The organism is Streptomyces sp. HPF1205 (assembly GCF_020400825.1).
Lineage (GTDB): Bacteria > Actinomycetota > Actinomycetes > Streptomycetales > Streptomycetaceae > Actinacidiphila.
The window spans coordinates 1-115,343 of sequence record NZ_JAINVH010000001.1; the positions used below are offsets into that span (position 1 = coordinate 1).

At 73.3% G+C, this 115,343-nt stretch carries 96 protein-coding genes, 1 other RNA gene and 1 pseudogene (1 of these 98 running past the window's edge); 66 read left to right on the forward strand and 32 right to left on the reverse strand.

Annotated features, from left to right (window positions below; translation table 11 throughout):
• Positions 1-114 precede the first annotated feature (114 nt).
• Positions 115-1,467, reverse strand: coding sequence for a hypothetical protein (locus K7G61_RS00005; protein ID WP_225844375.1), 1,353 nt, complete (start codon positions 1,465-1,467; stop codon positions 115-117).
• A gap of 94 nt (positions 1,468-1,561) precedes the next feature.
• Here K7G61_RS00005 and mtnA point away from each other — a divergent pair, with 94 nt between their 5' ends.
• From mtnA to K7G61_RS00040, 7 genes are all read left to right on the forward strand, one after another.
• On the forward strand, positions 1,562-2,617 hold the full coding sequence (gene mtnA, locus K7G61_RS00010; RefSeq protein ID WP_225844376.1) for an S-methyl-5-thioribose-1-phosphate isomerase: 1,056 nt from the start codon (positions 1,562-1,564) through the stop codon (positions 2,615-2,617).
• Between the two features lie 307 nt (positions 2,618-2,924).
• Positions 2,925-3,614, forward strand: coding sequence for an MtrAB system response regulator MtrA (mtrA, locus tag K7G61_RS00015; RefSeq protein WP_308190557.1), 690 nt, complete (start codon positions 2,925-2,927; stop codon positions 3,612-3,614).
• A gap of 52 nt (positions 3,615-3,666) precedes the next feature.
• Entirely contained in the window at positions 3,667-5,787 is a 2,121-nt protein-coding gene (mtrB, locus tag K7G61_RS00020; protein WP_374204022.1) for an MtrAB system histidine kinase MtrB, read from the forward strand.
• The gene (locus tag K7G61_RS00025; protein WP_225844379.1) at positions 5,787-7,622 is read left to right on the forward strand and encodes an LpqB family beta-propeller domain-containing protein; all 1,836 of its coding nucleotides are present in this window, start codon (positions 5,787-5,789) and stop codon (positions 7,620-7,622) included. The genes mtrB and K7G61_RS00025 overlap by 1 nt, the downstream gene beginning before the upstream one ends.
• 108 nt (positions 7,623-7,730) lie before the next feature.
• Positions 7,731-8,438 (forward strand): ComF family protein, encoded by a 708-nt coding sequence (locus tag K7G61_RS00030; RefSeq protein WP_225844380.1) that lies wholly within the window; start codon positions 7,731-7,733, stop codon positions 8,436-8,438.
• A gap of 275 nt (positions 8,439-8,713) precedes the next feature.
• On the forward strand, positions 8,714-9,400 hold the full coding sequence (hpf, locus tag K7G61_RS00035) for a ribosome hibernation-promoting factor, HPF/YfiA family (protein WP_225844381.1): 687 nt from the start codon (positions 8,714-8,716) through the stop codon (positions 9,398-9,400).
• Between the two features lie 116 nt (positions 9,401-9,516).
• Positions 9,517-10,254 (forward strand): response regulator transcription factor, encoded by a 738-nt coding sequence (locus tag K7G61_RS00040; protein ID WP_225844382.1) that lies wholly within the window; start codon positions 9,517-9,519, stop codon positions 10,252-10,254.
• Between the two features lie 125 nt (positions 10,255-10,379).
• Here K7G61_RS00040 and K7G61_RS00045 read toward each other — a convergent pair whose 3' ends face one another.
• Positions 10,380-11,567 carry a winged helix-turn-helix domain-containing protein gene (locus tag K7G61_RS00045; protein ID WP_225844383.1) on the reverse strand — a complete coding sequence of 396 codons (1,188 nt, stop codon included), beginning with the start codon at positions 11,565-11,567 and terminating at the stop codon, positions 10,380-10,382.
• Positions 11,568-11,671: 104 nt separating this feature from the next.
• On the reverse strand, positions 11,672-12,283 hold the full coding sequence (locus tag K7G61_RS00050; RefSeq protein WP_225844384.1) for a GNAT family N-acetyltransferase: 612 nt from the start codon (positions 12,281-12,283) through the stop codon (positions 11,672-11,674).
• A 300-nt stretch (positions 12,284-12,583) separates the two neighbouring features.
• Here K7G61_RS00050 and secA point away from each other — a divergent pair, with 300 nt between their 5' ends.
• Positions 12,584-15,391: a preprotein translocase subunit SecA gene (gene secA, locus K7G61_RS00055; protein WP_225844385.1), complete on the forward strand. Its 2,808-nt coding sequence runs from the start codon at positions 12,584-12,586 to the stop codon at positions 15,389-15,391.
• Between the two features lie 179 nt (positions 15,392-15,570).
• Here secA and K7G61_RS00060 read toward each other — a convergent pair whose 3' ends face one another.
• Entirely contained in the window at positions 15,571-15,903 is a 333-nt protein-coding gene (locus tag K7G61_RS00060) for an Rv3235 family protein (protein WP_225844386.1), read from the reverse strand.
• A 336-nt stretch (positions 15,904-16,239) separates the two neighbouring features.
• On the opposite strand from K7G61_RS00060, the gene K7G61_RS00065 reads away from it, so the two are divergent.
• The 3 genes from K7G61_RS00065 (at position 16,240) to K7G61_RS00075 (ending at position 22,897) form a co-directional block, all read left to right on the forward strand.
• The gene (locus tag K7G61_RS00065; protein ID WP_225844387.1) at positions 16,240-16,758 is read left to right on the forward strand and encodes a hypothetical protein; all 519 of its coding nucleotides are present in this window, start codon (positions 16,240-16,242) and stop codon (positions 16,756-16,758) included.
• Positions 16,759-16,848: 90 nt separating this feature from the next.
• Positions 16,849-17,499, forward strand: a complete 651-nt coding sequence (locus tag K7G61_RS00070) for an HAD family hydrolase (protein ID WP_225844388.1) — start codon at positions 16,849-16,851, stop codon at positions 17,497-17,499.
• A gap of 451 nt (positions 17,500-17,950) precedes the next feature.
• Positions 17,951-22,897, forward strand: coding sequence for an NAD-glutamate dehydrogenase (locus K7G61_RS00075; protein ID WP_225844389.1), 4,947 nt, complete (start codon positions 17,951-17,953; stop codon positions 22,895-22,897).
• Between the two features lie 162 nt (positions 22,898-23,059).
• Here K7G61_RS00075 and K7G61_RS00080 read toward each other — a convergent pair whose 3' ends face one another.
• The 3 genes from K7G61_RS00080 to K7G61_RS00090 are packed head-to-tail and all read right to left on the reverse strand — an operon-like array spanning position 23,060 to position 30,341.
• On the reverse strand, positions 23,060-24,784 hold the full coding sequence (locus tag K7G61_RS00080) for a hypothetical protein (protein ID WP_225844861.1): 1,725 nt from the start codon (positions 24,782-24,784) through the stop codon (positions 23,060-23,062).
• Positions 24,772-26,577, reverse strand: coding sequence for a hypothetical protein (locus K7G61_RS00085; RefSeq protein ID WP_225844390.1), 1,806 nt, complete (start codon positions 26,575-26,577; stop codon positions 24,772-24,774). Before K7G61_RS00085 ends, K7G61_RS00080 begins: the two co-directional genes overlap by 13 nt.
• A 56-nt stretch (positions 26,578-26,633) precedes the next feature.
• A complete protein-coding gene (locus tag K7G61_RS00090; protein WP_308190558.1) occupies positions 26,634-30,341 on the reverse strand; it encodes a CDP-glycerol glycerophosphotransferase family protein in 3,708 nt (1,235 codons plus the stop codon).
• Positions 30,342-30,612: 271 nt separating this feature from the next.
• On the opposite strand from K7G61_RS00090, the gene K7G61_RS00095 reads away from it, so the two are divergent.
• The gene (locus K7G61_RS00095) at positions 30,613-32,877 is read left to right on the forward strand and encodes a CDP-glycerol glycerophosphotransferase family protein (RefSeq protein ID WP_225844392.1); all 2,265 of its coding nucleotides are present in this window, start codon (positions 30,613-30,615) and stop codon (positions 32,875-32,877) included.
• 51 nt (positions 32,878-32,928) lie between these two features.
• On the opposite strand, the gene K7G61_RS00100 is transcribed toward K7G61_RS00095, so the two are convergent.
• The 5 genes from K7G61_RS00100 to K7G61_RS00120 all read right to left on the reverse strand — a co-directional run bounded on the left by K7G61_RS00100 (position 32,929) and on the right by K7G61_RS00120 (position 42,962).
• A complete protein-coding gene (locus K7G61_RS00100; protein ID WP_225844393.1) occupies positions 32,929-35,160 on the reverse strand; it encodes a CDP-glycerol glycerophosphotransferase family protein in 2,232 nt (743 codons plus the stop codon).
• Positions 35,161-35,410: 250 nt separating this feature from the next.
• Entirely contained in the window at positions 35,411-36,385 is a 975-nt protein-coding gene (locus tag K7G61_RS00105; RefSeq protein ID WP_225844394.1) for a carbohydrate ABC transporter permease, read from the reverse strand.
• Positions 36,382-37,785: a carbohydrate ABC transporter permease gene (locus K7G61_RS00110; RefSeq protein ID WP_374204008.1), complete on the reverse strand. Its 1,404-nt coding sequence runs from the start codon at positions 37,783-37,785 to the stop codon at positions 36,382-36,384. The genes K7G61_RS00105 and K7G61_RS00110 overlap by 4 nt, the downstream gene beginning before the upstream one ends.
• Positions 37,786-37,791: 6 nt before the next feature.
• The gene (locus K7G61_RS00115; protein WP_225844395.1) at positions 37,792-39,186 is read right to left on the reverse strand and encodes an ABC transporter substrate-binding protein; all 1,395 of its coding nucleotides are present in this window, start codon (positions 39,184-39,186) and stop codon (positions 37,792-37,794) included.
• A 416-nt stretch (positions 39,187-39,602) separates the two neighbouring features.
• Positions 39,603-42,962 (reverse strand): FtsK/SpoIIIE domain-containing protein, encoded by a 3,360-nt coding sequence (locus K7G61_RS00120; protein WP_225844796.1) that lies wholly within the window; start codon positions 42,960-42,962, stop codon positions 39,603-39,605.
• 837 nt (positions 42,963-43,799) lie between these two features.
• Between K7G61_RS00120 and K7G61_RS00125 the strand changes: the two genes are divergently transcribed.
• The 4 genes and pseudogenes from K7G61_RS00125 to K7G61_RS00140 all read left to right on the forward strand — a co-directional run bounded on the left by K7G61_RS00125 (position 43,800) and on the right by K7G61_RS00140 (position 50,641).
• Positions 43,800-45,596, forward strand: coding sequence for a serine/threonine-protein kinase (locus K7G61_RS00125; protein WP_225844396.1), 1,797 nt, complete (start codon positions 43,800-43,802; stop codon positions 45,594-45,596).
• A gap of 386 nt (positions 45,597-45,982) precedes the next feature.
• Positions 45,983-47,320, forward strand: a pseudogene (locus tag K7G61_RS00130) (serine/threonine-protein kinase); the annotation flags it as partial.
• Between the two features lie 977 nt (positions 47,321-48,297).
• The gene (prfB, locus tag K7G61_RS00135; protein ID WP_225844397.1) at positions 48,298-49,416 is read left to right on the forward strand and encodes a peptide chain release factor 2; all 1,119 of its coding nucleotides are present in this window, start codon (positions 48,298-48,300) and stop codon (positions 49,414-49,416) included.
• Between the two features lie 247 nt (positions 49,417-49,663).
• Complete coding sequence (locus tag K7G61_RS00140; protein ID WP_225844398.1) at positions 49,664-50,641, forward strand: hypothetical protein; 978 nt, start codon at positions 49,664-49,666, stop codon at positions 50,639-50,641.
• Between the two features lie 85 nt (positions 50,642-50,726).
• Here K7G61_RS00140 and K7G61_RS00145 read toward each other — a convergent pair whose 3' ends face one another.
• The gene (locus K7G61_RS00145) at positions 50,727-50,927 is read right to left on the reverse strand and encodes a hypothetical protein (RefSeq protein ID WP_225844399.1); all 201 of its coding nucleotides are present in this window, start codon (positions 50,925-50,927) and stop codon (positions 50,727-50,729) included.
• Positions 50,928-51,025: 98 nt separating this feature from the next.
• On the opposite strand from K7G61_RS00145, the gene K7G61_RS00150 reads away from it, so the two are divergent.
• The 4 genes from K7G61_RS00150 (at position 51,026) to K7G61_RS00165 (ending at position 52,938) form a co-directional block, all read left to right on the forward strand.
• A complete protein-coding gene (locus K7G61_RS00150; RefSeq protein WP_225844798.1) occupies positions 51,026-51,514 on the forward strand; it encodes a polymorphic toxin-type HINT domain-containing protein in 489 nt (162 codons plus the stop codon).
• Between the two features lie 108 nt (positions 51,515-51,622).
• Positions 51,623-52,003, forward strand: a complete 381-nt coding sequence (locus K7G61_RS00155) for a hypothetical protein (protein WP_225844400.1) — start codon at positions 51,623-51,625, stop codon at positions 52,001-52,003.
• Positions 52,004-52,088: 85 nt separating this feature from the next.
• Positions 52,089-52,391, forward strand: a complete 303-nt coding sequence (locus tag K7G61_RS00160; RefSeq protein ID WP_225844401.1) for a hypothetical protein — start codon at positions 52,089-52,091, stop codon at positions 52,389-52,391.
• 250 nt (positions 52,392-52,641) lie between these two features.
• Positions 52,642-52,938, forward strand: a complete 297-nt coding sequence (locus K7G61_RS00165) for a hypothetical protein (RefSeq protein ID WP_225844402.1) — start codon at positions 52,642-52,644, stop codon at positions 52,936-52,938.
• A gap of 56 nt (positions 52,939-52,994) precedes the next feature.
• On the opposite strand, the gene K7G61_RS00170 is transcribed toward K7G61_RS00165, so the two are convergent.
• Positions 52,995-53,186 carry a hypothetical protein gene (locus K7G61_RS00170; RefSeq protein ID WP_225844403.1) on the reverse strand — a complete coding sequence of 64 codons (192 nt, stop codon included), beginning with the start codon at positions 53,184-53,186 and terminating at the stop codon, positions 52,995-52,997.
• Positions 53,187-53,723: 537 nt separating this feature from the next.
• Here K7G61_RS00170 and ftsE point away from each other — a divergent pair.
• The 8 genes from ftsE (at position 53,724) to K7G61_RS00210 (ending at position 59,302) form a co-directional block, all read left to right on the forward strand.
• Positions 53,724-54,413 (forward strand): cell division ATP-binding protein FtsE, encoded by a 690-nt coding sequence (gene ftsE, locus K7G61_RS00175; RefSeq protein ID WP_225844404.1) that lies wholly within the window; start codon positions 53,724-53,726, stop codon positions 54,411-54,413.
• Between the two features lie 57 nt (positions 54,414-54,470).
• Entirely contained in the window at positions 54,471-55,388 is a 918-nt protein-coding gene (ftsX, locus tag K7G61_RS00180; RefSeq protein WP_225844405.1) for a permease-like cell division protein FtsX, read from the forward strand.
• Between the two features lie 156 nt (positions 55,389-55,544).
• Entirely contained in the window at positions 55,545-56,834 is a 1,290-nt protein-coding gene (locus K7G61_RS00185) for a S41 family peptidase (RefSeq protein ID WP_225844406.1), read from the forward strand.
• An 18-nt stretch (positions 56,835-56,852) separates the two neighbouring features.
• Positions 56,853-57,332: an SsrA-binding protein SmpB gene (gene smpB / locus K7G61_RS00190; RefSeq protein WP_225844407.1), complete on the forward strand. Its 480-nt coding sequence runs from the start codon at positions 56,853-56,855 to the stop codon at positions 57,330-57,332.
• A 200-nt stretch (positions 57,333-57,532) separates the two neighbouring features.
• Positions 57,533-57,902, forward strand: a transfer-messenger RNA (tmRNA) gene (ssrA, locus tag K7G61_RS00195).
• Positions 57,903-58,280: 378 nt separating this feature from the next.
• Entirely contained in the window at positions 58,281-58,658 is a 378-nt protein-coding gene (locus K7G61_RS00200; RefSeq protein ID WP_225844408.1) for a type II toxin-antitoxin system Phd/YefM family antitoxin, read from the forward strand.
• A gap of 106 nt (positions 58,659-58,764) precedes the next feature.
• Positions 58,765-58,944, forward strand: coding sequence for a hypothetical protein (locus tag K7G61_RS00205; RefSeq protein ID WP_374204009.1), 180 nt, complete (start codon positions 58,765-58,767; stop codon positions 58,942-58,944).
• A complete protein-coding gene (locus tag K7G61_RS00210) occupies positions 58,925-59,302 on the forward strand; it encodes a hypothetical protein (protein WP_225844409.1) in 378 nt (125 codons plus the stop codon). The genes K7G61_RS00205 and K7G61_RS00210 overlap by 20 nt, the downstream gene beginning before the upstream one ends.
• Before the next feature lie 40 nt (positions 59,303-59,342).
• On the opposite strand, the gene K7G61_RS00215 is transcribed toward K7G61_RS00210, so the two are convergent.
• Positions 59,343-59,561 (reverse strand): DUF397 domain-containing protein, encoded by a 219-nt coding sequence (locus tag K7G61_RS00215; protein ID WP_225844410.1) that lies wholly within the window; start codon positions 59,559-59,561, stop codon positions 59,343-59,345.
• Complete coding sequence (locus tag K7G61_RS00220; protein ID WP_225844411.1) at positions 59,545-60,387, reverse strand: helix-turn-helix transcriptional regulator; 843 nt, start codon at positions 60,385-60,387, stop codon at positions 59,545-59,547. The genes K7G61_RS00215 and K7G61_RS00220 overlap by 17 nt, the downstream gene beginning before the upstream one ends.
• A 271-nt stretch (positions 60,388-60,658) precedes the next feature.
• Between K7G61_RS00220 and K7G61_RS00225 the strand changes: the two genes are divergently transcribed.
• Entirely contained in the window at positions 60,659-61,102 is a 444-nt protein-coding gene (locus K7G61_RS00225; RefSeq protein ID WP_374204010.1) for an ATP-binding protein, read from the forward strand.
• A gap of 29 nt (positions 61,103-61,131) precedes the next feature.
• On the opposite strand, the gene yicI is transcribed toward K7G61_RS00225, so the two are convergent.
• The 4 genes from yicI to K7G61_RS00245 all read right to left on the reverse strand — a co-directional run bounded on the left by yicI (position 61,132) and on the right by K7G61_RS00245 (position 66,554).
• Complete coding sequence (gene yicI / locus K7G61_RS00230; RefSeq protein WP_225844412.1) at positions 61,132-63,372, reverse strand: alpha-xylosidase; 2,241 nt, start codon at positions 63,370-63,372, stop codon at positions 61,132-61,134.
• Between the two features lie 52 nt (positions 63,373-63,424).
• Positions 63,425-64,189: a carbohydrate ABC transporter permease gene (locus K7G61_RS00235; RefSeq protein WP_225844801.1), complete on the reverse strand. Its 765-nt coding sequence runs from the start codon at positions 64,187-64,189 to the stop codon at positions 63,425-63,427.
• 113 nt (positions 64,190-64,302) lie between these two features.
• Positions 64,303-65,250: a carbohydrate ABC transporter permease gene (locus K7G61_RS00240; protein WP_225844413.1), complete on the reverse strand. Its 948-nt coding sequence runs from the start codon at positions 65,248-65,250 to the stop codon at positions 64,303-64,305.
• The gene (locus K7G61_RS00245) at positions 65,247-66,554 is read right to left on the reverse strand and encodes an extracellular solute-binding protein (protein ID WP_225844414.1); all 1,308 of its coding nucleotides are present in this window, start codon (positions 66,552-66,554) and stop codon (positions 65,247-65,249) included. The genes K7G61_RS00240 and K7G61_RS00245 overlap by 4 nt, the downstream gene beginning before the upstream one ends.
• 437 nt (positions 66,555-66,991) lie before the next feature.
• On the opposite strand from K7G61_RS00245, the gene K7G61_RS00250 reads away from it, so the two are divergent.
• From K7G61_RS00250 to K7G61_RS00275, 6 genes are all read left to right on the forward strand, one after another.
• Positions 66,992-68,344: a NarK/NasA family nitrate transporter gene (locus K7G61_RS00250; protein ID WP_225844415.1), complete on the forward strand. Its 1,353-nt coding sequence runs from the start codon at positions 66,992-66,994 to the stop codon at positions 68,342-68,344.
• Between the two features lie 311 nt (positions 68,345-68,655).
• On the forward strand, positions 68,656-69,819 hold the full coding sequence (locus K7G61_RS00255; RefSeq protein ID WP_225844416.1) for a uroporphyrinogen-III synthase: 1,164 nt from the start codon (positions 68,656-68,658) through the stop codon (positions 69,817-69,819).
• A gap of 277 nt (positions 69,820-70,096) precedes the next feature.
• Positions 70,097-70,669: an ABATE domain-containing protein gene (locus K7G61_RS00260; RefSeq protein WP_225844417.1), complete on the forward strand. Its 573-nt coding sequence runs from the start codon at positions 70,097-70,099 to the stop codon at positions 70,667-70,669.
• Positions 70,670-70,853: 184 nt separating this feature from the next.
• Entirely contained in the window at positions 70,854-73,115 is a 2,262-nt protein-coding gene (locus K7G61_RS00265) for a UvrD-helicase domain-containing protein (protein WP_225844418.1), read from the forward strand.
• Between the two features lie 434 nt (positions 73,116-73,549).
• Positions 73,550-74,995, forward strand: coding sequence for an NAD-dependent malic enzyme (locus K7G61_RS00270; RefSeq protein WP_225844419.1), 1,446 nt, complete (start codon positions 73,550-73,552; stop codon positions 74,993-74,995).
• A 341-nt stretch (positions 74,996-75,336) separates the two neighbouring features.
• Entirely contained in the window at positions 75,337-75,618 is a 282-nt protein-coding gene (locus K7G61_RS00275; RefSeq protein WP_225844420.1) for an HU family DNA-binding protein, read from the forward strand.
• A 173-nt stretch (positions 75,619-75,791) separates the two neighbouring features.
• On the opposite strand, the gene murA is transcribed toward K7G61_RS00275, so the two are convergent.
• Positions 75,792-77,171 carry a UDP-N-acetylglucosamine 1-carboxyvinyltransferase gene (murA, locus tag K7G61_RS00280; RefSeq protein ID WP_225844421.1) on the reverse strand — a complete coding sequence of 460 codons (1,380 nt, stop codon included), beginning with the start codon at positions 77,169-77,171 and terminating at the stop codon, positions 75,792-75,794.
• Between the two features lie 207 nt (positions 77,172-77,378).
• Between murA and K7G61_RS00285 the strand changes: the two genes are divergently transcribed.
• The 7 genes from K7G61_RS00285 (at position 77,379) to K7G61_RS00315 (ending at position 86,603) form a co-directional block, all read left to right on the forward strand.
• Positions 77,379-77,957 (forward strand): YqgE/AlgH family protein, encoded by a 579-nt coding sequence (locus K7G61_RS00285; protein ID WP_225844422.1) that lies wholly within the window; start codon positions 77,379-77,381, stop codon positions 77,955-77,957.
• A gap of 28 nt (positions 77,958-77,985) precedes the next feature.
• On the forward strand, positions 77,986-78,282 hold the full coding sequence (locus K7G61_RS00290; protein ID WP_225844423.1) for a DUF3039 domain-containing protein: 297 nt from the start codon (positions 77,986-77,988) through the stop codon (positions 78,280-78,282).
• A gap of 25 nt (positions 78,283-78,307) precedes the next feature.
• On the forward strand, positions 78,308-79,579 hold the full coding sequence (locus tag K7G61_RS00295; protein WP_225844424.1) for a hypothetical protein: 1,272 nt from the start codon (positions 78,308-78,310) through the stop codon (positions 79,577-79,579).
• Positions 79,580-79,664: 85 nt separating this feature from the next.
• The gene (locus K7G61_RS00300; protein WP_225844425.1) at positions 79,665-81,290 is read left to right on the forward strand and encodes a beta-N-acetylhexosaminidase; all 1,626 of its coding nucleotides are present in this window, start codon (positions 79,665-79,667) and stop codon (positions 81,288-81,290) included.
• A 324-nt stretch (positions 81,291-81,614) separates the two neighbouring features.
• Positions 81,615-82,487, forward strand: a complete 873-nt coding sequence (locus K7G61_RS00305) for a xanthine dehydrogenase family protein subunit M (protein ID WP_225844426.1) — start codon at positions 81,615-81,617, stop codon at positions 82,485-82,487.
• Positions 82,484-84,250, forward strand: coding sequence for a (2Fe-2S)-binding protein (locus tag K7G61_RS00310; RefSeq protein WP_225844427.1), 1,767 nt, complete (start codon positions 82,484-82,486; stop codon positions 84,248-84,250). The genes K7G61_RS00305 and K7G61_RS00310 overlap by 4 nt, the downstream gene beginning before the upstream one ends.
• 49 nt (positions 84,251-84,299) lie before the next feature.
• A complete protein-coding gene (locus tag K7G61_RS00315; protein ID WP_225844428.1) occupies positions 84,300-86,603 on the forward strand; it encodes a xanthine dehydrogenase family protein molybdopterin-binding subunit in 2,304 nt (767 codons plus the stop codon).
• A gap of 30 nt (positions 86,604-86,633) precedes the next feature.
• On the opposite strand, the gene K7G61_RS00320 is transcribed toward K7G61_RS00315, so the two are convergent.
• The 3 genes from K7G61_RS00320 to K7G61_RS00330 all read right to left on the reverse strand — a co-directional run bounded on the left by K7G61_RS00320 (position 86,634) and on the right by K7G61_RS00330 (position 88,473).
• Positions 86,634-87,356: an isocitrate lyase/phosphoenolpyruvate mutase family protein gene (locus tag K7G61_RS00320; protein ID WP_225844429.1), complete on the reverse strand. Its 723-nt coding sequence runs from the start codon at positions 87,354-87,356 to the stop codon at positions 86,634-86,636.
• Positions 87,353-87,799 (reverse strand): carboxymuconolactone decarboxylase family protein, encoded by a 447-nt coding sequence (locus tag K7G61_RS00325; RefSeq protein ID WP_225844430.1) that lies wholly within the window; start codon positions 87,797-87,799, stop codon positions 87,353-87,355. The genes K7G61_RS00320 and K7G61_RS00325 overlap by 4 nt, the downstream gene beginning before the upstream one ends.
• A 125-nt stretch (positions 87,800-87,924) precedes the next feature.
• Entirely contained in the window at positions 87,925-88,473 is a 549-nt protein-coding gene (locus tag K7G61_RS00330) for an AAA family ATPase (RefSeq protein ID WP_225844431.1), read from the reverse strand.
• A gap of 122 nt (positions 88,474-88,595) precedes the next feature.
• On the opposite strand from K7G61_RS00330, the gene K7G61_RS00335 reads away from it, so the two are divergent.
• From K7G61_RS00335 to K7G61_RS00365, 7 genes are all read left to right on the forward strand, one after another.
• Positions 88,596-89,129 (forward strand): GNAT family N-acetyltransferase, encoded by a 534-nt coding sequence (locus tag K7G61_RS00335; protein WP_225844432.1) that lies wholly within the window; start codon positions 88,596-88,598, stop codon positions 89,127-89,129.
• Positions 89,130-89,239: 110 nt separating this feature from the next.
• Positions 89,240-90,718 (forward strand): MFS transporter, encoded by a 1,479-nt coding sequence (locus tag K7G61_RS00340; protein WP_225844433.1) that lies wholly within the window; start codon positions 89,240-89,242, stop codon positions 90,716-90,718.
• 36 nt (positions 90,719-90,754) lie between these two features.
• Positions 90,755-90,955, forward strand: a complete 201-nt coding sequence (locus K7G61_RS00345) for a CopG family transcriptional regulator (RefSeq protein WP_225844434.1) — start codon at positions 90,755-90,757, stop codon at positions 90,953-90,955.
• On the forward strand, positions 90,952-91,347 hold the full coding sequence (locus K7G61_RS00350; protein WP_225844435.1) for a type II toxin-antitoxin system death-on-curing family toxin: 396 nt from the start codon (positions 90,952-90,954) through the stop codon (positions 91,345-91,347). The genes K7G61_RS00345 and K7G61_RS00350 overlap by 4 nt, the downstream gene beginning before the upstream one ends.
• A gap of 142 nt (positions 91,348-91,489) precedes the next feature.
• On the forward strand, positions 91,490-93,280 hold the full coding sequence (locus K7G61_RS00355) for a DEAD/DEAH box helicase (protein ID WP_225844436.1): 1,791 nt from the start codon (positions 91,490-91,492) through the stop codon (positions 93,278-93,280).
• A 283-nt stretch (positions 93,281-93,563) separates the two neighbouring features.
• Entirely contained in the window at positions 93,564-94,295 is a 732-nt protein-coding gene (locus K7G61_RS00360) for an IclR family transcriptional regulator (protein WP_225844437.1), read from the forward strand.
• 162 nt (positions 94,296-94,457) lie between these two features.
• Positions 94,458-95,246: a S16 family serine protease gene (locus tag K7G61_RS00365; protein ID WP_225844438.1), complete on the forward strand. Its 789-nt coding sequence runs from the start codon at positions 94,458-94,460 to the stop codon at positions 95,244-95,246.
• Positions 95,247-95,283: 37 nt separating this feature from the next.
• Here the strand turns inward: K7G61_RS00365 and K7G61_RS00370 are convergent, their stop codons facing one another.
• Positions 95,284-95,751, reverse strand: coding sequence for an Lrp/AsnC family transcriptional regulator (locus tag K7G61_RS00370; protein ID WP_225844439.1), 468 nt, complete (start codon positions 95,749-95,751; stop codon positions 95,284-95,286).
• A 124-nt stretch (positions 95,752-95,875) separates the two neighbouring features.
• Between K7G61_RS00370 and hppD the strand changes: the two genes are divergently transcribed.
• Positions 95,876-96,991, forward strand: a complete 1,116-nt coding sequence (hppD, locus tag K7G61_RS00375) for a 4-hydroxyphenylpyruvate dioxygenase (protein ID WP_225844440.1) — start codon at positions 95,876-95,878, stop codon at positions 96,989-96,991.
• A gap of 65 nt (positions 96,992-97,056) precedes the next feature.
• Positions 97,057-98,427 carry an FAD-binding oxidoreductase gene (locus tag K7G61_RS00380; RefSeq protein WP_225844441.1) on the forward strand — a complete coding sequence of 457 codons (1,371 nt, stop codon included), beginning with the start codon at positions 97,057-97,059 and terminating at the stop codon, positions 98,425-98,427.
• A 47-nt stretch (positions 98,428-98,474) separates the two neighbouring features.
• On the opposite strand, the gene K7G61_RS00385 is transcribed toward K7G61_RS00380, so the two are convergent.
• Complete coding sequence (locus K7G61_RS00385; RefSeq protein ID WP_225844442.1) at positions 98,475-98,918, reverse strand: SsgA family sporulation/cell division regulator; 444 nt, start codon at positions 98,916-98,918, stop codon at positions 98,475-98,477.
• 266 nt (positions 98,919-99,184) lie between these two features.
• Between K7G61_RS00385 and K7G61_RS00390 the strand changes: the two genes are divergently transcribed.
• Together K7G61_RS00390 and K7G61_RS00395 are read left to right on the forward strand one after the other, a co-directional pair.
• A complete protein-coding gene (locus tag K7G61_RS00390) occupies positions 99,185-100,567 on the forward strand; it encodes an RDD family protein (RefSeq protein WP_225844443.1) in 1,383 nt (460 codons plus the stop codon).
• Positions 100,568-100,651: 84 nt separating this feature from the next.
• On the forward strand, positions 100,652-101,293 hold the full coding sequence (locus K7G61_RS00395) for an RDD family protein (protein WP_225844444.1): 642 nt from the start codon (positions 100,652-100,654) through the stop codon (positions 101,291-101,293).
• A gap of 107 nt (positions 101,294-101,400) precedes the next feature.
• Here K7G61_RS00395 and K7G61_RS00400 read toward each other — a convergent pair whose 3' ends face one another.
• Positions 101,401-101,703, reverse strand: coding sequence for a hypothetical protein (locus K7G61_RS00400; protein WP_225844445.1), 303 nt, complete (start codon positions 101,701-101,703; stop codon positions 101,401-101,403).
• 254 nt (positions 101,704-101,957) lie between these two features.
• Between K7G61_RS00400 and K7G61_RS00405 the strand changes: the two genes are divergently transcribed.
• Positions 101,958-102,266: a hypothetical protein gene (locus K7G61_RS00405; protein ID WP_225844446.1), complete on the forward strand. Its 309-nt coding sequence runs from the start codon at positions 101,958-101,960 to the stop codon at positions 102,264-102,266.
• A gap of 133 nt (positions 102,267-102,399) precedes the next feature.
• On the opposite strand, the gene K7G61_RS00410 is transcribed toward K7G61_RS00405, so the two are convergent.
• Positions 102,400-103,005 carry an isochorismatase family protein gene (locus tag K7G61_RS00410; RefSeq protein ID WP_225844447.1) on the reverse strand — a complete coding sequence of 202 codons (606 nt, stop codon included), beginning with the start codon at positions 103,003-103,005 and terminating at the stop codon, positions 102,400-102,402.
• 40 nt (positions 103,006-103,045) lie between these two features.
• Positions 103,046-104,374 (reverse strand): nicotinate phosphoribosyltransferase, encoded by a 1,329-nt coding sequence (locus tag K7G61_RS00415; RefSeq protein WP_225844448.1) that lies wholly within the window; start codon positions 104,372-104,374, stop codon positions 103,046-103,048.
• A 175-nt stretch (positions 104,375-104,549) separates the two neighbouring features.
• On the opposite strand from K7G61_RS00415, the gene clpS reads away from it, so the two are divergent.
• The 11 genes from clpS (at position 104,550) to rdgB (ending at position 112,109) form a co-directional block, all read left to right on the forward strand.
• Positions 104,550-104,861: an ATP-dependent Clp protease adapter ClpS gene (gene clpS / locus K7G61_RS00420; RefSeq protein WP_225844449.1), complete on the forward strand. Its 312-nt coding sequence runs from the start codon at positions 104,550-104,552 to the stop codon at positions 104,859-104,861.
• Complete coding sequence (locus K7G61_RS00425; RefSeq protein WP_225844450.1) at positions 104,861-105,424, forward strand: DUF2017 domain-containing protein; 564 nt, start codon at positions 104,861-104,863, stop codon at positions 105,422-105,424. The genes clpS and K7G61_RS00425 overlap by 1 nt, the downstream gene beginning before the upstream one ends.
• Positions 105,425-105,702: 278 nt before the next feature.
• The gene (locus K7G61_RS00430; protein WP_225844802.1) at positions 105,703-107,127 is read left to right on the forward strand and encodes an amino acid permease; all 1,425 of its coding nucleotides are present in this window, start codon (positions 105,703-105,705) and stop codon (positions 107,125-107,127) included.
• A 34-nt stretch (positions 107,128-107,161) separates the two neighbouring features.
• Positions 107,162-107,572 carry a Mov34/MPN/PAD-1 family protein gene (locus tag K7G61_RS00435; RefSeq protein ID WP_225844451.1) on the forward strand — a complete coding sequence of 137 codons (411 nt, stop codon included), beginning with the start codon at positions 107,162-107,164 and terminating at the stop codon, positions 107,570-107,572.
• 117 nt (positions 107,573-107,689) lie between these two features.
• Positions 107,690-107,794, forward strand: coding sequence for a putative leader peptide (locus K7G61_RS37230; protein WP_374204011.1), 105 nt, complete (start codon positions 107,690-107,692; stop codon positions 107,792-107,794).
• A gap of 67 nt (positions 107,795-107,861) precedes the next feature.
• Entirely contained in the window at positions 107,862-108,140 is a 279-nt protein-coding gene (locus K7G61_RS00440; protein ID WP_225844452.1) for a MoaD/ThiS family protein, read from the forward strand.
• Positions 108,140-109,090 carry a PLP-dependent cysteine synthase family protein gene (locus tag K7G61_RS00445; RefSeq protein ID WP_225844453.1) on the forward strand — a complete coding sequence of 317 codons (951 nt, stop codon included), beginning with the start codon at positions 108,140-108,142 and terminating at the stop codon, positions 109,088-109,090. Before K7G61_RS00440 ends, K7G61_RS00445 begins: the two co-directional genes overlap by 1 nt.
• Before the next feature lie 279 nt (positions 109,091-109,369).
• Positions 109,370-110,122, forward strand: a complete 753-nt coding sequence (locus K7G61_RS00450) for an MBL fold metallo-hydrolase (RefSeq protein ID WP_225844454.1) — start codon at positions 109,370-109,372, stop codon at positions 110,120-110,122.
• 328 nt (positions 110,123-110,450) lie between these two features.
• On the forward strand, positions 110,451-110,684 hold the full coding sequence (locus tag K7G61_RS00455) for a glucose PTS transporter subunit EIIB (RefSeq protein ID WP_225844455.1): 234 nt from the start codon (positions 110,451-110,453) through the stop codon (positions 110,682-110,684).
• A gap of 88 nt (positions 110,685-110,772) precedes the next feature.
• Complete coding sequence (gene rph, locus K7G61_RS00460; RefSeq protein ID WP_225844456.1) at positions 110,773-111,507, forward strand: ribonuclease PH; 735 nt, start codon at positions 110,773-110,775, stop codon at positions 111,505-111,507.
• A complete protein-coding gene (gene rdgB / locus K7G61_RS00465; protein ID WP_225844457.1) occupies positions 111,504-112,109 on the forward strand; it encodes an RdgB/HAM1 family non-canonical purine NTP pyrophosphatase in 606 nt (201 codons plus the stop codon). Before rph ends, rdgB begins: the two co-directional genes overlap by 4 nt.
• Before the next feature lie 151 nt (positions 112,110-112,260).
• Here rdgB and K7G61_RS00470 read toward each other — a convergent pair whose 3' ends face one another.
• Genes K7G61_RS00470 through K7G61_RS00480 form a run of 3 tightly spaced genes read right to left on the reverse strand, consistent with a single transcriptional unit; the run spans position 112,261 to position 114,982 of the window.
• Positions 112,261-113,253: an ATP-binding cassette domain-containing protein gene (locus K7G61_RS00470; protein WP_225844458.1), complete on the reverse strand. Its 993-nt coding sequence runs from the start codon at positions 113,251-113,253 to the stop codon at positions 112,261-112,263.
• A 3-nt stretch (positions 113,254-113,256) separates the two neighbouring features.
• Positions 113,257-114,174, reverse strand: a complete 918-nt coding sequence (locus K7G61_RS00475) for an ABC transporter permease (RefSeq protein ID WP_374204012.1) — start codon at positions 114,172-114,174, stop codon at positions 113,257-113,259.
• Positions 114,167-114,982 (reverse strand): ABC-2 family transporter protein, encoded by an 816-nt coding sequence (locus K7G61_RS00480; RefSeq protein ID WP_225844459.1) that lies wholly within the window; start codon positions 114,980-114,982, stop codon positions 114,167-114,169. Before K7G61_RS00480 ends, K7G61_RS00475 begins: the two co-directional genes overlap by 8 nt.
• 293 nt (positions 114,983-115,275) lie before the next feature.
• On the opposite strand from K7G61_RS00480, the gene K7G61_RS00485 reads away from it, so the two are divergent.
• Positions 115,276-115,343 carry the 5' portion of a transglycosylase domain-containing protein gene (locus tag K7G61_RS00485; protein WP_225844460.1) on the forward strand. The gene runs 2,308 nt beyond the window's last position, so 68 of the gene's 2,376 nt are visible here — the first part of the coding sequence; its start codon is at positions 115,276-115,278; its stop codon lies beyond the right edge, outside the window.

Below are 115,343 nucleotides of genomic sequence, written 5' to 3' on the forward strand. Positions count from 1 at the left end.
TTTTTTGCGGCTGGGGCAGCCCGTTTTCTTCGGGGACCCCAGCCCCTTTGCTGCGCTCCTTCGGCGAGGCCCGGGGACCGGTTGTGCATCCCCGTAGCCCCGCCGCTCCGCGGCTCAGCTGTCCTTCGCGGCCTGGATGAGCTGGAGGTCCAGGGATTCCCGGCGAATGCGCTGGTCCATGTACAGAAGGCCGGTCACGCCGGCGCTGATCGGGAGCGTGAGGGTCGAGGCGATGACGGCGCCGACGCCCGAGAGGATGAGAAAGGACCAGCTCGGCGAGGAATCGCCGGACAGGAAACCGCTGAAACCACCGTCACCGGTCAGCCACAGCGAGAGAAGAGTAAAGGGCAGACTGACGAAGGCCGTGACGAGGTAGGACAGCAGAAGGCCCAGGAGTTGGACGCCGAGCACGCGCCACCAGTCGCCCCGTACCAGTTTGGCCGACCGTTTCATGGCCGCCGCGATCCCCTGCTTCTCCAGCATCAGGGCGGGCGCCGCCAGACTCCACTGCACCAGCAGCCAGACGAGGACGACGAAGCCCCCCAGGAGGCCCAGCGAGGCGAGGGCGGCGCCCCCGTCGGCCGCACCCGCGAGGGACACGAGTGCCCCTGGCAGCACGGAGACGGCCAGCACCGCGGCGCCGATGAAGGGAAGGAGCAAGGCCAGGCCGAAGAGCTGCCCCACACGAGGTGTGGCATCACCCCGCACCTCGGCCGCGGCGACGGGACGGCCCAGCACCGCGCGGCTGATGACCAGGGTCAGGAACGCGGTCGCCGTGCACCATCCGATCATGACTGTGATGAAGGCCAGGCCCATCCAGCCCATGGTGCCGCCGAGCGCGTGCACGATGTCGCCCACGCTCGGATCAGGGTTGTCCTGGAGCCTGCGCAGGCGGTCGTCGTCGTTCCACAGACCCTGGACGACGACTGCGACGGCTTGCGTGACCAGTGCGATGGCGAAAGTGACCCCTATGACGGCCCGCCAGTGCAGCCGAAGCGTGGCGATGGCGCCGTCCAGTATCTCGCCCGCGCCGAGCGGTCGCAGCGGAATGACGCCCGGTTTGGGCGCGGCCGGTCTGCTCCACGCGCCGGGTGCCTGCCAGCCGCCGCCAGGCGTCTGGCTTCCCCACCTCGGGCCGCCGTGGGCGGGCGGCGCCGAGGGAGGCGTCCACCGGGCCCACCCCGCGACCGGCGGCGGTTGCTGCCGCGACCAGCCGCTCTGCGGGCTCCCAGGGCCCTCGGCGGCGGATTGCGGCGCGTCCTCCCGCGTCGCCTGCTCGGCCTCCGGCTTCGGCGGCGTCGCACCCGGATCCGTACCCCGTCCCGTATCCGAGGCGGGCGGGCGGTTCTCGGACGGGTCGGACGGGGGACCGGGATCGGGGGTGGAGGAGGGGGCGGAGCTGTCGCCGGCGTCCGGCTCGGAGGAGCCGGAGGATCCGGGCGTTGCCCAGCCCGGAGTGTTCGTCATCGGTGGCCGCCCCTTCGGGTGTGCGTGCGTAGGACCAAGCCGCCATCGTGCCATGGGCTGCCTTTGAGGCGGTCCGGGAGGGCAGACTGAGGGAATGGGTGATCAGTTCGCGCGACCTGAGTCCGGTGTGATTCCCGCGTTGCGGTGGGAGGAGCCGCCGGAAGGTCCGGTACTCGTGCTTCTTGACCAGACCCGGCTTCCGCAGGAGGAGGTCGAGTTGATGTGTACGGATGTGCAGGCTCTTGTCGGGGCGATCCGCGACCTTGCGGTACGGGGGGCTCCGCTGCTGGGGCTTGCCGGCGCCTACGGGATCGCGCTCGCGGCGGCCCGCGGATACGACATCCACGAGGCCGCCGAACTCCTGGCCCGGGCGCGGCCCACGGCGGTGAACCTGGAGTACGGGGTGCGCCGGGCTGTGGCGGCCTTCGAGGGGGCGCAGGACGGCCGGCGGGCCGAGGCCGTGCTGGCGGAGGCCCGGGCGCTGCACGCGGAGGACGCGGCGGCGAGCACGGCGATGGCCGCGCACGGGGAGCGGCTGCTGGCGGAACTCGTACCGGGCGGCGGGTACCGGCTCCTGACGCACTGCAACACGGGCGCGCTCGTGTCCGGCGGCGAGGGGACCGCGCTGGGGGTGGTGATGGCAGCGCACAAGGCCGGGGAACTGCGCCGGCTGTGGGTCGACGAGACACGGCCGCTGTTGCAGGGGGCGCGTTTGACGGCGTACGAGGCGGCGCGCGCCGAGATGCCGTACACGTTGCTGGCGGACTGCGCGGCGGGGTCGCTGTTCACCGCGGGCGAGGTGGACGCGGTCCTGGTGGGGGCGGACCGGATCGCGGCGGACGGCTCGACGGCGAACAAGGTGGGGAGCTATCCGCTGGCGGTGCTGGCCAAGTACCACCACGTGCCCTTCGTCGTGGTGGCGCCGACGACGTCGGTGGACCTGCGCACGCCCGACGGCGCGTCGATCGAGGTGGAGCAGCGTGCGGGCAGTGAGGTGACGGACCTGGCGCCGTCGCCGCTGGGGACGCAGGCGTACAACCCGGCGTTCGACGTCACGCCGCCGGAGCTGATCACGGCGATCGTCACGGAGAAGGGCGTCGTCTCGCCGGTGACCGGGGAGCGGCTGGCCGAAATGTGCTCGCAGCAGTGACCGAGTGCCGTTACAGGACGTAGCGGCAGGTCACACCGTTCGGTGCCGCGGCGGATCCGGACCGCCGCGACACCGAACGGTGGCGTCCCGGACGAGTTGTCCACAGGCGTCGGGGCTCGAAGGTGCCGCGGGTGCCCGGGGCGGGCCATACTGGCGGCATGATCCAGGGTCGCGGCCGGCGGCGGAGTGAGATCCACGGCTGACATCGGGGCGACGGATTCCGCTGGACGTCCATGGACATTCATGGACAATGGCCCTTTCCGTGACCTCGGTCACCCATGGTCACGGGAACCGATATGCAAATGGGATGATGGTCGGTATGAAGGGACGTGTCCTGGTCGTCGACGACGACACCGCGCTGTCGGAGATGCTTGGCATCGTGCTGCGCGGAGAGGGTTTCGAGCCGTCGTTCTGCGCGGACGGCGACAAGGCGCTGGCGGCCTTCCGGGAGACCAAGCCGGATCTGGTCCTCCTCGACCTCATGCTGCCCGGGCGGGACGGCATCGACGTGTGCCGGCAGATCCGGGCGGAGTCGGGCGTGCCGATCGTCATGCTCACCGCAAAGAGCGACACCGTGGACGTGGTGGTCGGCCTGGAGTCGGGCGCCGACGACTACGTGATCAAGCCGTTCAAGCCGAAGGAGCTGGTGGCCCGGGTGCGGGCGCGGCTGCGGCGGGCCGAGGAGCCGACGCCCGAGCAGCTCACCATAGGCGACCTGGTGATCGACGTGGCCGGGCACTCCGTGAAGCGGGACGGACAGCCCATCGCGCTGACCCCGCTCGAGTTCGACCTGCTGGTGGCGCTGGCCCGAAAGCCGTGGCAGGTGTTCACCCGTGAGGTCCTCCTGGAGCAGGTGTGGGGCTACCGGCACGCGGCGGACACCCGGCTGGTGAACGTGCATGTGCAGCGGCTGCGGTCGAAGGTGGAGCAGGATCCCGAGCGTCCGGAGATCGTCGTGACGGTTCGCGGGGTCGGCTACAAGGCGGGCCCGGGCTGACATGCGCGCGTCCTACGAGCGTGAGCGGCTGGAGAGCCGGCTGGCAGGCCCCATGCGGGGCCTGCTGCCGGTGATCCGCTCCTTCCTGCGCTGGGCACGGCGTCCCGTGCAGCCCGCGACGAGGCTGTGGCGGCGCAACATCCAGTTGCGGGTGGTGGCGTTCACGCTCCTGATGTCGGTCGGGGTGGTGCTGCTGCTGGGCTTCGTCGTCATCGGCCAGGTCAAGAACGGCCTGCTGGACGCCAAGGAGAAGGCCGCGGAGAACCAGGCGACCAGTGGTTTCGCGCTCGCCAAGTCGATGGCCGAACGGGGCACCCAGACGCAGGACACAGCCGGGTCCGGCACTCCGAACACGGGAGTGGACTCCGGGAACTGGGTGACCAACCTGGTCGACCAGTTCTCCAGCGGCGGCAAGGGCGTCTACTACATCGTCACCCTCAGCCCGGCGGCCGACTCCGGGAAGTCGTTCGGCGAGGGCGGCGCCTACCTGCACGGGCCGCGCGGCTCGGGCGGCGTGCTCCCGGTGCCGAGCATCCCCAAGAGCCTCAGCGACGCGGTCGAGACGCACACCGGCGCGCTCGAGGAATACACGGTCATCAAGACCGACACCGGGACGCAGCGGGGCCTGGCGATCGGCAAGCGCATGACCGACATCAACGGCGGTACCTACCAGCTCTACTACCTCTTCCCCTTCGACCAGGAGGAGAAGACGCTCGGCCTGGTCAAGGGCACGCTGGCGACCGCGGGGATATTCGTCGTGGTGCTGCTCGGCGCCATCGCCTGGCTGGTGACGCGGCAGGTGGTCACGCCGGTCCGGATGGCCGCGGGCATCGCCGAGCGGCTGGCGGCCGGCAGGCTGCAGGAGCGGATGCAGGTCACCGGCGAGGACGACATCGCGCGGCTCGGTGAGTCCTTCAACAAGATGGCGCAGAACCTGCAGGTCAAGATCCAGCAGCTGGAGGACCTGTCGCGGATGCAGCGCCGGTTCGTCTCCGACGTGTCGCACGAACTGCGGACCCCGCTGACGACCGTACGAATGGCCGCGGACGTGCTGCACGACGCCCGGACCGACTTCGACCCGGTGACCGCCAGGTCGGCGGAACTGCTGCAGAACCAGCTCGACCGCTTCGAGTCGCTGCTGTCGGACCTGCTGGAGATCAGCCGCTTCGACGCGGGCGCCGCGGAGCTGTCGGCCGAGCCGATAGACCTGCGCGAGGTGGTGCGCCGCGTGGTGGAGGCCGCGGAACCACTGGCCGAGCGCAAGGGCAGCCATGTCACGGTGCGCGGGGACGCGCAGCCGGTGATAGCCGAGGCCGATCCGCGCCGGGTCGAGCGCATCCTGCGCAACCTGGTGGTCAACGCGATCGAGCACGGCGAGGGCCGGGACGTGGTGGTGCGGCTGGCGACGGCCGACGGCGCGGTCGCGGTCGCGGTGCGGGACTACGGGGTCGGGCTGAAGCCCGGCGAGGCCACCCGGGTGTTCAACCGCTTCTGGCGGGCCGACCCGGCGCGGGCACGCACCACCGGCGGCACGGGCCTCGGGCTGTCCATCGCGGTGGAGGACGCGCGACTTCACGGCGGCTGGCTGCAGGCGTGGGGTGAGCCGGGCGGCGGCTCGCAGTTCAGGATGACGTTGCCGCGCACGGCCGGCGACAGCCTGCGCGGTTCGCCGATACCGCTGGAGCCGGACGATTCGCGGCGCAACCGCGGACTGAACACCTCCGGCCTGCCGGCCAGGGCCTCGGGGCCGCCGGGTCTGCCCGTCCCGCGTGCCGTGTCGGGGAACGGCGCCGTCGGCGGCGCGGCGGCCGGACCGGTGCGCGGCATGGCGGGCGGCGGCCCGGGTACGGGCGGCCCGGGGTACGCAGGCGTTCCCGCCGCGCGCGGCCCGGCCGACCCCGGCGGCTCTGCCGCGGGTGACGGTGCGCCCGGCGCGAATGGCGCGAACGGCATGAACGGTGTGCCCGGCGCCGGTGGGTTCGCCGGCACCGGTACGGGCGGAGTCCGCCCGGTGGCCGGGCGGACTCCCGCGCCACGGATACCCGCCATACCGCCCATACCGCCGAAGCCGAGCGTGCCGCCGTGGCCGCCGGCCGCCGACCCCGCGGCGATGCCCGGCAGCGGCGCGCGCGTGGTGGAGCGCAGGGAAACCGCTCGGGAGGACGACGTCTGATGCGTGCTTTGGGGGGTCGGCGGTCGCTGCGCCATGGCTGGCTGCCGGTCTGCGCGGTGCTGCTGGCCGGCTGTGCCTCGATGCCCAGCAGCGGCGAGGTGCGCAAGGTGGGCGACGGGCAGCGGCAGGACAGCGGACCGTCGCAGACACGGGTGTTCGGCCTGCCGCCGCACGCCGGTGAGAGCGCGCCCGACATCGTCAACGGCTTCCTGGAGGCCACCACCGGCGACGAGACCGACTTCGCGACCGCCAAGAAGTACCTGACGGCCGAGGCCGCCGCGAGCTGGAACCCGTACGCCAAGATCACCGTGTACGCGGGAGGTGAGCCCGACACCAAGGAGGACACCGGGATCAGCCGCAAGGACGGCTGGGTGCGGGTGAACCTGTCGGGGCAGGAGGCGGCCGTCGTCGACGTCCAGCACGCCTACCGGCCGGCCCAGGGCTCGTTCGAGACCTCGTTCCACCTCAGCCGGGTGAAGAACGAGTGGCGCATCGACGAGCTGGCGGACGGCCTGGTGATGTCGCTGTCGAACTTCCAGCGGCTGTACCACTCGGTGGACATGTACTACTTCGCCGACGTCGGCACCGACGCGCAGCGCGCCGGCGGTACGGCGGAGCCGCTGGTGGCCGATCCGGTGTACCTGCGCAACGACAGCGACCCGCTGGTGCCCACGGTCTCCGCGCTGCTCGCCGGTCCCACCGAGTGGCTGGACCCGGTGGTGTCGACAGCGGTGCCGCGGCAGGCGCGGCTGTACGACAAGGGGGACGACCACGGCGTCACGCTGGACGACTCCCAGCACCTCAAGGTGCGGCTCGACCACGCCGCCGACGGTCTGGGCGGGCAGCAGTGCGTACGGTTCGCGGCGCAGTTGTTCGCCACCGTCCACGAGGAGGCGTCTCCGAAGCTGGCCTCGGCCGAGGTGGACCACGCCGACGGGTCCACGGCCTGCGTCATGACCGCGGCCCAGGCGCAGCAGTACGGTCCGCCGAAGACGTCCGGGACGCCGGCCAGGGAGTACTACATCACCTCCGACGCCCAGCACCAGCTTGTCTCGGTGACAGGGGAGGACACCAAGGCGTATCCGGTGCCCGGGCCCTTCGGCACGGGCAAGGCCGACCTGGACGCCGTCGCCGTACGGCAGGACGAACGGGAGGCGGCCGCGGTCAGGGCCAACGGTAAGTCACTGGTGGTGGGATCGCTGGTGGACGGAGGGTCGTTCGGCGCGCCCGTGCTGACCAGCCATGCCCAGGACACCAAGAACGACGGACTGAGCGCCCCGAGCTGGGACGGCTTCGGCGATCTGTGGGTGGCCGACCGGAACCCCGCGGCGCGGCAACTGCTGATGCTGCGCGGCGGCACCGGGCAGCCGAGCGAGGTCGCCGTTCCCGGGCTGACCGGCCGGATCGAGTCGCTGCGGGTCGCCTCCGACGGGGTACTGATCGCGCTCGTGGTCAAGCAGGGCGACTCCTCGACCCTTGAGCTGGGCCGGATAGCGCGCGGCGGCACCCTGGACGACCCGCAGTTCGCGGTGACCGGCCTGCGCACGCTGACACCGCCCGACGAGAAGGTGACCTCCGTGTCCTGGGCGGGTTCCAGCAGGCTGGTGGTCCTGGGCGGCGTCATGGGCGGTGTGCAGCAGATCCAGTACGTCAACACGGACGGCTCCGCGGGCGCCGCTCTTCCCGGTGTGAGCGAGGCGGCGTCCGTCGCGGCCTCCGAGGACCAGAGCAGGCCGCTGCTGGCCTCCTACAACGGCTACGTGTACCGGCTGCCCGCGGACGTGGCCTGGAAGCAGCTCCTGCCCAAGGGCACCAGTCCGGTCTATCCGGGGTGACCCCGGGCCATCGGGGCGACGCGGCCCAGCGCGAGGCGGCCGTAGGTTGTCCACAGCCCCCGAACGGGTGACTGGCGGCGCGCCCGCGGCGGCCGTCACTGTGGAGTCATGCGGGGCTGGTGGCAGGAGATCGCCGGACTGGTGCTGCCGGTGGACTGCGCGGGTTGCGGGCTCCCGCGGACGGAGCTGTGCGAGCGGTGCCGGGGACTGCTGGGCGGGGCGGTCCCGGCGCGGCGCGTGCGTCCGTCACCCGAGCCGCCCGGCCTGCCTCCGGTCTGGGCGGCCGCGCGGTACGGGGACGAGGTGCGGGCCGTCGTCCTGGCGCACAAGGAGCGCGGTGCGCTGGGCCTCGCCCGGCCGCTGGGCACGGCACTGGCCGCCGCCGTCCAGCGGGTGGGCGTGACCGGCCCCATGCTGCTGGTGCCCGTGCCCTCGTCGCGGATGGCGGTGGCCCGGCGCGGGCACGACGCCACCGTCCGTATGGCCCGGGCCGCGGCCCGGGAGCTGCGCGGGCGAGGGATTCCGGCCGAAGTGGCGGCCGTGCTGCGGCAGCGGCGCCCCGTAGCCGACCAGTCCTCGCTGCCCGCTGCCGCCCGGTCGGCGAACCTGTCCGGCGCGGTGGTGGCGGCCGGGGGCGCCACCGCGCTGCTGCCCGCCGCGCCGGCGGTGCTGGTGGACGACCTGATGACGACCGGGACGTCACTCACCGTGGCGGCCAGGGCCGTCACGGTCGCCGGCGGGCTGGTCGCGGGGGCGGCCGTGGTGGCCGGCCCGCGTGATCCCGAAAACCGCTCGTATGTCTATTACCGCAGGTAGCAAAGGACAGTTTCACCCGAATGGAGGCAAGGCGGTGTTGGGGATGCCGACTTCCGCGCCGCGGGTCTATGTTCGGGGGTAAGGGAAGCGAACACTTGGGGTGTCGATCTTCCCGGTGGGGCATGAGGAGGTGAAAGCCGCGGCTTCGTGGTACCCGGAGAGCCCCGGGAGGCGAAGCGGCAGCAGACGCAGCGCCGGCCCGGGCGCGATGTCCGGTCGGCCTCAGGAAAGGGATCGCCCCGCACTGAGGGGGCGGTCCGGGAACGGAGTTCTGCGTGGACATCGTCGTCAAGGGCCGCAAGACAGAGGTTCCTGAGAGGTTCCGGAAGCACGTGGCCGAGAAACTGGACAAGATCCAGAAACTCGACGGCAAGGTGATCAGCCTCGACGTCGAGGTGTCCAAGGAGCTCAACCCCCGGCAGGCGGACCGCGCCGACCGAGTGGAGATCACGCTGAACAGTCGTGGCCCGGTGGTCCGTGCGGAAGCCGCCGCCGCGGACCCGTACGCCGCTCTCGACGCGGCCGTGACCAAACTCGAGGCGCGGCTGCGCAAGGCCGCCGACAAGCGGCACACCCGCCGCGGGCCCGGCCGCATCCCGGCCGCGGAGGTCGCCTTGAGCGTCCCGGGGGTGGCCACGATCAACGGGGACGGCACGTTCGGCGCCGACGCCGAAGGGGAGGCCACCGTACCGACCACGAAGATCGGCCGCCTCGAAGTGCGCGGGGAGGGCCCCCTCGTGGTCAGGGAAAAGACCCACGCCGCCGCGCCGATGGCGCTCGACCAGGCGCTCTACGAGATGGAACTGGTCGGGCACGACTTCTATCTGTTCGTCGACAGTGAGACCAAGCAGCCGAGCGTGGTCTACCGCCGGCACGGCTACGACTACGGCGTCATCCATCTGAACACCGACGAGACGGGGTCGGAGGCTCCGTCCGGGGCCGGCGGCGCACTGCACCGCTGACCGAGTCGGCGGACGAAGTTCCGTCAGGTGCCCCCGGGTTCGTCCTGGGGGCACCACCATGCTGCGACGTGAAATGCTGGACCAGTGGCCAACTCTGGTCTGAGGGGGAGGATCTGATGCCGGACGCCGAACACCGAGCCCCTGGGGAGCGCGGCCCGGCCCCCTACCAGGAGGCCACCGGCCCGGTTCGCGCGGAACCCATCCGGGTGCTGGTGGTCGACGACCACGCGCTGTTCCGCAGGGGCCTGGAGATCGTTCTCGCCCAGGAGGAGGACATCCAGGTCGTCGGCGAGGCCGGTGACGGTGCCGAGGCGGTGGAGAAGGCCGCGGACCTGCTGCCGGACATCGTGCTGATGGACGTCAGGATGCCGCGCCGCGGCGGGATCGAGGCCTGTACGTCGATCAAGGAGGTCGCACCCAGCGCCAAGATCATCATGCTGACGATCAGCGACGAGGAGGCCGACCTCTACGAGGCGATCAAGGCGGGGGCGACCGGCTACCTGCTGAAGGAGATCTCCACCGACGAGGTGGCGACTGCGATCCGGGCGGTCGCCGACGGCCAGTCGCAGATCAGCCCGTCGATGGCGTCCAAGCTGCTGACCGAGTTCAAGTCGATGATCCAGCGCACCGACGAGCGCAGGCTGCTGCCCGCGCCCAAGCTCACCGACCGCGAACTGGAGGTGCTCAAGCTGGTGGCCACCGGGATGAACAACCGGGACATCGCCAAGGAGTTGTTCATCAGCGAGAACACCGTGAAGAACCATGTGCGCAACATCCTGGAGAAGCTGCAGTTGCACTCCCGGATGGAGGCCGTGGTCTACGCGATGCGGGAGAAGATCCTGGAGATCCGCTAGACCGGCCGACGGGCCCCGTCCGCCGGCCGGGCGACCGGACACGACCGCTCGGCGGGCGGACCGGGACCGCCACGCCGGATCGCCGGATCGCCGGATCTCCGTATCTCCGTATCTCCGTATCGCGGTCAGCGGCGGTCGTGGGTGGCCTGGACGGCGGCCGCGAGGGGTTCGCGCAGTGTCTGCGGCAGCACCGCGTCCACCCGCACCTCGTCGCAGCCGACCCAGCCGGCCGCCTCGGCCAGCGCGTCGGCGGCGGCCTGCACGGCCTTGGGGCCGTCCAGCGTGACCTGCCGCGCCACCAGCGTGCGGCCCTCCCGGCCGGGGTCGATCCGCCCCACGAGGCGCCCGCCGGCCAGCAGCGGCATCGCGTAGTAGCCGTGGACCCGCTTCGGCTTGGGGGTGTAGGCCTCAAGCCGGTGCGTGAAGCCGAAGATCCGCTCGGTGCGCGGCCGGTCCCAGACCAGGGAGTCGAACGGGGACAGCAGGGTGGTGCGGTGCCGGCCGCGCGGTTCGCTCGCCAGCGCCGCCGGGTCGGCCCAGGCGGGCTTGCTCCAGCCCTCGACCTCGACCGGCACCAGCCCGGTGTCGGATATCACGGCCGAGACCTGCTCGCCCTTGAGCCGGTGGTAGTCCGCCAGGTCGGCGCGGGTGGCCACCCCCATCGCGGCGCCCGCCTGTGCGACCAGGCGCCGTATGCACTCGGCGTCATCGAGATCGTCGTGCAGCAGACCGGGCGGCACGGCCCGCTCGGCCAGGTCGTAGACCCGCTTCCAGCCGCGACGCTCGGTGACCACCACCTCGCCGGTGTCCAGCAGCCACTCCACGGCGATCTTCGTCTCGGACCAGTCCCACCACGGGCCACCGTTCTTGGCCCCGCCCAGTTGGGTGGAGGTCAGCGGACCCTCCGCCTTCAGCTTGTCCAGAACGGCGGCGGTGGATTTGTCGGCGTCCGCCAGCACGTGCCAGCGGTGGCCGCGCGCCCGCCGGGCCCGGCGGCGGAACGCGAAGTGCGGCCACTCCTCGATGGGCAGGATGCACGCGGCGTGCGACCAGTACTCGAAGGCGTGGTTGTCGGTCCAGTAGGCCCGCTCCACCGCCTCGCGGCCGACCGCGCCCAGCCGCGCGTACGCGATCAGCTCGTGCGACCTGGCCAGCACCGAGATCGTGTCCAGTTGCACCGCGCCGAGCGAACGCAGGACCCCGCGCGTCCCGGCCCGCCGGTCCGGCGCTCCGAGCAGCCCCTGGGCGCGCAGGGCGATCCTGCGGGCCTCGTCGGCGGACAGGGAGAGCTGGGGCGGTGGCTGGAGCGTCATGACCGAAAGCGTAGGACGGCCCGCTGACAATCGGCCCCGACCTGCGCGAACCCCTGAGCGAAGGGGCCCGCCGAGCAACGGAACCACTGAGCGACGCGAGCCGTTCAGCGCGCGGAGCCCGCCGCCGACCCGCCGTGGGGCAGATACGGGGTGGCCGTCGGCAGTCCCCAGTCCGAGGGCAGCAGCGCGCCGCCCCAGATGTCGCGGCGGACCCCCTCCCTGACGACCTTGGAGCGCGCCGTGCCCTCCATCACGAAGCCGATCCGCAGGGCGACGGCACGCGAGCCCTCGTTGCCGGCCTCGGCGTACCACTCGATGCGCTCGGCGCCCAGCGACGTGAAGGCCCAGCGGCACAGCTCGCGGCCGGCCTCCGCGGTGTAGCCCTTGCCGCGTGCCTGCTCGGCCGTCCAGTAGCCCAGCTCGGCCTGGCGGGTGGGCGGGGGCAGGGTTCCGGCCAGCCGCACCAGGCCCATGCAGCCCACCAGGGCGCCGCCGTCGCGGGCGAAGACGCCGAAGTTGTACACCGCGTCGTCCCGCCAGCCCTCGACGCAGATCCGCTCGATGAAATCGGCGGCGTGCTCGCGCGTGTACGGGAAGGGGACGGTGGTCCAGCGCGATATCTCCGGATCCTGGCAGGCGGCGTACACCGCTTCGACGTCCTGCGGCCCCAGGGCCCGAAGGAGCAGGCGGTCGGTGGTGAGAGTGGTCGGCTCCATGGGCGACGTGCCTTCCTGTCGGGGTCCGGGAAAAGTGGCGGGCGGCATTCCGGGTGGAACGCGGATATCCGGAGGAAAAGGGGTAGAGTCGAGCGGATATCCCCCGGAACGGGGGTCCCGCGGGGAGTATCGCCGAGTCCCGGGCGCTGCGGAAAACCGTTTTGCCACAGCCGGGCCTCCCGGCTCGCTGGTCTCCTCGCTTACGATGGCCGTTGCAGCGTGGGCCGTGACACACCGAAGAAACCCCGCTGTGCCAGCGCGGGAGTCGCGCCAGGCCCGACCGGCAAGGAGCCAGCCTACGTGTCCGTCTTCAACAAGCTCATGCGTGCAGGCGAAGGCAAGATCCTGCGCAAGCTGCACCGCATCGCGGACCAGGTCAATTCCATCGAAGAGGATTTCGTCAACCTCTCCGATGCCGAGCTGCGGGCCCTCACCGACGAGTACAAGGAGCGGTACGCCGAGGGCGAGACACTGGACGACCTGCTTCCCGAAGCGTTCGCCACCGTCCGTGAGGCCGCCAAGCGCGTGCTCGGACAGCGCCACTACGACGTGCAGCTCATGGGCGGCGCGGCGCTGCACCTGGGTTACGTCGCCGAGATGCGCACCGGTGAGGGCAAGACCCTCGTCGGCACGCTGCCCGCGTATCTGAACGCGATCTCGGGCAAGGGCGTCCACCTGATCACCGTCAACGACTACCTCGCCGAGCGCGACTCCGAGTGGATGGGCCGGGTGCACAAGTTCCTCGGCCTGACCGTCGGCTGCATCCTGGCGAACATGTCGCCGGCCGAGCGCCGCGAGCAGTACGCCTGCGACATCACGTACGGCACCAACAACGAGTTCGGCTTCGACTACCTGCGCGACAACATGGCCTGGTCCAGGGACGAGCTCGTCCAGCGCGGCCACAACTTCGCCATCGTCGACGAGGTGGACTCGATCCTGGTGGACGAGGCGCGCACCCCGCTGATCATCTCCGGCCCCGCCGACCAGGCCACCAAGTGGTACAGCGACTTCGCCCGGCTGGTGAAGCGGCTCAACCGCGGCGAGGCCGGCGGCCTCGGCAAGGAGGAGACCGGCGACTACGACGTCGACGAGAAGAAGCGGACCGTGGCCATCCATGAGTCCGGCGTCACCAAGGTCGAGGACTGGCTGGGCATCGACAACCTCTACGAGTCGGTGAACACCCCGCTGGTCGGCTACCTCAACAACGCGATCAAGGCCAAGGAGCTCTACAAGGCGGACAAGGACTACGTCGTCATGGACGGCGAGGTCATGATCGTCGACGAGCACACCGGTCGCATCCTCGCCGGCCGCCGCTACAACGAGGGCATGCACCAGGCGATCGAGGCGAAGGAAGGGGTGGAGATCAAGGACGAGAACCAGACGCTCGCCACGATCACCCTCCAGAACTTCTTCCGCCTGTACGACAAGCTGTCCGGCATGACCGGTACGGCCATGACCGAGGCCGCCGAGTTCCACCAGATCTACAAGCTCGGCGTGGTGCCGATCCCGACCCACCGCCCGGTGGCCCGCGTGGACCGCCCCGACCTGATCTACCGCACCGAAGAGGCGAAGTTCGCGGCGGTGGTCGAGGACATCGTCGAGAAGCACGAGAAGGGCCAGCCGGTCCTGGTCGGCACGGTGTCGGTGGAGAAGTCCGAGTACCTGTCGGCGCAGTTGTCCAAGCGCGGCGTCCCGCACGAGGTGCTCAACGCCAAGCAGCACGACCGTGAGGCCACGATCGTCGCGCAGGCCGGCCGCAAGGGCGCCGTCACGGTCGCCACCAACATGGCCGGCCGCGGTACCGACATCAAGCTCGGCGGCAACCCCGACGACCTGGCCGAGGCGGAGTTGCGGCAGCGCGGCCTCGACCCGGTCGAGCACGTCGAGGAGTGGGCCGCGGCTCTCCCCAAGGCGCTGGAGCGCGCCGAGGAGGCGGTCAAGGCCGAGCACGAGGAGGTCGTGGACCTCGGCGGCCTGTACGTGCTGGGCACCGAGCGGCACGAGTCCCGCCGTATCGACAACCAGCTGCGCGGCCGCAGCGGCCGCCAGGGCGACCCCGGCGAGTCCCGCTTCTACCTCTCACTCGGCGACGACCTGATGCGGCTGTTCAAGGCGCAGATGGTCGAGCGCGTGATGTCCATGGCCAACGTGCCGGACGACGTGCCGATCGAGAACAAGATGGTCACCCGTGCCATCGCCTCCGCCCAGTCGCAGGTCGAGCAGCAGAACTTCGAGATCCGCAAGAACGTCCTGAAGTACGACGAGGTGCTCAACCGGCAGCGCGAGGTCATCTACGGCGAGCGGCGCCGCGTCCTGGAGGGCGAGGACCTGCACGAGCAGGTGCAGCACTTCATGGACGACACCATCGACGCCTACATCGACGCCGAGACCCGTGAGGGCTTCGCCGAGGACTGGGACCTGGAACGGCTGTGGGGCGCGTTCAAGCAGCTCTACCCGTGCAAGGTCACCATCGAGGAGCTGGAGGAGGAGGCCGGCGACCGGGCCGGGCTCACCGCGGAGTTCATCGCCGAGGTGGTCAAGGAAGACATCCACGAGCAGTACGCGGAGCGGGAGAAGCAGCTCGGCGAGGAGATCATGCGCGAGCTGGAGCGGCGCGTGGTGCTGTCGGTCCTGGACCGCAAGTGGCGCGAGCACCTCTACGAGATGGACTACCTCCAGGAGGGCATCGGCCTGCGCGCCATGGCGCAGCGCGACCCGCTGGTGGAGTACCAGCGCGAGGGCTTCGACATGTTCACGGCCATGATGGACGGCATCAAGGAGGAGTCCATCGGCTACCTGTTCAACCTGGAGGTCCAGGTCGAGCAGCAGGTCGAGGAAGTGCCGGTGGCGGTTCCCAGCGACATCCAGGAGGCGCCTCCGTCGCTGGTCAAGGAGCGGCCCGAGATCCGGGCCAAGGGCCTGGAGCAGCCCAAGCGGGCCGACAGGCTGCACTTCTCCGCACCGTCGGTCGACGGTGAGGGCGGCATCGTGGAAGGCGACTTCGAGGATGCCGCCGGCGCCCCTGGTGACGAGGAGCCGGCCGCGGCGGGAACCACCCGTGCGGAGCGCCGCCGGGCCCAGAAGGGCGGACGGCGCCGCAAGAAGTAGCAGCGGTGACCGGGGCCCCGGCAGGGCCCCGGCGCCGAGGGCGGTGCGTCCCTGTAAGGGGCGCCCGCCAGGGTCGCCGCCTGTTACGTGTGACCTTTCGTACGGCCGGGGGCCGGGCCGCGCAGGCCCGGCCCCCGGCCGTTGCGCGTGCGGGGGCGCGGGAGCGTCCGGAACGGGGCTCATCGGGCGGTCACGGCCGTGCAGCGCCAGCGGGCGGCGCCGTAGCCGGGCCCGGAATCGGCGTCGCCGGGCTCCAGACGGAAGGCGAGCGCGCGGAAGACGTCGCTGTCCAGCGCCACCACGGCGACCACTTCCAGGGCGCCGTCGGCGGTGGGGAACGCCCGGCAGCGGTACACGTAAGGAGTACGGCCGCGCACTCTGCGGCGCCAGTCCGCGCGGGCCGCGCGCAGCTCCCACAGCGACTGGTACGCCTCGTCGCGTACGCGGCCCGCCAGCGCGGTCAGCGGCTGCCGCCCGGTCAGGACGTCCAGCAGGCGGCCGGCGAACCACACATGGGGCGGCAGGGGCCGCAGAGCGGGCCTCGTGCGAACGGCTCCCGGCAGCGGGGCCGGGCGGGATCCCGGCCCGGGACGCCGGGTGTCACGGCGGCCGGGCGGTCCCCCGCGGCCTCCCGGGCGGCGGGTGGCGGAAGGGGCCTTGCCGGGGCCGCTCGCGGGCGGCACAGGTGCGGCGGGTGTGATGGGCACGGGACGTCCCCCAAGGATTGTTACCGGCTGGTAGGGCGGTTCTAGGGGGACCGCGCGGGGTCGGGCAAGGAGGGCCGGGGGCAGCGGTGCGCCCCGGCGGAATTCACCTATCAGCGTGGTGGTCGCCGTATGCTTCACGCCATGCGCGTCTACATTCCCACCACACTCGCGGGGCTTGCCGAGGCTTACGAGGCGGGTGCGGTGGGGCCGGCGCCGCTGGACGCGTACGCCGTGACGCCCAGCCTGCGGGAGTGGTACGTCTCGGACGACCTGGAGGAACTGGAATACGCGGCGCTGACCCGGGCGGCCCAGGCGTCACTGCGGCTGCTCGCAGTTCACCCGGAGGTGGCGCGCCGCCGGGTGGTGATCGCGGTGGACGTCGCCGACGGCACCGTGCGGTACGACCCGGACCGCGGGCTCGATCCCGCCGCGCTGGGCGAGGTGCGGCTGGAGCGGGAGGTGCGGCTGGCCGACGCGGCGGCCGTGCACGTGGACGGCGGCGGCGCGGAGGCCGACGTGAGCGCGGCGGCCGAAGCGCTCGGCGCGGCCGACGCCGGCGACGACGACGCGCAGTTCACGGTCGACGGCGCCGAGGACCACGAACTGCTCTGGTACGCCACCCAGGAGATCCCCAACCTGATCGGTCCCGCGACCGTCTGATCCGGCGTCATCCCCCCTCCGACCTGCGCAAAAAAGAGTTTTCCACAGGGCCGGAACGGGCCGTGCCGCCGCGCGGGTACCGTTCTTTGTGTGAACGCGCATCTCGTGTGGGACTGGAACGGCACCCTGTTCCACGACATGGACGCGGTGATCGGGGCCACCAACGCCTCCTTCGCCGAACTCGGCCTGCCACCGATCACGCTGGACCGCTACCGCGAGCTGTACTGCGTGCCGGTGCCCAGGTTCTACGAGCGGCTCATCGGCCGGCTGCCCACCGACGCCGAGTGGGCCGTGATGGACGCCGCGTTCCACCGCCACTACTGGACACTGGCCGAGAGCTGCGGACTCGCCGAGGGCGCCGCAGAGCTGCTCGCCGCCCGCCGCGCGGCCGGTGCCACCCAGTCGCTGTGCTCCCTCGCCCAGCACGATCGGCTGCTGCCACTGATCACCCTGCACGGCATCACCGACCATTTCGTGAGGGTGGACGGCCGCACCGGTCCCTCCGGCGGAGGCAAGGCCGCCCAGATGGCCCGCCACCTCGCCGGGCTGGACATCGCGGTGGAGCGGGTGGTGGTCATCGGCGACGCGCTCGACGATGCGGCGGCGGCCGAGCACGTCGGGGCGCACGCGGTGCTGTACACCGGGGGTTCCAACAGCAGGGCGAGCCTGGAGACGGCCGGGGTGCCCGTGGTCGACACGCTGAGCGAGGCCGTCGAGCATGCCGAGCGTATAACCGGCTGAGGCGCGCGCCCGCCCGCGCCCCCCGCGCCCACCCGCGCCCGAGGGTGCGCCGACCGATCCCTGGCCTACCGACCGATCCCTGGCCTACCGGCCGGCCCCGCCCATCGGCCGGCCCCGCGGGGCCGACGGCTCCGGGTACGCCGCCCCCACCGGCCCGGCCCGTCGGCCGCCTCATGGCCGAAAAGGCCTGGTCGTCGGCCGGTTTCTGGCCATCGAGGCCAAGGGGAGGGGTGCATTTGTACGAAGGCGTCGCCTGACAGGCACCCCGGCCCGAGCGATAGCCTTACTGGCGTGATCACCGTTGATCCGCGCACCCGGGGCCGATACGTGCTGACGGGCACGGCGAACCCCCTTTCCGGCATAGCGTCGTCCCGAAGCGGAAACCCCGCGCCGCGCGACGCCGTGCCATCACCCGACGTCACGCAACGGCGCGCGACAGGAGTCAGAGGACATGCAGACCAAGCTGGACGAAGCCAAGGCCGAGCTGCTGGAGCGAGCAGCCCGGGTAGGTGAGAACAGCCCGGCGGGCGGCAAACCCGGCCAGGGCCTCGACGCAGAGGCGCTGACCGCGTTTCTCCTCCGTTATTACCTGCACACCGCGCCCGAGGACCTGGTCGACCGCGACCCGGTCGACGTCTTCGGTGCCGCGCACTCGCACTACCGCCTCGCGGAGGTACGCCCGCAGGGCACCGCGAACGTACGGGTGCACACTCCGACCGTGGACGAGAACGGGTGGCAGTGCAGCCACACCGTGGTCGAGGTGGTCACCGACGACATGCCGTTCCTGGTGGACTCGGTCACCAACGCGCTGACCCAGGCGAACCGGGCCATCCATCTCGTGGTCCACCCCCAGTTCAAGGTCCGGCGGGACGTCACCGGGAAGCTGCTGGAGGTGATCGGCTCGGTCAGCGGGCCCGAGGACGAACCGCTGCCGCACGACGTGCTGATCGAGTCCTGGATCCATGTCGAGATCGACCGCGAGACCGACCGCGCCGATCTGAAGGAGATCACCGCCGACCTGCGCCGGGTGCTGTCCGACGTGCGCGAGTCCGTCGAGGACTGGGCCAAGATGCGGCAGGCCGCGCTGTCCATCGCCGACGAACTGGCCGCCGCCCCGCCGCCGCTGCCCGAGCAGGAGACCGCCGAGGCGTGGGAGCTGATGCGCTGGCTCTCCGACGACCACTTCACCTTCCTCGGGTACCGCGAGTACGAACTGACCACGCAGAGCGGCCCGGAGGGCGGCACGGAGGACGTGCTGGTCGCCGTTCCCGGCACCGGCCTCGGCATCCTGCGCTCCGACCCCAAGCACCCGCACGCCGACGGTACCCACCCGGAGCACGGCGGCCACCCCAACTCGCCCTCGTTCAGCAGGCTGCCCGCCGACGCGCGCGCCAAGGCCCGCGAGCACAAGCTCCTCATCCTGACCAAGGCCAACAGCCGTTCCACCGTGCACCGGCCCTCGTACCTGGACTACGTCGGCGTCAAGAAGTTCGACGCCGAGGGCGACGTGATCGGCGAGCGGCGTTTCCTCGGGCTGTTCTCCTCGGCCGCCTACACCGAGTCGGTGCGCCGGGTGCCGGTCATCCGCCGCAAGGTCGAGGAGGTGCTCGACGGCTGCGGCTTCTCGCCCGACAGCCACGACGGCCGCGACCTGCTGCAGATCCTGGAGACCTACCCGCGCGACGAGCTGTTCCAGACGCCCGCCGACGAGCTGCGCTCGATCGCCACCAGCGTGCTGTACCTGCAGGAGCGCCGCAAGCTGCGGCTCTTCCTGCGCCAGGACGAGTACGGCCGGTACTTCTCCGCGCTGGTCTACCTGCCCCGCGACCGCTACACCACTGCGGTGCGGCTGCGGCTGACCCGCATCCTGCAGGAGGAACTCGGCGGGATCAGCGCCGACTTCAGCGCGTGGAACACCGAGTCGGTGCTGTCCAGGCTGCACTTCGTGATCCGGGTGGGCCCCGGCACACCGCTGCCGGTGCTCACCGACTCCGACGTGGAGCGGATCGAGGGGCGGCTGGCGGATGCCACCCGTTCGTGGGCCGACGGTTTCGCCGAGGCGGTCAACGCCGAGTGCGGCGAGGAGCGCGCGGCCGAGCTGACCCGGCGCTACGCCGACGCCTTCCCCGACGGTTACCGCTCCGACTTCACCCCGCGCTCGGCCGTCGCCGACCTGCAGCGGATCGAGAGCCTGGGCCCCGACGACTTCGCCCTGAGCCTGTACGAGCCGGTGGGCGCCGCTCCCGAGGAGCGCCGCTTCAAGATCTACCGGACGGGCGCTCCCGTGTCGCTGTCCGCCGTGCTGCCGGTGCTCCAGCGGCTCGGCGTCGAGGTGGTCGACGAGCGGCCGTACGAGATGCGGATCGGCGAGGGCTCCAGGGCCTGGATCTACGACTTCGGGCTGCGCCTCGACCCCCGGCTCGGCGACCTCGGCGACGACGCGCGCGAGCGGTTCCAGGAGGCGTTCGCCGCCACCTGGACCGACCGGGCGGAGAACGACGGCTTCAACTCCCTGGTGCTGCGGGCCGGTCTGGACTGGCGCCAGGCGATGGTGCTGCGCGCCTACGCGAAGTACCTGCGGCAGGCCGGTTCCACCTTCAGTCAGGACTACATGGAGGACACCCTCCGCACCAACGTCCACACCACCCGGCTGCTGGTCAACCTCTTCCAGGCCCGCCTGTCGCCCGACCACCAGCGGGCGGGCAGCGAGGTCGTCGACGGCATCATGGAGGAGCTGGACGGCGCGCTCGACCAGGTGGCCAGCCTGGACGAGGACCGCATCCTGCGGGCCTTCCTCACCCTCATCAAGGCGACGCTGCGCACCAACTACTTCCAGCGCGCCGAGGACGGCAGGCCGCACCCGTACCTGTCGATGAAGTTCGACCCGAAGGCCATCCCCGACCTGCCCGCGCCCCGCCCGGCGTACGAGATCTGGGTGTACTCGCCCCGCGTCGAGGGCGTCCACCTGCGGTTCGGCAAGGTGGCCCGCGGCGGCCTGCGCTGGTCCGACCGCAGGGAGGACTTCAGGACCGAGGTGCTCGGCCTGGTCAAGGCGCAGATGGTCAAGAACACCGTCATCGTGCCGGTCGGCGCGAAGGGCGGCTTCGTCGGCAAGCGGCTGCCCGACCCGGCGGCCGACCGCGACGCGTGGCTGGCCGAGGGCATCGAGTCGTACAAGACGTTCATCTGCGGCATGCTCGACATCACCGACAACCTGGTCGGCGGCGAGGTCGTGCCGCCGCGGGACGTGGTGCGGCACGACGGGGACGACACCTACCTGGTGGTGGCCGCCGACAAGGGCACGGCGTCCTTCTCCGACATCGCCAACGAGGTGGCCGGCTCCTACGGGTTCTGGCTCGGCGACGCCTTCGCCTCCGGGGGCTCGGTCGGGTACGACCACAAGAAGATGGCCATCACCTCCAGCGGCGCGTGGGAGTCGGTGAAGCGGCATTTCCGCGAGATGGGCCACAACACCCAGGAAGAGGACTTCACCGTCGTCGGCATCGGCGACATGTCCGGTGACGTGTTCGGCAACGGCATGCTGCTGTCCGAGCACATCCGGCTGGTCGCGGCCTTCGACCACCGGCACATCTTCATCGACCCGAAGCCGGACGCGGCCGTCTCGTACGCCGAGCGCCGCCGCCTGTTCGAGCTGCCGCGCAGCTCCTGGGCCGACTACGACACCTCGCTGATCTCCTCCGGCGGCGGCGTGTTCCCCCGCACCGCCAAGGGGATCCCGCTCAACAACCACATCAGGGCCGCCCTCGGCATCGAGTCCCCGGCGAGCAAGATCACCCCGGCGGAGCTGATGAAGGCCATCCTGCAGGCCCCGGTGGACCTGCTGTGGAACGGCGGCATCGGCACCTACGTCAAGGCGTCCACCGAGACTCACGCCGACGTCGGCGACAAGGCCAACGACGCCATCCGCATCGACGGCGCCGACCTGCGCGTCAAGGTGGTCGGCGAGGGCGGCAACCTGGGCTTCACCCAGCTGGGCCGGATCGAGTTCGCGAGGGCCGGCGGGCGGATCAACAGCGACGCCATCGACAACAGCGCGGGAGTGGACGCCTCCGACCACGAGGTGAACATCAAGATCCTGCTCAACAGCGTGGTCGGCAACGGCGACCTGACCCTCAAACAGCGCAACACGCTGCTGGCCGAGATGACCCACGAGGTCGGCGACCTGGTGCTGCGCAACAACTACGCGCAGAACGTGGCGCTGGCCAACAGCATGGCCCAGGCGCCCAGCCTGCTGCACGCCCACCAGCGGCTGATCCGCCGGCTGTCGAAGGAGGGGCGGCTGGACCGCGCCCTGGAGTTCCTCCCCACCGACCGGCAGATCCGCGAGCGGCTCGCCGCCGGGGGGAGCCTGACCCAGCCGGAGATCGCGGTCCTGCTGGCGTACGTCAAGATCACCGTCGCCGACGAGCTGATCCTGACCGACCTGCCCGACGACCCCTACCTGCGGTCGCTGCTGCACGCGTACTTCCCGGTGCCGCTGCGCGAGCGGTTCGCCGAGCAGATCCACCGCCACGCCCTGCACCGCGAGATCGTCACCACCCTCCTGGTCAACGACACCGTCAACTCCGGCGGCACCACCTTCCTGCACCGCTTCCGCGAGGAGACCGGCGCGACGGCCGACGAGATCGTGCGGGCGCACACCGCCGCCCGGGCGATCTTCGATCTGGGCCCGATCTGGGACGAGGTGGAGGCCCTGGACAACGTGGTGCCGGCCGACGTGCAGACCCGCGTCCGGCTGCACTCGCGCCGGCTGGTCGAGCGGGCCACCCGCTGGCTGCTCAACAACCGGCCGCAGCCGCTGCAGATCGCCGAGACCATCGAGTTCTTCGGCGACGGCGTCGCCATGGTCTGGTCGCAACTGCCCAAGCTGCTGCGCGGGGCGGACCTGGAGTGGTACCAGCAGGTGCACGACGAACTGACCGGTGCCGGGGTGCCGGAGGACCTGGCCGGCAAGGTGGCCGGGTTCTCCTCGGCGTTCCCCGCGCTGGACATCGTCGCCGTGGCGCACCGCAGCACGTACGAGCCGCTGGACGTCGCCGAGGTCTACTTCGACATCTCCGACCGGCTGCAGGTCACCCAGCTCCTCGACCGGATCATCCAGTTGCCGCGCACCGACCGCTGGCAGTCGATGGCCCGCGCGGCGATCCGCGAGGACCTGTTCGCGGCGCACGCGGCGCTCACCGCGGACGTGCTGGCCGCGGGAGGCACCGACGCCACCCCGGAGCAGCGGTTCCTGGCCTGGCAGGAGCAGAACGCCGGGCTGATCGGCCGGGCCCGCACCACTCTGGAGGAGATCCAGGGCGCGGAGGAGTTCGACCTGGCCAGCCTGTCGGTGGCGATGCGCACCTTCCGTACGCTGCTGCGCACGCACCACTGAGGCTGGGTCCGCCCGCCGGCACGAAGGGCGCGGGGTCCCCGGGGCAATCCCCGGGGACCCCGCGCCCGTGCGTCCGGTCTTGCTGGTGCCCGCGCGCGTACCGGTCCCGCCTTACCCGTCCGGCCTGCCCGCCCGCCTGTCCGACCCGCTACCCGCCCGCGGCTATCCGTCCGCCAGGCGGATGAGCCGCTCACCCGTCGACGGGTTCGTGGCGACGATCCGGCCCTCGTAGTGGAGGTTCTGGCCGGGGCGCAGCAGGAGCCACTGGACGGCGTAGCGGCGGCCGATGCGGGCGCGCGCGTCGGGGGCGGTGCGCGGGTCGAGGTAGGCACGGGCGTCGGCCAGGCGGCGGGCGCGCTCGGCGGCCGGGGTCGACGGATCGGGCCAGGTCGGGGCGACCAGGAAGACACCGTAGGCGGGCAGCGCGTGGGGCGCGTAGTAGCCGTCGGCGAGCAGGACGTCGCCGGACTGGACGTGGCGGGCCACCCAGGCGTACGAGGGCCAGCGCACCGGGTGCGGGACGGTGACCGGAAGGTACCGCTGCGGGACGACGGAGCCGATCTGCGCGGCCGCGCCGAAGCAGAGGGCGACGGCCGCGACGGGAGCCAGGACCTTGCGGGTCCGGGTCCACGGCGGGGCCTCGGCGAGTTCGACGGCCAGCGCGAACTGCGGCGGGACCATCAGCAGCGCGAAGACGCGGCCGTAGGTGTAGTGGCCGCTGACCCAGCCGTAGCCGACGAGGACGCAGAACGCGAGGAACATCAGGACCAGCGGGTCGAGCAGTCGCCGGCGCGCGCGCAGGGCCAGGGCCGGCACGCCGAGGACGAACGCGAGCCCGTACCACCGCCAGGGATGGGTGTAGAGGAACCGGTGGACGGCGTCCACGGTGGTGTCGCCGGCCAGCGAGAAGACGTCGGAGTACGGCCAGACCAGCGCGACCAGCACCGCCGCCGCGCACGCGACCGCCCACCGGCCGGCCATCGGCCACCCCCACGTGCGCTGCCGCCCGGCCACCACGCACCCCATCCCGACCCACGCGGCCAGCGCGGTGATGGGATGGATGAGCAGCAGCACCCCGCCCGCCGCCCCCAGACCGGCGAAGGACCACAGCCCCTGTCCGCGAAGCCGCCCCGCCGACGGCCACCCCGCGAACAGCCCCGGCCGTGCCCGGGCCGCCGCTCCACCGTCACCGCGCGCTCCCTCGCCCTCGGGCCTCCTGTCGGCCGAGCGAGCCCCGCCCCCCGCGCCGCCGGCGCCCGCCCTGCCGCCCCCCGCCCCGCCGGCGCCAGCGAACTCCCGCCGCGCCAGCCGGTCCGTCCACGCCCACAGCAGCAGCGCCAGCCCCACGGCGAAGCAACTCGGGTACACCGCACCGTGGGTGAGCGACCACAGGCCGCAAAAGCCGCTCCACTCCTTCTCCCGCACCCCCCACAGCAGCGTGAAGGCCGCCAGCGCCAGGACCGGGGCCCACCGCCGCGCGCTCAGTGTGCGGGTGAACGCCCCCACCCCCCACAGCAGCACCGCCAGGTTCAGCGCCGCGCACAGCTTCACCACCCGCCACGCCGCCAGCCCCGTCACCTTGGCGAACAGGCCGAGCGCGACGATGTACGGGGAGTAGTAGGGGCTGCCCGTGTCCGGTTCCTTCAGGAGCGGGTTCATCGGGTGCAGCCAGGAGTCCTTGATCCGCTGGACGGCCGAGGCGTGCTGGCCGAAGTCCGCGGCGATCGGGGCCCGCCAGGCGGTGATCGTGACGACCAGCCAGAACGCGGTCCCGACGAGCAGGTACGGTGTCGGCCGCCAGTGGCTCGCGCGTTCGAGCAGGGCGGGGCGCGCGGCGCCCGCTCCGTCGTCGTCGGCCGTCAGCGGCCCGGTGGTCAGTTGTGGCACAACGCCTTCTCCGCCATGACCGGGTCCCCGGGGTACCGGAAGCCGGTCCGGGCCCAGGAACCGGTGAGGTTCTTCCAGAATCTGTCGAGCGTCAGCGGGTCCCGCACCGACGCCTGGAGTTCGGCCAGGCGTCCGCAGCGCAGCGCGTGGCGGGCGGCGGCCACCCGGGCGGGGGAGATCCCCGCCGGGACCGGGGTGCCGGGATCGGTCCAGTCGGCCACGATCCAGGCCAGGTCCACCGGTTTCTCGTGCCCGGCGCGGCCCGAGGTACTCGCGGTGGTCCGCTGCTGGTGCGCCGCCAGCGGATAGGCGAGCCCGAGCGTGTCCACCGAGATCGCGTCCAGGGGCAGTACGAGGCCGCTGCCGCCCAGGGAGCCGGAGGCAGCGGCCAGCCGTACCCGCCCGTGGCCGCCGCCGAGCGGCAGGGTCACGAACCGCCCCGCGGCGCCCGGCTCCGGCATCACCAGCACCGGCCGGCCGCGGGGATCCGCCTCGGCCGCCGCGACCGCCGCCCGGAAGCCGGGCGGCACGTTCTCGCGCGCGGCCGTGGGGACCAGGCGCGCGTGCCCGCCGGAGCCGGTGGACGAGCGCTGTTCGTCCATGACCGCGTACGGGTTCCCGCCGGCGGCCGCCGGCCGCCACAGCAGGGCGCAGCACACCGCCCACGCCAGCAGCCCGGCGCCGGCGGTGAACGTCACCCGGGTCAGCGGTACCGCGCACAGCGGCAGCATGAGCAGCAGCAGCCCCGGCAGCAGCATGCGCCCGTGCATGGCGTCGCCGCCCGCCCGGCACACGTACGCCCACGACAGCAGCCCCGCGACCGGGGGCGCCACCAGTTCGGCCCGCATCGCGCCGCGCGGCGCCCAGGTGACCAGCGCCAGCAGGAGCAGCAGCGGGATCCACAGGCGGTAGGGCTCGGTGAAGTTCGCGAAGTAGGCCAGCCCGCGCCGCCACACGGGATCGGCGGCCTCCCTGGTGAGGGCGGGCAGCGGCACCAGCACCCCGTAGAACCCGGCCCGCAGGACCTCGCAGGCGGCGGGCAGGGCGAGGGCGGAGCCCAGCATCTTCAGCGTGTTGACGGCGCCCGGGACCACCACGCACCACAGCGCGGCCATGAACACCACGGACACCAGGGCGAGTTCGGGCCGCACCAGCGGCCCCAGGCCGATGACGAACGCGGCCGCGTACGGTCGGCGGCGGGGGCGCGAGACGCGCACGGCGACCAGGTGCCACCAGGCGAGCGCGATCCACGCGGTCGTCAGGCCGTTCTCCAGGCCGGAGGTCGCGTAGTCCCAGTCCGCCTTGACCGGCAGCAGCACCAGCATGCCCAGCGGCAGCAGCGGCGACGTGCTCAGCGGGCGGACCGCCTTGCGCGCGGCGGCCACCGCCAGCGCGTAGCCCGCGCCGGTCAGCACGATGCCCAGGCCGACCGCGACGACCGCCGGGTCCCGGCCCGAGACGAAGGTGCCGCCCGCCACCAGCCACTGCCACAGGGTGCCGGTGGCCGCCTCCGCCCGCTCGCCCGCGTTGAGGACCGGGCCGTGCCCGGCCAGGAGCTGACGGACCGTGCGGGTGTAGACCAGGCCGTCGTCGCTCACCCAGCGCTGCCGGTAGCCGAGCACCATCACCGCCAGCGCGGGCACCGCGGCGATCGCGATCTCGCGCGGCCGCCACCGGGGCAGCAGGGCCGGCACCTTGCCCAGGACACCGGCCGCCCGGCCGCGGATCCCGCCCGGGCCGGCGTCGGAAGCGCCCGCCGGCCGGGCGTCGGGAACCAGATCGGGTGATGACACGGGCAGCTCCAGGGTCGGCACGGCAGCGCGTTCCAGCAGCCCAGCGTGCCAAGGAGTCAGCACAGCAGCAGATCCGCCACGCGGGCGGCGGCGCGGCCGTCGTCCAGGTGGCAGAAGGCGGCGCGGAAGGCCGCGTACGCCGCCTCGCGGGGGCGTACCGCCGCCACCGGATCGCGCAGCGCCCCGATCAGCTCGTCGGCCGAGGACAGCAGCGGGCCCGGCGCCCGCTCCTCGTAGTCCAGGGTGAAGCCCCGCAACTGGTCGCGGTAGCGGGCCAGGTCCGGGGTGTGCAGCAGGATCGGGCGGCCGGTGACCGCGAAGTCCGCCATGACCGCCGAGTAGTCGGTGACCAGCACGTCGGCCGCGAGCAGCAGTTCGGCCAGGTCCGGGTGGGCGGACACGTCGCGCACGAAGCGGCCGTCGGCGGGCACGGTGTCGGCGACCAGCGGGTGCGCGCGCACCAGCAGGACATGGCTGCCGGACAGTTCCCGTTCCAGTGCCGCCAGGTCCAGCGGCAGGTGCAGCCGGTGGTGGCCCGCGTCGTAGGCCTCGTCGTCGCGCACGGTCGGCGCGTACAGCACCACGGTCCGGTCCGCGGGCAGGCCGAGCCGGGCCCGTACCTCCTCGGCGACCTTGTCGCGGTCCTCGGCGGCGAGCAGGTCGGTGCGGGGCAGGCCGGTCTCGGCGATCTCGCCGTGGTGGTGCAGGGCGCGGCGAAGGACGGGGGTGGAGGGCGTGTTCGGGGAGAGCAGCACGCTCCACTGGTCGCCGCGCCGGGGCTGCGGCCACATGTGCGGCAGGTCCGCGCACAAGGTGCCCTCCAGGTCCAGGCCGATCCGCTTGATGGGCGTGCCGTGCCAGGTCTGCACCACCCGCTGTCCGGGCCGGCGCTCGAACCAGGCCGGCAGGTGGGTGTTGGTGACCACGTAGCGGCTGCGGGCCAGCGCCTCGTACCAGGCGTGGCTGCCGCGCACCACCGCCCGCGCCGCCGGCGGCACCGGCGCCGCGGGGTCCGTGACCACCCACAGGTGCTCCACGGCGGCGCCGCGCCGCACCAGCTCCTCGTGCACCGCCCGGGGCGAGTCGCCGACGCCCCGGCCGTCGAAGTCGCTGTAGACGACGGCGGGCCGCGGGGCCCGCTTGCGCAGCACCGGGTAGCGGCGCTCGCGCAGCAGCCGCTGGCGGTACGGGCCCCGGTCCGCCGCCGGCACGAAGTCGCCCGCCACGATCGCCGGCAGGTCATGGACGTGCCGCTCCACCCGCAGCGGCCGCCCGCCGCCGGGGCCGGGGCCGGGGCCGGGCGGCAGGGCGGCGGGTGTCCCCGGCGCCATCCGGACCGGCGCCTGAAGCCCGCCCACCCGCACCCACGGGTACCAGTGGCCGGGGTGCGGCAGGCCCGCCGGGTCGAGGTCGGCGCGGAAGCGGGTCCCCTCGGCGGTGAGGGGGACGGCGTACTCGGCGGCGTAGGTCGCGTGGCGCAGCAGCAGCCGGGCGGCGCCGGGGCCGGTGCCGGGGCCCGCGTCGGGGCCGCCGTAAGGGCCGCCGGTCCGCGTGCCCGCCGGCAGCTCGCCCTCCAGCCGCAGCCGGCCGTCGTCGGCGCGGGTCAGCGCGTCGGCGAAGGCGCACGGGGGAGCGTCGTGGAGCAGCAGGCCGGCGGTGGGGCCGGCGCCGAGGGTCAGTTCGCGGGGGAGGCCGCCGGGGCCGGGCGGGAGCGGGTGGCGGCCGGGGGCGAGGCGGGCGTCCACCGCGATGCGGGCGGTGCCGCCGTCGGCGAAGAGGACCTCGGCCGACCAGGCCGCGGTCGTCTCGGGGGCCACCTCCCGGGGCAGGCCGTCGGCGGGCGGCCGGCCCCGCGCGAGGTCGCCGGGGTCCACGGCCGCCGTCGCCCGCGTCCAGCCGTCGTCCTTTCCGGCCGCCTCCGGCGCGTGCCGCACGTCCAGCGGGCAGTCCAGGACCGCGCCGCCCCGCTCCCGCAGCCGCACGGCCACCGGCGGGCGGCGGTCACGGACCTCCAGCTCCAGCTCCACCTGCCCCCCGGGCAGCGCGCGGTGCCCGACGAGCCGCCGCCGTACCGGCTCGACCGACAGCTGCAGGCGCCCGTCGTGCACCCAGGGCACCAGCCGGGTGGTGCCGTCGAGCGCGAACGCCGGGTACGCCGGGTGCGGGGCCGAGGACGAATCCGAGAAGTACGAGGAGTACGAGAAGGACGGGAAGTACGAGGAGTACGAGAAGGACGGGAAGTACGGGTACGAGGGGTTCGACGGGTGCGCGGGCGGCGGCGGGTACGAGGGCGGCGGGCCTGGCGGGCGCGGCGGCGCGACCGCGGCGGGGCGCAGGGCCGCGGCGCGCACCAGCGTGCCGGCGGCGACCACGACGCCGATCCGCCACTGGCCCGGCCGGAAGGCGCCGCCGCGCCGCAGCCGCCGCGGGTCGAGGGTGATCTCGAAGCCCGACCAGTCGTAGCAGTGCCGTTCCTGCCCTGACTCGTCCGTCACCTCCGGCGCGGCCACCGTGCGCACCGGCAGCAGCACACGGCGCCGGCCGCACACCGCCACGGCGGCCTTGAGGGACGAGCGGCGGGTGCGGGCGTCCACGTTGCGGATGTAGGCGTACCCCTTGAGCAGCAGCTTGCCGTCCCGCCAGGCGACCTCGCGCAGCCGGGCGGTCACCGGCAGGTCCCTCGCGGCGACCGCGGACGCGGACCTCGGCAGCGGCACCGGGGAGCCGTCGGGCCGGGGCAGCACGGCCCGGCGGCGCAGGAACGGCACGGGCGGCCCGCCCAGGTCGAACACCCCGCGCCCGCCCGCCCGCTCGTGCTCCAGCAGCACCAGCAGGTCGGCGAGCCGGCCGGCCCGGACCAGCTCCCAGCGCATCCGCAGCTCCACCGGCAGCGTGCCGGGCAGCGACGGGTCCACCCGGGCCAGCCAGTCGCGGGCGCCGGCCATGAAGACCTTGCGGTACTCGGAGCCCGCCATGGGCAGCGCCTCCATGAAGTACAGCAGGTCGTCGGCGAGCACCGACCGGTCGTAGTCCCGCTTGTGCGCGGGGAACGACCGGGCCAGGAAGCGCGAGACCCGGTCCACCCCGGCGATCCGGTCGCGCACCCCGGTCACGTCGCCGCGGCGCCGGGTGATGGAGCCCTCGCGCAGCCGCCAGTAGTAGACGTGCTCGTGCAGGACGTCCACCGCCTCGGCGAGGAAGTGCGCGGGGATCGTCAGCGGCGTGTCCTCGTACAGCACCCCCTCGGGGAAGGCGAGCGCGTGCCGGTCCCAGAAGCTGCGGCGGAACACCTTGTTCCACGCCACCCGGTCCGACAGCAGCCCCAGGTCGCGGGTGATGTGGGTACGGGTCACGGTGCGGGTCATGCCGCGCTGCTGCCACGCCTGGACGCGGCCGCGCCGGTCGAGCCGGTAGACGTTGCCGGTGGCGAAGTCCGAGCCGGACTCCTCCAGCAGGCCGGTCAGCGACTCGTAGGCGCGCGGCGGCAGCACGTCGTCGCTGTCGACGAAGGCCAGGTACGCGGTGCCCGGATCGGCGTGCCGCACGCCGGTGTTGCGGGCGTGGCCGAGGCCGCCGTTGGCCTGCCGGACCAGCCGGAAGCGCGGGTCGCGCCGGGCCCAGCGCTCGGCCAGGGCGGGGCCGCCGTCGGTGGAGCCGTCGTCCACCATCACCACGTCCAGGGCGGTCAGGGTCTGCGCGGCGATCGACGCCAGGCAGTCCTCCAGGTACTGCTCCACGTTGTGGACGGGCACGACGACGGTCACGCGCGGATCCATGGGGGCTTCGCGGTCCTTCCGGCTGCGGGCCGCGCCGGGCGGCCGGGGGTGCCGCCGGCCACCCGTGGCGGCCGGCGGATGCCGCTGGTTCAACCCGCCGTCCACCGTCCGGGTCACCGCCCATGAGCCGAACGAGCGACAGCGGCGGATCGACACACCGTGTCCGGGTGATTACCCTCGGACGCCACGGCCGCCGCCCTGCGGCCGTACCCCCGCGGACCCCCTCCCCGCGTTCGCCCGCTCCAGGAGCGCCATCGCCATGCCCCGCTTCAGCGTCGTCGTCCCGGCCCACCGCGCCCAGGGCTTCCTGCGCGCCTGCCTGGACTCGGTCCTGGCCCAGTCCTTCGGCGACGTCGAGGTGGTCGTGGTGGACGACGCCTCACCCGACGCCTGCGGGCTGATCGCCGAGGAGTTCGCCGCCGCCGATCCCCGGGTGCGGCCGCTGCGTCTCGACCGGCACGGCGGCGCGGGCCCCGCACGGGACGCGGGCGCGGCCCGCGCGAGCGGCGACTACCTGCTCTTCCTCGACGCCGACGACCTGCTCGCCCCCGGCGCCCTGGCCGCCGCCGACGCCCGCCTCACCCGTACCGGGGACCCCGATGTGCTGCTCGTTGACCACGAGCGCTTCACCGTCCGGGGGGACGCCGAGTCCGGCGGCGACCGCGACGCCCTGGCCGAGGCGGGCGGCGTGGTCACCGCGTCCGCCCACCCGGGGCTGCTCACCGTCCACCCCGCGATCTGGAACCGGCTGGTCCGCCGGGACTTCTGGACCGGCCACGCCTTCCGCTTCGGCGACGCGCCGTACGAGGACCTCGCCGTCGCCAACCGGGTGCTGCTGACCGCCGGGCGCGTGGCCTGCCTGGCGCGGGTGTGCGTACGCCGCCGGGTCCGCCGGGCCGGCAGCCTGTCCACCACGCCCGGCCGCCGCCACCTCGCCGTACTCGACCGGTACGAGTCGCTGTTCCCGCAGGTGCCGGGGGACGGGCCGCGGGCCGCGCTGTACGCGCAGATGGGGGCGGTGCTGGCCGCGGTCGGCGGACCGCGGGGGCCGCTGGGCGCCGCCGGGCGGCGCGAGTTCGTCCGCCGGGCCGGCCCGCTGCTCACCCGGTACCGCCCGGCCGGCCGGCCCTGGCCCGAGGGCGACCGGGGGCGCTGGCTGCGGGGGGCCGCGACCGGCTCGTACGCCCGCCACCGGGCCCGCCTCACGGCCGCCGCGTGGCGCGCCGCGGCGGCCTCGCGGGCCCGCGCCGGCCGCCGCGCGCTGGCCAGGGTCGCGCTGCGCGGCTACTACCGGCTGCGGCGGCTCGCCCGCCTCGACCCCTGCCTCGTGGTGTACGCGGCCTACTGGAACCGGGGAGTGGCGTGCAACCCGGCCGCCATCGAACGCAAGGCCCGCGAACTGGCCCCGCGGCTGCGGGCGGTGTGGGTCGTCAACCGCGCCGACCGGGACCGGCTGCCGCCGGGCACCGCGCACGTGGTGGCCGGCTCCCGCCGCTACTGGGCCGCCATGGCCCGCGCCACGTACCTGGTCAACAACGCGGGCTTCCCCGGCGCGGTGGTCAAGCGGCCCGGCCAGGTCTACCTCCAGACCCACCACGGCACCCCGCTCAAGCACATGGGCATGGACCTGCTCGACCGGCCGGCCGCGGCCTGCGCCATGGACTTCGCGCGCCTGCTGGAGCACGCCGACCAGTGGGACTACTCCCTGGCCGCCAACCAGCACTCGGCCGAGACCTGGGAACGCGTCTACCCCAGCGACCACCTCACCCTGCCGGCCGGCTACCCGCGCAACGACGTCTTCTACGAGGCGGGCGCGGGCGACGTCCGCCGCGCCCGCGAGTGCCTGGGCCTGGCCCCGGACACCCTCGCGATCCTCTACGCGCCCACGCACCGCGACTACCTGCGGCGCTTCACCCTCCCCCTCGACCTCGACGCGCTCAGCCGCGCGCTCGGCCCCGGCCACACCCTCCTGGTCCGCGCCCACTACTTCTACGACGGCGTCCCCGGCCTGCCCGGTGTTCCCGACGCCCTCGACGCCCCCCAGGACCCGCACGCACGCGCCGCCGTCGTGGACGTCTCGCACCACCCGAGCGTGGAGGCCCTGTGCCTGGCCTCCGACGCGCTCCTGTGCGACTTCTCGTCCCTGATGTTCGACTACGCCAACCTCGACCGGCCCATCGTCGTCCACGGCGCCGACTGGGAGGCCTACCGGGCCGCGCGCGGCGTCTACTTCGACCTGCTGTCCGGCCGCCCCGGCGAGACGCCCGGCGTCGTCGCCCGCGACGAGGCGGCGATCGCCGAGGCGTTCCGCGGCGGCGCGTGGCGCGGCCCCGAGGCCGCCGCCCTGCGGGCCGCCTTCCGTGCCCGGTTCTGCGCCTACGACGACGGGCTCGCGGCGGAGCGGGTCGTGCGCCGCGTCTTCCTCGGCGAGACCGAGCTCCTGCCCTACCGGGAGCTCGACGAACGCCGCCCCGCGCCCGCCGGCGGGCCGAAAGCCGCGGCCACCGCACCCGCCGGGCGGTGACGGGGCGCGGGGGCGCCCCCGGCCGGGCGCGCCGGGGACACCCCTTCCGCGTCAGCGGGAGACGGGCAGGGCAGCCGCGGGAGCGGGGGCCGGGCGGCGCTGCGCGAGCGGGACGACGGCGGGCAGCCCGCCGGTCTCGCGCAGGAAGACCCGGCGCACCACGCGCTCGGCGGCGTGCCCGTCGTCGTACGGGCAGAAACGCGCCCGGAAGGCGGCCCGCAACTGGGCCGACTGCGGGCCGCACCAAGCTCCCGTGGCCAGGATGTCGGTGAGGTCGTCCTGGCCACGGGCCACCAGGCCGGGCGGCTGCTCGGTGATGTCGAAGTAGGCGCCGCGGGTGGCCCGGTAGACCTCCCAGTCCGGGATGTGCAGCACGATCGGCCGGTCCAGGCCCGCGTAGTCGAACATCAGTGAGGAGTAGTCCGTGATCAGCCCGTCGGAGGCCAGGCACAGCTCCTCCACCGACGGGTGGCCGGACACGTCGAGGATCCCGGCGGCCGGCGCGCTCCCGCCCGCTGCGGGGGCGTACCGGTGGTGCGTGCGCAGCATCAGCACGGTGCGCGGGCCGAGTTCGGCGGCGAGCGCCGCGAGGTCGAGCGCGGGCACGTATCCGCGCCGGTAGTCGCGGTGCGTGGGCGCGTACAGCAACGCGGTGGTGCCGGGCGGGATGCCGAGCCGCTCGCGCAGTGCCCGCACCTCCTCGGCGCCGGCCCGGTGGAAGACGTCGGTACGCGGCTGCCCGTATTCGAGGGTGGTGTACGAGGAGGGGTACGCGCGCTCCCACACCAGTGTCGCGTGGCGGTTCGCGGACAGGCTGTAGTCCCAGCGGTCCACATGGGCGAGCAGGCGGGCGAAGTCGGTGGCGCCGGCCGCCGCGGGGTGGGGCATCAGGTCGATGCCCATGTGCTTGAGCGGGGTGCCGTGGTGGGTCTGCACATGGACCTGGCCGGGCCGCTTGGCGTACCTGCGGTGCAGGTTGACGTTGCTGACCAGGTAGCCGGCCCGGGCAAGTGCCGTCCAGTACGCGGCGGACTCCGGTTCCAGCCGGGTCACGCCGGGCGGCAGGGTGTGCGCGTGCTCGGCGGTGGTGATCCAGGCGCCACGGATGTGCGGGGCCAGTTCGCGCAGCGCGCCGTGGATCGCCGCCGGGTTGCACACGTAGCCGCGGTCCCAGTACGCGCAGAACACCGCGAGGTCCGGGTCCAGGGGGCGGCGCCGCTGCAGGAGGTAGTGGGCGTGCAGCGCGGCCGTGCGCAGCCGGGCCCGCCACCCGGCCGCCGTCCGCACGGCGCGCGTGCGCAGCCGCCGCAGCGCGCCCAGCGTCTGGAAGGTACGGCGGGCGCCGAGCGCCACCAGCAGGTAGCGCGCGCCGCTCGGGCTGACCGGCGCCGGCCGGAAACCGCGCGGCCGCAGCCTGGCGTACTGGGCGCGGCAGCGGCGGAAGAACTCCGCGCGCGAGCGCCTCGGCAGCCGGTGCGGGAGCGTGAACACGGTGGTGAGGTGGTCCAGCATCCGCCGGAACAGCACCGGCCGCCACCGCTCCAGCTCCGGGTGGCTGTCGAGGAACGCGAACAGCAGGTCGTACTGCCCGAAGAGGTCGAAGTGGCGGCGGCTGGTGGTGCACAGGATGCTGCCGGAGCGCCGCTGCCGGTAGCGCACGCACACCCGGTCCAGCACGGTGATCGACTCGGCGGCCATCAGCGCCGGGTACGTCCAGGGGGTGTCCTCGTACCAGCCGGGGGGAAAGGCGAGCGGCAGCCCCGTGATGAAGTCCCGGCGGTACGCCTTGTTCCAGGCGACCATGATCAGCCGCAGCATCTCGGGCCGGTCGCCGAGGGTGAACACCTCGGGGCCCGCGGCGGCGGCCGTCAGGATCGACGCCAGGTTGTTCCGCTCGGCCCGGCCGTCCCAGTACGTGCGCTCGTAGTCGAACACCAGCAGGTCCGGGTCGCCGGTCCGCTCCAGCCTGGCGGCGACGGCGGCCAGCGTGCCGGGGGTGAACTCGTCGTCGCTGTCCAGGAAGAGCAGGTAGTCGCCGCTCGCCTCGGCGAGCCCCGCGTTGCGCGCCCATCCCAGGCCCACGTTCCGCGGCAGGTGCAGCACCCGCGCCCGCGGGTCGGTGGCGGCGACCGCGTCCGCGATCTCGCCGCTGCCGTCCGGTGAGCAGTCGTCCACCACGATCAGCTCGAAGTCGCGGTACGACTGCGCCAGTACGGATTCCAGGCAGGCGCGCAGGTACGCGCGCACCTTGTACACGGGGACGATCACGCTGAAGCGCGGCACGGCACATCCAGGTTCACCAGGAAGGGGCCGCCCCGAGGGGCGGCCGGGCGCGGGAGGATGCGCGCCCTTCTTGCGAACGCGCCTGCTTCGCCCCGGTTACGCCCTTCCGTTCCCCTCGGCCCTTTCGTGCCGCTCGGCCGGTGTGCGCCGCTCGGCCCTTCCGCGCCTTGTGTCCTGTCCGCCCGTGCCGCTGCTTCACCCGCCCGACCCGCTGCACCCGCTGACCCGGTGGTCCACTCACCCGCCGGGCCTACTTCACCGCGCCCGCCATCACGCCCGACACGAACTGCCGCTGGAAGGCGAAGAAGACCACCAGCGGGACGATCATCGACACGAACGCGCCCGGCGCGAGGATGTCGATGTTGTTGCCGAACTGCCGCACCTGCTGCTGCAGGGCCACCGTGATCGGCTGGGAGTTGCTGTTGGCGAAGATCAGCGCCACCAGCATGTCGTTCCAGACCCACAGGAACTGGAAGATGCCCAGGGAAGCGATCGCCGGTCCGCCCAGCGGGAGCACCACCCGGACGAACAGCCGCAGTTCGCCGGCGCCGTCCAGACGGGCGGCCTCCAGCAGCTCGCGCGGGATCTGCGCGAAGAAGTTGCGCAGCAGGAAGATGGCGAAGGGCAGGCCGAAGGCGGTGTGGAAGAGCACCACCCCGGAGATGTCGCCGAAGATGCCGATGTCGCCGAACAGCTTCGCCACCGGCACCAGCGCCACCTGCACGGGGACGACCAGCATCGCCACCACCGCCAGGAACCACCAGTCGCGGCCCCGGAAGTCCATCCAGGCGAAGGCGTAGCCGGCCAGCGCGCCGATCACCACGACCAGCACGGTCGCGGGCACGGTGATCAGCGCGGTGTTCCACAGCGAGTCCGTGATGGCGTGGTTGTCCAGCAGGGTGCGGTAGTTGGAGAACGTCAGCTGCGAGGGCGAGGTGAACACCTTCCACCAGCCGCTGGCCGAGATGTCGGACGGGCTGCGCAGGCTGGACAGCAGCAGACCCACCGTCGGCAGCAGCCAGAACAGCGCCACCACCAGCAGGAAGACCTGTGCCGCACCGCTGCCGGCGCGGGCCGCGAGCCGCGCGCCCAGGCCGCGCCGCGCCCGCACGGCGCCCGTACCGCCCGTGCCGCTCGAACCGCCCCTGCCGCCGCGGCCCTTGCGGGTGCGGGCCGGGGCGGCCGCCGTCGTTCCCGCCGTTCCGGCCGTCGCGTCCGCGCTCATCGCCGTCCCTCCCTGCGCAGCCGCCGGATGTTGAAGATCATGACCGGTACGACGAGCAGCAGCAGGATCACGCCGATCGCGCTGCCGACGCCCTGGTCGTCACCGCCGCCGAACGACGACAGGTAGAGCTGGAGCGCCAGGACGTTGGCGTTCGACTGGGTGTTGCCCGGGGCGATGATGTAGACGAGGTCGAAGATCTTCAGCACGTTGATCATCAGGGTGACCATGACGACCACCAGCACCGGCGCCAGCAGCGGCACGGTGACCCGGCGGAAGACCTGCCACTCGTTCGCGCCGTCCACCCGCGCCTGCTCCAGCAGTTCCCTGGGCACTCCGGCCAGGCCCGCGGCGATGAGCACCATCGCGAAACCGGCCCACATCCATACGTAGCTGGCGATGATCGCCGGGGTGACCAGGGTCGGCCCCAGCCAGTTGATGCCGTCGTACTTTCCGTTGAAGTTCGAAGCGGGCAGCCGCAGTTGGGCCCCGGCGGCCTTGGCCGGCAGCGTGTAGGTGCCGTCCTTGCCGGACGTGGCGGAGGCGATCACCTTGCCGTCCTTCACCGCCTGCACCTTCACCCCGGACAGCGCCTTCTCGCCCGGGTCGATCACCCCGGGTTCGCCGGTGCCGCCGGGCCGGAAGTCCAGCCACACCGTGCCCGTCACGGCGTCCGCCTCGGGCGCGGCGGGCTTGGCCTGTCCGGCGTCGCCCGGCAGATTCGTCTGCGGGATGCCGATCAGCGGCAGGTCGTTGGGCCGGCCCATGGCCGCCGTCGACCGCGAGGTGTACGAGCCGCCGGCCGTCGGCCTCAGGTCGCTGTTCGGCCGCGGCCGGGCGCCCGGGTAGGCGGAGTTGCCGGTGAACGTGTCGTGCACGGCCACCACCACGGCGTTGGCCACCCCGCGGCTGGGGTCCTGCTCGTACACCAGCCGGAAGATGATGCCGGCGGCCAGCATCGAGATCGCCATCGGCATGAAGACGACCAGCTTGAACGCCGTGCCCCAGCTCACCCGTTCGGTGAGCACCGCGAAGACCAGGCCGAGCGCGGTGGCCACGGTCGGGGCGACCGCCACCCAGATCGCGTTGTTGCGCACCGCGACGAGGATGTCGTGATCGCTGAAGACGGTGTGGAAGTTCTTCAGCCCGACGAAGCCGCTGCCGTTCGCGTCGTACAGGCTGCGCCAGACCGTGTAGCCGATCGGGTACGCCACCAGGGCGCCCAGCAGGACCAGCGCGGGCAGCAGGAACAGGGCGGCGATCCACGGGCGGGTGCCCATGACGCTCTTGCGCGCGAGGACGCCGCGGGGCGGCGGGCCCCCGGAGCCGCGCATGGCGGGACCCCCGGGGGCGGCGCCGGCGGCGCCGCCCCCCGCCGTCCCGGTCAGGGAGGCGTCGGCCATCGTGCCTCAGCCCCCGTACGCCTTGGCCGCGTCGGACTCCAGCTTCGCCTCCGCGCCCGAGATGTTCTTCGGGTTGGCGAGGAAGTCCTGCAGGTCCTTCCACTCGCCCTCGCCCTTGGTGCCGCCGAACGCGGCCGGCGCCTGGTCGGACATGTCGAACCTGAAGTCGTCACCGGCCGAGATCAGCGCCTGGGCGATCTTGCGCTGGACGTCGTTGGGGTACGCGGAGAAGTCCAGCGACTTGTTCGGCGACAGCACACCGCCGCCGCTCACCCAGATCTTCGCCGCGTCCGTGGACGCGATGAACGTCAGCAGCGCCTGCGCGCCCTTGGAGTCCTTCAGCGCGACCGCCACGTCGCCGCCGCTGACCACCGGCGCCTTCCCGCTGCCCACCGCCGGGAACGGGAACACCTTCGCGTCGGTACCCACCTGCGCCTTGGTGTTCGCCGTGATGAACGGCGCGACGAAGTCCGCCTCGTACACCATGGCCGCCGGGTTGGAGCCGGTGAAGACCTGCGTGACGGACTTCGGGAAGTCCGCGTTCAGCGCGCCCTTGGTGCCCCCGGCGAGCAGGCTCTTGTTGCCGAACAACTGGCCCAGCGTGGTGAGCGCCTGAGTGACCGACGGATCGGTCCACTTGATCTTGTGCTGCGCCAGCAGGTCGTACTTCTCCGGTCCCGCCTGGCTGAGGTAGATGTTCTCGAACCAGTCGGTGAGCGTCCAGCCGTCCGCGCCGCCGACCGAGACGGGCGCGGTGCCCGACTCGAAGACGGTCTCGGCGGTCTTCAGGAAGTCCGCCCACGTCTTGGGCTCGCTCACCCCGGCGTTCTCGAACGCCTTGGCGTTGTACCAGATCAGCGACTTGTTGGCGGCCTTGGCGTAGATCCCGTACTGCTTGCCCTTCCAGGCGCCGAGCTTCTGCCAGCCCGGCGAGAAGTTCTGCTGCAACTGTGCCTGCGCCTGCGGGCCCAGCGGCTTGAGCCAGCCCTTGTCGGCGAACTGGTGCAGCACCCCGTTCTGGGCCAGGAACGCCACGTCGGGCGGCGCCCCGCCCTCGATCTTGGTGCCGAGGAACGTCGACTGGCTGTCACCGGTCGGTACGAACGTGGTCTGCGCCCCCGTGCGCTTGTCGAACTCGTCCAGGACCTTCTGGAAGTTCTTCTGCTCGGGGCCGGTCCACACGGCGGCGACCTCCAGGTGCTGCCCGTGCAGATCGGGCAGTTGCAGTCCGCTCGTCGTGGCGCCCGCCGACGACGAAGGCGACTGCGACGACGTGGAGTTGTCGTCCTTCTTCTTGCCGCCGCCGCAGGCGGCGGCGGTCAGCGCGAGCGCGGACGCCGCGACCACGGCGACCGCTATGCGCGTAGTGCGGCTGGTGCGTGTGCGCTTCAAGGTACGCATCTGGCCATCCCCTCAGTCCCGTGGCGTCCGTCCTACGCCCGCCCCGAGAGGCGATGCAAGACGGTGAACGGGTGCCCGGCGGGGTCGTGACCATGCCGTGATCTTGAGTCAAACCTGTTGCCGGGGGCATGTTTTGAGTCCCCTGGTGCGCACAGGGGAGCGCGCGGGCCCGCATACGGGCGGATGTGCCGGTGATCCGGGGGCGCGGGCGGCGGTTCCGCGGTTCGTGAATACGGCCGCGGCTCGTCGGTCCGGCGACGCGGGCGGGCGGCTCCTGGGCCCGGCGCCGGGGCGGCTCGTCGGTCCGGCCGTACGGGCGGATTTGCCGGTGATCCGGGGACGCGGGTGGCGTACCGCGGTCCGGGGACGCGGGTGGGCGGCTCCTCGCGGCGCCGGTGGCGCCGCCCGCCCCGGCGTCAGACCGACGGCAGGGTGAACGCGGCCGGCGCCGCGGCCGGGTCGTCCGGCGCCGCCGCCCTCTGCAGCGCGCTGGCCAGCAGCGCCAGGTCGGTCGGCCCGTTGCCCAGTTCCCGCAGCGGACGGCGGGTCGGCGGGTCGCCCATGCGCTCCCACTCCAGGGGTACGACGGTGGGCCGCAGCGTCGCCGTCCGCGGGATGCGCGCGCTCACCCGGGCCGCCTGGAAGACCGTCACCGCGCCGCCCGGCCGGCGCAGGTACCCGCGGCCGGGCAGGTCGTCCAGGGCCGCGGGGTCTTCGACGTGCACGACCAGCGCGGCCGACTCCGGGTCCTGGGCGCGCAGGCTGATCCTCAGCCGGGCCTGCCCGTCCGCGTCCGTGCCGGTGGTCCGCTCGGGGCGGCCGGTCGCGGCCACCAGGTGGACGCCGAGCGCCTCGCCGTCCCGGGCCACCGCCTCCAGCGCGCGGACCACGGAACCGGCCGAGGGCCGTCCCGGACTGCCCAAACCCGGGGCGACCAGCGCGTCGAAGTCGTCGACGACCACCACGAGTCGGGGCAGCGCGGCTCGGGGCACCGCGCTCTGCCGCTGCCGCTGCCCGGGGGCGGACGCGGACGGTCCGCGCCCTTCCGCGGGCCGCGCCCCGGGTGCGCCCTGCCGGGGCACCGCGGCGGTCACCACCCGCTCGGCGTGCCAGGCGGCGAAGGACCGCCCGCCCAGCACCTCCGCCCGGCGCTTGAGCTCGGCCGTCAGCGCCTGCGCGAACTCCCGCATGCGGACCGGGTCGGAGGCCACCAGGTGCGCCGAGACGTGCGGGAGGTCGGCGCAGGCCAGCAGGCCCTCGCCGTGCTCCTGGCCGGCCCCGTCGACCAGCACCAGGGCCAGCCGCTCGGGGCGCTCGCCCGCGGCCAGCCCCGCCGCCAGGGACCGCAGCAGTTCGGTCTTGCCCGAGCCGGGAGCGCCGCCGATCAGCAGGTGCGGCCCCTCGGCCACCAGGTCGACGCCCACCCGCCCGCCCGGGCCGACCCCGAGGACGGCGCCGGCCCCCGGCACGGCCGCGGGCGCCTGCGCCCACCGCGAACCGATCCTGGCGGGCGTGGCCAGCGCCAGGTCCAGCTCGTCCAGCAGGCGCACGGCCGCGGGCAGCGCGTGCCGGGAGCGGGCCGGGCCCGCCTCGCCGTCCGCCTCCCGCAACGGCGCCAGCGCCCGCGCGAAGTGCTCGGCCCAGGCCGCCGACACCGCGTCGAGCACCACCTCCTCGTACCAGTCCCCGCCGTCCGCGTCCTCGCCGCTGTCCTCGGGGGCGCCCTCGCGCGGCCCGTCACCGCCGGCGGACTCCAGCCGCAAGGTGGTGGCCACGTCGCCGGACAGCCGGGCGACCACGCCCGTGGAGACCGCGGGGCGCTCGCCCGCCTCGGCCAGGCACAGCACGTGGACGCCCGCCGAGGGCCCGGCGAACGCCAGCCGGTCCACCGCCTCGCGCACCTGCGCCGAGCCGGGATCACCGTCCACCACCAGCACGGTGAACGGCCCGTCGTAGGCGACGGCCGCCGCGGCCACCAGGTCCTCGGCGGCGCCCGGCCATCCGGGGCCGAGCGGACCGGCCTCGACCCGCCGCACCAGTTCCGCGGCCCGCGCCTCGGCCTGCTCGCGGTCGAAGGCGAGCAGCAGCCGGCAGTCCTGGCCGTGGACGGGCCGCAGGTGCGGCAGCCAGTTCAGCCAGGACCACTCCTCCGCGCGCTGGTCGGCGGACCGGGTGCGGTCGGCCGACACCAGCACCACCTCCAGAGCGCCGGGGGAGTGCAGGGCGCACAAGTGCGCGAGCACCGCCCGGGCCAGTCCCGACAGCCGGGGGCGCGGGCCCGCCAGGGTCAGCGCGGCGGTGCGCGGCGCCCGCAGGTCGATGGTGAACGGCACGCCGGGCAGCCGCCGTCTCCCGTCCTGCGAGGGCAGGTCGGCGGTCCCCAGCCGCACGGTCATCGCGTCGGGATGGTCCACCCCGCGCTCCCACAGCCGCCGCCCGGGGCCGAGCGCGGTCAGCAGCACGGCCGACGGGTCCGGCCAGCGCTCGCGCAGCACCTCGGCCTCAAGGCCGCCGTCCGCCGGGCCCTCCTCGACCCGCGGTCCGCCCCCGCTCAGCCGGCGCCGCGCCCACGCCCCTATCGAGCCGACGACCCCGCCGCGCGCCTCGCCGCCCGCCGCCGTCCCGGCGCCACGCCCCGCCGCCCGCCGCTCGCGCTCCCCGGTCGCGCGGCGCCTGGCCTCGGCGGGCAGCCCGCGTCCGAAGGTGTCGTGCGCCCCTGGGGAATACGGGGAGGGCTCCGCGTCCGCCCTCTCCGCGGCCGGCGTGCCCGCGGCGGGGCGCGGCGCCGGGACGGCGGGCGCCGCGGGGGGCGCGGCCGGAGCGGAGGGTGCGGCCGATGGCGCGGGCGGCGGTGCGTCGGACGCCCCCGCGCCCTCCGGGGACCTCCCGGGGGCGCCGAACGGCCGCTGCACGTCCCAGGCACTCCCGGCGTCGGCGTGCTGCCCCGCGGCAGCGTCGCCCGCCGTGGTCCGCGGGCCCGCCGGGGAAGCGCCGGCCCGCGGGGCCGCGCCGGGCGATCCGTCCTGCCGCCCGGCCGGCGGCACCTCCTGCGGGACGCTCCCGCGGGCGCCGTCGCGGACGGCGACCCGCAGATGGCCGTCGCCGTCCGGCTGCGTGGGCAGCGAGGGCGGGGACGAGGCGGGCCCGCCGGCGTCGAGGCGCAGGGTGGACTCACCGATGCGCAGCAGGCTCCCGGCCGGGAAGGGCTCGGGGCGCGGGCCGACGGGCCGGCCGGCCAGCGCGGTGCCGTTGGTGGAGCCCAGGTCCATCACCGTGACCGTGCCGTCCGCGCCCACGGCGACCTCGCAGTGCAGCCGGGACACGTCGGGGTCGTCCAGCGGCACGTCCGCGTCCGCCGAGCGGCCGATCCTGGCCTGGCCGCCGGGCAGCAGGTGCACCCCGCCCGCGTCAGGACCGCCGACCACGTGCAGCCGTGCGAGCTCGGCCGGGGGGCGGCCGTACTGCCCGAAGCGGCCGTACTGCCCGTGGTCGCCGTCGGGCGCCTCGCCGACCTGCCCGGCCGGGGCGTGCAGGGACAGCAGCGCGCCGTCCACCAGCGGCGGCGTCCCGAGGACGGCGGAGGGCGCGAGCCTCTGCCCGCCCGCGTACAACGCCACGGAGGAGGACCGCCCGCCCGGCTGACCGGACCCGGCGGCGGACGCGAGCGCGCCGGCGACCGCGCTCAGCGCCGTGCCCGCGGGCGCCGTGACGAGCACATCGCAGCCGCGAGCGGTACGGCCCCCGCGCGGCCCGAGGACGGTCAGCCGGATCTGCATCTCGTCCGCGGTCCCTTCTGCCCGGCCCGGGCAGCGTCGGAGAGCCCCTCCCCGGCCGCGCGCGGGCGCGTCGACGTAAAACCGCTGGTCGGCCAGCGGCAGCCGGACCAGCACAGCAAGCACGGACGGCTGGACCCCCGTCCCCTCCGGCCGACCGTACGGATGCATCCTCCCACCCGCCACCGACAGTCCTGCGCCGGTACCGCCCCCGGTGATCTTGACCGACCGGATGACGATCATCTCGTACGACGGCGGCGCTGGAAACCGGGCGTGCGGTTCGCCCGCGCCTTTGAGGGGGGCACCCTTACCCCACGCGTGTGACATCTCAGGCAACCGTTGACGGCGTCCCTGCGTCCTACCTGGGGCTTGCCGGGGAAGCGGGCGGCGCGGCCGCGGCCCTTCGGCGGCGCCACCGGGACGCGACAGGGCCGCCCGGCACTACGCTTGCCGGAATCGGGCACGTCCGGTCACGGCCGATCGCGTCCGGCCGCAAACGGACCGCACCGGCCCGTGAGCCCAGAACGCAGGATCCACCCACGCACACGCCCGCACACTGGAACGCGGACAGAGCATCAGAGGCGGCGGGCGAAGCAGACGAATGAAGCAGACGCAGAAGGAGGGCGAGCAGGAGGCGGGGCAGGAGATGAGGCACCGGAGCAGGCGGGACACCGGGCACGAGACCGGGAGCCGGACCAGGCGCCGGAGCGGGCACCAGGGCAAACGGACCGAGTGGACCGAGCGGACCGGGCAGCGGACGATGCGGCAGACAGGGCAGCGGACACAGACACAGCGGGCGGACGCGCGAGCGCACCGTCCATCGAGCAGGGAGCACACGACGTGCGGCCGGTAGGCAGCAAGTACCTCCTGGAGGAGCCGCTGGGACGCGGCGCCACAGGCACCGTCTGGCGCGGCCGGGTCCGCGACGACGAAGGCACGGCCGTCGCAGTGAAGGTGCTCAAGGAAGAACTGGCCGGCGACCCGGACGTGGTGATGCGCTTCCTGCGCGAGCGCTCGGTGCTGCTGCGCCTGCGCCACCCGCACATCGTCAGGGTCCGCGACCTCGTCGTCGAGGGCGATCTCCTCGCGCTCGTCATGGACCTGATCGACGGTCCGGACCTGCACCGCTACCTGCGCGAGAACGGCCCCTTCACGCCGGTCGGCGCCGCCCTGCTCACGGCCGCGGTCGCCGACGCGCTCGCCGCCAGCCACGCCGACGGCGTCGTCCACCGTGACCTCAAGCCCGCCAACGTCCTGATCTCCACCGTCCGCGGCGACGACGGCACCGAGCACATGCACCCGATGCTCACCGACTTCGGCATCGCCCGGCTGGCCGACTCGCCCGGCGTCACCCGTACCCACGAGTTCGTGGGCACCCCCGCCTATGTGGCGCCCGAGTCCGCCATGGGCCGCCCCCAGACGTCCGCGGTCGACATCTACGGCGCCGGGATCCTGCTCTACGAGCTGGTCACGGGCCACCCGCCGTTCCGTGGCGAGAGCGCCATCGAGGTGCTGCACCACCACCTGAACGACGAGCCGCGCCGCCCCAGCACCGTTCCCGAACCGCTGTGGACGGTCATCGAGCGCTGCCTGCGCAAGGACCCGGACCAGCGGCCCAGCGCGGAGAACCTCGCCCGGGGCCTGCGGGTCGTCGCGGCCGGCGTCGGCGTGCACGCCAGCCCGGCGGCGGCCGAGGCCGCGCTCGCCGTCGGCTCGCTGCTCGGCCCCGACCCGGACCCGGCCCCCGTACCCGGCACCCAGCAGCGGACCAGCGACGCCGACCCCACCCAGGTGCTGCCGTCCGGCGCCTCGCACGTGCCGGGCTCCTCCGTTTCCGCCACTCCTCCGGCTCCGCCCGCCCCGCCCGTCCCCTCCAGGTACGACCCCGACGCGGTGACCGGCGTGCTGCCCGGCGCCGGCGGGCAGGCCCAGGACGAGGACGGTACGCGGGTGCTGCCGCCGGTCGAGGAGGAGCAGCGGCCCCCGCAGGCCCAGGGCCCGCACCCGTGGGAGTCCCAGCTCAGCGCGGCCCGGCACCGCAACGAGCAGACCCAGGTCGGCTACCTCGACCCCGAGCAGGACCCCTTGAGGAGGCGTCCGCGCCGGCAGCCCCAGCCGCCGCAGCAGCCCCAGTCCCCGCAGCACCCGCAGGCGCACCCCGGGCAGCAGGGCCAGGGCTACGGCTACCCGCAGCGGGGCCAGCAGCCCCCGCCGTACCGGCAGCCGCAGCCCCGGGGGTACGCGCCGCAGCCGCAGCCCGAGCCCTACCGGCCCGAGCCCCAGCACTACCGGCCCGAGCCGCAGCGGTACGACCGGCCGCCCGTCGCGGCCCCGCCCGCGAGCGAGCCGTCCCGCGGCCGGGAGCCGCGCGAACCCCGTGAGCCGCGCCGCCGCAGCGCCAACCCGATGCGGATCCCGGGCCTGGGCTGCCTCAAGGGCTGCCTGACGGTGATCCTCGTCCTGGTCGTGATCTTCGTGGTGGTCTGGTACACCACCCCGCTCCCCGACTGGGTGAACAGCACCCGGAACTTGTGGGACGCCACGTCGAGCTGGGTGCACACCGTCTACGACAAGATCTCGTCGATCACCGGTGACTCGGGCGGCGGTTCGTCGGGCGGCGGTTCGGGCAACGGCTGATCGGCCGACTGACCGGGTAGAGGCAACGGCTGACCGGCCGACTGACCGGGTAAGGGCAACAGCTGATCGGGCGACGGCCGTTCGGGCGACCCCGACCGCCCCACCGCCCGACCGCCCACCGCCCACCGCCCGAGGACCGCGGTCGCCCCGGAGCCGCGGCCCGCCCCGGAGCCGCGACCGCCCCGACGGCCCGACCACCCGGCCGCATTGGGGATTTGTCGACTTCCAGAGGGTGATTTCTCCCGCAGAACGCCCACTCACCGGCGCCCCGTCCCCCGAACGGCCCGTCATCCGCGTAGCTTTGTCGCCAACACCAGTGGCGAGCGGCTGGGGTCACCCCTGGCGAAAGCCAAGGGGAGGACCGTCGAAGGAGTCGGAGAGCAGCCTTGGCCAGGAAGATCGGCAGCCGGTACACCGCCCACCAGGTGCTGGGGCGGGGATCCGCGGGCACCGTGTGGCTCGGCGAGGGTCCCGAGGGCCCGGTCGCCATCAAGCTGCTGCGCGAGGACCTCGCTTCCGACCAGGACCTCGTCGGCCGCTTCGTACAGGAGCGGACCGCGCTGCTCTCCCTGGACCACCCGCACATCGTGGGCATCCGCGACCTGGTCGTCGACGGCACCGACCTCGCCCTGGTGATGGACCTGGTGCGCGGCACCGACCTGCGGTCCCGGCTGGAGCGCGACCACCGGCTCGTCCCCGAGGCCGCCGTGGCCGTCGCCGCCGACGTCGCCGACGGACTGGCCGCCGCCCACGCCGCCGGAGTGGTGCACCGCGACGTCAAGCCGGAGAACGTCCTGCTGGACTCCGCCGCCCCGCCCGGCCCCGGCGGCGCCCCGCCCGCCCTGCTCACCGACTTCGGAATCGCCCGCCTCGTCGACTCCCCGCGCCGCACCCGCGCCACCCGGATCATCGGCACCCCCGACTACCTCGCCCCGGAGATCATCGAGGGCCTGCCGCCGCGCGCGTCCGTCGACATCTACGCCCTGGCCACGGTCCTGTACGAACTCCTGGCCGGCTTCACGCCCTTCGGCGGTGGACACCCCGGGGCCGTCCTGCGCCGCCACGTCACCGAGACCGTGCAGCCGCTCCCGGACCTGCCGGAACCGCTGTGGCAGATCCTCGCGCAGTGCCTGGCCAAGGCCCCGGCCTCCCGGCTGACCGCGGGCGAACTGGGCGCGCGGCTGCGCGAATTGCTGCCCGGCCTGGCCGGCCTGCCCGCCCTGGAGGTGTCCGCGCCCGGCGCCGACGGCGCGGTCACCGAGCCCTACGGCGACGAACCCGGCCCCGCCCCCTCCGACACCGCCCCGCCCGCCCCCTCCACTCCCGGCCGCCGCCGCGGCGCCGTGCCGCTGGTACGGGGAGCCGCGCCCGACTCCAGCCGCGACACCCACACCAGCATCAAGCTGCCCACCGCCGACGAACTCGCCGCCGGCCGCCCCTCCAGGAGCGCGGGGGCCGCCAGGGGCACCGGGGGCGCCGCCGCGGCCAGGGCCCGCGCCTCCGCGCCCGGCCGGCCCGCGAGCCCCCGGCACCGGGCGGTCTCCGACGTGATCCGGCAGCGGCGGATCAAGTTCGCCGCCGCCGCGGCGGCGGCCCTCGCGGTGGCCGGGCTCGGCGGCTGGGGCATCGCCGCCGCCGGCTCCTCCGGCTCCGGCAGCGGTACCTCGCGCGACGACCACGTCCCGACCCCCGAGCCCACTCGTACCGGGGGCCACGGCACGCCGACCGCCCCCACCGCGGGCGCGGCGGCCCCGCAGGGCCGCACCGGAGCGCCCGTCACCCTCCCGCAGTGGTCGTCCTTCCACGCGCTGCCCGCCGCCGGGACCGCCCTCACCGGCGGCCCCCGCGCCCTGACCGTCGACGGCGCCACGTACGTCTTCGCGCGCGGCGCCGACAAATGCGTCTGGTACGTGGTGCGCGACGCCTCCGGCTTCGGCTCCTGGCACCGGCTCACCGGCATAAGCACCACCGGCGACCCCGCGGTGGTGTCCGCCCGGCCCGGCCGTATCGACCTGTTCGCGCTGGGCACCGACGGGCTGCTGTACCGCCGCACCCTCGCCGGCGACCACTGGAACCCCTGGTCCCAGGTGGACGAGCGCACCCACTTCGACGCCGCCCCGGCCGCGGCCTCCTCCGCGCCCGGCCGGATCGACCTCGTCGGCCGGGTCGGCGGCGAGCTGCTCACCGCCTCCCTGGTCGACGGCCGGTGGAACGCCTGGGCCCTGGTCCCCACGGCCGGCCGTATCACCGCCGCCCCGGCCCTCGTCTCCCGCGCGCCCGGCACCCTCGACGCCTTCGTGGTCCGCAAGGCCGACGGCGCGGTGCTGCGCCTGCCCTACTCCGGCGCCGCCTGGCGGCCCTCCATGGTCGTCCCGGGCCTGGACACCACCGCGCGCCCCGACGCCCTCCCGGTGTCCGACCGCCTCTACGTCTTCACCACCACCTCCCAGGCCGCCGCCACCAGCGGCTCCTGGTCAACCACCGCCCTGCCCGCCCCCCTGCCCAACCCCACGGCCACCACGTCCACCTCCGACCACACCCTCACCCTGTACACCATCACCTCCAGCGGCACCCTCACCAGGGCCACGGCCACGGTGTGACGCCCCGCGCGGGCGCCTGGCGCGGGGCTCTCCCCGGGGGCTCCCCACACCCCGCGGAAGGGCTCCCGCCGCCCGCCGCGCCAGCCGGTACGCTGGTAGGCGTGGCGATCGTCGATGTATCCGAAGAACTGAAATCCCTGTCCACCACCATGGGCTCCATCGAGGCCGTCCTCGACCTGGACCGCATGAGGACGGACATCGCCGCGCTCGAAGAGCAGGCCGCGGCCCCCTCCCTCTGGGACGACCCGGAGAACGCCCAGAAGATCACCAGCCGCCTCTCGCACCTGCAGGCCGAGCTGCGCAAGGTCGAGGCCCTCCGCGGCCGGATCGACGACCTCGGCGTACTCTTCGAGCTGGCCGAGGCCGAGGACGACGCGGACACCCGCGCCGAGGCCGAGTCCGAGCTCACCTCGGTCCGCAAGGATCTGGACGAGATGGAGGTCCGCACCCTCCTGTCCGGCGAGTACGACGGCCGCGAGGCGCTGGTGAACATCCGCGCCGAGGCCGGCGGCGTGGACGCGGCGGACTTCGCCGAGCAGCTCCAGCGGATGTACCTGCGCTGGGCCGAGCGCCACGGCTACGCGACGGAGGTGTACGAGACCTCGTACGCGGAAGAGGCCGGCATCAAGTCCACCACCTTCGTGGTGAAGGCCCCGTACGCGTACGGCACCCTCTCCGTCGAGCAGGGCACGCACCGCCTGGTGCGCATCTCGCCCTTCGACAACCAGGGCCGCCGCCAGACCAGCTTCGCCGGCGTCGAGGTCCTCCCGGTCGTCGAGCAGTCCGACCACGTCGAGATCGACGAGTCGGAGCTGCGGATCGACGTCTACCGCGCCTCCGGCCCCGGCGGCCAGGGCGTCAACACCACCGACTCGGCGGTGCGCATCACCCACCTGCCCACCGGCATCGTCGTCTCCTGCCAGAACGAGCGCTCGCAGATCCAGAACAAGGCCAGCGCCATGAACGTCCTGCAGGCCAAGCTCCTCGAACGCCGCCGCCAGGAGGAGCAGGCCCTGATGGACTCCCTCGGCAAGAGCGAGGGCGGCAACTCCTGGGGCAACCAGATGCGTTCCTACGTCCTGCACCCGTACCAGATGGTCAAGGACCTGCGTACGGACCACGAGGTCGGCAACCCGCAGGCGGTCCTCGACGGCGACATCGACGGCTTCATCGAGGCGGGCATCCGCTGGCGCAAGTCCCGCGAGAAGACGGCCGGGTAACCCCGGCGGCTGTCCCCGATGTCACAGAGCTGTGCAGAAGTGCCCGTCAAATCAGGGCACTTCGCGCACTACCGTGCCTAACGACCTTGACGCTGTCCGGTAAACCCACAAAGGTGTTGGGCGGCATGCGCACGATCGGAGGCGTAGGCGCACGGGGGGCAAGCGCAGTCGCGTTCCCGCAGTGACAAACCGCCTGTTCCATGGCAGCGCAGCCGGAGACAGACACCAACTGGGGGTACTCGACACAATGAGCAGGCGCAAAACCAAGAGCTCAACGCGGGTGCGTGTCACCCGTATCGCGGCGGCGGCGGTGATCGCGGCCGGCGCGTCCCTCACCGCCGTGGGCGCCGCCCAGGCCGTGACGAACGACGGCGGCGTGCAGGTCAAGGCCAAGGTCACCCTCGACGGCACCATCGCGGGCGTGACGGAGGGCACGACCGGTCAGACCACGGGTGACCCGGGTACGTCCGGTGAGACCACGGGCAACCCCGGTACGTCTGGCGAGACGACCGGCAATCCGGGTACGTCGGGTGAGACGACGGGCAACCCGGGTACGTCGGGTGAGACGACCGGTAACCCCGGCACCTCGGGTGAGACGACGGGTAACCCGGGTACGTCCGGTGAGACGACGGGCAACCCCGGCACCTCGGGTGAGACCACGGGCAACCCGGGTACGTCGGGCGAGACCACCGGTAACCCCGGCACCTCGGGTGAGACCACGGGCAACCCGGGTACGTCGGGCGAGACCACCGGTAACCCCGGCACCTCGGGTGAGACCACCGGTAACCCGGGTACGTCCGGTGAGACGACGGGCAACCCCGGCACCTCGGGCGAGACCACCGGCAACCCCGGCACTTCCGGTGAGACCACCGGTACGCCGGGCACCTCGGGTCAGACCACGGGCACCCCGGGCACCTCGGGTCAGACGACGGGCACCCCGGGCACCTCGGGTCAGACCACGGGTACGCCGGGCACGTCGGGCTCGACGAGCTCGGGCACCAACGGCAACACCTGCACCCTGACCGGGGAAAGCGTCGACTGCGGCAACAACAACACCACCACCGACAACACCCAGCCGGTCACCCAGAACAAGTCCACGACCCAGCTCGCGGAGACCGGTTCCAACGGCATCACGTTCATGCTCATCGGTGCCGCCACCCTGATCGCGGGCGGCGTCGGCTTCCGCCTCACCCCGCGCCTGGCCAACCGCCGCACGGCGGCCTGACACGGCCCCAGGGTTCACCTCAAAGGCGGGGTCCGGAACGCACAACGCGCTCCGGACCCCGCTTTCTGTGCCGCCTCGCAGGCGATCAGGGCTGAGTGGATGACGGCATGAGTATGGTGAGGTCGTTGATGAGTGCCTGGCTCACGGCGTGATATCCGTCCACGGACAGGTTCACATGGTCCCCGGAGTCCAAGTCCAGCGGCGCGGTCTGTGCGCTGAGCTGCTGCTCGGGTGGTACGGCCGTGCTGTTGGGGTCGTCCACTCCCACTGCGGCACTGGTGTCCACCGTGGTGACTCCGGGAGCGTTTTGTTCCACGCAACCTGCACTCGTACACCGACAGCGCGGCCGGCCCCTCCCACCAGCCGGGCGCCAGGCCCCAGAAGCTGCCCACCACCTGGCACCACCCCTTCTGGGACGCCACCCACCACCGCTGGACCGACGCCCACAACCTCACCCCGGGCACCCGCCTCCTCGGCCCGGACGGCACCCCCGTCACAGTCACCGCCGTCCGCAACTACCACCGCCAGGCGGTGACGTACGACCTGACGGTCGCGGACCTGCACACGTATTACGTGGAGGCGGGCACGACGCCGGTGCTGGTGCACAATGATGATGGCGCCGTCGGCACAGTGTTCCGGGATGGGGCCTACAAGTTCCAGATTTTCTCCAATGACCACGGGCCCGCCCATGGCCATCTCATGGGCCCGGGCATAAAGGGGCATGGCATTCAGATCGGACAGAACGGCAAGCCATTGGACTCCAATGTGACATTGAACCGAGCCCAGCAAGAAATCATCGACAGGAATCTGGGCTCCATACGCAGAGCGATTCGCAAAAGCATGGCCGCGTACAGGCTGAACGGGGGCTGCTGAATGCCCGGCGGAACTGGTCCGGCCGTTGAGACGATCGCAGCGTGCCTCGGCGCCGACGTATCAGGGCTCGGCGACGAACATGCGCGGTGGGCCGTCTACCGCCGTGCGATGGGTGTCCCGAAGATGTGGGAACGGCTGGCGGATGCGGTTCGGGAGGAGCCGGACCAGGCGGTGGCGCTGTCGGTCGTCCTGTGCATGCTGGAGCGGGTGCCGACGGCTGACCGTGAGCGCTGGCCGCAGGTGATCGCGTCCTTGCAGAAGCGGGAGTTCGCTCAGCGTCGGGCGGAGGAGCTGGCCGTGCTGGAGCGGGCGATGGCAGGCGCGGATTCGCACGAAGCCGAGTGGTCCCGCTGGCTTCAGGAGCGGCTGTCGGAACGCGCGACGTCCGTGGACCTGCTGGAGAGACTGGCAGCGGAAGGTGCCACCAAGCGGATCAGGCGAACAGCTGCCGAACGCCGGCGTATCTTGCGGACGTCCTCAATGAAGTAGATGCGCTTCAGTGATGGCTGCTGGGCCGACCGCCCCGAGAGCAGGCATCCTTGCCGGCGTCATACGGTGTCATACGCTTGCTGACATGGCCAAGCATCGTGTGACGCTCACGCCTGAGGTGGAGGAGGAGGCGGCGGTTCGGGCCGCGGCCGAGGAGGCGGGGCTGGATCTGTCCGCGTTCCTGCGGGTGGCCGCGCTTGCGGAGGTCGCGCGGATCCGGCGGGTGCGAGAGAACTTCGGCGAGATCGACCGGCTCAGCCGCGAGGCGGAGGAGGCCCCGGCGCAACCGGTCGGCGAGGAGTCGCGGAACGACGACGCTGCGATGGACGCGTATCTCGATGCCATCGACGCCGGTCTCGGCAGCCGGGGCGGTGGTGCCGCCGCGTGACGGTCTTCGTCTACGACACCGGTGCTTTGATCGCGCTTGAGCGCAAGGACCCGGAAGCTCACCGCTTCCATGATCGGCTGGTGAAGCGTCCTGGGGCGCACCCCCTGTCGTACTGGTGCCAGTGCTCACGCAGGTGTGGCGGCCGCAACCCGGGCACCGGACTCCGCTGGCGCGGGTGCTGCCCGCGTGCACTCTCTTCGCCGTCGAAAGGGACACGCCCGCCTGCGGTGTGTGCCAGGCGGGTCATACCGTGGACGACCCCAAGCGCGCGGGCGTCCTTTGCGCGCTCGCATCCTTGCCCGACAAGAAACGACCGGACGCCGTGGACGCGCTCGTCGCCGTGGTGGCCGCCCGCCACGAAACCGCCGTCATCGTGACGTCCGATCCGGATGACCTGTGCGCCTACCGAGACGCGCTGGGGCCCGCCGGGCGGGGAGTCGCGGTGCTTGCCGTGGACGCGCTGGGGGAGTTCCGCTCGGGCAAGCCGAAGCTCCTTCAGCCGGCCTCGCGGGACCTTCGGCGTGCGCGACGGCGCCGCTCAGGGTAAAAGGTACATAGCGGAATGCTACGGCCCCTCGGGGAACCCGGGACCTCGGAGGAATGTCAGGCCGTCGCGTGCTCGACGACCAGGAGGACGGCCAGGAGGGCGACAAGCAGGCCTATCAGGGCCGCCGGGGTGATCGCGGACCAGGGGTTCTCCTGCTGCATACGGGCACGGCTCGCCCGGCACACCGGGCAGCGGCCCTCACTCACCGGGCCGGCGCAGTTCGCACACACCAGTCGGTCGCATGTCATGCGATCTCCTCCTCCGTCCGGTGAAACGCGCCGGGTGCCCGAATGGTTCCCGGGGTCTGCGCGGTCCACTCCTCGCGACGTGGATTCGCTCCCCTCTTCCACTGTGCCAGGTTCCGAGGGATTCGGCGCCCCCGCCCGCCGGAAACCGGCCTCCGGGCCGCCCCGGGGCCGTCGGGACGGCTGTACGCGGACCGGTTCGGGTCCGCCCCGCCCGCACGGCCCGTGGCGGCCCCTGTCCAGCTCCCGCGCCGACCCCTCCGTACACCGTCCGCGGTCCCGCGCCCCGCCTCCCGTACACCCACCGTCCGCGGTCCCGCACCCCCCGCCCCCGTACACCCGTGCCGTTCCGCCAAACCTCCGCTAAACCTCCGGGCGTCAGGAATCTGCGCCGCCTTTGGCCCGCCTTGCCCTGACATGCCCTGTGGGCAAGGCCACCAACCCCCTGCGGCGACTGCGCGCCCGCTCGCCGTTCGCGTAGTGTCGCCCCCACATCCCCTATCCGCTCACCCTGCAACCTGACTGAACACTGGTGCGAACGTGATCCGATTCGACAGCGTCTCGAAGACCTACCCCAAGCAGAACCGTCCTGCCCTGCGGGACGTGTCGCTGGAGATCGAAAAAGGGGAGTTCGTCTTTCTGGTGGGTTCGTCGGGCTCGGGAAAGTCGACCTTCCTGCGCCTCATCCTGCGCGAGGAGCGTACGGACACCGGGTCGGTGCACGTCCTGGGCAAGGATCTCAACCGGCTGTCGAACTGGAAGGTCCCGCAGATGCGGCGCCAGCTCGGCACCGTCTTCCAGGACTTCCGGCTGCTGCCCAACAAGACGGTCGCCGAGAACGTGGCCTTCGCCCTCGAGGTGATCGGCAAACCGCGCGGCACCATCCGCAAGACCGTGCCCGAAGTCCTCGACCTGGTCGGCCTGGCCGGCAAGGAGGACCGCATGCCGGGCGAGTTGTCCGGTGGTGAGCAGCAGCGCGTGGCCATCGCCCGGGCGTTCGTCAACCGCCCCATGCTGCTGATCGCCGACGAGCCGACCGGAAACCTCGACCCCCAGACGTCCGTCGGCATCATGCGCCTGCTCGACCGCATCAACCGGACGGGCACCACCGTGGTGATGGCCACCCACGACCAGAACATCGTCGACCAGATGCGCAAGCGCGTCATCGAGCTGGAGAAGGGGCGACTGGTGCGCGACCAGTCGCGCGGTGTCTACGGCTACCAGCACTAGCGGCCCCCGCCGCAGCCCCGCCGTACACCCGCCCCCTTCTGAGAGGAACCCGACACCATGCGCGCCCAGTTCGTCCTGTCGGAGATCGGCGTCGGTCTCCGCCGCAACCTCACGATGACCTTCGCCGTCATCATCTCCGTGGCGCTCTCGCTCGCCCTCACCGGCGGCGCCCTGCTCGCCAACAAGCAGGTCGACTCGATGAAGGGCTACTGGTACGGCAAGGTCCAGGTCACCCTCTACATGTGCAACAAGGCGGACTCGTCGACGACGCCGAGCTGCGCCAAGGGCGCGGTGACCGACGACCAGAAGAAGCAGATCCTCGCCGACCTCGACAAGCTGCCGATCGTGCAGAAGGTGTACTACGAGTCGGCGGAGCAGGCGTACAAGCACTACAAGGAGCAGTTCAAGAACTCCCCGCTGGCCAGCTCCATCACCCCCGACCAGATGCAGGAGAACTACCGGGTCAAGCTCAAGGACCCGACCAAGTTCGCCGTCGTGGCGAGCGAGTTCAGCGGCCGGCCCGGCGTCCAGTCGGTCGAGGACCAGCGCAAGGTGCTGCAGAACCTCTTCAGCCTGCTCAACGGCATGACCCGGGTCGCCTACGTGGTGCTCGCCTTCATGCTCACCGTCGCCATGCTGCTGATCGTCAACACCGTGCGCGTCTCGGCGTTCAGCCGCCGCCGCGAGACCGGCATCATGCGGCTGGTCGGCGCGTCCAGCTTCTACATCCAGATGCCGTTCATCATGGAGGCCGCCTTCGCGGGACTGGTGGGCGCGGGACTGGCCTGCACGATGCTGCTCGGCGGACGCTACTTCATGATCGACCACGGTCTGCGGCTGCAGGACAAGATCCCCCTGGTGTCGTTCATCGGCTGGGACTCCGTGGTCAAGGTGCTGCCCCTGGTGCTGCTCATCGGCATCGTGATGCCCGCCCTCGCCGCGTTCGTGGCGCTGCGGCGGTACCTGAAGGTCTGACGTCCGGCCCGGCGTACCGGGGGGCTCCGGCCCGGCGTGCGGGGGCGGCCAACGGCCGTGCGGCGCTCGCGACTTCGTACGGCGTGCGGCGTGTCCTCGGCCACGTCGCACGTCAACCTCCCGTGCACCGCCCCGTTCTCGCCTAGACTTCCCGCCATGTCCGGCCCGTCGCTGTTCGGGACGCCCCGCCGCATTCGCCGCGGGGCGACGTGGACGTTGGTGCTCGGCGCCGTACTGGCCTCCGGCGCCACCGCGGGCGGCATCACCGGACCGCCCGGACCGGCGGCCGATCAGCGGGCGGCCGCGCACGGCGGCCGCGCCCGTGTCACCACCGTCGCGGACGCCGACGCTTCGTCCGGGCGGTCAGGGGCCGGCTCGGGGTACGAGTCCGGGACCGGTACGGGGTCCGGCGCCGCGGCGAGCGACGGCGAGGGCACCGGGACCAGCGACGAGGCCCTCGTCGACAGCGCCCGCATCGCCGCCGAGATCGCGGCCGGCACGGTCGGACCGCAGGCCGTGCAGAAACTCGTCAGCCGCAGCGGCGACCGGTGGTCCTCCTTCTACACCGCCCAGGAGTACGCCGGGCTGCAGCAGGCGCTCGACGGCAAGTACGTCGGGGTCGGCCTGTGGGTGCGGCGGATCGACGGCGGCAGCATCCAGATCGCAAGGGTCCAGCGGGCGAGCCCGGCCGACCGCGCGGGCCTGCGGGTCGGCGACGTCCTGACCGCCATCGACAGCACCCGCTGCACGGGGCTGGCGGTCACCGAGGTGGTCGCCGACCTGCGCGGCGACGGCCGGCCCGGCAGCGCGGTCACGCTGGGTGTACGACGGGACGCGCGCTCCTGGGCGGTCACCCTGCACCGCGCCACCCTCGCGACCGACGCCGTCACCGTCACCCGCGACGGGAACGGTCCGACAATCGTCAAGATCGACGCCTTCAGCCGGGGAGTGGGCGCCCAGGTCCGGGAGGCGGTACGCGGCGCCCGGCACGGCGTCCTGCTGGACCTGCGCGGCAACTCCGGCGGGCTGGTCACGGAGGCCGTCGCGGTCGCGTCGGCCTTCCTCGACGGCGGGCTCGTCGCCACGTACGACGTGCACGGCCGCCAGCAGGCCCTCTACGCGACTGAGGGCGGCGACACCGCGGTCCCGCTCGTCGTACTGGTCGACGGCGGCACCATGAGCGCCGCCGAGATGCTGGCCGGGGCGCTGCAGGACCGCGGCAGGGCCGTCGTCATGGGCTCGCGCACCTTCGGCAAGGGCTCGGTCCAGATGCCCAGCGCCCTCCCGGACGGCTCGGTGGCCGAGCTGACCGTCGGCCACTACACACTGCCGGACGGCAGGGAAGTGGACGGGCAGGGCATCACCCCGGACGTCCAGGTGCCCGCGGGTGAGGACCCGGTCGCCGGCAGCCGCGAGGTATTCGCTGGCCTCGGAGCCCTCTCGTAGTGCGAGAATGGCCCCGCTATGGCTAAAGAGACCGGTCGCAAGATGATCGCGCAGAACAAGAAGGCGCGGCACGACTACCACATCCTCGACACGTACGAGGCGGGCCTGGTGCTCACCGGCACCGAGGTCAAGTCGCTGCGCCTGGGACGCGCGTCCCTGGTGGACGGCTTCGCCCAGCTCGACGGCGGCGAGGCGTGGCTGTACAACGTGCACATTCCCGAGTACACCCAGGGCACCTGGACCAACCACGCGGCCCGCCGCAAGCGCAAGATGCTGCTGCACCGCTCCGAGATCGACAAACTCGCCCAGAAGACGCAGGAGACCGGCAACACCGTCGTCCCCCTCGCGCTGTACTTCAAGGAGGGCCGGGTCAAGGTCGAGATCGCCCTCGCGAAGGGCAAGAAGGAGTACGACAAGCGGCAGACGCTGCGGGAGAAGCAGGACCGGCGCGAGGCCGACCGGGCGATCTCCGCGGCCAGGCGCAGGCAGCGGGCGTGACGTCGTCGTCACTCCCTCGCACTCCCACGTCACTCTTTCGTCACTCTTCGTGGTGAACCCGCGTCCCACCTCGGGGTGACGTCCGGGTGACCGCGGCGGGAATGCGCTGGCACGGCGCCTTGTTCTGACCGTATGATGGCTGTGAGCCGCCCACCGCGGGATGCCTTGCGGGAGGGTGGTGCACCTTGAAAACACCACATGGGGATGATCGGTTTCGACTGGGGATGTCGAAGCAGGGGAAGCGAGCCGAGGAAGCGGCAATGATCTCGTAAACCATATGCCGAAACCAATAATCGCCAACAACAAGCGCGATTCCTTCACCCTCGCTGCCTGAGTAGCGACTCGTGAAGTGTCAGCCCGGGGCTGTTCCCGACCCGGATCCTGGCATCATCAAGGGAACTAAACCTTAAGGACCGGTCACGGGTCCTTAAGGGAAACCTCACAGTGACTGAGCCCGTCGGCGGCTTGTCCGCGTGACCGCCGGGGCCGAGAAAAGCACAGCGGACTGCGCTCGGAGAAGCCCTGATTTGGCACCACAGGACGCGGGTTCGATTCCCGCCATCTCCACTCGTCGAGAGGCGAGGTGTGTCCGCGGAAAGCGCGGACCACCTCGCCTCGTCGCTTTCTGCGCGGGCTTCGCCCGCGCGAGGCGGGGGGCCTGCGGCCCACCCGCACCCCCCGCCGAGGGTGGCCGCACCTCCGACGGTTCGCCGGCGTGCGGCTCGCCCGGAAGGGGCGGGGCCTTGCGGAGCGCCCGCGCCCCCTGCCAAGGGTGCCGTACTCCCGACGGTGGGCCTTCTTCCGGGCTCACCCGGTGGGGCGGGGGCCTTGCGGGCAGCCGGCACCCGGGGTGGGCGTGCGTTCGGCGGTTCACCGGCCGTGGGGTCACCCGGTGGGGCGGGGGCCTGCGGTCACCCGTACGGAGCATCGGCGACGGTGTGCGGGACTGTGACGTTCTACGCGTTCTACATTTGCGGCATGAGTGCGCGCGTATCCGTGCGAGAGCTGAATCAGAACACGTCGGGCGTCATCGCGCGCGTCAAGGCGGGCGAGACCATCACCATCACGCAGGACGGTGAAGAAGTCGCCACCATCGCCCCGAAGGGACGGCCCGTCGGCACACTCGTCTACCCCTTCCGAACCGATCCGATGGGACCCTTTGAAGACCTGCCAGTCCTCGAAGGCGAGGCCCCCGGCGACGACGAGCTCAGCAGGATGCTGCGCGAGCTGGGCAGTCACGATCTTGTCGCCACGGACGGCGACTTCGGGATGGTCCGTCCCCTGGACGCTCATGACGCCTTCCGGCTCCTGCCCGCAGATCTCTGAGCCGCCGGCCGGCACCCTGCCGTATCCGTTCGTCCCCCGCTGTCCGGCTCGTGGGTAGAGTTTCGGGGGCGTCCGGGACTCTGGCGGGAATTGGAGTGACGACGACATGTCCACTCGTATCGACTACTTCGACGACCCGCGCGCTCCGAAGGCCAACAGCGTCGTCCCCTCGGCGAATGTCATCGTCACCCACGCCGAACGGATCCTGATGATCCGTCGCAGCGACAACGGCAACTGGGCGGACCGCCGAGCTGTTCGGCGAGCTGGTGGCCCGGCTGCAGGATGACTTCGCCGCTGGATGCGAGACCGAGCAGGATGTTCAGGACTCCAGCGAATATGGACGCGTCACCGTTCCCGCGGAAGCAACCGTGTGCGGGACGCGGCTCGTGGTCTGCGTGAGCAAGTTTGGGTCCCTCGCCCTGGTCTGCGCTGACAACCCCGGGGCGTTCCTCGGCACGAATGACGCCCAGGCCGAAGGCGAGCTGGACGCTACAGATCTTGCCAAGGTCAACCTTGTGCTGGCCGACCTCGGGTATGCCGTTGTTCCGGAAGAGCTGCTGGAACGTGACTACGACGGACCGAGCCTGCTTCCCCGGCATGTCCAACGGCCCAGTTGGTGGCATCGCTTCTTCGGGATGTTCTGAAGATCAGCCCCTCGTCCCAGTCCCGCGGGCCCGATTGCCGTCAGGCCGTGGGGGGTTCGCCCTCTTTCACGCCCGTGAGGAACGAGCGCCAGGCCGCTTCGGTGAAGGTGAGGGCGGGGCCGTTCGGGTTCTTGCTGTCGCGGACGGGGACCAGGCCGGGGGTGCCGAAGGCCACTTCGACGCAGGCGCCGCCTTCTTGGGCGTTGCTGTAGCTGGACGTGCGCCAGCGCGCGGTGCTCAGGTCAGGGATGGCTCGCATGTCTGTGGTCCTCGATGGCAGCCTCGATGAATGATGCGGACGCACCTGGCGACAGTGCGCACGCCTTCATCCGATCGTACTGCCGGACACGCCGGTTGACGGTCTGCTGATCTTCGAAGACCTCCCCGTTCTCGTCGCCCTCCTCGTAGACGGCCGTGGAACCGTCCGGGAGCGTCAGCAGGATGAGGGTGCCGGACATGATCGGGTAGTCGTTGTGGGTGAAGGGCACGACCTGGATCGTGGTCCGTGCCGTGTTCACGTACGGGAGCAGTGCCGTCAATTGCTCGCACATCACGGCGTGGCCGCCGACCGCGCGCCTGAGTACCGCCTCGTCGATGACGGCCCAGAAGTCCGGTGGGTTGTCGCCCCGGAGAATCTCCTGGCGGCTCAGGCGGGCCGCGAGGAGGTCGTCCAGCTTCTCCTGATCCGCGTCCTGGTGCACCGCGCGGCACAGCGCTTCGAAGTACGCCCTGGTCTGCAACAGTCCCGGCACCAGACTCGCGCCGTACTCCTGGATCCTGGCCGCCTTCGCCTCCAACTCCAGGCAGTGGTCGAAGCGTTTGGGTGTGCGCTCGCGCTTGATCACTTCCCACAGGCCGGTGAACAGCTCGCCCGTGTCGAAGGTGACGTCCAGCTTCTCGGGCAGCGGGGGCAGGGGCAGGCGTTCCGCCACCTCCACCCCGTGGAGGTGCGACTTGCTGTAGTTGACGATGTCCGCCAAGCGGTCCAGGGACATGGCGGCGGTGACGCGCAGGCGCCGCAACTCCGCGCCGAAGAGCGCCCGGGCCGAGGAGGACGGTTTGAGTTCGCGTGGCGTCGGCGACATACCCGGCAGCGTAGTGCCTCAGCGCAACCGGATTGCTACCTACGGTGATTCGCTTGTCCCCTTCCGTGTGATGGGACAAGCAGGCCGGCGTCCTGCCCGGTGACTGGCCGCAGCAGCGGCCGCGTCGCGCCGGGCGCCGTGTGCGCGGCGGTTCGAGGAGACAGCGGGCCCCTGGGAAGCGGGCGGACGGGCGGTCACGATGGTGAGCCCGAGCACACGGAGCGTGACCGCTCGCCGCACGTACGTCGTCGTATCCCGGAGCCGATGCCCCATGCACATGCCCGCCACCCCGAAGACCGAGCCGGCCGCGGACGTCGAATGGCGTCTGTCCCGTCATCCCCGCAGCGTGGGCCGGGCCCGCGCTCTGCTTCGGGCGCAAGCCGGGGTCTGGCGGCTTCCCGACGACACCGCGGAGACCGCCGTGCTGCTCCTGAGCGAACTGGTCACCAACGCCGTACGGCACTCCCGGGTCAGGGGCCGCTACATCGGCACCCGGTGTGTGCTGCGGGCCGGTGTCCTGCGGGTCGAGGTCTGCGACGCGGGGGACGGCCTGCCCGCCCTTCGTACCGCTCGGGACGACGAGGAGGCAGGCCGCGGGCTCGCCCTGGTCGAAGCCCTCGCCACGGCCTGGTCCGCCGACCCGCGGCCCGGCGGGATCGGCAAGACCGTGTGGTTCGAGCTGCCCGCCCGGCCGTCAACCCGCGGGCGGGGCTGAGGTCCGGGGCGCCCATCAGGCCGGCGGCCTCAGCTCCGCAGCGTCAGCGCCTCCCCGGAGACGATCTCCGCCGTCCAGCCCGCCGGGGCGTCCGCCGAGGTCACCGTCACCTCGGAGCCGGAGCGGGTGACCGTGAAGGTCGCCGCCGTGGTGCCGTCGGGGGAGGGGACGCGGCATTCGACGGTGGCGCCGTCCGCCGGCTCGTAGACGCGCAGGGTCACCCCGGAGGCGTACGCGTAGTCCGGGCGGGTCGGGGCGGTGCCCATCGGCAGGACGGTGCCGGGGCGGACCAGGAGGGGGAGGCTGTGGAAGCCGTGGGTCTCCTCGTGCCAGGCGGGGCCCTCGACGGTCTCGCCGGTCAGCAGGTGGGTCCAGCGGCCGGCCGGGACGTAGTAGCGCACCTGGCCCTCGTCGGAGAAGACCGGCGCCACCAGGAGGGAGTCGCCGAGCATGTACTGGCGCTCCAGGTGGGAGCAGGCCGGGTCGCCGGGGAACTCCAGGGCCATCGCGCGCATCATCGGTACGCCCTCGTCGGCGGCCTGCCGCGCCGCCTCGTAGAGGTACGGCATCAGGCGCAGCTTCAGGGCGGTGAAGCGGCGCAGCACCTCGACCGACTCCTCGTCGTACAGCCACGGCACGCGGTAGGACTCGCTGCCGTGCAGCCTGCTGTGCGAGGACAGCAGGCCGAAGGCGACCCACCGCTTGAACAGCGCGGGCGTCGGCGTGCCCTCGAAGCCGCCGATGTCGTGCGACCAGAAGCCGAAGCCGGACAGGCCCAGCGACAGGCCGCCGCGCAGCGACTCGGCCATCGACTCGTACGTGGCCTCGCAGTCGCCGCCCCAGTGCACCGGGAACTGCTGGCCGCCGGCGGTCGCCGAGCGGGCGAACAGCACCGCCTGGCCCTTCCCGCGCCGGGTCCGCAGCAGGTCGTGGACGGTGCGGTTGTAGAGGAAGGCGTAGTAGTTGTGCATGCCCTCGGGATCGGAACCGTCGTGCCAGACCACGTCGGTGGGGACCCGCTCGCCGAAGTCGGTCTTGAAGCAGTCCACGCCCATCGCCAGCAGCGCGTCGAGCTTGGCGGCGAACCACTTGCGGGCGGCCGGGTTGGTGAAGTCCACCAGGGCCATGCCCGGCTGCCACCGGTCCCACTGCCACACGTCCCCGTTCGGCCGCTTCACCAGGTAGCCGGCCGCCTTGCCCTCGGCGAACAGCGGGGAGCGCTGCGCGATGTAGGGATTGATCCACACGCTGACCTTCAGGCCCCGCTCGTGCAGCCGGCGCAGCATGCCCTCGGGGTCGGGGAAGGCCCGCGGGTCCCAGACGAAGTCGCACCAGTTGTACTCGCGCATCCAGAAGCAGTCGAAGTGGAACACCGACAGCGGCAGGTCGCGCTTGGCCATGCCCTCGATGAAGCCGGAGACGGTCTCCTCGTCGTACGAGGTGGTGAACGACGTCGACAGCCACAGGCCGAAGGACCAGGCCGGGGGCAGTGCCGGACGGCCGGTCAGCGCCGTGTACTTGCGCAGGATCTCCTTCGGCGTCGGGCCGTGGATCACCAGGTACTCCAGCGACTGGCCCTCGACGCTGAACTGCACCTTGGAGACGGCCTCGGAGCCGACCTCGAAGCCCACCCGGCCCGGGTCGTTGACGAACACGCCGTAGCCGGCGTCGGTCAGGTAGAACGGGACGTTCTTGTACGCCTGCTCGCTCGACGTGCCGCCGTCGGCGTTCCAGATGTCCACCTCCTGGCCGTTCTTGACCAGCGGGCCGAACCGCTCGCCGAGGCCGTACACCTGGGTGCCGACGTTCAGCAGCAGTTGCTCGCGCATGAAGTGGCGGCCGTCGCCGGTGGTCATGATGCCCATGGACTTCGGGCCGCTCGCGGTCAGCAGCCGCCCGCCTGCGCGGAACTCCATCCGCCACGGGCCGCCGCGGGCGAACCGCACCGACAGCTCCCCGGAGGTGAGGACCGCGTGGTCGGGGTGGTCGGTGACCACCGCGCCGCCGGGCCGCCGTTCGAGGTCGAAGCGCGGTCCGCGCTCGGCGCCGCCGGTCAGGTGGGTGAGCCGGACCGCGATCACGCCCGGCATGGGCGCGGTGCAGGAGATCGTCACCATGGGACCGTCGAGCAGGTCGCCGCGGTGGCGTACCGGCCGGGTGGTGGCGTGGACGTCCAGGCCGCCTGCGTGCGCGCTGACGTCCAGGACTTCGACCGGGTGCGCGGCCGTGACGCCTTCGCGCAGCAGCCAGTAGCCGTCGGTGAATTTCACGAGGGTGTCCTTCTTCGCAACGTGGGAGGTTCGGTCGAGGGGCCGGCCGGCGTCACTTCACGGCGCCCACCGCTATGCCGCGGGTCAGGGTGCGCTGGAAGAGCAGGAAGAACACCAGGGCGGGCAGCACACCGAGCAGGGCCGCCGCGTTGGTCATGGTGGCGTCCATCAGCCGCTGGCCCTGCAGGACGCCGAGGGCCACCGACACCGTCTGGTTGTCGTTGGAGATCAGCATCACCAGGGGCAGCAGGAACTCGTTCCAGGTCCAGATGAAGAAGAACACCAGCAGCACCCCGAGGGTGGACCGGCTCATCGGGACCACGATCCGCCACAGCACCTGCCAGCTGTTCGCCCCGTCGATCCGCGCCGCCTCGATCACCTCGCGGGGGAAGGCGGACAGGACGGAGGAGAGCAGATAGGTGCCGAAGGCGCTCTGGATGACGGTGAAGACGATGACGACGCTGAGCCTGGTGTCGTACAGCCCCACCTGCTTGGCCAGGTAGTACAGCGGATAGACCAGTGCCTCCTGCGGCAGCATCGTCGCCATCAGCAGCACGGTCAGCAGCCACACCCGGCCCTTGACCCGGCCGATGCCGAGCGCGTAGGCGTTGAGCAGCGACAAGATGACGGCCAGTACCGCGACGCTGCCGGATATCAGGACCGAGTTGAACAGCTTCTGCCCGAAGTCCACCCGCTGCCAGAAGTCCTTCAGACCCTGGAAGTACAGGTGGCGGGGCAGGCTCAGCGGGCCGTGGGCGGAGTAGTCGGCCGGGGACTTGAGCGCGTTGAGGACGACCACCGCGAACGGCAGCACCATCACCAGCGCGAGCAGTCCCAGGGCGACCAGCACCGGGAATCTGGCGGCGCCCGCTTTGCGGGGGCGCCGGGCGGGGACAGTGGAGGTCCCCCCGCGGGACGTGGCAGTGGCGGTCATGCGATGTCGTCCTCCGCCCTGGCCTGCAGCCGCAGCGCCACCACGGCGATCGCCATGATGAGCACGGTCAGGACGGTGGAGACCGCCGAACCGTAGCCGACCCGGGTCTTTTCGAAGAAGTTCTGGAACGAGAAGTACGAGGGGACGTCCGTCGCCCCGCCCGGGCCGCCGCGGGTCAGCACGTACACCGCGCCGAACACCTTCAGGGCGGCGACCGTGCACCACAGCAGCGCCACCGAGATCTCCGGGCGCAACTGGGGGATGGTGACGTGCCAGAACCGTTGCCACCAGGAGGCGCCGTCCAGCTCGGCCGCCTCGTGCAGGGCGGGGTCGACCCGCTCCAGGCCGGCCATGAAGATCACCAGCGGGAAGCCGAGCTGCACCCAGACCATCACGCCCATCAGGCTCCACAGCGCGACGTGCGGGTCGCCCAGCCAGTCCTGCCGCCAGGAGCTGAGGTGGAGCTTGGTGAGCAGGGTGTTCAGGGAGCCGCTGTCGGGGGCGAGGATCCAGCTCCACACGATGCCGGCCACCGCGATCGGCAGCACCTGCGGCAGGTAGAAGCAGGCCCGCAGCACCGAGGCGGTGCGGCTGCCGATGTGCTTGGCCACGTAGTCGAACAGCGCCGCGGCCAGGAGCAGGCCGAGGGCGGTGGGGACGACCGCCATGGCCACGACCATGGCCACGCTGTGCCGGAAGGACTCCCAGAACGCCGAGTCGTGGAGCAGTTCGCGGTAGTTGGCCAGGCCCGTCCAGTGCGGGGAGCCGACGCCCTGCCAGTCGGTGAAGCCGGTGCCGACGTTCATCGCGAACGGCACGCCGATCACCAGCAGGAAGCCGAGCAGGCCGGGGATCAGGTACAGGGGGTACGTGGAGCGGGGGCGGCGCGGCGCGCGGCCGCCCCCGGTCACGGAGCCCGTACGCACCTTTGTGCGCAGGTTCATGAGGCGGGCTTGCCCTCGTCGTACGCCTTCTGCAGGTGCGACAGGTAGGCGTTCGGGTCCTCGCTGGAGGTGATCAGCTTCTGGGTCTCGGAGACGAGGACGTCGTAGAAGCCGGGGACCGGCCAGTCGGGGTAGAAGGCCAGGGCGTCGGACCGGGACAGGTCGGCGAAGGTGCTGTTCAGGTCCTTGGCCTTGGGGTCGGTGATGGCCGCGGGGTCGGCGGCGACGGGGACGCCGCCCTTGTTGCCGAGGATGTTCTGCACCTGCTTCTTCATGGTGATGTCGATGAAGTCGTAGGCGAGCTGCTTGTTCTTCGCGCCCTTCGGCACCACCCACAGGTTGCCGCCGGAGCCGGGGGTGAGGTTGCTGTCGGGCCAGCGGAAGGTGCCCCAGTCGAACTTCGCCTCGGACTCGAAGCGGCCGAACCACCAGGTGCCGGAGAAGAGGATCGGGGTCTTGCCGGACAGGAACGCGGTGCCGGCGTCCTCCGCCTTCAGACCGGAGGAGGTCTTGCCGAAGTAGCCCTTCTTCACCCAGTCCGCGAAGGTCTGCGCCGCGTACGTCCAGGCGGCGTCGTGGAAGTCGGTCTTGCCCTTGTAGAGCTGGTAGGCGTCCACCCAGGAGCGGTCCGCCTTGGACAGGGCGAGCTGGTAGAGGTACTGCTGGGCTATGTACTCGGCGCCCGCGTTCGCCAGCGGGGTGATGCCGTGGGCGACGAAGACGTCCATGTCGGCGGTGAGCTCGGCGAGCGTCTTCGGCGGCGCGAGGTGGTACTTGGCGAAGAGGTCCTTGTTGTAGTACGCGAGGGTGAACTCGGCGTAGTTGGGGACGCCGTACCAGTTGCCGGAGCCCATGACGCCCTTGGCGTCGTACCGGCCGACGGCGGCGACGCTCGGGCTGATCTCCTTGTCCCAGCCGTGCGAGGTGACCTGGCTGCTGAGGTCGGTGAGCAGGCCCTGCTTGGCCAGCAGGCCGGCGGTGGCGTTGCCCTTGTTGTACTCCATGACGTCGGGGGCGTCGTGGGAGTTGAGGACCATCGAGGCGGTCTTCTGGATCTGCTCGAAGCCCTTCTCCTCGAACTTCACCTTCACGCCCGGGTGCGACGCCTCGAACTCCTTGATCGCCTCGTTCCAGGCCGTGCCCATGGCGCTGTCCGGGCTCTCGTAGTGCCACAGGGTCAGGGTCTTGCCGTCACCCGACCCACCGCCCCCGCCGGACCCGCCGCAGGCACTCGTGCTCAGCAGGGCCACCACAGCCAGGGCCGCGCCCGCGAGCGCCGTCCTGTTCCTTCGTCCGGTACGCATCGCCAGACCTCCACAGTTCGTATCGAGACAGATCGCGCCGTTCCTCGTGGGGGGATGTTCGTCGAATGAGGTGTCGAAGCGATTCGACACAGGAACGTAGAATGCCCTCCGACCTGTGTCAATGGTGTGAACTGAAAAGGTTTGTCCCGACTGCGCGCCGACCATGATCACCACGTTGTGAGGGGTCGCGGCGGATGAAGCGCTTCATCGAAAATTTCGCGGACGAGGTTTGAAGCGCTTCGCTCCGGTTCCGCGCCGCAACTGCGAGCGGCCCCGGCAGTCTTGGCCGATGGCGGCTCACAGCCCTGCCGCCCCCCGGGTGAGTGCATGGTTGCGCCCGCGTCACCTGAAGCCACGGGTCGGAAACTCCCCGTTCCTATCGTCGGCACCAGCCGGCACGGGAAGAGCGCGGGAAGAGCGTGGGAAGGGTGGGCGTGATGAGTCGCTGGATCGAGCAGTGGGACCCCGAGGACGAGCGGTTCTGGAACGAGGGCGGAGGCAGGCGCGTCGCCCTGCGCAACCTGGTGTTCTCCGTGGTCAGCGAGCACATCGGCTTCTCGGTGTGGAGCCTGTGGTCGGTGATGGTGCTGTTCATGGGGCCCGGGTACCACGTCGACCCGGCCGGGAAGTTCTTCCTGGTCGCCATGCCCACCCTGGTCGGCGGCGTGCTGCGGGTGCCCTACACCTTCGCGGTGGCGAAGTTCGGCGGCCGCAACTGGACCGTGGTCAGCGCCCTGATGCTGCTGGTGCCGACGGTGACGGCCGCGTTCGTGATGAAGCCCGGGGTCTCGTACACCACCCTGATGCTCGTCGCGGCGCTCACGGGCGTCGGCGGCGGCAACTTCGCCTCCTCCATGACCAACATCAACTCCTTCTACCCGCTGCGGGAGAAGGGCTGGGCGCTCGGCCTGAACGCCGGCGGCGGCAACGTCGGCGTGGCGGCGATCCAGCTGGTGGGGCTCGCCGTGATCGCCGGGGCCGGCGCGGGCCACCCGAGGATCGTGCTGGCCGTCTACATCCCGCTGGTCGTCGTGGCCGCCACGCTGGCCGCGCTGTTCATGGACAACCTGGCGCCGGTGCGCAACGACACGGGCGCGGCGATCGCCGCCGCCAGGGACCCGCACACCTGGATCATGTCGGTGCTGTACATCGGCACCTTCGGCTCCTTCATCGGCTACAGCTTCGCCTTCGGTCTCGTGCTGCAGAACCAGTTCGGGCGCACCCCGCTGCACGCCGCGTACCTCACCTTCATCGGGCCGCTGCTCGGCTCGCTGGTACGGCCGATCGGCGGGCGGCTGGCCGACCGGTTCGGCGGCGCGCGCATCACGCTGTGGAACTTCCTGGCGATGGCCGCGGCCACCGGACTCGTCGTGGCCGCCTCGCAGACGCGCTCACTGGGGATGTTCCTGCCCGGCTTCATCGTGCTGTTCGTCCTCAGCGGCCTCGGCAACGGCTCGGCGTTCAAGATGGTCCCGGGCATCTTCCACAAGAAGGCCGAGGCCCGGGGGCTCACCGGCGAGGCCGCGGCGGCCTGGAGCCGGCGGCTGTCGGGCGCCTCCATGGGGCTGATCGGCGCGGTCGGGGCACTGGGCGGCGTCGCCATCAACCTCGCCTTCCGCGAGTCCTTCCTCAGCCAGAAGTCCGGCACCCCCGCGTTCGTGGCCTTCCTCGCCTTCTACGGGGTCTGCTTCCTGGTCACCTGGGCCGTATACCTGCGGCGCGGCGCCCCGGCGGCGGCCGGCCGCGAGCAGGCCGCACCCGCCGGGACCGCGGCGTACGCCGAGGTGTGACCGGCCCGCCCCGGCACGTAACATCCGGGAAATCCCGGCGAACCGCGTCCGACACCCCGCCTTGGCACCATGCCGGGGTGCGGGGCGGTGCCGGTGCGAGTGCCGGTGCCGGTACGCGGGCCGGGCGCGCCGAGCGGGCGCGGGCGGCGCGGGGGCGGGAACGGGACAAGGCGGCGACGAGGAGATCAGGAGACGCGGCAGCCGGGCATGACGGGTACGGATCGAAGCGCGCGAGCGGAGCCGGGCGCGGTCGAGCACAGCCGAGTACGAGCGGGAGGCACGCGCCTCCGGCACAGTGGGGCAGGGCCTTGATGCACACCAAGAGGATCTCCGGACCGGGCGAGGTGCCGCCGCTCGCGGGGTTCACCGTGGGCGTGACGGCTGCCCGCCGGGCGGACGAACTGGCGGCACTGCTGGAACGGCGCGGCGCGGCGGTGCTGCGCGCGCCGGTCCTGCGGATCGTGCCGCTGTCCGACGACGCGGAACTGCTCGCGACCACCAAGCGGCTGCTGGACGACGGCCCCGACGTGGTGGTGGCCACCACCGCGATCGGGTTCCGCGGCTGGATCGAGGCCGCGGACGGGTGGGGCCTGGGCGAGGCGCTGCTGCGCCGGCTCGGCGAGGCGGAACTCCTCGCCCGGGGGCCCAAGGTACGCGGGGCGGTACGGGCGGCCGGGCTGACCGAGGCGTGGTCGCCGGCCTCGGAGTCCATGGCCGAGGTGCTCGAACGGCTGCTGGAGGAGGGGGTCGAGGGGCGGTGCGTGGCGGTGCAGCTGCACGGGGAGCCGCTGCCGGGGTTCAGCGAGACACTGCGGGCGGCCGGCGCCACGGTGGTCGGCGTGCCCGTCTACCGCTGGATGCCGCCGGAGGACCTCGCGCCGGTCGACCGCCTCCTCGACGCGGTGTTCGCCCGCGCCCTCGACGCGGTCAGCTTCACCTCCGCCCCGGCCGCCGCCTCGCTGCTGGAACGCGCCGAGCGCCGCGGCCGGCTCGGCGAACTCCTCGACGCCTTCCGCGGCGACGTGCTGGCCGCCTGCGTCGGACCGGTGACGGCGCTTCCGCTCCAGGCGCACGACGTGCCCACCCGGCAGCCGGAGCGCTTCCGGCTCGGCCCGCTGGTCCAGCTCATCGCGAGCGAACTGCCGGGCCGGGTGCGGCCGCTGCCCGTGGCCGGGCACCGCGTGGAGATCCGCGGGCACGCGGCCGTGGTCGACGGGGTCCTGCGTCCCGTGCCGCCGGCCGGGATGGCCCTGCTGCGCTGCCTGGCCCGCCGCCCGGGCTGGGTCGTGGGCCGCGCCGAACTCCTGCGGGCGCTGCCGGGCGCGGGCCGCGACGAGCACGCCGTCGAAACGGCCATGGCACGCCTGCGCTCGGCCCTGGGCGCGCCCAAACTCGTCCAGACCGTCGTCAAGCGGGGCTACCGCCTGTCCCTCGACCCGCACGCCGACGACAAGTACGGGACGGCGGACGCCTGAGGGCCGCCGCCGGGACCCGCCGCCCGCGGCGGAAGGCTCCGGCGCACGACTCCGGCTTACGGCTCCGGCTTACGGCTCCGGCATACGGCTCCGGGCCTGCGGGGCGGCGCACGGCCACGGAGGCGGCGGCCCACGCGGGCCGCGTACGGCGCCCGCGTACGGCATCGGTGTACGGCATCGGTGTACGGGGGCGCCGTCGTGGGGTAGCCCCGGGCGGGCGGGCGCGGGCACTGTAGGGGGTGGAGTGCGACCGGTGCGGCGGGGAGGCGGTGTCGCGATGCGGTTCGACAGTGGGCGGGTGTCGCTGGACCTGGTGGCCACGCGCGCCGGACGCCACCCGGTCGAGGAGGAGCTGACGGGCCCGGAGGCGCTGGGGGCGTGGATCCGCGGCGCCGGTCTCGTACCGGCCGGCACCGCCCTGGCCGTGGACGCCGGGTGGCTGCCGCCGTTCACACGGTTGCGGGACGTCGTGCGGCGCATGGTGACGGCGGAACTGGCCGGGCGCGGGCAGGACCCGGCCGACGTCGCGGCCCTCAACGACGCGGCCCGGCCGGCCCCGCCCGCCCTGTGCGCGCTGCTGGCCGCCGGCGGCGCCCTGACGAGGGGGCTGGCCACCCCGCCGACCCGCGAGGCGCTGCTCGCGGCCGTCGCCAGGGACGCGGTGGAGCTGTTCACCGATCCGCCGGCCCGCTCACAGTTGCGCCGCTGCGCGGGCGAGAACTGCACCCTGGTCTACCTCGACACCAGCCGCGGCCGGCGCCGGCGCTGGTGCAGCAGCGAGGTCTGCGGCAACCGCGAGCGGGTCGCCCGCCACCGCCGCCGTACCACCCTCAGCACCCCGCGCGGGTGACCCGCCGGGCCCCGCCGCGGCCGGTGTGCGGAGCGCGGGCGGAGGTGTCCGGGTGGGCAGAAGCGCGCAGGTCGCGTACGGTTGCAGGCTGCCCCTCCGACGGGAAACGGATTGGCGTGGGGGCCGCCCCGCCGACGGCCGGGTGGAGGGGCACCGCACGGGAGAAGGAAGAAGGGGGTCCTGCGTGGCAGCGCAGACCACAGCACCGGGGGTCCGGGAGCGGGAGATCGCCGCGGAGCAGGCACACCTCGACCGGGTGTACCGGCGCCTGGCGGAGAAGATCGACGAGGCGGAGTTCCTGATGAGCGACGCCGCCAAACGGGGTCAGGTCGGCACGCCCGGCGCGCTGGCCGAGCGCGACGCGCAGGTCTTCCGGGCGGGCATCCACCTCAACCGGCTCAACAGCGAGTTCGAGGACTTCCTGTTCGGGCGGATCGACCTGCTGCGCGGCAAGGACGGCAAGAAGGGCCCCGACGGCGCCTACACCTCGGTGGACCCCGCCGACGACGCGATCCGCGACGACGCCACCGCCGACATCGCCGAGACCCTGCACATCGGCCGCATCGGCGTGCTGGACACCGAGTACGCCCCGCTGGTCATCGACTGGCGGGCACCGGCCGCCGCGCCCTTCTACCGCTCCACCCCGGTCGCCCCCGGGCGGGTGGTGCGGCGGCGGGTCATCCGCTCCAAGGGCCGCCGGGTGCTCGGCGTCGAGGACGACCTGCTGCGCCCGGACCTGGACACCGGGCTCCCGGTCGTCGGCGACGGCGCCCTGATGGCGGCGCTGGGCCAGGCCCGCACCCACACCATGCGGGACATCGTCTCCAGCATCCAGGCCGAGCAGGACACGGTGATCCGCGCGCCCGCGGCGTCCGTCACCGAGGTCACCGGCGGACCCGGCACGGGCAAGACCGCGGTCGCCCTGCACCGCGCCGCGTACCTGCTCTACCAGGACCGGCGCCGCTACTCCGGCGGCATCCTGTGCGTCAGCCCGACCCCGCTGCTGGTCGCGTACACCGAGGGCGTGCTGCCCTCGCTCGGCGAGGAGGGCCAGGTCGCGATCCGCGCGCTGGGCTCCCTGGTGGACGGCGTCACCGCCGACCTGTACGACGAGCCGGCCGTGGCCCGCGTCAAGGGCAGCTCCCGGATGGTGAAGGTGCTGCGCAACGCCGCCCGCGGCTGCCTCGACCTCACCGAGGGCCGCCCCACCCGGCTGCGCGTGGTCGCCTTCGGCCGCCGTATCGAGCTGTCCGAGCAGGAACTTGCGGCGGTACGGCACCAGGCGCTCGGCGGCACCGCCCCGGTCAACATGCTGCGGCCGCGGGCCCGCCGGCTGCTGCTGGACGCGCTGTGGCGCAAGGCCAGCCGCCGCTTCGACGACTCGGAACTGGCCGCCGAGGAGCGCCAGGGCTTCGACGAGGACGTCTCCACCGAGCCGGACTTCACCGACTTCCTCGACGCGTGGTGGCCGGTGCTGCGGCCGCGCACCGTGCTGGCCGCCCTCGCCGACGAGCGGCGACTGGGCCGCTGGTCGCGCCGGGTGCTGACCCCGCCCGAGGTCAGGCGGGTGGCCCGCTCGCTGCGCCGGGACGGCGTCTCGGTGCACGACGTGGCGCTGCTGGACGAGCTCGACGCCCTTCTGGGGGCGCCGCCGCGGGAGAAGAAGCGGGAGATGGACCCGCTGGACCAGCTCACCGGTCTGGAGGAGCTGATGCCGGTGCGCGGCGAGACCCAGCGGGAGCGGGCCGAGCGGCTGGCCCGGGAACGCACCGAGTACGCGCACGTCATCGTCGACGAGGCGCAGGACCTCACGCCCATGCAGTGGCGCATGGTCGGCCGCAGGGGACGCACCGCGACGTGGACGGTCGTCGGCGACCCCGCGCAGAGTTCCTGGACCGACATGGACGAGGCCGACCGCGCCCGCGACGAGGCCCTGGGCACCAGGCCGCGCCGCCGCTTCACCCTCACCGTCAACTACCGCAACCCGGCGGAGATCGCCGAGGTCGCCTCGACCGTCCTCGCCCTGGCCATGCCCGGCACGCCCTCGCCCCGCGCGGTGCGCTCCACCGGGCTGCCGCCGCGCTACGAGGTGCTCGACGCGGACACCGACCCGGGGCCCCGGGTGCGGGCCGCCGCGGAGCGCCTGCTCGGGGAGGTCGACGGCACGGTCGGCGTCGTCGTCGCCATGAACCGCCGCGCCCAGGCCCGCGCCTGGCTCGACGGCCTCGGCGCCCGCGTCGTCGCCCTCGGCAGCCTGGAGGCCAAGGGCCTGGAGTACGACGCCACGGTGGTCGTCTCCCCGGCGGAGATCGCCGAGGAGTCCCCCGCGGGCCTGCGCACCCTCTACGTGGCCCTGACGCGGGCCACCCAGCGCCTGGTCGTCCTGGCCGGCCGGGACGACCTCCCCGACGGGGACGGCGTCCCGGACCTGCTGCGCCGCGACTGAAGGACGGCGCCGAGGGCTCCCGCCCGGCCGCTTCGGCCCGCCCCCGCCCTGCCCCGTCCGACCCGGAGGAAGAAGTTCGCGGCGACGGGAAGAGGTTCGGGGAGGCGTTTGTTAGTCTGAATACGGCACCGGCTCGATCCAAGCCCCCGGGCCCAACCTTAGGCGCTGCGAGCGCCCACTTGCCGCGAGGCGAGCATGGCGGGTCGGTGTCGTCAGCGTGAACGGGCGCCCCCTTCTGCGGAAGGGGGCGCCGTCCGTTTTCCGGTGTTCGGGATCCGGTTACCGTTTACGCGGCAGTAGGTGCAACGATCGACGGGTCCGGCGGCGAGCAGCACCGGTACGCACCGGAGCGGTCACCGGAGCGCCACCGGACACGCATCGACTGTCACACCGGCCGCCCGCGGCGGCCGAGCGGGAACCGGAAGAAGGTCGTCATGGCAACGGCGCCAAGCGTCTCGTACTCGATCACGGTGCGGCTGGAGGTGCCCGCGAGCGGAACCGCGGTCAGCCAGCTCACCACGGCCGTGGAGTCCTCGGGCGGGTCGGTGACCGGCCTGGACGTCACCGCGTCGGGGCACGAGCGGCTGCGCATCGACGTGACGGTCGCCGCCACCTCCACCGCGCACGCCGACGAGATCGTCACCAAGCTGCGCGGGATCGAGGGCGTCGCGATTGGCAAGGTGTCGGACCGTACCTTCCTGATGCACCTCGGCGGCAAGATCGAGATGGCGTCCAAGCACCCGATCCGCAACCGCGACGACCTGTCGATGATCTACACGCCCGGCGTGGCCCGGGTCTGCATGGCGATCGCGGCCAACCCGGAGGACGCCCGCCGGCTGACCATCAAACGCAACTCGGTGGCCGTGGTCACCGACGGCTCGGCGGTGCTGGGGCTGGGCAACATCGGGCCGAAGGCGGCGCTGCCGGTGATGGAGGGCAAGGCGGCGCTGTTCAAGCGGTTCGCCGGGATCGACGCCTGGCCGCTGTGCCTGGACACGCAGGACACCGACGAGATCGTGGCGATCGTCAAGGCCATCGCGCCCGGGTTCGCGGGCATCAACCTGGAGGACATCTCCGCGCCGCGCTGCTTCGAGATCGAGGCGCGGCTGCGCGAGGCGCTGGACATCCCGGTGTTCCACGACGACCAGCACGGCACCGCGATCGTGGTGCTGGCCGCGCTGACCAACGCGCTGCGCTGCGTCGGCAAGGAGATCGGCTCGCTGCGGGTGGTGATGTCCGGGGCGGGCGCGGCCGGCACCGCCATCCTCAAGCTGCTGATCGCCGCCGGCGTCAAGCACGCCGTGGTCGCCGACATCCACGGCGTGGTGCACGCCGGCCGGCCCGACCTGGTCGACGCGGGCCCCGGCTCGGCGCTGCGCTGGATCGCCGACAACACCAACCCCGAGGGCGTCACCGGCACCCTGAAGGAGGCCGTGGTCGGCGCCGACGTGTTCATCGGCGTCTCGGCGCCCAACGTGCTGGACGGCACGGACATCGCGCGGATGGCCGAGGGCGCCATCGTCTTCGCACTGGCCAACCCCGACCCCGAGGTCGACCCGGGCGTGGCCCGCGAGACCGCCGCCGTGGTCGCCACCGGCCGCAGCGACTTCCCCAACCAGATCAACAACGTCCTCGTCTTCCCCGGCGTCTTCCGCGGCCTGCTGGACGCCCAGTCCCGCACCGTCAACACCGAGATGATGCTGGCCGCCGCGCGGGCGCTGGCCGGCGTGGTCGCCGACGGCGAGCTCAACCCGAACTACATCATCCCCAGCGTCTTCAACGACAAGGTCGCCGGCGCGGTCGCCGACGCCGTACGCGACGCGGCCCGCGCCCAGGGACCGGCGGTCGCGGCGTCGGGTTCGTCGGCCGTCCCCGCGTAGTCCGGTCCCGCGGTCGGACGGTCCGGCGATCGAACGATTCGACCCCCGGACGGTCCGACAATCCGACCGTCCGGCCGTCCGACGAAAGGATGCTCGGGGCGGCGCGGCCGAGTGCGTGACCGGGTGGCTACCGGATGTCGCCGGGGCGGAATCCCAGCGTCCACCGGGGGACGACAATGCGTCATCACCGGGCTCTCCAGCGTCTTTTTCCGCGACTCGCGCGGGCAGGCGATTGGCTTTCCCCCCATATATGGGGGCAGGATGCACACCTGGGCAGTGAGGCACACAGCATCAGCTTCGAGCTCGCGCCCCCATGGCAGAAAGAACACGGGAGTACAGATATGAACCGCAGTGAGCTGGTGGCCGCGCTGGCCGACCGCGCCGAGGTGACCCGCAAGGACGCCGACGCCGTTCTGGCCGCGTTCGCCGAGACCGTCGGTGAGGTCGTGGCCAAGGGTGACGAGAAGGTCACCATCCCCGGCTTCCTGACCTTCGAGCGCACCCACCGTGCCGCCCGTACCGCCCGCAACCCCCAGACGGGCGAGCCGATCGACATCCCGGCCGGGTACAGCGTGAAGGTCTCCGCGGGCTCCAAGCTGAAGGAAGCCGCCAAGGGCAAGTAAGCGGCCCGGGCGCGCTGAGCGTACGAGGGCGGCGGCCCCCCTTCCGGGTGGGCCGCCGCCCTTTCTTCGCCCTCTTCGCCGCCTTGGCCGCCGCCTCCGCCCTCCTGGGCGCCTTCCCCGGTCTTCCCGGCTTCCGGGCCCGTCCGGCGCCTTCCGGCGTCCTCGGCGTACGGTCAGGCGACCGCCGCCGCCTCGCCCCGGCGGTCCCCGCCGGTCCCGCCGTGCTCGCCCGGCGGTTCGATGTTCGCGCCGAGGTCCCGCAGCTTCTCCAGGAAGTTCTCGTAACCGCGGTTGATCAGGCTGATGCCGTGCACCCGCGAGATGCCCTGGGCGGCCAGCGCCGCGATCAGGTAGGAGAAGCCGCCGCGCAGGTCGGGGATGACCAGGTCGGAGCCCTGCAGCTTGGTCGGCCCCGACACCACCGCCGAGTGCAGGAAGTTGCGCTGCCCGAACCGGCAGGCGCTGCCGCCCAGGCACTCGCGGTAGAGCTGGATGTGCGCGCCCATCTGGTTCAGCGCGGACGTGAAGCCGAGCCGCGACTCGTAGACGGTCTCGTGCACGATGGACAGCCCCGACGCCTGGGTGAGCGCCACCACCAGCGGCTGCTGCCAGTCGGTCTGGAAGCCGGGGTGGACGTCGGTCTCCAGCGCGATGGCGTTCAGCGGACCGCCGGGGTGCCAGAACCTGATGCCCTCGTCGTCGATTTCGAAGGCGCCGCCGACTTTCCGGTACGTGTTCAGGAACGTCATCATCGACCGCTGCTGCGCGCCGCGCACGTAGATGTCGCCCTCGGTCGCCAGCGCCGCGCTCGCCCATGACGCGGCCTCCAAACGGTCCGGAATGGCCCGGTGTTTGTAGCCGCCCAGCTTCTCCACTCCGGTGATACGGATGGTGCGGTCGGTGTCCATGGAAATGATCGCGCCCATTTTCTGCAGGACGCAGATCAGGTCCTCGATCTCCGGCTCCACCGCCGCGTTGGTGAGTTCGGTCACGCCCTCGGCGAGCACGGCGGTCAGCAGCACCTGCTCGGTGGAGCCCACCGACGGGTACGGCAGCCGGATCTTGGTGCCGCGCAGCCCCTTGGGCGCCTCCAGGTACTGCCCGTCGGCCCGCTTCTCGATGACCGCGCCGAACTGGCGCAGCACGTCGAAGTGGAAGTCGATCGGCCGGCCGCCGATGTCGCAGCCGCCCAGGCCCGGGATGAAGGCGTGGCCGAGCCGGTGCAGCAGCGGCCCGCAGAACAGGATGGGGATACGGGAGGAGCCGGCGTGCGCGTCGATGTCGGCCACGTTGGCGCTCTCCACCCGCCTCGGGTCGAGCACCAGCTCGCCCGGCGTCTCGCCGGACTTGACCGTCACCCCGTGCAACTGCAGCAGCCCGCGTACCACCCGTACGTCGCGGATGTCGGGGACACCCAGCAGTCTGCTCGGCTCGCTGCCCAGGAGGGCGGCGACCATGGCCTTCGGCACGAGGTTCTTCGCGCCTCTGACCCGGATCTCTCCCTCGAGTGGGGTTCCGCCATGGACAATGAGTACATCGGCGATGTCGGTCATGGTCTCGCGATCGTCGGACGGTCAGGAACGGTCTTGAACGGTGGGACTCAGCCGCCGGACGGTCCGGTCCGGACACGGTCCGGGACCCGGGAACGCTCGGTCGGGCGCGGGGAGATGAGCCCGCTCTCCGCACGCGCGGAGGTGAGCCATGGTAATCCGCTTGACGGGCCGGTCCGTGCGACCGCGCGATGCGGGATCATGTCAAACATGACCGAGGTGTCCTCGCTCACCGGCCGGCTGCTCGTCGCCACCCCGCGACTGGCCGACCCCAACTTCGAGCGGTCGGTCGTGCTGCTGCTCGACCACGACGCCCAGGGGTCGCTGGGCGTCGTCCTCAACCGCCCCACCCCCGTCGGCGTCGGCGACGTGCTGCGGCCCTGGGCCGCGCTCGCGGGCATGCCGCAGGTCGTCTTCCAGGGCGGGCCGGTCTCCCTGGACTCCGCGCTGGGCCTGGCCGTGGTGCCCGGCGGGCCCCGGGCCGGCGAGAACACCGAGCTGCTGGGCTGGCGCCGGGTGCACGGCGCGATCGGCCTGGTCGACCTGGAGGCGCCGCCGGAGCTGCTCGCCGCGGAACTCGGCTCGCTGCGGATCTTCGCCGGCTACTCCGGCTGGGGCCCGGGCCAGCTGGAGAAGGAGCTCGACGACGGCGCCTGGTACGTGGTGGAGTCCGAGCCGGGCGACGTGTCCTCGCCCGCGCCGGAGACGCTGTGGCGCTCCGTGCTGCGCCGCCAGCGCAGCGAACTGGCCATGGTCGCCACATATCCCGACGACCCGTCTCTCAATTAGCGCGGTTCCTCATTTACGCTTGACGGTTATGAGCACTCTTGAGCCCGAGCGCGGGGCGGGCACCGGCACCCTGGTCGAGCCGACCCCGCAGCTCTCCCACGGTGACGGCGACCACGAGCGCTACGCGCACTACGTCCAGAAGGACAAGATCATGGCGAGCGCGCTGGAAGGCACGCCCGTCGTCGCGCTGTGCGGCAAGGTCTGGGTCCCCGGCCGCGACCCGAAGAAGTACCCGGTCTGCCCGATGTGCAAGGAGATCTACGAGGGCATGCCGCTGGGCGGCGGGAACGGCGACAAGTCCGGCTCCGGCAAGGGCAGCGCCTGACCGCCGTCGGCCTTCAGGGGAGGACGTGAACGGCGAGGGTGACGGCGGCGTGTCCGGGACGCCGGACGCGCCGGACGACGACGCCAGCAGCGGCGAGCGGGTGCACGCCCTGGTCCGCCAGGGCAGGTACGCCGAGGCGCACGCCGTGGTCAGCGACGCCTTTGTGGAGCGCAACGGCAGCGCGGGCTACCTGCTGCGGGCCTGGATCCTGGCCCAGGAGCGGCGGCCCGCGCAGGCCCGCGAGGCCGTCGACTGGGCGCTGGCGATCGCCGGCCCGGCCGAGGCCGCGGACGTCTTCGTACTGGCCGGTGTGGTCCTGCTGTCCCTGGACGAGGCGCACGCGGCCCTGACCGTGGCGCTGCGGGCGAGCGGCGGCGCCCCCGACGGCTGGGAGCCGGCGGTCCTGCTGTCCGACGTCTACCGGCGGCTCGGCCGGGTGCCCGACGCGGTGGCCGCCGCCCGCCGCGCGGTCGCGCTCGCCCCGCGCGAGGCCGAGGCGCAAGTCGCCCTGGCCCGCTCGCTGGCCGCCGGCCGCGGCGTGCTGGGCCGCATACCCGGGCGGCTGCGCCCGGAGTACGAGTCGGCCGTCGAACGCGCTCTGCTGCTCGGCGCCGACCCCGGCGAGCTGACCGCCCCGCGCGGCGGCGCGGCCGTGGGCGCGGTCGCCCTGATGCTGCTGGTGGGCATCCAGCTCTTCCACATCGCGGGCGGCGACGTGTGGCAGCTCGCCGCCGCCGGGACGGGCGTGGCCGTGTCGGTCGCCGTGGTCGGCACGCTGGCGGTACGCGCCGGCCGCCGCACCGGCGTCCCGCTGCGGCACCGCCTCACCGGCATCCGCGCGACCGTACGCACCGAACTGGCCGTCGACCCGGGGCTGCGCCGGGTCCGCGAGACCACCGCGGTGGCCGCCCTGCCGCTCGTGCCGCTGCTGACCACCGCCGTCCCCTCCGACCGGGCCAGCCGCGGCCACCCCTGGCCGCAGTGGGCCGTGGCCGTCGTGGCCGGAACCGCGCTGCCCCTGCTCCTCCTGGTCGCCCTCGCGGTCGGCTGGTGGTACGGGGCGCGGTTCGCCCGCCGGGCCTTCCTGCACACCTGGACCGGCCGCCTGCAACTCGCCGGCGCGGTCGCCCTCCTGGTCGCCACCTTGACGGTCTCCGCCGTGGGCGTCCCCGGCCGCGCCCCCTGGACCGCCCTCATCCTGGCCCACCTCACATGGCTGGTGCTGGCCGCCGTCCTCACCGCCGTCCGCGGCAACCGGGCACGCGCCTCCCGCTGGCAGGAGCACCCCGCCGGGTGACGGCGGTCGGCACGGACCGGACCGAGGGCCCCTGACGGACGCGAGTGGTCCATGCCGATCGGCCCCACGGGGGCAGGATGACCTCATGGACCTCATCCCCCACCCCCGTCACGCCGCCTACGTCACCGACGACGGCTTCACCCTGCGGCCCGGCACCGTGCTCGACGTGGGGCCCGGCGCCGAGCGGGCGGGACGCTGGGTGAGGAGCGTGCTGGGGGCCGCCACGGGGCTGGAGTTCCCCGCCGGGGAGCCGGGCCCGGACGGGGCGGTGCGGCTGGCGGTGGACGCGACCGTGCCCGGCGGCCCGGAGGCCTACCGGATCACCGTGGACCCGCAGTGGGGGGTGCGGGTGACCGGAGCGGGGCCCGCCGGCGTGTTCTGGGGCGCCCAGACGCTGCGGCAGCTCCTGGGGCCCGAGGCGTTCCGCCGGGCGCCGACGGCCCCGGACCGCCGCTGGCGGGTGCCGGCCGGCCACCTCCAGGACGCGCCCCGGTTCGGCTGGCGCGGCTTCATGCTCGACGTGGCACGCCACTTCATGCCCAAGGACGGCGTCCTGCGGTACGTCGACCTGATGGCCGTCCACAAGCTGAACGTCCTGCACCTGCACCTGACCGACGACCAGGGCTGGCGGGTGGAGGTCGGGCGCTACCCGCGCCTGACCGAGGTCGGCGCCTGGCGCACCCGCACCAAGGTGGGCCTGGGCGCGCCCGACGTGTGGGACGAGCGTCCGCACGGCGGCTACTACACGCGGGACGACCTGCGCGAGATCGTCGCGTACGCCGCCGAGCGGCACATCACCGTCGTCCCCGAGATCGACATCCCCGGGCACTCGCAGGCGGCCATCGCCGCGTACCCGGAGCTGGGCAACACCGACGTCGTCGACACCGCCGCCCTCCCCGTGCTGACCGGCTGGGGCGTCAACCCCAACGTCCTCGCGCCCACCGAGCACACCCTGCGCTTTTACGAGAACGTCCTCACCGAGGTGCTGGAGATCTTCCCGGGGACGTTCGTCCACATCGGCGGTGACGAGTGCCCCACGGAGCAGTGGCGGTCCTCGCCCGCGGCCATGGAGCGCGTCGCCGAACTCGGCCTGAGGGACGCCGGCGAACTGCAGAGCCGGCTGATCCGGCACTTCGACCGGTGGCTGGCCGAGCGCGGCCGCCGCCTCATCGGCTGGGACGAGATCCTGGAGGGCGGCCTGGCGCCGGGCGCCGCCGTCGCCTCCTGGCGCGGCTACGCGGGCGGCATCGCGGCCGCCCGCGCCGGGCACGACGTGGTGATGTGCCCGCAGAGCCATGTCTACCTGGACTGGCGGCAGTCCGAACACCCCGACGAGCCCGCGCCGATCGCGCACGCCCGCACCCTGGAGGACGTCTACCGGTTCGAGCCGGTCCCTGACGAGCTGACGCCGCGGGAGGCCGCGCGCGTCATCGGCACCCAGGCCAACGCCTGGACCGAGGTGATGGATTCGGTGCGAGTGGTGGACTACATGGTCTTCCCGCGGCTGGCCGCCTTCGCCGAGGTCGCCTGGTCCGCGCTGCCCCCGCCCGCCGAGCGCGACTGGCCCGGCTTCGAGCGCCGGATGAGCGCCCACTACGCCCGGCTCGACGCCCTGGGCGTGGAGTACCGCCCGCCCGCCGGGCCGCGTCCCTGGCAGCGCCGCCCCGGCGTCACCGGCCGGCCCAAGGCGGGCCCGCCCCCGATCGTGTGAGCAATTTTCGGACTTTCCCCGTCTGCCGCACGGGCCCCGCGCGGAACTGGCACCGTGGTCCCCGTACGTACTGCGGCACCACCTCCCGGCACCGCTGATCGACGGCCAACCCGGCGCGGCGGCCGGTCCCGGCCCGGCCGTACGCGGCCGTACGCGGCCGTACGCCCGATCGGCGGGTACGGGCCGGTACGCCGGGGACCACGGGCACTTCGCGGACCCTCGCGTCGATCACCGGGGAACGTGTGCCAGAGTTGCCACGTCCGGGCTGTCAGCACGTACGGTACGGCTACCGCGTGACGGAGGAAGCCGGGAAGGGGCAGCGGCGTGAGCACGTATGCAGGGCAGGCGGCGGAGCACGTCACGCTGCCGTCCTCGCTCGACGAGGCCGTGGAGGCGCTCGCCGCCATGCCGACCGCCGTGCCCGTCGCCGGCGGCACCGACCTGATGGCCGCCGTCAACTCCGGGCTGCTGCGGCCCGCCGCGCTGGTGGGCCTCGGCCGGATCAGCGAGATCCGCGGCTGGCAGTACGCCGACGGCGCCGCCCTGCTCGGCGCGGGCCTCACCCACGCCCGCATGGGCCGCCCCGACTTCGCCGCCCTGATCCCCGCGCTGGCCGCCGCCGCCCGCTCCGCCGGGCCGCCGCAGATCCGCAACGCCGGCACGCTGGGCGGCAACATCGTCTCCGCCGCGCCCACCGGCGACTCGCTGCCGGTACTGGCCGCGCTCGAGGCCCATGTGATCGTGGCCGGCCCCGAGGGCGACCGCGAACTGCCGGTCAGTCACCTGCTGACCGGCATGGACCCGCTGCGCCCCGGGGAACTGGTGGCGTTCGTGCGCATCCCGCTGCTGCACGCCCCGCAGACCTTCCTCAAGGCCACCGGCCGCACCGGCCCCGGCCGCGCGGTCGCCTCGGTCGCCCTGGTGGTGGACCCGGCGCGGCGCCAGGTGCGCTGCGCGGTGGGCGCCGTCGCCCAGGTGCCGCTGCGTCCGCTGGAGGCCGAGCAGTGGGTGGCCGGGCTCGTCGACTGGGACGGGGACCGGGCGATCGCCCCCGAGGCGTGCACGGCCTTCGGCGAGTACGTGGCGGCCGCCTGCATCCCGGACCAGCCCGGGGTCGAACTGCCGCCGGCCGCCGTGCAACTGCGGCGTACCGTGGCGGCACTGTCCCGTCGAGCGCTCGGGAGGGCACTGGCATGACCGACCAGCCGCAACCGGGCGGGCCCGGCAACTCCGGCGCCTGGCAGCCCGTACCGGGCGGCGGGGACTACGACCCCGACCAGACCATGCACGTCTCCTTCGCCGCCCAGCTCCCGCCGCAGCCGCGCCCTGGGGAGGACCCGCTGGGCGCGCACGGCCCGGCCGGGCCGGTGGGCGGCGCCGAGAGCGGCGACCCGGCCACGCAGTGGACGATCCCGGTCATAAGGGATGAAGGGGAGGCCGAGTCGGGGGACTACTCCCTCGGCTCCGTCGGCGCCTTCCCGGCGTCCGCGTGGGACCGGGCGCCCTCTCCCGCCGCGCCCACGCAGTCCTTCCCCGCGGGGATGTTCGGGCAGGGCGCGGCGGCCGCCCAGGCGGCCCAGGCCGCGCGTGCCGCCGAGGCCGCCGCCCAGGGGTACGAGACGGGCCGCGAGCACCTGGAGCAGCGGCAGGACCCGGACGCGGGCCGGCTCCTGCCCGAACGGCCGCCGGCCGGCGAGTCCTACACCGGCCAGTGGCCCTCGCCCTACGCCGCCCACGACAACGGCGGCCCCTGGCTGCCCGCCCACGCCCCGGCCGCCGACGCGGCCTGGTCCGGCGTGGTCGACGACCCCGAACGCCCCGACACGGCCGCGGCCCACCCCGACCAGGCCTCCCACATCTCCCAGGTCTACGGCGGCGCCCTCGAGGCGCCGGCCGCCGAGCCCCCCGGCCCCTTCGCGGGTGACACGCCCGGCGGCTACGGCGGAGGCACGCAGGACCCGGCCGCCGACCCGGCCGCCTCCGGCTTCGCGGATCCGGCCGCCGCTCACGGGGAGCCCGGCGACGGCCCCGTACCCGGCGCGCGCCAGGAAGCCGAGGCCGCCGGTACGCCGTATGCCGACCCCGCCGCCGCTGCCTACGAGTCCGCCGACCACGCCGACAACGCCGGCCCCGCCGGCCACCCCGAACCCACCGACGGCGACACCCCGCGGGCCGTCGCGGCCGACGGCGAAGGCGACGCCGGCTCCGTACCGGCCGCCGGGCAGGAGCAGGCGCCCGCCGGGGCCGACGGCGGGCCGGACGCCCCTGCCGCCGGCGAACAGCCGCCGTCCGCGGCGGCCGACGACGTACCCGGGCCGGACGAGGGGCCCGGGGCCGCCGTGCCGGAGCCCGGGCCCGAGCAGCCCGGGCCGCGGCCCGATCCCGTGCCGCCGACCCGCAGCGAGCACCCGGTCGCCTCCTACATGCTGCGCGTCAACGGCAGCGACCGTCCGGTCACCGACGCCTGGCTGGGGGAGTCGCTGCTGTACGTGCTGCGCGAGCGGCTGGGACTGGCGGGCGCCAAGGACGGCTGCGAGCAGGGCGAGTGCGGGGCGTGCTCGGTGCAGGTGGACGGGCGGCTGGTGGCCTCGTGCCTGGTGCCCGCGGCCACCGCGGCGGGCAGCGACGTCCGTACCGTGGAGGGCCTCACGGTGGACGGCAGACCGTCCGACGTGCAGCGGGCGCTGGCCGACTGCGGGGCCGTGCAGTGCGGCTTCTGCGTCCCGGGCCTGGCGATGACCGTGCACGACCTGCTGGAGGGCAACCACCGGCCCAACGACCTGGAGGTGCGCCAGGCCATCAGCGGCAACCTGTGCCGCTGCTCCGGCTACCGGGGGGTGCTGGAGGCCGTGCGCCAGGTGATCGCCGGGCGGGCCGGCGACGAGGAGGCCCAGTCCGACCCCGACCAGGCCCGCGTCCCGCACCAGGGCCGCCAGGGCGCCCCGGAGGCGCAAGGATGACGGCGGCCCGCCCCACCACGCACGACACCCCGCAGGACGGAGGCGCCGCATGAGCATCATCGAGGGCGTGCCCGCGCCCGGCGGACTGGCCGCGGAACCCGCGCCGCACGGCATCGGCGCGTCCGTGCCGTCCGCCGACGCGCTCGCCAAGGCCCAGGGCACGTACCCGTACGCGGCCGACCTGTGGGCCGAGGGCCTGCTGTGGGCCGCCGTGCTGCGCTCGCCGCACCCGCACGCGCGCATCGCCCGCATCGACACCTCCGAGGCACTGGCGATGCCCGGGGTGCGGGCCGTCGTCACCCACGAGGACGTGCCGGGCGAGCCGATGCACGGCCGCCGTGTCGCCGACCGCCCGGTCTTCGCCCGCGACCTGGTCCGGCACCACGGCGAGCCCATCGCCGCCGTCGCCGCCGACCACCCCGACACCGCCCGGCTGGCCGCCGCCGCGATCCTGGTCGAGTACGAGGTGCTGGAACCCGTCACCGACCCGGAGAAGGCGTTCGCCGCCGAGCCGCTGCACCCGGACGGCAACCTGATCCGCCACATCCCGCTGCGCTTCGGCGACCCGGAGGTGGTCGGCGAGGTCGTCGTCGAGGGCCTGTACCGGGTCGGCCGCCAGGACCCGGCGCCGATCGGCGCCGAGGCGGGGCTGGCCGTGCCCCGGCCCGACGGCGGCGTCGAACTGTACGTGGCGTCCACCGACCCGCACGCCGACCGCGACCTGGCCGCCGCCTGCTTCGGCCTGGAGACCGACCGCGTCAAGGTGGTGGTCACCGGTGTGCCCGGCGCCATGGCCGACCGCGAGGACCCCGGCATCCAGCTCCCGCTCGGGCTGCTGGCGCTGAAGACCGGCTGCCCGGTGAAGTTCGTGGCCACCCGCGAGGAGTCCTTCCTCGGCCACGCCCACCGCCACCCGACGCTGCTGCGCTACCGCCACCACGCCGACGCCGAGGGCCGCCTGGTCAAGGTCGAGGCGCAGATCCTGCTCGACGCGGGCGCCTACGCCGACGCGTCCTCCGACGCGCTCGCCGCCGCGGTCGCCTTCGCCGCGGGCCCGTACGTCGTCCCGCACGTGTTCGTCGAGGGCTGGGCGGTGCGCACCAACAACCCGCCCTCCGGCCACGTCCGCGGCGAGGGCGCCCTGCAGGTGTGCGCGGCCTACGAGGGCCAGATGGACAAGCTGGCCGCGAAACTCGGCCTGGACCCGGCCGAGTTGCGGATGCGCAACGTGATGGCGACCGGTGACATGCTGCCCACGGGCCAGACCGTCACCTGCCCGGCGCCGGTCGGCGAACTGCTCAAGGCCGTCCGCGACGCCGACCTGCCGCCGCTGCCCGACGGCGACGACGAGTCGCAGTGGCTGCTGCCCGGCGGCATGGGCGGCGCGGGCGAGCCCGGCGCGGTGCGCCGCGGGGTCGGCTACGCGCTCGGCATGGTCCACGTCCTCGGCGCCGAGGGCACCGACGAGGTGTCGACGGCGACCGTGCGCATCCACGACGGGCAGGCCACCGTCATCTGCGCCGCCGTCGAGACCGGCCAGGGATTCTCCACGCTGGCCCGGCAGATCGTCCAGGAGGTCCTGGGCGTCGAGGACGTCCGCGTGCTGCCGTCCGACACCGACCAGCCGCCCGCCGGGCCGGCGGCCCGCAGCCGGCACACCTGGGTGTCCGGCGGGGCGGTGGAGCGGGCCGCGAAGATGGTGCGCACCCAGCTGCTGCAGCCGCTGGCCGCCAAGTTCGGCATGTCCGTCGAGCTGCTCTCCATCGCCGACGGCAAGATCACCTCCTACGACGGGGTGCTGTCGACCACCGTCGCCGAGACCCTCGACGGCAAGGAGCTGTGGGCCACCGCCCAGTGCCGCCCGCACCCCACCGACCGCCTCGACGACACCGGCCAGGGCGACGCCTTCGTCGGCCTGGCCTTCTGCGCGATCCGGGCGGTCGTCGACGTCGACATCGAGCTGGGAGCGGTGCGCGTGGTCGAGCTCGCCGTTGCCCAGGACGTCGGCCGCGTCCTGAACCCCCGCCAACTGGCCGCGCGCATCGAGGCCGGGGTGACGCAGGGCGTCGGGCTCGCCCTCATGGAGGACCTGCGCTCGCCGCGCGGCATCGTCAAGCGGCCCTCGCTGACCGGCTATCCGCTGCCGACGGCCCTGGACGCGCCCGACGTGCGCATCGTCCGCCTGGTGGAGGAACGGGACGTGGTGGCGCCCTTCGGCGCCAAGGCGGTCTCCGCGGTGCCGGTCGTGACGTCACCGGCCGCGGTGGCCGCGGCGGTGCGGGCCGCCACCGGGCGGCCCGTCAACCGGCTCCCGATCCGCCCCCAGGCGGCGATCGTCAAGCCCCCGGCCTGACACCACGCGGAATCCGCGCGGCGGGGGCTCTCACGCCAGCCCCTCCGCGAGGCGCCGCACGGCGTCGAGCGCCTGCGTGTGCAGGCCGCCGCCGAAGGTGACGCGGGTCGCGCCGAACACGCCCAGCTCCCGGGGCGCGGGCCCGCCCGCCTTGCACAGGGCGTTCACCGGGGCGCCCACCGCCTCCGCGATCGGCCCGAGCTGCTCGGGCGGCGCCAGGATCGGGTACACGCAGTCCGCGCCCGCCGCCACGTACAGCCGCGCCCGCTCGACCGCGGCGCCCAGCGTGCGGTCACCGCGCAGGTAGGTGTCGACGCGCGCGTTGACGACCAGCGCGTCCCCGGCGGCCTCGCGTACCTCGGCGAGCCGGTCGGCCTGCTCCGCGGGATCGCGCAGCCGCTTGGTGACGCGGTCGCTGTCCTCCAGGTTGCAGCCCGCGGCCCCTGTCGCGAGGAGCCGTTCGACCAGTTCACGGGCGGGCAGGCCGTAGCCGTCCTCGATGTCGGCGGTCACCGGCACGTCGACGGCCCGGACGATCCGGAAGACCGCCTCGAACATCTCCCCGGCCGGGGTGTGCCCGTCCTCGTACCCCAGTGACGCCGAGACCCCCGCGCTCGGCGTCGCCAGGGCCGGGAAGCCGGCGTCGGCGAAGACGCGGGCGCTGGCCGCGTCCCAGGGCCCGGGCAGGACCAGGGGATCGCCGGGCGCCCGCCCGTGGTGCAGTGCCCGCAGCACCGCCGCCGCGTCGCTCATGAGCGGCCCGCCGGCGGGGTGCGGAAGGTGACGTTGAAGCGGTTCCAGGCGTTGATCGCGACGATCGCCGAGACCAGCCTGGCCAGTTCCCTCTCGTCGAAGTGCGCGGCGGCCCGCTCGTACACCTCGTCCGGCACGAAGCCGTCGGTCAGCAGCGTCACCGCCTCGGTGAGGGCGAGCGCGGCCCGCTCCTTGTCGGTGTAGACGCCCTCGACCTCCTCCCAGGCGCTGAGCAGGAAGATGCGCTGGTCGGTTTCGCCGGCCTTGCGGGCGTCGGCGATGTGCATGTCGAGGCAGAAGGCGCACCGGTTGATCTGCGAGGCGCGGATCTTGACGAGTTCGGCGACGACCGGGTCGAGCCCCTCGGACGACACCTGGCTGAAGGCGAGCATCGCCCGGTGGACGTCGGGCGCCTGCCGCACGTAACGGGATCGCTGTGTCATGCGTACGACGCTACGGCCGTATTGCTCCGCGCCGTTGTACCAATCGGGGCCTCGATTCATGGGCCAATCCGGGCCGCCCGGGTGCCGCGCGCCCCGCGTGGTCCGCCGTACGGGCGGCGCCCGCGTCACTCGGCGACGAGCGCCTGTGCCAGCCCATCCAGGATCGCGTCCACCGTCTCGTCCGGTGACTGGTCGGTGCTGTCCACCCACAGCCCCAGCCTGGGCGTCTGCTCCCGCAGCACCTGGTCCAGGCCGCCGACCGTCCACGAGCCGTAGCCGCTCTTGGCGCGGGCCGCCTCGCGCCGCGCCACGGACTGCGCGCTGGGCGCGAGTACGACCAGGTACAGCGGGCGGGTGCGGATCGCGCGCAGATAAGGCTCCAGGTGCTCGCCGAGCACCACGTCCTGCACGACGGCGGTCCAGCCGGCCCCCGCGTACAGGTCGGCGGTGGCGGCCGACGCCTGGTAGCGCAGCCGCAGTTGCTCGGCGGCCTCCTGGTCGCCACCGGGCTCCTGCTCGCGGCGCCCGGAGACCATCATCCGCCGGAACACGTCACCGCGTACGTGCACCGCGCGCGGCAGACGCTCGGCCAGCAATTGCGCCACCGTGGACTTGCCGGAGGCCATGACTCCGGTGATCACCACGACGGCTCGTTCGAGCGACGCCTCGTCCATCGGGCGCGCCCCCTTCCCCGTGAGTCCTCGGGTCCGCCGGCTTCCCGGCGACGGTCCCGACCGGAATCCGAGCATTCCAGAATTCCGTTGATCGCGTGGTGTTCATCCGATAGCAATACCGGATGATCCGTGGTGAAAAAGTAGCCCTGCGCGCGCAGCGCGAGGACGACGTACCGATTCTGCACGAGGAGCTCTACGAGGACGTGGTCACGCGCTCGCGTGGCGACAACCGGCCCTGGCTCCCGCTGCCGCCCTCGCAGTCCCCGCTGGCGGCCGGAGAGCCGTCGGACGGGCACGCGTTCTTCGCGGTCGTCGAGCTGGCATCCGGCGAACTCGCGGGGCAGGCCGGGCTGTGGGGCATCAACACCCACAGCCGCTACGCCCACGTGGGCCTCGCCATGCGCCCCGCCTTCCGCGGCCGCGGCCTCGGCGCGGACGCCGTCCGCGCCCTTTGCGTCTACGGCTTCACCGTCCGCGGCCTGCGCCGCCTCCAGATCGAGACCCTGGCCGACAACCCCGCCATGATCGCCGTCGCCGAGGCCACCGGCTTCCGGCGCGAGGGCACCCTGCGCCGCGCCGCCTGGGCCTACGGGCGGGAAGTCGACGAGGCCCTGTTCGGCCTGCTCGCCGACGAATGGACGGGCGCGCCGACCTGATCGCGCGAGGGCGGTGGGCGCGAGCGGCCCGGCGCCGCTCCCCGCGAGCCCGGCCCGGTGATCGGGACACGGCAGGGGCATCGGGCACGGTTGCCCCTTACGCTGAGCGGATGGCCGAGGTCAGGACGCGCGGTGAGCGGGGGACACCCGGGGTCGGGGACGAGCGCGAGGGCGTGCTCGGGCGGCGGTACCGGGCGCTGACGCTGGGCATCGTGTCCGTCGTGCTGCTGATCGCCTTCGAGGCGACGGCGGTCGGCACCGCCATGCCCGTCGCCGCCCGTGAGCTGCACGGGCTCGGGCTGTACGCCTTCGCCTTCTCCGGCTTCTTCACCACCTCGCTGCCGGCCATGGTGGTCAGCGGGCAGTGGTGCGACCGCAAGGGCCCGCTCGCGCCGCTGTCGGCGGGCATCGCCGCCTTCGCCGCCGGACTCGTCGTCAGCGGCACCGCCCGCGCGATGTGGCCGTTCCTGCTGGGCCGGGCGGTCCAGGGCCTGGGCGGCGGACTGGTGATCGTCGCGCTGTACGTCGTCGTGGGCCGCGCCTACCCGGAGCGCCTGCGCCCCTCCGTACTCGCCGCCTTCGCCGCGGCCTGGGTCGTCCCCTCGATCGTCGGCCCCCTGGTCTCCGGCACCGTCACCGAACAGCTCGGCTGGCGCTGGGTGTTCCTGTCCATCCCGGCCCTGGTCGCCCTGCCGCTCGCGGTGATGCTGCCGCCCCTGCGCCGTGCGCGGGCCGAGGACGAGGGCCGCGGCGCCGCCGAACCGGCGCCCGTCCCGCCCGCAGGTCCGCGCCCCGACCCGGGCCCGCGCGTCCGGCTCGCCGTCACCGTGGCCCTCGGGGCCGTCCTGCTGCAGTACGCCGGGCAGGACCTGCGGCCGCTGTCGGCGGTGCCCGCGGTGGCCGGCGCCGCGCTGCTCGGGCCCGCGGCGGTACGGCTGCTGCCGCGCGGGACGTTCCGGGCCGCCCGTGGGCTGCCCACGGTCGTGCTGATGCGCGGGGTGTGCGCGGGCACCTTCATGGCCGCGGAGAGCTTCGTCCCCCTGATGCTGGTCACCCAGCGGGGGCTGTCGCCGACCCTGGCCGGGCTGTCGCTGGCCGGCGGCGGCTCCACCTGGGCGCTGGGTTCGTACGTCCAGGCCCGGCCCCGTTTCGCCGCCGCACGCGAACGCATGGTCCAACTCGGCATGCTGCTGTCGGGGTGCGCCATCGCCGCGGTGCCGCTTGCCCTGTGCCGGGCGGTCCCGCCGTGGACCGTGGCGGCCGCGTGGTGCGTGGGCGGGTTCGGCATGGGCCTGTCCATCGCCGCCATAGGGGTCCTGCTGCTCGACCTGTCGCCGCCGCGCGACGCCGGGGCGAACTCGGCCGCCCTCCAGGTCTGCGACGCGCTGTCGACCATCCTCCTCACCGCCGCGGCCGGCACGGTCTTCACCGCCCTCGGCGGCGGCTCCGTCGCCCCCTCCGCGACCGGCGCCACCGCCCACGCCGGCCACCCGGCGGCCTTCGCCGCGGTCTTCCTCCCGGCCGCGGCCATCGCCCTGGCGGGCGCGGGGATCGCGGCGCGGCTGCGGGTGGATGACACCCGCAAGTAGTACCAGAATGGTACCGCTAGGTGGTACCATTCCGGTATGGCCATGAACCTGCGTCTTCGCGACGACCAGACGGACGCGCTCAAGCGGAGAGCCGAGGAGGAGGGCACCAGCATGCACGCCATAGTGCTCAAGGCGGTGGACGACTACCTGGCGCGTACGGCCAAGCAGGCCATGGTGCGCAGGACGGCGATGGAGCAGGCGGCCAAGTGGCGCGAGCTGATGGAGCGTCTCAAGTGACCTATGTCTACCTGGATGCCGAGGACGCCCTCGTGATCGGGGAGGCCGCGTGCGACGACATGCAGATCGTGGTGCGGGACGCCGGACTGCTGGAATCCGCCGCGCACCGGCCGCGGGCCGAGATGTTCGGGCAGGAGGCGTATCCCGACCTGTTCGAGAAGGCCGCGGCCCTCCTGCAGTCGCTGGCCGTCAACCATCCGCTCTTCGACGGCAACAAGCGCACCGCGGTCCTGTCCTGCTTCTCCTTCCTCGCCATGAACGGTGTGCAGTTGCGGCCGGACATCGACGCGGCCGAGCGCCTGGTCGTCGACGTGGCCACCGGTGAACTGGACGAGGTCAAGTCCATAGCGGAGGTCTTGCGCGCCCTCGCCCCGCCGGAGCCGGGTCTGTGACCTCGGTCGCACCGCCGGGCGCCTCTCGCGTGGGCGCCCGGCGGCCGCGCGCGGGCCCGGTACGCTGAGGCGGTTTTCGTACGGTCGCGGCCGCCGCCGGGGCCGTACGGTCCACCGGCCCCGACCCGACGTACCGGAGACCGTGACTACCACCGCCTCGCATCCGCACCACCATCTCTCGCCCGCCTTCCCCGGCCGCGCCCCCTGGGGAACGGCGAACAAGCTGCGGGCCTGGCAGCAGGGGGCCATCGACGCGTACGTGGCCAAGCAGCCCAGGGACTTCCTCGCGGTGGCCACGCCCGGCGCGGGCAAGACGACCTTCGCGCTGACGCTCGCCTCGTACCTGCTGCACAACCACCTGGTCCAGCAGATCACCGTGGTCGCGCCGACCGAGCACCTCAAGACGCAGTGGGCGGACGCCGCCGCGCGGATAGGGATCAGGCTGGACCCGGAGTACAGCGCGGGGCCGGTCGGCCGCGACTACCACGGGGTCGCGGTGACGTACGCGGGCGTGGGCGTGCGCCCGATGCTGCACCGCAACCGGTGCGAGCAGCGCAAGACGCTGGTGATCCTGGACGAGATCCACCACGCCGGCGACAGCAAGTCGTGGGGCGAGGCGTGCCTGGAGGCGTTCGAACCGGCCACCCGGCGGCTGGCGCTGACCGGCACGCCGTTCCGCTCGGACACCAACCCGATCCCGTTCGTGACCTACGAGGAGGGCGCCGACGGCATCCGCCGCTCCTCGGCCGACTACACGTACGGGTACGGCAACGCGCTCGCCGACGGCGTCGTCCGCCCGGTGATCTTCCTCAGCTACAGCGGCAACATGCGCTGGCGCACCAAGGCCGGCGACGAGGTCTCGGCGAAGCTGGGCGAGCCGATGACCAAGGACGTCACCTCCCAGGCCTGGCGGACCGCCCTCGCGCCGACGGGGGAGTGGATCCCCAACGTCCTGAAGTCCGCCGACCAGCGCCTGACCGAGGTGCGCAAGGCCATCCCGGACGCAGGCGGCCTGGTGATCGCCACCGACCAGGACTCGGCCCGCGCGTACGCCAAACTGCTGAAGGAACTCACCGGGACCCGGCCCACCGTGGTGCTGTCCGACGACACCGGCGCCTCCAAGCGGATCGAGGAGTTCAGCTCGGGCCAGGACCGCTGGATGGTCGCGGTCCGCATGGTCTCCGAGGGCGTGGACGTGCCCAGGCTGGCCGTCGGGGTGTACGCCACCACCATCTCCACCCCGCTGTTCTTCGCGCAGGCGGTGGGCCGTTTCGTACGGTCGCGGCGGCGCGGCGAGACCGCGAGCGTCTTCCTGCCGACCGTCCCGTCGCTGCTGGAGTTCGCCGGCGAGATGGAGGCCGAGCGCGACCATGTACTGGACCGGCCCAGGAAGCAGGGCGAGGAGGACCTGTTCGCCGAGGAGGACAAACTCCTGGCGGAGGCGGAGAAGGCCGACGACGAGGTCACCGAGGACGACCAACTGCCCTTCGAGGCACTGGAGTCGGACGCGGTCTTCGACCGGGTGCTCTACGACGGCGCCGAGTTCGGCATGCAGGCGCACCCCGGCAGCGAGGAGGAGCAGGACTACCTCGGCATCCCCGGCCTGCTGGAGCCCGACCAGGTGCAGATACTCCTGCAGCGGCGGCAGGCCCGGCAGATCGCGCACAGCCGCAGGAAACCCGACGAGGAGGCCGACCTGCTCGAACTGCCCGCCGACCGGCGGCCGGTCGTCTCCCACCGCGAACTGCTCGAACTGCGCAAACAGCTCAATACGCTCGTCGGCGCCTACCACCACCAGAGCGGCAAACCGCACGGCGTGATCCACAACGAACTGCGGCGGGCGTGCGGCGGGCCGCCGAGCGCGGAGGCGAGCGCGGGGCAGCTCACCGAGCGCATCAAGAAGGTTCAGGAATGGGCGACCCGCATGCGCTGAACGGCGGGCCGCGGGCCCGCCGCACACCGTAAATGCGGTGGTGCGCACGGTGTTCGCGATGGCAGGATCCTCAAAGGCGGGTCAAAGTGGCGCCCGGATTGTGGACGACCTCTTCCGCTCAGCGGTACCCGCCGCTACGGTGCCGCTCACGCACGCGCCGTGGCAGTGCAGCCGCGTAGCGCAGCCGGTATGCCGACACCGGCGGCCTCTCCGCGTACTGCCCCGGGACCGGCAGTGCGTGCGACCCGTGAGATGCGCCGCTGATTCACGAGAAGGGGGCGTCGTGACCGCGGAGACGTCTCAAACGCTCGACCGGGGCCTGCGGGTCCTGAAGCTGCTCGCCGACACCGACCACGGGCTGACCGTGACCGAGCTGGCCGCCAGGCTCGGCGTGAACCGCACGGTGGTCTACCGGCTGCTGGCCACGCTGGAGCAGCACTCGCTGGTCCGCCGGGACCTGGGCGGGCGGGCCCGCGTCGGGCTCGGCGTCCTGGGCCTGGCCCACCAGGTGCACCCGCTGCTGCGCGAGGCCGCGCTGCCCGCCCTGCGGTCGCTCGCCGAGGACATCGGGGCCACCGCCCACCTCACCCTGGTCGACGGCAGCGAGGCGCTCGCGGTCGCCGTGGTCGAACCGACCTGGACCGACTACCACGTCGCCTACCGCACCGGCTTCCGCCACGCCCTCGACCGGGGCGCGGCCGGCCGCGCGATCCTGGCCGGCCGCGGCATGCAGCCCGCCGCCTGGGGCCCCGACGGCAAGCCGCAGGCGGGCGACGACGCCTACACCGAGACGGCCGCGCCGTCCGGGCCCCACGACACCCTGGGCAACCAGGCCCGCTACGTACTGACGCACGGCGAGCTGGAGGCCGGCGCGAGCGGCGCCGCCGCCCCCCTCCTCGGCGTGCCCGGCGTTGAGGGCAGCGTCGGCGTCGTCATGCTCGCCGAGTCCGTACCGGAACGGGTGGGCCCGCGGGTGGTGGAGGCGGCCATGGAGGTCGCGGACGCCCTGAGGTGACGCGGGCGCGCGGCACCTCCCCGGCCCGGCGCCGGCCGGCCCCCGGCGGACCCGCGCACGCCAACGTCGAGCGGGCCGCGGCAAACCCGCGCACGCCAACGCCGGCCGGGCCCCCGGCGGACCCGCGCACGCCGCCGTCGGCCGGTGTCATAGAGTCACCGCATGCCGAACGTCTCGCGCCGCACCGCGATCCTCGCCGCCTGCGCGGCCCTCATCGCGGCGCTCCTGGTCGTCGCCGCCTTCGCCCCGCTGCCGGTGTCGATCGTCTACCCGGGCACGACCGCGAACGTTCTCGGCTCGTACAAGGGCGCCCCGGTGATCACGATCAGCGGCGCCCCGGTCCGCCGTACGACCGGTGAGCTGCGGATGGTGACGGTGGAGGCGACCGCGCCCAACGCCTCGGTGCACTTCTCCGACGTCTGGCACGCCTGGTGGAACAAGGACGTGGCCGCGATGCCGCGCGACGCGGTCTACCCCAGCGGGGGTTCGGTGAAGGACGCCGCCAAGGTCAACCGCCGCGAGATGCTCCAGTCGCAGCAGGCCGCCACCGCGGCCGCGCTGAAGCAGCTGGGCCTGTCCCCCTCGCAGGTGAAGGTGAGCCTGCAGCTCGGCGACGTCGGCGGCCCCAGTGCCGGCCTGCTGTTCACGCTCGGCATCATCGACAAGATCGACGGCGACGGCCACGGCGGCGACCTCACCGGCGGCCGGACGATCGCGGGCACCGGCACCATCGACGCCTCCGGCAACGTCGGCGCGGTCGGCGGGGTGCCGCTGAAGGAGTTGGCCGCCCGCCGCGACGGGGCGACCGTCTTCCTCGTGCCGCGCGACGAGTGCTCGGACGCCAAGGCCCAGCTCCCCTCCGGCCTGCGGCTCGTCCCCGTCCGGACGCTGGACGGCGCCCTGTCCGCCCTGTCCGCCCTGCGGGCCGGCAAGCAGACCCCGACCTGCTGACGGGGGCGAGCGGGGCCCGAAATCCGGGCCACGCGGCTCAGTCCCGGGCCGCCTGCTCGACCAGCGGGATGATCCGCAGCGGCACCGGGTTCTCCATCACGATCGCCGTCGAGGCCCGCACGATGCCCTCGAAGCCCACGACCCGGTCGATCACCCGCTGGAGGTCCGCGTTGGAGCGGGCCACCAGGCGGCACAGCATGTCGCCCTCGCCGGTCGTGGTGTGCAGTTCGAGGACCTCCGGCACGCCGTCGAGGTGGTCGCGCACCTCCTGGCCCATGCCCTGCCTGATCTCCAGGGTGGCGAAGGCGGTCACCGGGTAGCCCAGGGCGGCCGGGTCGACCTGGGGGCCGAAGCCGCGGATCACGCCGTTCGCGCGCAGCCGGTCCAGCCGGGCCTGGACGGTGCCGCGGGCCACGCCCAGCCGCCGGGACGCCTCCAGCACGCCTATCCGGGGCTCGCGGTCCAGCAGCGTGATCAGCCGGCCGTCCAGCGCGTCGATTCCCATCCCCGCCCGCCTTCCATGGTCATACTGCACAGATTGACCCCCCGATCCTGGCCCGCGCTGGACAAGGTGTCCACCCGAAACCGGAACTGTTGCGCACTGTGGAGGGCGGGGAGACGCTTTTCCCATGACTGAGACCAAGGACGCTTTCCCCGTCAAGGGCATGGACGCCGTCGTCTTCGCCGTGGGCAACGCGAAGCAGGCCGCGCACTACTACTCGACCGCGTTCGGGATGCGCCGCGTCGCCTACGCCGGCCCGGAGAACGGCAGCCGCGAGACGGCCAGTTACGTACTGGAGTCCGGTGGCGCCCGCTTCGTCTTCACCTCCGTCATCAAGGCCACCACCGACCACGGCCGTTTCCTGGCCGAGCACGTCGCCGAGCACGGCGACGGGGTGATCGACCTCGCCATCGAGGTGCCGGACGCGCGGGCGGCCTACGCGTACGCCGTCGAGCACGGCGCCACCGGCCTGGAGGAGCCGTACGAGCTCAAGGACCAGTACGGCACCGTGGTGCTCGCCGCCATCGCCACCTACGGGCAGACCCGGCACACCCTGGTCGAGCGCTCCGGGTACGACGGCCCGTACCTGCCGGGCTACGACCCCGCGGAACCGATCGTCGCGCCCCCGCAGAACCGCTTCTTCCAGGCCATCGACCACTGCGTCGGCAACGTCGAACTCGGCCGGATGGACGAGTGGGTGACCTTCTACAACAAGGTCATGGGCTTCACCAACATGAAGGAGTTCGTCGGCGACGACATCGCCACCGAGTACTCCGCGCTGATGTCCAAGGTCGTCGCCGACGGCACCCGCAAGGTCAAGTTCCCGCTCAACGAGCCCGCCGTCGCCAGGAAGAAGTCGCAGATCGACGAGTACCTGGAGTTCTACGGCGGCCCGGGCGTCCAGCACATCGCGCTCGCCACCAACGACATCGTCGCCTCGGTGCGGGCCATGCGCGCGGCCGGCGTGGAGTTCCTCGACACCCCCGACTCGTACTACGACACCCTCGGCGAGTGGGTCGGCGACACCCGTGTGCCGCTGGACACCCTGCGCGAGCTGAAGATCCTCGCCGACCGCGACGAGGACGGCTACCTGCTGCAGATCTTCACCAAGCCGGTCCAGGACCGCCCGACCGTCTTCTTCGAGATGATCGAGCGGCACGGCTCGATGGGCTTCGGCAAGGGCAACTTCAAGGCGCTGTTCGAGGCGATCGAGCGCGAGCAGGAGCGGCGCGGCAACCTGTGACCCGCGGGAGGGCGCGGCCCCGGCCCCGCCTTCCCACGCGGCCGGGGCGGTGACACGCTTGGCGCATGCGCGACGAGCTGATCTCCGCCCTGGCCGCGGGGCTTCCCGAGGACACCCTGGTCACCGACCCGGACGTCATGGCGTCCTACGCCCGCGACATGGCGAGCTTCTCGCCGGCGGGCGCGCCCGCGGTCGTGGTGCTGCCGCGCACGGTCGAGCAGGTCCGGCACGTCATGCGGACGGCCACCGCGCTGCGGGTGCCGGTCGTCCCGCAGGGCGCCCGCACCGGCCTGTCCGGGGCGGCCAACGCCGTCGACGGGTGCGTCGTGCTGTCGCTGACCCGGATGGACCGGATCCTGGAGATCGACCCGGTCGAGCGCATCGCGGTGGCCGAACCCGGCGTGGTCAACGCGGTGCTGTCCCGCGCGGTCGCCGAGCGCGGCCTGTACTACCCGCCGGACCCCTCCAGTTGGGAGCAGTGCACCCTCGGCGGCAACATCGGCACCGGCGCGGGCGGACTGTGCTGCGTGAAGTACGGCGTCACGGCGGAGTACGTGCTCGGGCTCGACGTGGTGCTGGCCGACGGCCGGCTGCTGCGCACCGGCCGCCGTACCGCCAAGGGCGTGGCCGGCTACGACCTGACCCGGCTGTTCGTCGGCTCCGAGGGCACGCTGGGGATCGTGGTGAAGGCGGTGGTCGCGCTCAGGCCCGCCCCGCCGCGGCAGCTCGCGCTGGTCGCGGAGTTCGGTTCGGCCGCGGCGGCGAGCGACGCGATCTGCCGGATCATGGAGAGCGGCCGTACGCCCTCGCTGCTGGAGCTGATGGACGGCACCACGGTGCGGGCGGTCAACGCGATGGCCAGGATGGGGCTGCCGGAGAGCACGGAGGCGCTGCTGCTGGCCGCCTTCGACACGGCGGATCCGGCGGCCGACCTGGCGGCGGTGGGCGCGGTGTGCGAGGCGGCGGGCGCGACCGAGGTCGTCCCGGCGGCCGACGCGGCCGAGTCGGAGATGCTGCTGCAGGCCCGGCGGCTGTCGCTGACCGCGCTGGAACGGGTCTCCACCGCGACGATGATCGACGACGTGTGCGTGCCCCGCGGCCGGCTCGGCGACATGCTCGACGGGGTCGCGGCCATCGCGAAGAAGTACGACCTGACCATCGGGGTGTGCGCGCACGCGGGCGACGGCAACACCCACCCCGTGGTGTGCTTCGACGCGCGCGACGAGGACGAGACCCGGCGGGCCCGCGAGTCCTTCGACGAGATCATGGAACTCGGCCTCGGCCTCGGCGGCACCATCACCGGCGAGCACGGGGTGGGCCTGCTGAAGAAGGACTGGCTGGCCCGGGAGCTGGGCCCGACCGCGGTGGAGTTGCAGCGCGGGGTCAAGGCCGTCTTCGACCCGCTGGGACTGCTCAACCCGGGCAAGGTGTTCTGAGCGGCGGCGGGCAAGGTGTTCCGGGCGGCGGCGGGGGAAGGCCGCCCTCACGCTCCCGCGTCCGGGGTCTCGTCCCCGCTGGTACGGGCCAGCAGGCGGCTCAGACCGTCGTCCAGCCCGAGCTGCTCGTGCTCGGTGCCGGGGGCGACGGCCCGCAGGGTGCGCTCCAGCCAGGCGGCGACCGGGGTCGCGGGGACCTCCAGCAGCGCCTCGCCGTCCGGTGAGCTGAGCGCCAGGCAGACCACGGCCCGCCCGCCGACCTTGGTCGGCCAGATCCGCACGTCGCCGTTCCCGCACGGCCGGAACACGCCCTCGACGATCAGTTCGCGGGCGAACGTCCACTTCACGGGGGCGTCGGAGCCCACGTGGAAGGTGATGTGCACGGCGTAGGGGTCGTCGGTGCGGTAGGCCAGCCGGGCCGGAACCGGAATACTGCGTTCCGGCGACAGCACGAGTTGCATTTCGAGTTCGCGTTCCACCACGGTCTGCATGAGTCGACGTCCTTTCCCTGGCGCGGTGGCCCCTGGACCGGTTGTCGCGAGCGGGGCCGCACCTGGAGAGAGCGCGTGCCTGTCCCACCATTACGCGAGTCGCGGGATTTCGTTTCAACTTTCCGGAACCTGGGGGCGCGCGATGGCGCATCCGGGTAAGGACGAGTCATCAGGGTGGTGTGCGCGGGGCCGGACACGACGGGTCCGCGGGTCTGGTACATGTGGACGGCACACCGCCGGCCGAGCAGATACGGAATCCGTGAACCATGAGCGCACCCACGTCTGGCTCCTCCGGTTCTTCCGCCGCTTCCCCGGTCCCCGGCTACTACCCGGACCCCTCGATCCCGAACTACATCCGCTACTGGAACGGTTCGGCCTGGGTCCCGGGCACCAGCCGGCCTGCGCCCCTCGACGGTGAGATGCCGCCCGCGCCCGCGGGCCCGGCCCCCTCGCCGCCGGGGCCGGCCCCGGCGGTCGACGAATCGGGCCTGATGTACCTGGACGAGGACCCCTCCGCACCGCGGTCCGAGGGTCCGTCCGCGTTCCCGCCGCCGCTCGTGGCGGGCGACGCTCCGGCCGTGCCGGGCCAGGCCGGCCCCGCGTCGGCGCCGGAGGTACGGCGGGACCCGCGCGCCGCACCGGGGGCGGCCGACGCGCCGCCGCTCCGGGACCGCCCGGGTCCCGACCGCCCGGGTTCCGCCGGGGGAGCCGCCACCGCGCCCGTGCCCGGGACCGTCCCCGCCCCCGCTCCGGCCCCGGCGTGGCCGGAACGGGGCCCGCGGCCGGAACCGCCGCCCCTCACCTGGGGCGTACCGCGGCAGCAGTCGGCCGAGCCCGCGCAAGGGGGCCCCGGCGCCTACCGGGCGCCGGCGTCCCCGCCCCTCCAGCCCGGCCCGCAGGCCCAGCCCCAACCCCAGCCCGGCCCGCAGCCCCAGCCCGGCCCGCAGCCCCAGCCCCCACCGCACGTCCAGCCGCAGCCCCAGCCCCGGCCCGAACCCCGGCCCGAACCGCGGCCCGAGCCCCAGGCCGGGCCGGCGGCCGGGGGGCAGGCACCGCCCTGGGCCGCCCAGGTACGGGAGCTGGCGCAGCAAGGAGGCGCGGGCGCGGAGCCCGTCGTGCCGTGGCGCCCCGTGGCCGCCGATCCGTTCGCGAGCGCGGCGGGGCACGACCGGCCCGGGGGCCTGGGGCGCCGGCTGGTCGCGCGGCTGGTGGACAGTGTCCTGCTGGGCGCCGTGACGGCGGCGGTCGCCGTGCCGCTGGGCAGGTCCGCGTACCACCACGACAAGGCCAAGGTGGACGCCGCGCGGCAGAGCGGGCGGATGGTCAGGGTGTGGCTGCTCGACGGCACGACGGGGGCCCAACTTGCCGCCGTGCTCGCCGTGGTGCTGGTCGCCGGGCTGCTGCTGGAGGTGCTGCCGACCGCGAGGTGGGGCCGCACCCTCGGCAAGAAGCTGGTGGGCCTGAAGGTGCTGGACATCGAGGCCCAGCTGCCGCCCTCGTTCTGGGCGAGCCTGCGCCGCTGGCTGACCAGGACCGTGCTGAACGCGCTGGTGGTGGGCGTGGCCGGAGTGGCCTGGTGCCTGTTCGACCGGCCCTGGAAGCAGTGCTGGCACGACAAGGCGGCACGTACCTTCGTCGCCGCCGCCTGAGCGGGCGGCCGGGAGGACGGCCCCGGTCGCCCGAACGGATCTTCGCGGCGGGCGGGGGCGCGGCCCCCGCGTTTGACTCGACGTATGAGCACCGAGCCGCCGCCCGAGCCGCCGCCCGACCAGCCCCCGCCGGGCAGCCCGTACGGCGGCGGCCCGCACGGCGCGCCCCCACCCGGGGGCGGCGGCCCCCGCAACCCGTACGAGGGCGGTCCCGGCGGTCCCGGCGGTCCCGGCGGTTCCTGGGGGGCCGGCGGTCCGTACGGGCCTTACGGGGCCCCCGACCCGCTCGCCGACATGCCGCCGCTCGCCGGGGGCGGCAGGCGCCTGCTGGCCCGGATCATCGACATCATCGTGGTGCTGATCCCGGCCGGCCTGCTGGACTGGGCGGCCGGCGGCATCCACGGCAACGACTTCAGCACCGGCCGTTCCGCCCTCGGCGGCGTGTTCACCGCGGGGCTCGGCTTCCTCTACGAGTGGTACATGACCATGACCACCGGCCAGACCCTCGGCAAGCGGGCCACGGGGCTGCGCGCGGCCATGCTCGCCAACGGCGACGTCCCGCCGTCCTCGGCGGCCGCGGCGCGGGCGGCCGTCCTGTGGCTGCCGGCGTTCTTCTGCAGCTGCTTCTGGTTCGTGATCATCGGTATGACGGTGCTGTTCGACCGCCCCTACCGGCAGGGCATCGAGGACAAGGCGGCCAGGACCGTGGTCGTGGTCGCCGTCTGACGCCGCTCGCGCGGCACACCGCCGCGAACGCCGCCGACTGCCGCGAACCGCCGTCAACTGCCCTGTGCCGCCCCGGGCCTGACGGCCCGGCGGGCCGGCCGGAGGGCTCAGCGCCGCAGGGAGTGCTCGCCCACCCGGGTGCCGCTCGCGCCGGGCACACGCGCCCGGGGCAGGTCGACGGTGGCCGGGGGCGCGCTCGTGACCGCGGGGGGCGCGGCCGCCGCGGCGGTCCGCCGGCCGCCGCGCGCGGTGACGGCGAAGGCGACGAGCAGGCCCAGGACCAGGCCGGCCGCCGCGATGGCCACGACACCGGCGCCGCCGCGGGCGCCCGACAGCAGCAGCATCGCGAAGGTGGACACGACGACGGCCAGGGAACCGTAGCCGACTTGCGCGGGCGTAGGACGTGGCATTGGGGGATCCGTCCTCGGGAGTACGCCGGTGCGGGGGCCTTGCGGACACCGGCGGGTGGCTCAAGGGCTGACGCGCTGACTCTACGGTCGGCATGCCCGGCGACGGCACCGGGTAAGCGGCCCCTCACCCTTTGTGCGGTGCACAGGGGGGCGCACGGGGTCGCACGCGTGACCGATCTCTCACCCGCGTCTCAGCACTCGGACGGCGGAGTCCGGGACTGGTGGGCGGCGGCCGCACGGCTGATGATGTGAGCATGGCCGTCGGTGGTTACAGCAGGCTTCCCAGCGGGACGGTGATCGTCGCGATCGCCCTGCCGCACCCGGCGGGCACGGGCCGGACGGTACGGCTGGTCGTGCACGCCCTGAACCGGCAGCGGGCCATGACCAGGCTCAGCAACCTCGGCTTCCGCGGCGCCCGCCTGAGCGGCAACGTCGAACCGCCCACCCCCGACGAGATCACCGCGGTGCTGCACCACCCGGACGGCCTGATCTGGCGCGACTACCACGCCGGCGCGGCCGAGCCCTGGCACCCGATATCGACGCTCGACCGCTTCACGCCCTGAGCGGCCGGCCGGCGCCCCACCGCGCGCTGGCACCCCACCGAACCGGCGCCCGACCGCGCACCGGCGCACCCCCGTACCGCCGGACCCCGCGCCGCCGCCGGCCCGACGGGGGCGCGGGGGCGCGGGGCGCGCCCTACCCGGCCACCACCGGCTCGCCGGTCAGCTCCACCCCCGCCTCGCGCATCTCGTCCAGCGCGCGGCGGGTGGTCTCCGGCGCGACGCCCGCGGTCAGGCCGAGCAGCACGCGGGTGGTGAAACCGGCCCGGGCCGCGTCGAGCGCGGTCGCCCGTACGCAGTGGTCGGTCGCGATGCCCACGACGTCCACCTCGGTCACGCCGCGGTCGCGCAGCCAGTCCGCCAGGCCCCGGCCGTCGTCGTCGGCGCCCTCGAAACCGCTGTAGGCCGCCGCGTGCGCCCCCTTGGAGAAGACCGCGTCGACCGCTCCCGAGGACACGGCGGGCGCGAAGTTCGGGTGGAAGGCGGCACCCGGCGTCCCGGCCACGCAGTGCGGCGGCCACGTAGCGACGTAGTCCGGGTGGTCGGAGAAGTGGGCGCCGGGGTCGACGTGGTGGTCCCTGGTGGCCACGACGTGCCGGTACGCGCCGGCCCCGCCGGCCTGCCCGATCAGGTCCGTGACGGCCGCGGCCACCGCGGCCCCGCCGCCGACGGCGAGACTGCCGCCCTCGCAGAAGTCGTTCTGGACGTCGACGACGATCAGGGCTCTTTCCGTGTGCGTCATAGGTGCCTCCGCGGGTTCCGGGTGGTTCGGTCCGGGTGGTTCACAGCGTCTCCGTGGGCAGGACGGGTTCGCCGCGGGAGAGCTGGGTGGCCGACAGGGGGAGGTTCGCGCGGGCGGTGATGTGGCGGGCGCGCGCGGCCTCCAGGGGCTCGCGGCCGACGATCTCGCCGGCGCGCACGAGGGGCACCAGGAGTTGGCGGCCGGCGAGGTCGCCGGGGACCGGGCCGGTGCCGACCACCTCCGCCTCGGCGACCCCGTCCGCGTCCAGTCGCCGCGCGGCCCACTTGCGGCCGCCGACGCTGGTCTTGCCGCCCAGGGACTTCTTGGCGACGGGGAGCAGGGGCGCGCCGGGGTCGTCCGAGGCGGCGCGCGCCACGAGCTTGTAGACCATCGAGCACGTGGGGTGGCCGCTGCCGGTGACCAGGGAGGTGCCGACCCCGTAGGCGTCGACGGGCGCCGCGGCCAGCGAGGCGATGGCGTACTCGTCGAGATCGGAGGTGACCACGATCCTGGTGTCCTTGGCGCCCAGGTCGTCCAGTTGCTGCCGTACCCGGTGGGCGAGCAGCAGCAGGTCGCCCGAGTCGATGCGGACCGCGCCCAGCCGCGGCCCGGCCACCTCGACCGCGGCGCGGACCGCCTCGGCGACGTCGTACGTGTCGACCAGCAGGGTGGTCTCGCGGCCGAGGGACTCCACCTGGGCGGTGAAGGCGTCGCGTTCGGTGTCGTGGAGCAGGGTGAAGGCGTGCGCGCTGGTGCCGATGGTGGGCAGGCCGTAGCGGAAGCCGGCCGCCAGGTTGGAGGAGGAGCCGAAGCCGCCGACGTACGCGGCGCGGGAGGCGGCGACCGCGGCCAGTTCGTGGGTGCGGCGGGCGCCCATTTCCATCAGCGGCCGGCCGCCGGCCGCGACGGCCATCCGCGAGGCCGCCGCGGCGATCGCCGAGTCGTGGTTGAGGATGGACAGCACCACCGTCTCCAGCAGGACGGCCTCGGCGAAGGTGCCCTCCACCCGCAGGATCGGGGAGCCGGGGAAGTAGACCTCGCCCTCGGGGTAGCCCCAGATGTCGCCGCGGAAGCGGTAGCCGGCCAGCCACTGGAGGGTGTCGGCGTCGACCACGCCCTCGCGCTCCAGGTAGTCCAGTACGGGGGCGTCGAAGCGGAAGTTCTCCACCGCGTCCAGGACCCGTCCGGTGCCGGCCACCACCCCGTAACGGCGGCCCTCGGGCAGCCGGCGGGTGAACGTCTCGAAGACCGAGCGCCGGTTCGCCGCGCCGCTGCGCAGGGCGGCCTGCAGCATGGTCAGCTCGTACCGGTCGGTGAACAGGGCGGTGGACGGCACGTCCACCGGCAGCCCCAGGTCTGCTGTGCTCATGCCGACGATGCTACCCCCGATTTCGTCAGTTTGACGAGATGTGGTCCGCCGGCGTCCGCCGTGCGCTGCGCCACACCGCCGCCGCGGCTCCCCGCGCCCGGCGCGTCGCACCCGTCACACTCCCCGCACACCCGCTCACGCGCCCATTTGTGCGAGACGCCACAACAGCGGCAGCATGGAACCTGTGAGTGTTGCGCCTGTCGAGATCGAACGCACCGAGTCACGCGAAGAGGCTTTCGCGGTCCCCGAGCCGGACGTTCCGTGGGTGACCCTCGTGCACAACGACCCCGTCAACCTCATGAGCTATGTCACCTACGTCTTCCAGACGTACTTCGGGTACTCGAAGAGCAAGGCCACCAAATTGATGAAGGACGTCCACTACAAGGGACGGGCCGTGGTCTCCAGCGGCACCCGCGAGGAGATGGAGCGGGACGTGCAGGCGATGCACGGCTACGGTCTGTGGGCGACGCTTTCGCAGGACCGCTGATGAGCCGACGACGCGCCCGCGCCGGCTACTTCGAGCCGGTGCCAGGCGGCGGTGCGGCCATCGCGCTGGACGAGGTCGAGATCTCCATCCTGCGCAGCCTCACCGTCCAGTTGCTGGAGCTGATCGGCCCCGGCGAGGGCCCGGCGGGCGAAGCCGAGGACCCGCTGGCCCAGCTGTTCAGCGAGGGCCCGAGCAAGCCGCCGGACGACCCGGCGCTGGCCCGGCTGTTCCCCGACGCTTACGAGGACGCCGACGAGGCCTCGGAGTTCCGCCGCTTCACCGAGAACGACCTGCGGGCCCGCAAACGCGAGGACGCGCTGGTCATGGTGCGGGTGCTGGACTCCGGCGGCCCGGTGCTGGAGCTGACCGCGGACCAGGCCCGGCACTGGCTCGGCGGCCTCAACGACCTGCGGCTGACCATAGGCACCCGCCTGGAGGTCACCGAGGACGAGCACGACGAGATCTACCGGCTGCCCGACGACGACCCGCGCAAGCCGCTGGTGATGGCCTACCTGTGGCTCGGCGGACTGCAGGAGTCGCTGGTGGAGGCGCTCGGCGGGTAGCGCGCGGCCTCACCCGCACGGGTGACAGCCGCGCCGCCCGCCCCCGGCGGCGTGGTACGAATCCGGGCATGAACCCGGACAAGGCGGACGGCATCGGCGCGGGCGGCGGCATCGGCCCGAACATCGGCGCCGGCCCAGGCACCGGCCCAGGCGCCGGCCCAGTCATCGGCATCGGCACCGACCCAGGCATCGGCACCGCGGCGGCCGGGGGCACATCCGCCGACGGCGGCGAGGGCGACGAGGGGTACGCCCGGGGCCTGGGCAGCCGCCAGGTCCAGATGATCGCCATCGGCGGCGCCATCGGCACCGGCCTGTTCCTCGGCGCGGGCCGCGCCATCCACCAGGCCGGCCCCAGCCTGCTCCTGATGTACGCGGTGGCCGGCCTGGTCGTCTTCGCGATCATGCGGGCGCTGGGCGAACTCCTCACCTACCGCCCGGTCTCCGGCTCCTTCGCCGACTACGCCCGGGAGTTCCTCGGCCCGTTCGCCGGCTTCGCCACCGGCTGGACGTACTGGCTGATGTGGGTGGCCACCGGCATGGCCGAGGTCACCGCCGCCGCCACGTACGTCGCCTACTGGTGGCCCGCCGTGCCGCACTGGATCAGCGCCCTGTGCTTCCTGGCGCTGCTGCTGGCCGCCAACCTCATCTCGGTGCGGCTGTTCGGCGAGGTCGAGTTCTGGTTCTCGATGGTCAAGGTCACCGCCATCATCGGCATGATCCTCGTCGGCCTCGGCGTGCTCACCCTGGGCCTGTCCGCGGCCGGCCGCACCGCCTCGGTCGGCCACCTGTGGCGCGACGGCGGCTTCTTCCCGCACGGCGTCGGCTCGTCCCTGCTCACCCTGCAGATCGTCATGTTCGCCTACCTCGCCGTCGAACTGGTCGGCGTGACCGCCGGCGAGGCGCGCGACCCGCGCGAGACCCTGCCCAGGGCCATCAACACCCTGCCCTGGCGGATCATCCTGTTCTACGTGGGCGCGCTCGCGGTCATCCTGTGCGTGGTGTCCTGGACCCGCTTCCAGCCCGGCGTCAGCCCCTTCGTGGCCGCCTTCGCCGCCATCGGGATCCCGTTCGGCGCGGGCATCGTCAACTTCGTGGTGCTCACGGCGGCGCTGTCCTCCTGCAACTCCGGGATGTACTCCACCGGCCGCATGCTGCGCGACCTGGCGGCCAACGGCCAGGGCCCGCGCGCCTTCACCCGGCTGACCGCCCGCCGCACCCCGGCGCTGGGCACGGCGGCGTCGGTGGCGCTGATGTGCGCCGGGGTGTGGCTCAACTACGCCGACCCGCAGGGGGCGTTCACGTACATCACCGCCTTCGCCACCGTGGCCGGGGTGTGGACGTGGGGCGTCATCCTGGTCTGCCACATCCGCTACCGGGCCGCCGTGCGCGCCGGGCGGGCCGCCCCCGCCTGGTTCACCGCGCCCGGCGGCGCCGCCGCGAGCTGGTGCGCGCTGGCCTTCCTGGCGCTCGTCGTCGTCCTGATCGGCGCCGACTCCGACGCCCGGGTCTCGCTGTACGGGTTGCCGGTGTGGTGCGCCGCCCTCGCGGCGGGCTACCCCGTGCTCAAGCGCCGCCGGCCCGCCGCTTTCGCCCGCCGCCCGCACCTGGCGCCCGGCGGCGTGCCCCTGCCGGACGACTCCGTGCCCGCCCCCGAGGCGGCCGGTGCCGGTCCCGAGGCGTTGCCCGGCACCACCATCCCCTGACCGCGCCGCGAGCGGGCTTTGTTACGTTGCCCGCATGCTCACCATCACCCAGGACCTGTACGACGCGATCGTGGCGCACGCCCGCGCCGACCACCCCGACGAGGCGTGCGGGATCGTGGCGGGCCCGGAGGGCAGCGACCGGCCCGAACGGTTCGTGCCCATGCTGAACGCGGCCCGCTCGCCGACGTTCTACGAGTTCGACTCCGCCGACCTGCTCAAGCTCTACCGCGAGATGGACGACCGCGGCGAGGAGCCGGTGGTCGTCTACCACTCGCACACCGCGACCGAGGCGTATCCCTCGCGCACCGACATCAGTTACGCCAACGAGCCCGGCGCCCACTACGTGCTGGTGTCCACCGCGGAGGAGTTCCAGTTCCGCTCCTTCCGCATCGTGGCCGGACAGGTCACCGAGGAGGAGGTGAGCGTCGTCACGTCCTACGCCTGAGCCCGCCGTCCGCCGTCCGCCCGGTTGTCCGCCCGGTTGTCCGCCTGGTGTTCTCCCGCGTCCCGGATCCTGGGACGGCCGCCCCTGGCGGGGGCCGGGAATCGATACGATGACCCCATGGTTCTCTTCGACGTGGGTGGCAAGGCGCCGGGCACTGTGCTCGTGGCGCGGCTGCACGTCGACCTGTGCCGCCGCACCAGTGCGGCGTGTCCGCGCGTCTGATCGACCGAGCCCCGCCCCCCAGCAGCACCACGCCCGCCTTCACCCACGCACTCACAGGAGCCCCGCCATGGCCATCGAGGTCCGCATCCCGACCATCCTCCGCACCTACACCGACGGCCAGAAGTCCGTGCAGGGCAGCGGCACCACCCTCGACGAGCTGTTCGCGGACCTCGACAGCCGGCACGCGGGCCTGCGCGACCGCGTGGTGGAGAACGGCGGCCTGCGCCGCTTCGTGAACGTCTACCTCAACGACGAGGACGTCCGCTTCCTCAAGGGCATCGACACCGAGCTGGCCGACGGCGACAGCGTGACGATCCTCCCCGCGGTGGCCGGAGGCATGCGCTGATGCGCTACGACAGCCCGCTGGCGGCGGTCGGCAACACCCCGCTGGTCCGCCTGCCGCGCCTGTCGCCGTCCGACGAGGTGAGCGTGTGGGCGAAGCTGGAGGACCGCAACCCCACCGGCTCCGTCAAGGACCGCCCGGCGCTGCACATGATCGAGCGGGCCGAGGCCGACGGAGTGCTCACCCCCGGCTGCACCATCCTGGAGCCCACCTCCGGCAACACCGGCATCTCGCTGGCGATGGCCGCGAAGCTCAAGGGCTACCGCATCGTGTGCGTGATGCCCGAGAACACCTCCGCCGAGCGCCGCGAACTGCTCGCCATGTGGGGCGCCGAGATCATCTCCTCGCCCGCGGCCGGCGGCTCCAACACCGCCGTGCGGGTGGCCAAGGAACTCGCCGCCGAGCACCCCGACTGGGTGATGCTGTACCAGTACGGCAACGCGGCCAACCCGGGCGCGCACTACGCCGGCACCGGCCCCGAGATCCTCGCCGACCTGCCCACCATCACCCACTTCGTGGCGGGTCTCGGCACCACCGGCACCCTCATGGGCGTCGGCCGCTACCTGCGCGAGAAGGCCCCCGGCGTCGCGATCGTGGCCGCCGAACCCCGCTACGACGACGTGGTCTACGGCCTGCGCAACCTCGACGAGGGCTTCGTCCCGGAGCTGTACGACGACTCGGTGCTGACCACCCGTTTCTCCGTCGGTTCCGAGGACGCGGTCCGCCGTACCCGTGAACTCCTCGCCGAGGAGGGCATCTTCGCCGGCGTCTCCACCGGCGCCGCGCTGCACGCCGCCCTCGGCGTGGCCCGCAAGGCGGTGGCCGCGGGGGAGCGCGCCGACATCGTCTTCGTGGTCGCCGACGGCGGCTGGAAGTACCTGTCCACCGGCATCTACACCGCCGAGTCGACCGAGGCCGCCGTGGCCGCCCTGCACGGCCAGCTCTGGGCCTAGGAGCGCTGCCGGGATCCGCGCCGCGCCGGCCGCGGTCCCGGACGCGCCGGCCCGTCGACGGCGCGTCCGCGCGGGCCCGGATCCCGCCCGCGAAACGGGTTTTCGCCGCACCCACCCGGACTGGTGATTCCGCCCACAACCCGGAGCCGTAACGGAGCACGGGCGGCGAACTCGCTTACCCTTCCAGGACAGGCAGGACAGGGCGGGCGCGGTCCCGCCACCCCCCCCAGGCCGTCCGGATGGGGTGATGCGGCGCGCCCACGGAGGTGTTTTCCGGATATGAAGCTGACCGTCGTCGGCTGCTCGGGTTCGTTCCCGTCCGCGGACTCGGCGTGCTCCAGCTACCTCGTTGAGGCCGACGGCTTCCGGCTGCTGATCGACATGGGCAACGGCGCCCTGGGCGAACTGCAGCGCCACTGCGGACTGTACGACCTGGACGCCGTCCTGCTGAGCCACCTGCACGCCGACCACTGCATCGACATGTGCGGCTACTTCGTGGCCCGCTACTACCGCCACGACGGCGGCCCCGCGGCCGCGATCCCGGTCTACGGCCCGTCCGGCACCGAACGCCGGCTCAGCATCGCCTACGGGGACGTGCCCGACGAGAAGTGCATGAGCGAGGTCTTCGACTTCCGCACCCTGCGGCCCGGCACGTTCCGGGTGGGCCCGTTCACCGTCACCGCCGCCCTGGTCAGCCATCCGGTCGAGGCGTACGGCTTCCGGCTGGAGAGCGAGGGGCGGGTGCTCGCGTACTCCGGCGACACCGGCCCCTGCGAGGAGCTGCGCGGCCTGGCCGAGGGCGCGGACCTCTTCCTGTGCGAGGCGTCCTTCACGCACGGCAAGGAGGACATCCCCGGCCTGCACCTCAACGGCCGCGAGGCCGGGCAGGCCGCGACCCGCGCGGGCGCCGGCCGGCTCGTCCTGACCCACATCCCGCCGTGGACCAACCCGTCGGTCAACCTCCGCGACGCGAAAGCCGTCTACCCGGGGCCGGTCGAACTGGCCACCGCGGGCGCCGTCTACGAAGTGTGACCGCGGCGCGGCCGGCGACCGTACCCGCGCCGTACTCGTGTGCCGTACCCGCGCCGTACCCGTGCCCTACCCGCGTACGCCCACCGGGCGCGCCCGGCCGTCCGGGTCTCCCGCGCGCCGTCTGCCGCGCCGCTTCGGGGGAAGGCGTGCGGCAGGCCGCCTCTCCGGCCGGACCGGGGCGGGCGGCGTTGTGCGGCGGCGTGCGGCGGCGTCCGCCACGTGCCCGCGGGGGCGGGGCCGGACGCCAACCGCCTGTGAAGGTGGGCCAACCGTGCGTTAACGTGACATAACGGGACCCGCCGGTGGGTCAGGGAGTCAGGAGGCACAGATGGCCACCAAGGCTGAGAAGATCGTCGCCGGTCTCGGCGGACTCGACAACATCGAAGAGGTCGAGGGCTGCGTCACCCGGCTCCGTACCGAAGTCAAGGACCCCGGCCTCGTCGACGAGGCCGCCCTCAAGGCCGCCGGCGCCCACGGCGTGGTCAAGATGGGCACCGCGATCCAGGTGGTCATCGGCACCGACGCGGCCCCGATCGCCACGGAGATCGACGGCATGTGGTAATCCCGGCACGGCCCGCGGGCGGCGCCGGCCCGCCCGCGGGGACGCCCGGGCCGGCGAGGGGGTCCGCCGTCGCCGGTAGGCTCGCCCCATGTCACGATTCGACGGCCGCACCCCCGACCAGCTCCGCCCGGTCACCATCGAGCGGCGCTGGAGCAAGCACGCCGAAGGCTCCGTCCTGGTCTCCTTCGGCGACACCCGAGTGCTGTGCACCGCCAGCGCCACCCAGGGCGTGCCCCGGTGGCGCAAGGGCAGCGGGGAGGGCTGGGTCACCGCCGAGTACGCGATGCTGCCCCGCGCCACCAACACCCGCGGCGACCGCGAGTCCGTCCGCGGCAAGATCGGCGGCCGCACCCACGAGATCTCCCGCCTGATCGGCCGCTCGCTGAGGGCCGTCGTGGACTACAAGGCGCTCGGCGAGAACACCGTCGTCCTCGACTGCGACGTGCTCCAGGCCGACGGCGGCACCCGTACCGCCGCGATCACCGGCGCCTACGTCGCCCTCGCCGACGCCGTCGCCTGGATGCGGGCCAACCATCTCGTCCGCGCCAAGGCCCAGCCGATCACCGGGACCGTCGCCGCCGTCAGCGTCGGCATCGTCGACGGCGTCCCCCTGCTCGACCTCGCCTACGAGGAGGACGTGAAGGCCGAGACCGACATGAACGTCGTCTGCACCGGCGACGGCCGCTTCGTGGAGGTCCAGGGCACCGCCGAGGGCAAGCCCTTCGACCGCGCCGAACTCGACACGCTGCTCGCCCTCGCGGTCGGCGGGTGCGAACGCCTCACCGCCGCCCAGAAGGCCGCCCTGGAGGAGACCGCCGTATGACCCGCCGCCTCGTCCTGGCCACCCGCAACGCCCACAAGGTCACCGAACTGCGGGCGATCCTCGAACAGACCGGGCTCGACGTCGAACTGGTCGGGACCGACGCCTACCCCGACGTACCCGACGTCAAGGAGACCGGCGTCACCTTCGCGGAGAACGCGCTGCTCAAGGCGCGCGCCCTGGCCGACGCCACCGGCCTGCCCGCGGTCGCCGACGACTCCGGGCTGTGCGTCGACGTGCTCGGCGGCGCCCCCGGCATCTTCTCCGCCCGCTGGGCCGGCCGGCACGGCGACGACGCCGCCAACCTCGACCTGCTGCTCGCCCAGCTCGCCGACATCGACACCCCGTACCGCGCCGCCCACTTCGCCTGCGCCGCCGCCCTCGCCCTGCCGGGCGGCACCTCCCGCGTCGCCGAGGGACGCCTGCGCGGCACCCTGCGCCACACCCCCGCCGGCAGCGGCGGCTTCGGCTACGACCCGATCCTCCAGCCCGACGGCGAGACCCGCACCTGCGCCGAACTCAGCCCCGCGGAGAAGAACGCCATCAGCCACCGCGGCCAGGCCTTCCGCGCCCTGGCCCCGCAGATCGGCGAACTGCTCGGCTGACCGCGGGGCCGGCATCCGGACCGGCAGCCGGACCGCCACCCGGACCGGCACCGCGATCGGCCCCTCGACCGGCATCCGGGCCGCCATCCGGACCGCCACCCGGGCCGGCACCCGGACCGGCCCCTTCGCCCGGCCCCCGGGCCGGGGCGGTTCAGGCGGACGCCTCCCCGTACATCCGGGCGATCACGTCCTCGATCGCCGGCTCCCGCACCGACAGGTCCACCAGCGGGTAGCGCGCCGCCAGGTCCGCCACCAGCGGGGCCGCGCTCGCCGAGGTCGGGAAGGCCAGCCACTGGCGGGGCCCCTCCGCGCGCACGAAGCGGGCCCCCGCCACCGCCACCGGCGCAAGCTCGCGCTCGAAGTCGACCACCAGGGTCCGCTCACTGTCGCCGACCGCGTGCAGCCCCGCCAGGTCCCCGTCGTACATCAGCCGGCCGTGGTCGATGACCATCACCCGGCGGCACAGCGTCTCGATGTCGGTCAGGTCATGGGTGGTCAGCAGCACCGTGGTGCCGCGCTCGGTGTTCACCGTACGCAGGAAGTCCCGCACCCGCGCCTTGCTGACCACGTCCAGGCCGATCGTCGGCTCGTCCAGGTAGAGCACCTCCGGATCGTGCAGCAGCGCCGCCGCGATGTCCCCGCGCATCCGCTGGCCCAGCGACAACTGCCGCACCGGCACGTCCAGCAGCGGCCCGAGGTCCAGCAGTTCGGTGCAGGCCGCGAGATTGGCGGCGTACCGCGCCGGCTCCACCCGGTACATGCGGCGCACCAGCTCGTACGAGTCGCGCAGCGGCAGGTCCCACCACAAGGTGGTGCGCTGCCCGAAGACCACCCCGATCCGGCGGGCCAGCCGGGTACGGTCCCGGCTCGGATCGATCCCGCAGATCCGGATCCGGCCCGAGCTGGGGTACAGGATCCCGGTGAGCATCTTGATCGTCGTCGACTTCCCGGCCCCGTTGGGCCCGATGTAGCCGACCACCTCGCCGCGCGGCACCGTGAACGAGATGCCGTCGACCGCCCGCACCTCCCGCCGCTCCCGCCGCAGCCCCTTGCCGGCCTTGCGGCGCACCTCGAACACCTTGCGCACGCCGTCGAGTTCGATGACCGGTTCCCCCGGCCCCTGCCCGCCCACGTACTCCACCACCCGTCAACTCCCTGTACTGCGGTACGAACGAAGGCCCGCCCGCCACGCCAGACCCGCCAGCGCGCAGCACAGCGCGGCCACCAGCGGCGAGCAGAAATCCACCCAGCCGGGCAGCGCCAGCGGGTCCGGCCGGCCCAGCACGCGCAGCGCCGGCAGCCAGTTGACGAACGCCAGCGGCACCACGAAGGTCACCCCGCGCACCAGCTCGCGGGAGAACACCCCCGGCGGGTACTGCAGCATCGTGTTGCCGCCGTACGTCACGGAGTTCTGCACCTCCGAGGCGTCGCTCGCCCAGAACTGCAGGGCGCCGCCCGCCACCCACACGGCACCGAAGATCGCCGCCCCCGACACCACCGTCACCGGCACCATCACCACCTTCACCGGCGTCCACGCCACGTCCACCCGGGCCAGCGCCCAGCACAGCACCAGGCCGCCCTGCGTGATCCGGCCCAGCCGCCGCAGCGCGAACCTGTCCGCCGCGACCTGCGCCAGCACCGGCACCGGCCGCAGCAGCAGCGTGTCCAGTGTCCCGTCCCGCACCCGCCGGCCCAGCCGGTCCATCGACCCCAGCAGCAGGTCCGCCAGCCCGAACGAGGTGCTCGTCGTCCCGTACAGGAACGCCACCTCCGGCAGCGAGAACCCACCGAGCACCCGGGTGTGCCCGAACATCAGCAGGATCGTGGCGAAATCCAGCCCGGTCGCGGCGAAGTTGCCCAGCGCCGTGATGAAGAACGACGTCCGGTAGGCCATCGTGGAGCGCACCCACATCGCCACGATCAGGCCGTACGCGCGCAGGCCCTCGGCGACGCGCGAGCCGGGCCCGGCCCCTGCCGCGACTCCCGCCGCCGGGCGCTTCCAAGCCGGCGGCCCGGCCTCCTCCCGGCCCCCCGCGGAAGCCGTACCCGACGCCGCCTCAGCCACCCTGCACCACCACCCGCCGCGTCGCCACCGACTGCAGCGCCCGCCCCGCCGCCAGCAGCGCCACCGCCCACCCGGCCTCGAAGGCCAGCGCCAGCAGCGCCCCGCCGCCACGGTGCCGGCCCAGCAGCACATCCGCCGGGACCTGCAGCATCGCCGACCACGGCAGCGCGCGGGCCAGAGTGCCCAGCCGGCCCGGGAACACCGTCAACGGCAGCAGCATCCCCGAGAAGAACAGCCCCGCCAGCCACGCCACCTGGCTCACCCCGGTCCCGTCCAGCAGCCAGAACGCGCTCAGCGCCACCAGGTACCGGATGCCGAAGCTCACCACCAGCCCCAGCCCCACCGCCGCCAGGAACAGCAGCCACGTCCACGGATCCGACGGCAGCGCCAGCCGGAACGCTACCGCCCCGCACACCATCGGCACCACCCCGCGCGCCATCAGGTGGAAAGAGCCCCGCCCCAGGTCGGAGGCCAGCCACCAGCCCTGCAGATCGGCCGGCCGGTACAGGTCCACCGCGATGTCCCCCGACCTGATCCGCTCCATCAGCTCGTCCTCGAAACCACCGCCCATCAGCGACAGCGGTACCAGCAGCGCCTGCCCGGTCCACACGTACGTCAGCGCCTGCGCCTGGCTGTACCCGCCCAGGTGCGGCCGCAGCCCCCACAGGGCGACAAAGGTGTACGAGATGATGAAACCGAACACGGTGTTCGTGAAGACGCCCGCGGCGGTGGCCCTGCGATACGTCGCGTACCGCCGGAAGGCCCGGACCGCGACCGCCGCGTAGAAGGCCGGACGGAACGGCCCCATCGCCTCGAACCCCCTCACATCCCTCCGGCACACAAGCCGCCGAGCCTAGTACGGCCCGCCCACCGGCCACCACCGGATTACCCCCGGCCACCACCCGATCGGGCGGCCGCGGTGCGCCGTCCGGCCTGTCACAGACCTGTCACGGATGCGTCGCGCTGATCCACCGCTTACGGGGGATGCGACAGTGTGGAGAACGGATTACGTGTCCGTACGGGAGCGTACGCACCGAAAAGTCCATCATGTTTCGCCGTGGACCGACCAACCCCGGCGGCGGCGGAGGAGTCCCACACGACATGAGCGAAGTGCACAGCGCAACGGGCCGCACCGGCCGGACCGGATGGCGCCGGCTGCTGCCCACCTG

Excerpts from the sequence above, each read along its gene's own strand:
- ftsX (WP_225844405.1), top strand. The coding sequence starts at position 54,471 with ATGCGCGCCCAGTTCGTCCTGTCGGAGATCGGCGTCGGTCTCCGCCGC.
- K7G61_RS00120 (WP_225844796.1), bottom strand. The coding sequence starts at position 42,962 with ATGCAGATCCGGCTGACCGTCCTCGGGCCGCGCGGGGGCCGTACCGCT.
- K7G61_RS00410 (WP_225844447.1), bottom strand. The coding sequence starts at position 103,005 with ATGACGCACACGGAAAGAGCCCTGATCGTCGTCGACGTCCAGAACGAC.
- K7G61_RS00185 (WP_225844406.1), top strand. The coding sequence starts at position 55,545 with ATGTCCGGCCCGTCGCTGTTCGGGACGCCCCGCCGCATTCGCCGCGGG.
- K7G61_RS00330 (WP_225844431.1), bottom strand. The coding sequence starts at position 88,473 with ATGGACGAGGCGTCGCTCGAACGAGCCGTCGTGGTGATCACCGGAGTC.
- K7G61_RS00255 (WP_225844416.1), top strand. The coding sequence starts at position 68,656 with ATGCACACCAAGAGGATCTCCGGACCGGGCGAGGTGCCGCCGCTCGCG.
- clpS (WP_225844449.1), top strand. The coding sequence starts at position 104,550 with ATGGAACCTGTGAGTGTTGCGCCTGTCGAGATCGAACGCACCGAGTCA.
- K7G61_RS00270 (WP_225844419.1), top strand. The coding sequence starts at position 73,550 with ATGGCAACGGCGCCAAGCGTCTCGTACTCGATCACGGTGCGGCTGGAG.
- K7G61_RS00310 (WP_225844427.1), top strand. The coding sequence starts at position 82,484 with ATGACCGACCAGCCGCAACCGGGCGGGCCCGGCAACTCCGGCGCCTGG.
- K7G61_RS00445 (WP_225844453.1), top strand. The coding sequence starts at position 108,140 with ATGCGCTACGACAGCCCGCTGGCGGCGGTCGGCAACACCCCGCTGGTC.
- K7G61_RS00395 (WP_225844444.1), top strand. The coding sequence starts at position 100,652 with ATGAGCACCGAGCCGCCGCCCGAGCCGCCGCCCGACCAGCCCCCGCCG.
- K7G61_RS00095 (WP_225844392.1), top strand. The coding sequence starts at position 30,613 with ATGCCCCGCTTCAGCGTCGTCGTCCCGGCCCACCGCGCCCAGGGCTTC.
- K7G61_RS00170 (WP_225844403.1), bottom strand. The coding sequence starts at position 53,186 with ATGACATGCGACCGACTGGTGTGTGCGAACTGCGCCGGCCCGGTGAGT.
- K7G61_RS00050 (WP_225844384.1), bottom strand. The coding sequence starts at position 12,283 with ATGGAGCCGACCACTCTCACCACCGACCGCCTGCTCCTTCGGGCCCTG.
- K7G61_RS00140 (WP_225844398.1), top strand. The coding sequence starts at position 49,664 with ATGAGCAGGCGCAAAACCAAGAGCTCAACGCGGGTGCGTGTCACCCGT.
- K7G61_RS00370 (WP_225844439.1), bottom strand. The coding sequence starts at position 95,751 with ATGGGAATCGACGCGCTGGACGGCCGGCTGATCACGCTGCTGGACCGC.
- K7G61_RS37230 (WP_374204011.1), top strand. The coding sequence starts at position 107,690 with ATGGTTCTCTTCGACGTGGGTGGCAAGGCGCCGGGCACTGTGCTCGTG.
- K7G61_RS00160 (WP_225844401.1), top strand. The coding sequence starts at position 52,089 with ATGGCCAAGCATCGTGTGACGCTCACGCCTGAGGTGGAGGAGGAGGCG.
- K7G61_RS00155 (WP_225844400.1), top strand. The coding sequence starts at position 51,623 with ATGGGTGTCCCGAAGATGTGGGAACGGCTGGCGGATGCGGTTCGGGAG.
- mtnA (WP_225844376.1), top strand. The coding sequence starts at position 1,562 with ATGGGTGATCAGTTCGCGCGACCTGAGTCCGGTGTGATTCCCGCGTTG.
- K7G61_RS00425 (WP_225844450.1), top strand. The coding sequence starts at position 104,861 with ATGAGCCGACGACGCGCCCGCGCCGGCTACTTCGAGCCGGTGCCAGGC.
- K7G61_RS00380 (WP_225844441.1), top strand. The coding sequence starts at position 97,057 with ATGCGCGACGAGCTGATCTCCGCCCTGGCCGCGGGGCTTCCCGAGGAC.
- K7G61_RS00205 (WP_374204009.1), top strand. The coding sequence starts at position 58,765 with ATGTCCACTCGTATCGACTACTTCGACGACCCGCGCGCTCCGAAGGCC.
- K7G61_RS00005 (WP_225844375.1), bottom strand. The coding sequence starts at position 1,467 with ATGACGAACACTCCGGGCTGGGCAACGCCCGGATCCTCCGGCTCCTCC.
- K7G61_RS00250 (WP_225844415.1), top strand. The coding sequence starts at position 66,992 with ATGAGTCGCTGGATCGAGCAGTGGGACCCCGAGGACGAGCGGTTCTGG.
- K7G61_RS00415 (WP_225844448.1), bottom strand. The coding sequence starts at position 104,374 with ATGAGCACAGCAGACCTGGGGCTGCCGGTGGACGTGCCGTCCACCGCC.
- K7G61_RS00315 (WP_225844428.1), top strand. The coding sequence starts at position 84,300 with ATGAGCATCATCGAGGGCGTGCCCGCGCCCGGCGGACTGGCCGCGGAA.
- K7G61_RS00110 (WP_374204008.1), bottom strand. The coding sequence starts at position 37,785 with ATGGCCGACGCCTCCCTGACCGGGACGGCGGGGGGCGGCGCCGCCGGC.
- K7G61_RS00075 (WP_225844389.1), top strand. The coding sequence starts at position 17,951 with ATGCAGACCAAGCTGGACGAAGCCAAGGCCGAGCTGCTGGAGCGAGCA.
- mtrA (WP_308190557.1), top strand. The coding sequence starts at position 2,925 with ATGATGGTCGGTATGAAGGGACGTGTCCTGGTCGTCGACGACGACACC.
- mtrB (WP_374204022.1), top strand. The coding sequence starts at position 3,667 with ATGCGGGGCCTGCTGCCGGTGATCCGCTCCTTCCTGCGCTGGGCACGG.
- K7G61_RS00455 (WP_225844455.1), top strand. The coding sequence starts at position 110,451 with ATGGCCACCAAGGCTGAGAAGATCGTCGCCGGTCTCGGCGGACTCGAC.
- K7G61_RS00260 (WP_225844417.1), top strand. The coding sequence starts at position 70,097 with ATGCGGTTCGACAGTGGGCGGGTGTCGCTGGACCTGGTGGCCACGCGC.
- smpB (WP_225844407.1), top strand. The coding sequence starts at position 56,853 with ATGGCTAAAGAGACCGGTCGCAAGATGATCGCGCAGAACAAGAAGGCG.
- K7G61_RS00335 (WP_225844432.1), top strand. The coding sequence starts at position 88,596 with ATGATCCGTGGTGAAAAAGTAGCCCTGCGCGCGCAGCGCGAGGACGAC.
- K7G61_RS00405 (WP_225844446.1), top strand. The coding sequence starts at position 101,958 with ATGGCCGTCGGTGGTTACAGCAGGCTTCCCAGCGGGACGGTGATCGTC.
- K7G61_RS00045 (WP_225844383.1), bottom strand. The coding sequence starts at position 11,567 with ATGACGCTCCAGCCACCGCCCCAGCTCTCCCTGTCCGCCGACGAGGCC.
- K7G61_RS00290 (WP_225844423.1), top strand. The coding sequence starts at position 77,986 with ATGAGCACTCTTGAGCCCGAGCGCGGGGCGGGCACCGGCACCCTGGTC.
- K7G61_RS00435 (WP_225844451.1), top strand. The coding sequence starts at position 107,162 with ATGCTCACCATCACCCAGGACCTGTACGACGCGATCGTGGCGCACGCC.
- K7G61_RS00325 (WP_225844430.1), bottom strand. The coding sequence starts at position 87,799 with ATGACACAGCGATCCCGTTACGTGCGGCAGGCGCCCGACGTCCACCGG.
- K7G61_RS00390 (WP_225844443.1), top strand. The coding sequence starts at position 99,185 with ATGAGCGCACCCACGTCTGGCTCCTCCGGTTCTTCCGCCGCTTCCCCG.
- K7G61_RS00065 (WP_225844387.1), top strand. The coding sequence starts at position 16,240 with ATGCGCGTCTACATTCCCACCACACTCGCGGGGCTTGCCGAGGCTTAC.
- K7G61_RS00440 (WP_225844452.1), top strand. The coding sequence starts at position 107,862 with ATGGCCATCGAGGTCCGCATCCCGACCATCCTCCGCACCTACACCGAC.
- K7G61_RS00430 (WP_225844802.1), top strand. The coding sequence starts at position 105,703 with ATGATCGCCATCGGCGGCGCCATCGGCACCGGCCTGTTCCTCGGCGCG.
- K7G61_RS00275 (WP_225844420.1), top strand. The coding sequence starts at position 75,337 with ATGAACCGCAGTGAGCTGGTGGCCGCGCTGGCCGACCGCGCCGAGGTG.
- murA (WP_225844421.1), bottom strand. The coding sequence starts at position 77,171 with ATGACCGACATCGCCGATGTACTCATTGTCCATGGCGGAACCCCACTC.
- hppD (WP_225844440.1), top strand. The coding sequence starts at position 95,876 with ATGACTGAGACCAAGGACGCTTTCCCCGTCAAGGGCATGGACGCCGTC.
- K7G61_RS00030 (WP_225844380.1), top strand. The coding sequence starts at position 7,731 with ATGCGGGGCTGGTGGCAGGAGATCGCCGGACTGGTGCTGCCGGTGGAC.
- K7G61_RS00220 (WP_225844411.1), bottom strand. The coding sequence starts at position 60,387 with ATGTCGCCGACGCCACGCGAACTCAAACCGTCCTCCTCGGCCCGGGCG.
- K7G61_RS00365 (WP_225844438.1), top strand. The coding sequence starts at position 94,458 with ATGCCGAACGTCTCGCGCCGCACCGCGATCCTCGCCGCCTGCGCGGCC.
- K7G61_RS00215 (WP_225844410.1), bottom strand. The coding sequence starts at position 59,561 with ATGCGAGCCATCCCTGACCTGAGCACCGCGCGCTGGCGCACGTCCAGC.
- K7G61_RS00105 (WP_225844394.1), bottom strand. The coding sequence starts at position 36,385 with ATGAGCGCGGACGCGACGGCCGGAACGGCGGGAACGACGGCGGCCGCC.
- K7G61_RS00025 (WP_225844379.1), top strand. The coding sequence starts at position 5,787 with ATGCGTGCTTTGGGGGGTCGGCGGTCGCTGCGCCATGGCTGGCTGCCG.
- K7G61_RS00300 (WP_225844425.1), top strand. The coding sequence starts at position 79,665 with ATGGACCTCATCCCCCACCCCCGTCACGCCGCCTACGTCACCGACGAC.
- K7G61_RS00345 (WP_225844434.1), top strand. The coding sequence starts at position 90,755 with ATGGCCATGAACCTGCGTCTTCGCGACGACCAGACGGACGCGCTCAAG.
- K7G61_RS00285 (WP_225844422.1), top strand. The coding sequence starts at position 77,379 with ATGACCGAGGTGTCCTCGCTCACCGGCCGGCTGCTCGTCGCCACCCCG.
- K7G61_RS00115 (WP_225844395.1), bottom strand. The coding sequence starts at position 39,186 with ATGCGTACCTTGAAGCGCACACGCACCAGCCGCACTACGCGCATAGCG.
- K7G61_RS00480 (WP_225844459.1), bottom strand. The coding sequence starts at position 114,982 with ATGGGGCCGTTCCGTCCGGCCTTCTACGCGGCGGTCGCGGTCCGGGCC.
- K7G61_RS00245 (WP_225844414.1), bottom strand. The coding sequence starts at position 66,554 with ATGCGTACCGGACGAAGGAACAGGACGGCGCTCGCGGGCGCGGCCCTG.
- K7G61_RS00340 (WP_225844433.1), top strand. The coding sequence starts at position 89,240 with ATGGCCGAGGTCAGGACGCGCGGTGAGCGGGGGACACCCGGGGTCGGG.
- K7G61_RS00040 (WP_225844382.1), top strand. The coding sequence starts at position 9,517 with ATGCCGGACGCCGAACACCGAGCCCCTGGGGAGCGCGGCCCGGCCCCC.
- K7G61_RS00320 (WP_225844429.1), bottom strand. The coding sequence starts at position 87,356 with ATGAGCGACGCGGCGGCGGTGCTGCGGGCACTGCACCACGGGCGGGCG.
- K7G61_RS00240 (WP_225844413.1), bottom strand. The coding sequence starts at position 65,250 with ATGAACCTGCGCACAAAGGTGCGTACGGGCTCCGTGACCGGGGGCGGC.
- K7G61_RS00225 (WP_374204010.1), top strand. The coding sequence starts at position 60,659 with ATGCACATGCCCGCCACCCCGAAGACCGAGCCGGCCGCGGACGTCGAA.
- K7G61_RS00235 (WP_225844801.1), bottom strand. The coding sequence starts at position 64,189 with ATGGTGCTGCCGTTCGCGGTGGTCGTCCTCAACGCGCTCAAGTCCCCG.
- K7G61_RS00450 (WP_225844454.1), top strand. The coding sequence starts at position 109,370 with ATGAAGCTGACCGTCGTCGGCTGCTCGGGTTCGTTCCCGTCCGCGGAC.
- rdgB (WP_225844457.1), top strand. The coding sequence starts at position 111,504 with ATGACCCGCCGCCTCGTCCTGGCCACCCGCAACGCCCACAAGGTCACC.
- K7G61_RS00400 (WP_225844445.1), bottom strand. The coding sequence starts at position 101,703 with ATGCCACGTCCTACGCCCGCGCAAGTCGGCTACGGTTCCCTGGCCGTC.
- K7G61_RS00385 (WP_225844442.1), bottom strand. The coding sequence starts at position 98,918 with ATGCAGACCGTGGTGGAACGCGAACTCGAAATGCAACTCGTGCTGTCG.
- rph (WP_225844456.1), top strand. The coding sequence starts at position 110,773 with ATGTCACGATTCGACGGCCGCACCCCCGACCAGCTCCGCCCGGTCACC.